The 113210-nt window shown below is 62.8% G+C and carries 105 protein-coding genes and 3 tRNA genes (2 of these 108 only partly in view); 71 read left to right on the top strand and 37 right to left on the bottom strand.

Going from position 1 to position 113210, the window contains the following annotated elements; translation table 11 throughout:
• On the top strand, nt 1-99 hold the 3' end of the coding sequence (locus BUA36_RS24820) for a VOC family protein (RefSeq protein WP_072788526.1). 381 nt of this gene lie to the left of the window's left edge; only the last 99 of its 480 coding nucleotides appear in the window; the start codon falls outside the window, past its left edge; it ends in the stop codon at nt 97-99.
• On the opposite strand, the gene BUA36_RS24815 is transcribed toward BUA36_RS24820, so the two are convergent.
• Nucleotides 92-1000, bottom strand: a complete 909-nt coding sequence (locus BUA36_RS24815; protein ID WP_072788524.1) for a 2-hydroxyacid dehydrogenase — start codon at nt 998-1000, stop codon at nt 92-94. The genes BUA36_RS24820 and BUA36_RS24815 overlap by 8 nt on opposite strands.
• A gap of 106 nt (nt 1001-1106) precedes the next feature.
• Here BUA36_RS24815 and BUA36_RS24810 point away from each other — a divergent pair, with 106 nt between their 5' ends.
• From BUA36_RS24810 to BUA36_RS24665, 30 genes are all read left to right on the top strand, one after another.
• Nucleotides 1107-2048 carry a fumarylacetoacetate hydrolase family protein gene (locus tag BUA36_RS24810; protein ID WP_072788522.1) on the top strand — a complete coding sequence of 314 codons (942 nt, stop codon included), beginning with the start codon at nt 1107-1109 and terminating at the stop codon, nt 2046-2048.
• Nucleotides 2045-3049, top strand: coding sequence for an ABC transporter substrate-binding protein (locus BUA36_RS24805; RefSeq protein WP_072788520.1), 1005 nt, complete (start codon nt 2045-2047; stop codon nt 3047-3049). Before BUA36_RS24810 ends, BUA36_RS24805 begins: the two co-directional genes overlap by 4 nt.
• Before the next feature lie 25 nt (nt 3050-3074).
• Nucleotides 3075-3617, top strand: a complete 543-nt coding sequence (locus BUA36_RS24800) for a VOC family protein (protein WP_072788518.1) — start codon at nt 3075-3077, stop codon at nt 3615-3617.
• Between the two features lie 12 nt (nt 3618-3629).
• The gene (locus BUA36_RS24795) at nt 3630-4376 is read left to right on the top strand and encodes an ABC transporter permease (protein WP_072788516.1); all 747 of its coding nucleotides are present in this window, start codon (nt 3630-3632) and stop codon (nt 4374-4376) included.
• Entirely contained in the window at nt 4376-5182 is an 807-nt protein-coding gene (locus tag BUA36_RS24790; protein ID WP_139260685.1) for an ABC transporter ATP-binding protein, read from the top strand. The genes BUA36_RS24795 and BUA36_RS24790 overlap by 1 nt, the downstream gene beginning before the upstream one ends.
• A complete protein-coding gene (locus BUA36_RS24785) occupies nt 5182-6168 on the top strand; it encodes an alpha/beta hydrolase (protein ID WP_072788513.1) in 987 nt (328 codons plus the stop codon). Before BUA36_RS24790 ends, BUA36_RS24785 begins: the two co-directional genes overlap by 1 nt.
• A gap of 19 nt (nt 6169-6187) precedes the next feature.
• The gene (locus BUA36_RS24780) at nt 6188-7105 is read left to right on the top strand and encodes a dihydrodipicolinate synthase family protein (RefSeq protein WP_072788511.1); all 918 of its coding nucleotides are present in this window, start codon (nt 6188-6190) and stop codon (nt 7103-7105) included.
• On the top strand, nt 7102-7479 hold the full coding sequence (locus tag BUA36_RS24775) for a RidA family protein (protein WP_072788509.1): 378 nt from the start codon (nt 7102-7104) through the stop codon (nt 7477-7479). Before BUA36_RS24780 ends, BUA36_RS24775 begins: the two co-directional genes overlap by 4 nt.
• Nucleotides 7476-8093: a malonic semialdehyde reductase gene (locus BUA36_RS24770; RefSeq protein WP_072788507.1), complete on the top strand. Its 618-nt coding sequence runs from the start codon at nt 7476-7478 to the stop codon at nt 8091-8093. Before BUA36_RS24775 ends, BUA36_RS24770 begins: the two co-directional genes overlap by 4 nt.
• Before the next feature lie 11 nt (nt 8094-8104).
• Nucleotides 8105-8896 (top strand): sulfite exporter TauE/SafE family protein, encoded by a 792-nt coding sequence (locus tag BUA36_RS24765; protein WP_072788505.1) that lies wholly within the window; start codon nt 8105-8107, stop codon nt 8894-8896.
• Nucleotides 8897-8907: 11 nt separating this feature from the next.
• Nucleotides 8908-9330 carry a VOC family protein gene (locus tag BUA36_RS24760; protein WP_072788502.1) on the top strand — a complete coding sequence of 141 codons (423 nt, stop codon included), beginning with the start codon at nt 8908-8910 and terminating at the stop codon, nt 9328-9330.
• 38 nt (nt 9331-9368) lie between these two features.
• Nucleotides 9369-10025, top strand: a complete 657-nt coding sequence (locus BUA36_RS24755) for a GntR family transcriptional regulator (protein ID WP_072788500.1) — start codon at nt 9369-9371, stop codon at nt 10023-10025.
• On the top strand, nt 10015-11016 hold the full coding sequence (locus BUA36_RS24750) for a LysR substrate-binding domain-containing protein (protein WP_072788498.1): 1002 nt from the start codon (nt 10015-10017) through the stop codon (nt 11014-11016). Before BUA36_RS24755 ends, BUA36_RS24750 begins: the two co-directional genes overlap by 11 nt.
• Before the next feature lie 94 nt (nt 11017-11110).
• Entirely contained in the window at nt 11111-12580 is a 1470-nt protein-coding gene (locus BUA36_RS24745; RefSeq protein ID WP_072788496.1) for a 2-hydroxymuconic semialdehyde dehydrogenase, read from the top strand.
• A gap of 9 nt (nt 12581-12589) precedes the next feature.
• Nucleotides 12590-12988, top strand: coding sequence for a RidA family protein (locus tag BUA36_RS24740; protein ID WP_072788494.1), 399 nt, complete (start codon nt 12590-12592; stop codon nt 12986-12988).
• The gene (locus BUA36_RS24735) at nt 12985-13767 is read left to right on the top strand and encodes a 2-keto-4-pentenoate hydratase (protein WP_072788492.1); all 783 of its coding nucleotides are present in this window, start codon (nt 12985-12987) and stop codon (nt 13765-13767) included. The genes BUA36_RS24740 and BUA36_RS24735 overlap by 4 nt, the downstream gene beginning before the upstream one ends.
• A gap of 18 nt (nt 13768-13785) precedes the next feature.
• The gene (locus BUA36_RS24730; RefSeq protein ID WP_072788490.1) at nt 13786-14733 is read left to right on the top strand and encodes an acetaldehyde dehydrogenase (acetylating); all 948 of its coding nucleotides are present in this window, start codon (nt 13786-13788) and stop codon (nt 14731-14733) included.
• Between the two features lie 10 nt (nt 14734-14743).
• A complete protein-coding gene (gene dmpG, locus BUA36_RS24725; protein WP_072788488.1) occupies nt 14744-15772 on the top strand; it encodes a 4-hydroxy-2-oxovalerate aldolase in 1029 nt (342 codons plus the stop codon).
• Nucleotides 15769-16581, top strand: coding sequence for a 2-keto-4-pentenoate hydratase (locus tag BUA36_RS24720; RefSeq protein WP_229255801.1), 813 nt, complete (start codon nt 15769-15771; stop codon nt 16579-16581). Before dmpG ends, BUA36_RS24720 begins: the two co-directional genes overlap by 4 nt.
• Nucleotides 16582-16583: 2 nt before the next feature.
• Nucleotides 16584-17003: a RidA family protein gene (locus BUA36_RS24715; RefSeq protein WP_072788486.1), complete on the top strand. Its 420-nt coding sequence runs from the start codon at nt 16584-16586 to the stop codon at nt 17001-17003.
• Nucleotides 17004-17018: 15 nt separating this feature from the next.
• Nucleotides 17019-17552 carry a 3-hydroxyanthranilate 3,4-dioxygenase gene (locus tag BUA36_RS24710; RefSeq protein WP_072788484.1) on the top strand — a complete coding sequence of 178 codons (534 nt, stop codon included), beginning with the start codon at nt 17019-17021 and terminating at the stop codon, nt 17550-17552.
• Nucleotides 17549-18562 (top strand): amidohydrolase family protein, encoded by a 1014-nt coding sequence (locus tag BUA36_RS24705; RefSeq protein WP_072788482.1) that lies wholly within the window; start codon nt 17549-17551, stop codon nt 18560-18562. Before BUA36_RS24710 ends, BUA36_RS24705 begins: the two co-directional genes overlap by 4 nt.
• Nucleotides 18563-18586: 24 nt before the next feature.
• Nucleotides 18587-19966 carry an amino acid permease gene (locus BUA36_RS24700; protein ID WP_072788480.1) on the top strand — a complete coding sequence of 460 codons (1380 nt, stop codon included), beginning with the start codon at nt 18587-18589 and terminating at the stop codon, nt 19964-19966.
• A 164-nt stretch (nt 19967-20130) separates the two neighbouring features.
• A complete protein-coding gene (kynU, locus tag BUA36_RS24695) occupies nt 20131-21369 on the top strand; it encodes a kynureninase (RefSeq protein WP_072788478.1) in 1239 nt (412 codons plus the stop codon).
• 81 nt (nt 21370-21450) lie between these two features.
• Nucleotides 21451-22485, top strand: a complete 1035-nt coding sequence (locus BUA36_RS24690; RefSeq protein WP_084560324.1) for a porin — start codon at nt 21451-21453, stop codon at nt 22483-22485.
• 17 nt (nt 22486-22502) lie between these two features.
• Nucleotides 22503-24215 carry an LVIVD repeat-containing protein gene (locus BUA36_RS24685; RefSeq protein ID WP_139260684.1) on the top strand — a complete coding sequence of 571 codons (1713 nt, stop codon included), beginning with the start codon at nt 22503-22505 and terminating at the stop codon, nt 24213-24215.
• A gap of 56 nt (nt 24216-24271) precedes the next feature.
• Nucleotides 24272-26053: a methyl-accepting chemotaxis protein gene (locus BUA36_RS31570; protein ID WP_072788476.1), complete on the top strand. Its 1782-nt coding sequence runs from the start codon at nt 24272-24274 to the stop codon at nt 26051-26053.
• A 92-nt stretch (nt 26054-26145) separates the two neighbouring features.
• Nucleotides 26146-28176, top strand: a complete 2031-nt coding sequence (locus BUA36_RS24675) for a response regulator (protein WP_072788553.1) — start codon at nt 26146-26148, stop codon at nt 28174-28176.
• Between the two features lie 57 nt (nt 28177-28233).
• On the top strand, nt 28234-29127 hold the full coding sequence (locus tag BUA36_RS24670) for a helix-turn-helix domain-containing protein (protein ID WP_229255800.1): 894 nt from the start codon (nt 28234-28236) through the stop codon (nt 29125-29127).
• Nucleotides 29128-29220: 93 nt separating this feature from the next.
• Nucleotides 29221-30834, top strand: a complete 1614-nt coding sequence (locus tag BUA36_RS24665; protein ID WP_072788472.1) for a M64 family metallopeptidase — start codon at nt 29221-29223, stop codon at nt 30832-30834.
• On the opposite strand, the gene BUA36_RS24660 is transcribed toward BUA36_RS24665, so the two are convergent.
• From BUA36_RS24660 to BUA36_RS24635, 6 genes are all read right to left on the bottom strand, one after another.
• Nucleotides 30813-31985 (bottom strand): SGNH/GDSL hydrolase family protein, encoded by a 1173-nt coding sequence (locus BUA36_RS24660; protein ID WP_072788470.1) that lies wholly within the window; start codon nt 31983-31985, stop codon nt 30813-30815. The genes BUA36_RS24665 and BUA36_RS24660 overlap by 22 nt on opposite strands.
• A gap of 8 nt (nt 31986-31993) precedes the next feature.
• The gene (locus tag BUA36_RS24655) at nt 31994-32566 is read right to left on the bottom strand and encodes a TetR/AcrR family transcriptional regulator (RefSeq protein WP_072788468.1); all 573 of its coding nucleotides are present in this window, start codon (nt 32564-32566) and stop codon (nt 31994-31996) included.
• Between the two features lie 226 nt (nt 32567-32792).
• Nucleotides 32793-33926, bottom strand: coding sequence for a sensor histidine kinase (locus BUA36_RS24650; protein ID WP_208861926.1), 1134 nt, complete (start codon nt 33924-33926; stop codon nt 32793-32795).
• Nucleotides 33927-34310: 384 nt separating this feature from the next.
• Nucleotides 34311-34592, bottom strand: coding sequence for a hypothetical protein (locus BUA36_RS24645; RefSeq protein ID WP_139260682.1), 282 nt, complete (start codon nt 34590-34592; stop codon nt 34311-34313).
• A gap of 77 nt (nt 34593-34669) precedes the next feature.
• On the bottom strand, nt 34670-35968 hold the full coding sequence (locus BUA36_RS24640; RefSeq protein ID WP_072788464.1) for a sugar MFS transporter: 1299 nt from the start codon (nt 35966-35968) through the stop codon (nt 34670-34672).
• 106 nt (nt 35969-36074) lie between these two features.
• Nucleotides 36075-36716 (bottom strand): TetR/AcrR family transcriptional regulator, encoded by a 642-nt coding sequence (locus tag BUA36_RS24635; protein WP_072788462.1) that lies wholly within the window; start codon nt 36714-36716, stop codon nt 36075-36077.
• A 54-nt stretch (nt 36717-36770) separates the two neighbouring features.
• Here BUA36_RS24635 and BUA36_RS24630 point away from each other — a divergent pair, with 54 nt between their 5' ends.
• A complete protein-coding gene (locus tag BUA36_RS24630; RefSeq protein WP_084560323.1) occupies nt 36771-38258 on the top strand; it encodes an FAD-dependent monooxygenase in 1488 nt (495 codons plus the stop codon).
• An 11-nt stretch (nt 38259-38269) separates the two neighbouring features.
• On the opposite strand, the gene BUA36_RS30835 is transcribed toward BUA36_RS24630, so the two are convergent.
• Complete coding sequence (locus BUA36_RS30835; protein WP_167544331.1) at nt 38270-38443, bottom strand: hypothetical protein; 174 nt, start codon at nt 38441-38443, stop codon at nt 38270-38272.
• Between the two features lie 153 nt (nt 38444-38596).
• Here BUA36_RS30835 and BUA36_RS24625 point away from each other — a divergent pair, with 153 nt between their 5' ends.
• The gene (locus BUA36_RS24625; RefSeq protein WP_072788460.1) at nt 38597-41119 is read left to right on the top strand and encodes an excinuclease ABC subunit UvrA; all 2523 of its coding nucleotides are present in this window, start codon (nt 38597-38599) and stop codon (nt 41117-41119) included.
• Here the strand turns inward: BUA36_RS24625 and BUA36_RS24620 are convergent.
• Nucleotides 41116-42045 carry a LysR family transcriptional regulator gene (locus BUA36_RS24620; protein WP_072788458.1) on the bottom strand — a complete coding sequence of 310 codons (930 nt, stop codon included), beginning with the start codon at nt 42043-42045 and terminating at the stop codon, nt 41116-41118. The genes BUA36_RS24625 and BUA36_RS24620 overlap by 4 nt on opposite strands.
• A gap of 111 nt (nt 42046-42156) precedes the next feature.
• Here BUA36_RS24620 and BUA36_RS24615 point away from each other — a divergent pair, with 111 nt between their 5' ends.
• The 3 genes from BUA36_RS24615 (at nt 42157) to BUA36_RS30830 (ending at nt 44668) form a co-directional block, all read left to right on the top strand.
• Nucleotides 42157-42891, top strand: coding sequence for an SDR family NAD(P)-dependent oxidoreductase (locus tag BUA36_RS24615; RefSeq protein ID WP_072788456.1), 735 nt, complete (start codon nt 42157-42159; stop codon nt 42889-42891).
• A 144-nt stretch (nt 42892-43035) separates the two neighbouring features.
• Nucleotides 43036-44172: a sensor histidine kinase gene (locus BUA36_RS24610; RefSeq protein ID WP_072788455.1), complete on the top strand. Its 1137-nt coding sequence runs from the start codon at nt 43036-43038 to the stop codon at nt 44170-44172.
• A gap of 106 nt (nt 44173-44278) precedes the next feature.
• Nucleotides 44279-44668 carry a response regulator gene (locus BUA36_RS30830; protein WP_072788454.1) on the top strand — a complete coding sequence of 130 codons (390 nt, stop codon included), beginning with the start codon at nt 44279-44281 and terminating at the stop codon, nt 44666-44668.
• On the opposite strand, the gene BUA36_RS24600 is transcribed toward BUA36_RS30830, so the two are convergent.
• From BUA36_RS24600 to BUA36_RS24590, 3 genes are all read right to left on the bottom strand, one after another.
• Entirely contained in the window at nt 44643-44957 is a 315-nt protein-coding gene (locus BUA36_RS24600; RefSeq protein WP_072788453.1) for a hypothetical protein, read from the bottom strand. The two genes, BUA36_RS30830 and BUA36_RS24600, sit on opposite strands and share 26 nt — an antisense overlap.
• A gap of 137 nt (nt 44958-45094) precedes the next feature.
• The gene (locus BUA36_RS24595) at nt 45095-45310 is read right to left on the bottom strand and encodes a 2-hydroxymuconate tautomerase family protein (RefSeq protein WP_072788452.1); all 216 of its coding nucleotides are present in this window, start codon (nt 45308-45310) and stop codon (nt 45095-45097) included.
• On the bottom strand, nt 45298-46683 hold the full coding sequence (locus BUA36_RS24590; RefSeq protein WP_072788451.1) for an MFS transporter: 1386 nt from the start codon (nt 46681-46683) through the stop codon (nt 45298-45300). Before BUA36_RS24590 ends, BUA36_RS24595 begins: the two co-directional genes overlap by 13 nt.
• Before the next feature lie 97 nt (nt 46684-46780).
• Here BUA36_RS24590 and BUA36_RS24585 point away from each other — a divergent pair, with 97 nt between their 5' ends.
• Nucleotides 46781-47653, top strand: coding sequence for a LysR family transcriptional regulator (locus BUA36_RS24585; RefSeq protein WP_072788450.1), 873 nt, complete (start codon nt 46781-46783; stop codon nt 47651-47653).
• 57 nt (nt 47654-47710) lie between these two features.
• Here the strand turns inward: BUA36_RS24585 and BUA36_RS24580 are convergent, their stop codons facing one another.
• Entirely contained in the window at nt 47711-47971 is a 261-nt protein-coding gene (locus BUA36_RS24580) for a hypothetical protein (RefSeq protein WP_072788449.1), read from the bottom strand.
• A 155-nt stretch (nt 47972-48126) separates the two neighbouring features.
• On the opposite strand from BUA36_RS24580, the gene BUA36_RS24575 reads away from it, so the two are divergent.
• Nucleotides 48127-49101 (top strand): ribonuclease T2 family protein, encoded by a 975-nt coding sequence (locus tag BUA36_RS24575; RefSeq protein WP_072788448.1) that lies wholly within the window; start codon nt 48127-48129, stop codon nt 49099-49101.
• A gap of 2 nt (nt 49102-49103) precedes the next feature.
• Here BUA36_RS24575 and BUA36_RS24570 read toward each other — a convergent pair whose 3' ends face one another.
• Nucleotides 49104-49850 carry an SDR family oxidoreductase gene (locus BUA36_RS24570; RefSeq protein WP_084560321.1) on the bottom strand — a complete coding sequence of 249 codons (747 nt, stop codon included), beginning with the start codon at nt 49848-49850 and terminating at the stop codon, nt 49104-49106.
• A 113-nt stretch (nt 49851-49963) separates the two neighbouring features.
• On the opposite strand from BUA36_RS24570, the gene BUA36_RS24565 reads away from it, so the two are divergent.
• From BUA36_RS24565 to BUA36_RS24545, 5 genes are all read left to right on the top strand, one after another.
• Entirely contained in the window at nt 49964-50896 is a 933-nt protein-coding gene (locus BUA36_RS24565; RefSeq protein WP_072788447.1) for a LysR family transcriptional regulator, read from the top strand.
• Nucleotides 50897-51115: 219 nt separating this feature from the next.
• Nucleotides 51116-52363: a dicarboxylate/amino acid:cation symporter gene (locus BUA36_RS24560; protein ID WP_072788445.1), complete on the top strand. Its 1248-nt coding sequence runs from the start codon at nt 51116-51118 to the stop codon at nt 52361-52363.
• A gap of 27 nt (nt 52364-52390) precedes the next feature.
• Entirely contained in the window at nt 52391-53386 is a 996-nt protein-coding gene (locus tag BUA36_RS24555) for a porin (RefSeq protein WP_072788443.1), read from the top strand.
• Nucleotides 53387-53420: 34 nt separating this feature from the next.
• Complete coding sequence (locus tag BUA36_RS24550; RefSeq protein ID WP_072788441.1) at nt 53421-55214, top strand: sensor histidine kinase; 1794 nt, start codon at nt 53421-53423, stop codon at nt 55212-55214.
• A complete protein-coding gene (locus tag BUA36_RS24545; RefSeq protein ID WP_072788439.1) occupies nt 55211-56545 on the top strand; it encodes a sigma-54-dependent transcriptional regulator in 1335 nt (444 codons plus the stop codon). Before BUA36_RS24550 ends, BUA36_RS24545 begins: the two co-directional genes overlap by 4 nt.
• 6 nt (nt 56546-56551) lie before the next feature.
• Here the strand turns inward: BUA36_RS24545 and BUA36_RS24540 are convergent, their stop codons facing one another.
• Both BUA36_RS24540 and BUA36_RS24535 read right to left on the bottom strand, forming a co-directional pair.
• Entirely contained in the window at nt 56552-58567 is a 2016-nt protein-coding gene (locus tag BUA36_RS24540; RefSeq protein ID WP_072788437.1) for an AsmA family protein, read from the bottom strand.
• 56 nt (nt 58568-58623) lie between these two features.
• Nucleotides 58624-62982 carry a DEAD/DEAH box helicase gene (locus BUA36_RS24535; RefSeq protein WP_072788435.1) on the bottom strand — a complete coding sequence of 1453 codons (4359 nt, stop codon included), beginning with the start codon at nt 62980-62982 and terminating at the stop codon, nt 58624-58626.
• Nucleotides 62983-63132: 150 nt separating this feature from the next.
• Between BUA36_RS24535 and BUA36_RS24530 the strand changes: the two genes are divergently transcribed.
• The 9 genes from BUA36_RS24530 to BUA36_RS24490 all read left to right on the top strand — a co-directional run bounded on the left by BUA36_RS24530 (nt 63133) and on the right by BUA36_RS24490 (nt 76143).
• On the top strand, nt 63133-66792 hold the full coding sequence (locus BUA36_RS24530) for an ATP-binding protein (RefSeq protein WP_208861925.1): 3660 nt from the start codon (nt 63133-63135) through the stop codon (nt 66790-66792).
• An 80-nt stretch (nt 66793-66872) separates the two neighbouring features.
• Nucleotides 66873-67733, top strand: a complete 861-nt coding sequence (locus BUA36_RS24525; RefSeq protein WP_072788433.1) for an STAS domain-containing protein — start codon at nt 66873-66875, stop codon at nt 67731-67733.
• 7 nt (nt 67734-67740) lie between these two features.
• Nucleotides 67741-68100 carry an STAS domain-containing protein gene (locus BUA36_RS24520; RefSeq protein ID WP_072788431.1) on the top strand — a complete coding sequence of 120 codons (360 nt, stop codon included), beginning with the start codon at nt 67741-67743 and terminating at the stop codon, nt 68098-68100.
• The gene (locus BUA36_RS24515) at nt 68097-68567 is read left to right on the top strand and encodes an ATP-binding protein (RefSeq protein ID WP_084560320.1); all 471 of its coding nucleotides are present in this window, start codon (nt 68097-68099) and stop codon (nt 68565-68567) included. Before BUA36_RS24520 ends, BUA36_RS24515 begins: the two co-directional genes overlap by 4 nt.
• Nucleotides 68555-69574 (top strand): ATP-binding SpoIIE family protein phosphatase, encoded by a 1020-nt coding sequence (locus BUA36_RS24510; RefSeq protein ID WP_072788429.1) that lies wholly within the window; start codon nt 68555-68557, stop codon nt 69572-69574. The genes BUA36_RS24515 and BUA36_RS24510 overlap by 13 nt, the downstream gene beginning before the upstream one ends.
• A complete protein-coding gene (locus tag BUA36_RS24505) occupies nt 69571-70947 on the top strand; it encodes a sensor histidine kinase (RefSeq protein ID WP_072788426.1) in 1377 nt (458 codons plus the stop codon). The genes BUA36_RS24510 and BUA36_RS24505 overlap by 4 nt, the downstream gene beginning before the upstream one ends.
• The gene (locus BUA36_RS24500) at nt 70944-72839 is read left to right on the top strand and encodes an ATP-binding response regulator (protein ID WP_072788424.1); all 1896 of its coding nucleotides are present in this window, start codon (nt 70944-70946) and stop codon (nt 72837-72839) included. The genes BUA36_RS24505 and BUA36_RS24500 overlap by 4 nt, the downstream gene beginning before the upstream one ends.
• Nucleotides 72840-72934: 95 nt before the next feature.
• Nucleotides 72935-75226, top strand: coding sequence for an FdhF/YdeP family oxidoreductase (locus BUA36_RS24495; RefSeq protein WP_084560318.1), 2292 nt, complete (start codon nt 72935-72937; stop codon nt 75224-75226).
• On the top strand, nt 75223-76143 hold the full coding sequence (locus tag BUA36_RS24490) for a bestrophin family protein (protein WP_072788420.1): 921 nt from the start codon (nt 75223-75225) through the stop codon (nt 76141-76143). Before BUA36_RS24495 ends, BUA36_RS24490 begins: the two co-directional genes overlap by 4 nt.
• On the opposite strand, the gene BUA36_RS24485 is transcribed toward BUA36_RS24490, so the two are convergent.
• Entirely contained in the window at nt 76136-77578 is a 1443-nt protein-coding gene (locus BUA36_RS24485; RefSeq protein WP_072788418.1) for an aminotransferase-like domain-containing protein, read from the bottom strand. The two genes, BUA36_RS24490 and BUA36_RS24485, sit on opposite strands and share 8 nt — an antisense overlap.
• 122 nt (nt 77579-77700) lie before the next feature.
• Between BUA36_RS24485 and BUA36_RS24480 the strand changes: the two genes are divergently transcribed.
• Nucleotides 77701-78363, top strand: a complete 663-nt coding sequence (locus BUA36_RS24480; protein ID WP_229255799.1) for a FecR family protein — start codon at nt 77701-77703, stop codon at nt 78361-78363.
• Here BUA36_RS24480 and BUA36_RS24475 read toward each other — a convergent pair.
• On the bottom strand, nt 78353-79342 hold the full coding sequence (locus BUA36_RS24475; RefSeq protein WP_072788415.1) for a zinc-dependent alcohol dehydrogenase family protein: 990 nt from the start codon (nt 79340-79342) through the stop codon (nt 78353-78355). The two genes, BUA36_RS24480 and BUA36_RS24475, sit on opposite strands and share 11 nt — an antisense overlap.
• A 128-nt stretch (nt 79343-79470) precedes the next feature.
• Between BUA36_RS24475 and BUA36_RS24470 the strand changes: the two genes are divergently transcribed.
• Nucleotides 79471-80391, top strand: coding sequence for a LysR family transcriptional regulator (locus BUA36_RS24470; protein WP_072788414.1), 921 nt, complete (start codon nt 79471-79473; stop codon nt 80389-80391).
• Here the strand turns inward: BUA36_RS24470 and fur are convergent.
• A complete protein-coding gene (gene fur, locus BUA36_RS24465; RefSeq protein ID WP_072788413.1) occupies nt 80351-80806 on the bottom strand; it encodes a ferric iron uptake transcriptional regulator in 456 nt (151 codons plus the stop codon). The two genes, BUA36_RS24470 and fur, sit on opposite strands and share 41 nt — an antisense overlap.
• Before the next feature lie 332 nt (nt 80807-81138).
• Between fur and BUA36_RS24460 the strand changes: the two genes are divergently transcribed.
• The 3 genes from BUA36_RS24460 to BUA36_RS24450 are packed head-to-tail and all read left to right on the top strand — an operon-like array spanning nt 81139 to nt 85453.
• The gene (locus BUA36_RS24460) at nt 81139-82401 is read left to right on the top strand and encodes a hypothetical protein (RefSeq protein ID WP_072788412.1); all 1263 of its coding nucleotides are present in this window, start codon (nt 81139-81141) and stop codon (nt 82399-82401) included.
• A 23-nt stretch (nt 82402-82424) separates the two neighbouring features.
• Nucleotides 82425-82844, top strand: a complete 420-nt coding sequence (locus tag BUA36_RS24455) for a phosphate ABC transporter substrate-binding protein (protein ID WP_072788540.1) — start codon at nt 82425-82427, stop codon at nt 82842-82844.
• On the top strand, nt 82841-85453 hold the full coding sequence (locus BUA36_RS24450; RefSeq protein WP_072788411.1) for a bifunctional diguanylate cyclase/phosphodiesterase: 2613 nt from the start codon (nt 82841-82843) through the stop codon (nt 85451-85453). The genes BUA36_RS24455 and BUA36_RS24450 overlap by 4 nt, the downstream gene beginning before the upstream one ends.
• A 6-nt stretch (nt 85454-85459) precedes the next feature.
• On the opposite strand, the gene BUA36_RS24445 is transcribed toward BUA36_RS24450, so the two are convergent.
• The 3 genes from BUA36_RS24445 to BUA36_RS24435 are packed head-to-tail and all read right to left on the bottom strand — an operon-like array spanning nt 85460 to nt 87541.
• Entirely contained in the window at nt 85460-86083 is a 624-nt protein-coding gene (locus BUA36_RS24445) for a helix-turn-helix transcriptional regulator (protein WP_072788410.1), read from the bottom strand.
• Nucleotides 86080-87291, bottom strand: coding sequence for an MFS transporter (locus BUA36_RS24440; protein WP_072788409.1), 1212 nt, complete (start codon nt 87289-87291; stop codon nt 86080-86082). Before BUA36_RS24440 ends, BUA36_RS24445 begins: the two co-directional genes overlap by 4 nt.
• 58 nt (nt 87292-87349) lie before the next feature.
• Nucleotides 87350-87541: a YqaE/Pmp3 family membrane protein gene (locus BUA36_RS24435; RefSeq protein WP_072788408.1), complete on the bottom strand. Its 192-nt coding sequence runs from the start codon at nt 87539-87541 to the stop codon at nt 87350-87352.
• A 124-nt stretch (nt 87542-87665) separates the two neighbouring features.
• Between BUA36_RS24435 and BUA36_RS24430 the strand changes: the two genes are divergently transcribed.
• Complete coding sequence (locus tag BUA36_RS24430) at nt 87666-88190, top strand: hypothetical protein (RefSeq protein ID WP_072788407.1); 525 nt, start codon at nt 87666-87668, stop codon at nt 88188-88190.
• Here the strand turns inward: BUA36_RS24430 and BUA36_RS24425 are convergent.
• The 3 genes from BUA36_RS24425 to BUA36_RS24415 all read right to left on the bottom strand — a co-directional run bounded on the left by BUA36_RS24425 (nt 88138) and on the right by BUA36_RS24415 (nt 91557).
• Nucleotides 88138-89163: a transporter gene (locus tag BUA36_RS24425; protein WP_072788405.1), complete on the bottom strand. Its 1026-nt coding sequence runs from the start codon at nt 89161-89163 to the stop codon at nt 88138-88140. The two genes, BUA36_RS24430 and BUA36_RS24425, sit on opposite strands and share 53 nt — an antisense overlap.
• Before the next feature lie 63 nt (nt 89164-89226).
• Complete coding sequence (locus BUA36_RS24420; protein ID WP_072788403.1) at nt 89227-90066, bottom strand: HDOD domain-containing protein; 840 nt, start codon at nt 90064-90066, stop codon at nt 89227-89229.
• Nucleotides 90067-90273: 207 nt separating this feature from the next.
• Nucleotides 90274-91557, bottom strand: coding sequence for a D-amino acid dehydrogenase (locus tag BUA36_RS24415; RefSeq protein ID WP_072788537.1), 1284 nt, complete (start codon nt 91555-91557; stop codon nt 90274-90276).
• A gap of 97 nt (nt 91558-91654) precedes the next feature.
• Here BUA36_RS24415 and BUA36_RS24410 point away from each other — a divergent pair, with 97 nt between their 5' ends.
• Genes BUA36_RS24410 through BUA36_RS24400 form a run of 3 tightly spaced genes read left to right on the top strand, consistent with a single transcriptional unit; the run spans nt 91655 to nt 94064 of the window.
• A complete protein-coding gene (locus BUA36_RS24410; protein WP_072788401.1) occupies nt 91655-92152 on the top strand; it encodes an Lrp/AsnC ligand binding domain-containing protein in 498 nt (165 codons plus the stop codon).
• Nucleotides 92153-92209: 57 nt separating this feature from the next.
• The gene (locus tag BUA36_RS24405) at nt 92210-92470 is read left to right on the top strand and encodes a hypothetical protein (RefSeq protein WP_072788397.1); all 261 of its coding nucleotides are present in this window, start codon (nt 92210-92212) and stop codon (nt 92468-92470) included.
• A 52-nt stretch (nt 92471-92522) separates the two neighbouring features.
• Nucleotides 92523-94064 carry a hypothetical protein gene (locus BUA36_RS24400; protein WP_229255798.1) on the top strand — a complete coding sequence of 514 codons (1542 nt, stop codon included), beginning with the start codon at nt 92523-92525 and terminating at the stop codon, nt 94062-94064.
• A 34-nt stretch (nt 94065-94098) separates the two neighbouring features.
• Here the strand turns inward: BUA36_RS24400 and BUA36_RS24395 are convergent, their stop codons facing one another.
• From BUA36_RS24395 to BUA36_RS24380, 4 genes are read right to left on the bottom strand one after another with little or no spacing between them, the layout of a single operon-like run.
• The gene (locus BUA36_RS24395; protein ID WP_072788392.1) at nt 94099-95247 is read right to left on the bottom strand and encodes an HlyD family secretion protein; all 1149 of its coding nucleotides are present in this window, start codon (nt 95245-95247) and stop codon (nt 94099-94101) included.
• Nucleotides 95248-95265: 18 nt separating this feature from the next.
• Nucleotides 95266-96705 (bottom strand): efflux transporter outer membrane subunit, encoded by a 1440-nt coding sequence (locus tag BUA36_RS24390; RefSeq protein ID WP_072788535.1) that lies wholly within the window; start codon nt 96703-96705, stop codon nt 95266-95268.
• Between the two features lie 19 nt (nt 96706-96724).
• Nucleotides 96725-98263, bottom strand: coding sequence for an MDR family MFS transporter (locus BUA36_RS24385; protein ID WP_072788390.1), 1539 nt, complete (start codon nt 98261-98263; stop codon nt 96725-96727).
• Nucleotides 98260-98694, bottom strand: a complete 435-nt coding sequence (locus tag BUA36_RS24380) for a MarR family winged helix-turn-helix transcriptional regulator (protein ID WP_072788387.1) — start codon at nt 98692-98694, stop codon at nt 98260-98262. Before BUA36_RS24380 ends, BUA36_RS24385 begins: the two co-directional genes overlap by 4 nt.
• 142 nt (nt 98695-98836) lie before the next feature.
• Here BUA36_RS24380 and BUA36_RS24375 point away from each other — a divergent pair, with 142 nt between their 5' ends.
• Together BUA36_RS24375 and BUA36_RS24370 are read left to right on the top strand one after the other, a co-directional pair.
• Complete coding sequence (locus BUA36_RS24375; RefSeq protein WP_072788385.1) at nt 98837-99298, top strand: hypothetical protein; 462 nt, start codon at nt 98837-98839, stop codon at nt 99296-99298.
• Between the two features lie 32 nt (nt 99299-99330).
• A complete protein-coding gene (locus BUA36_RS24370) occupies nt 99331-100611 on the top strand; it encodes an NAD(P)/FAD-dependent oxidoreductase (RefSeq protein WP_072788383.1) in 1281 nt (426 codons plus the stop codon).
• Here the strand turns inward: BUA36_RS24370 and BUA36_RS24365 are convergent.
• On the bottom strand, nt 100608-101327 hold the full coding sequence (locus BUA36_RS24365; protein ID WP_072788381.1) for a sensor histidine kinase: 720 nt from the start codon (nt 101325-101327) through the stop codon (nt 100608-100610). The genes BUA36_RS24370 and BUA36_RS24365 overlap by 4 nt on opposite strands.
• Before the next feature lie 77 nt (nt 101328-101404).
• On the bottom strand, nt 101405-103024 hold the full coding sequence (locus tag BUA36_RS24360; RefSeq protein WP_072788379.1) for a response regulator: 1620 nt from the start codon (nt 103022-103024) through the stop codon (nt 101405-101407).
• A gap of 215 nt (nt 103025-103239) precedes the next feature.
• Here BUA36_RS24360 and BUA36_RS24355 point away from each other — a divergent pair, with 215 nt between their 5' ends.
• A complete protein-coding gene (locus BUA36_RS24355) occupies nt 103240-103662 on the top strand; it encodes a hypothetical protein (protein ID WP_072788532.1) in 423 nt (140 codons plus the stop codon).
• Between the two features lie 56 nt (nt 103663-103718).
• Here BUA36_RS24355 and BUA36_RS24350 read toward each other — a convergent pair whose 3' ends face one another.
• From BUA36_RS24350 to BUA36_RS24340, 3 genes are all read right to left on the bottom strand, one after another.
• The gene (locus BUA36_RS24350) at nt 103719-104696 is read right to left on the bottom strand and encodes a GGDEF domain-containing response regulator (RefSeq protein ID WP_072788377.1); all 978 of its coding nucleotides are present in this window, start codon (nt 104694-104696) and stop codon (nt 103719-103721) included.
• A 243-nt stretch (nt 104697-104939) separates the two neighbouring features.
• Nucleotides 104940-107096: a PAS domain-containing hybrid sensor histidine kinase/response regulator gene (locus BUA36_RS24345; RefSeq protein ID WP_072788374.1), complete on the bottom strand. Its 2157-nt coding sequence runs from the start codon at nt 107094-107096 to the stop codon at nt 104940-104942.
• A 68-nt stretch (nt 107097-107164) separates the two neighbouring features.
• Nucleotides 107165-107983, bottom strand: a complete 819-nt coding sequence (locus BUA36_RS24340; protein WP_072788372.1) for a response regulator — start codon at nt 107981-107983, stop codon at nt 107165-107167.
• A 217-nt stretch (nt 107984-108200) separates the two neighbouring features.
• Here BUA36_RS24340 and BUA36_RS24335 point away from each other — a divergent pair, with 217 nt between their 5' ends.
• From BUA36_RS24335 to BUA36_RS24310, 6 genes are all read left to right on the top strand, one after another.
• On the top strand, nt 108201-108428 hold the full coding sequence (locus tag BUA36_RS24335; protein WP_072788369.1) for a hypothetical protein: 228 nt from the start codon (nt 108201-108203) through the stop codon (nt 108426-108428).
• A gap of 195 nt (nt 108429-108623) precedes the next feature.
• Nucleotides 108624-108700: transfer RNA gene (locus BUA36_RS24330), tRNA-Arg, on the top strand.
• A 77-nt stretch (nt 108701-108777) separates the two neighbouring features.
• Nucleotides 108778-108854, top strand: a tRNA-Arg gene (locus tag BUA36_RS24325).
• Between the two features lie 61 nt (nt 108855-108915).
• A tRNA-Arg gene (locus tag BUA36_RS24320) sits at nt 108916-108992 on the top strand.
• 135 nt (nt 108993-109127) lie between these two features.
• Nucleotides 109128-110273, top strand: a complete 1146-nt coding sequence (locus BUA36_RS24315; RefSeq protein ID WP_072788367.1) for an alpha-hydroxy acid oxidase — start codon at nt 109128-109130, stop codon at nt 110271-110273.
• On the top strand, nt 110273-110758 hold the full coding sequence (locus tag BUA36_RS24310; RefSeq protein ID WP_072788366.1) for a VOC family protein: 486 nt from the start codon (nt 110273-110275) through the stop codon (nt 110756-110758). Before BUA36_RS24315 ends, BUA36_RS24310 begins: the two co-directional genes overlap by 1 nt.
• Here the strand turns inward: BUA36_RS24310 and BUA36_RS24305 are convergent.
• The gene (locus tag BUA36_RS24305; protein ID WP_072788365.1) at nt 110748-111038 is read right to left on the bottom strand and encodes a putative quinol monooxygenase; all 291 of its coding nucleotides are present in this window, start codon (nt 111036-111038) and stop codon (nt 110748-110750) included. The genes BUA36_RS24310 and BUA36_RS24305 overlap by 11 nt on opposite strands.
• The gene (locus tag BUA36_RS24300) at nt 111035-111709 is read right to left on the bottom strand and encodes a type 1 glutamine amidotransferase domain-containing protein (protein WP_072788364.1); all 675 of its coding nucleotides are present in this window, start codon (nt 111707-111709) and stop codon (nt 111035-111037) included. The genes BUA36_RS24305 and BUA36_RS24300 overlap by 4 nt, the downstream gene beginning before the upstream one ends.
• Nucleotides 111710-111827: 118 nt before the next feature.
• Between BUA36_RS24300 and BUA36_RS24295 the strand changes: the two genes are divergently transcribed.
• On the top strand, nt 111828-112721 hold the full coding sequence (locus tag BUA36_RS24295) for a LysR family transcriptional regulator (RefSeq protein ID WP_072788363.1): 894 nt from the start codon (nt 111828-111830) through the stop codon (nt 112719-112721).
• A 66-nt stretch (nt 112722-112787) separates the two neighbouring features.
• Here BUA36_RS24295 and BUA36_RS24290 read toward each other — a convergent pair whose 3' ends face one another.
• Nucleotides 112788-113210: the 3' portion of a GNAT family N-acetyltransferase gene (locus BUA36_RS24290; protein ID WP_072788362.1), read on the bottom strand. The gene runs 126 nt beyond the window's last position; 423 of the gene's 549 nt are visible here — the last part of the coding sequence; its start codon lies beyond the right edge, outside the window — the gene reads right to left on this strand; the stop codon is at nt 112788-112790.

Genomic DNA, 113210 nt, shown 5'->3' with positions numbered 1-113210 from the left:
GGCTGGGGCGGGGCGGTGAAGGATGTGGAAGCGGCCAGCGCTGCAGGTCCGGCACTGCGTCATCCGGACCTGAAGGCTGATCGCACCGGGATCAACTAAGCGTTAGCACATGGCGCAGCGGCTGGCCCTCCAGGCAGGCGCGGATGTTGTAGAGCAGCGCATCATGCTGCGCCTGTTGTGCCTCCGGCGAGCGGCCCGAGATGTGTGGCGTGAGGATCAGCGTATCGAGCTGCGCCGCCTCTGGCGGTATCGCCGGCTCATTCTCGATGACGTCGAGCGCCGCGCCGGCAATGCGCTTCTGCTGTAGTGCTTCGATCAGCGCGGTGGTGTCAACCACGCTGCCGCGCGCGATATTGACCAGGAAGCCTTGCGGGCCAAGCGCGTCCAGCACTTCTTTGTTCACCAGATGGCGAGTGGCCGGGCCGCCTGGACAGGCGAGCATGAGGTAATCACTATCGCGTGCCAATTCCAGCACATCGCCGACGTAACGGTAAGCGATGTCCGGCCGTGGATGGCGCGCATGGTAGGCGACCTCCATATCAAAGCCTGCCGCACGGCGCGCGATCAGCGCGCCGATATTCCCCATGCCGACGATGCCAAGACGTTTGCCATGCACTGCGGGGCGTGCGGTGCGATGGCCTAGCCACTGGCCTGCCTTCACTGCGCGATCCAGCAAGGGCAGGGCGCGTGCGCTGGACAGCATCAGTGCCATCGCATGATCGGCCACGGTGGCGTTGTTCACGCCGGGTGCGTGCGTGACGGTGATGCCGCGCTGCTGCGCTGCTTGCAGGTCGATGTTTTCATATCCCGCGCCATAGCAGCACACCAGCTGCAAGGCGGGCAGTGCGTCCATCTGCTGCGCGCTCAGACCTGTGGAGCCATTGGTGATGACGATGCGAACCGCGTCGGCGTGCTGCGGCGTAAGCCGCGCCAGTGGCCAGCGCAACTGCAAATCCGCCACGAACGGCGCAGCCATTTCTATCAAGAGCAGTAGCTCCATGAACGTCTCCTTTTGATGTGATGAGGAAGATTTTTACATATTCATCTTGCTATGTATACGGATAAGATCTACTGTATACCAAATTCAATAACGAGGAGATGAATGCATGTGGCACGCAATCGCAAGTTATGAACACACGTTGGGCAAAGGCGGTACGCGGCTGGCGCTGGTGGCGGAAGACCAGAAGCTGTATGACACGGCGCAGCTGATCGAAGCTGGTGCGCTGGGCGAGCGGGGCCCACGTCTGGCGCAGGATCTGGGCGGCGCTTTGCAGAACTGGGAAACCAACGCCGCGCTGCTGGAACAGATGGCGCGCGCACTGCCGCCGTTGCTGGCCAGTGGCCGCGTGGCGCCGCTGGCTGCGCAGTCGTACCGCTTGTGCGTCCCCTACACGCCGGGCCGTATTTTTGGCGCGGCCTCCAACTTCTACGAACACGCACGCGAGATGGGCACGGAGCTGGCGCCGCGCACGGAGAGCACGCCGTTCTGCTTCATGAAGGCGGAGACCAGCGTCACCGCGACCGAAACCGATGTCGTCATGCCAGCCAATACGGAAAAGCTGGATTGGGAAGTGGAGCTGGGCGTCATCGTCGGCAAGACCTGCCGCAATGTCAGCGTGGAGCAGGCTTACGAGGTGATCGCCGGCTATACCGTGTTTAACGATGTCACCGCGCGCGACCTTAACCGACGCAGTGATTATCCGTTCAAGCATGACTGGTTCCGCGGTAAGAGCCACGATACCTTTGGCCCGATGGGACCATGGGTGGTGCCGCGCAGCTGCATCGAAGCGCCGCAAAGCCTGCGCCTGAAACTCAGCGTGAATGGCGAGATGATGCAGAACGATACTGCGGACGCCATGATCTTCAACATCGCCGAGCAGATCGCTTATCTGTCCAGCATGTTGACGCTGAAGCCGGGCGACCTGCTGGCGACAGGCACGCCGGCTGGTGTCGGCATGGGACGCGACACTTACCTGAAACCTGGCGATGAGATGATCGCTTCCATCGAAAAGATCGGCAGCATCCGCAACCGCGTGGTGGCGGCATGAAGCGCGCACACCGGTTCATACGCCGTGCGGTGACGACGTCGATCGCATTGGCTGCACTGGCGACACAAGCTGCGACGGCCGCGGACGCGGTCCGCTTCAACCTGGCCTGGCTGCCGCAGGGGAGCACCAGCGGTGTGCTCATTGCGATCGCCAAGGGTTATTACACCGAAGCGGGCCTGGACGTCAGCGTTACGCGCGGCTACGGCGGGCAGCGTACCGTCAATGAAGTCGATCAGGGCCTGTTTGAATTCGGCTACGGTGATCCGATCAGCGTCATGCTGAACCGCGCGCAGGGCGGCAAGACGGTGATGGTTGGCGCCATCAATACACGCTGGCCGGGTGCGCTGTGCTATGTCGATAAACCGGGCCGCAAGATCAAGACCATCGCGGATCTGAAAGGACTGGTGATTGGCGGCGGTGCGGCGTCACCGCTGCACAACGTGATTCCGGCGTGGCTGCAGGCGAACGGCCTTCCCGCAGATTACGTGAAGCTGCTGCGTCTTGATCCTGCAGTCATCAACACCGCGTTTTTGGACGGCAGCATCGATCTGGCCGAGTGCTGGGAAGGCGCCAACAAGCCGGTGCTGGAGAAGATGGCGCAGAAAAACGACATGAAGATCGGCGTACTGCGCTACCGCGACTTCAACCTCAATTTGTACGGCAACGGCATTGTCACCAGCGAGAAGCTGATCGCCGCCAAGCCCGAGGTGGTAAAGCGCTTCATGCAGGCGACCTATCGCGGTTATGAGTTCCAGTCGAAGAATCCGCAGGAAGCCGTTGCGCTGGTGGCCAGCCAGCAGAAGCTGATCGACCGTACGGTGCTGCGCCAGCAGATCGAGGAAACCACGGTGCTGATGCTGGCGCCAGAAGCCACGGGCAAAAAGCCGGGCTGGATGCAGGAGGAGCGCATGCAATCGACAGTGGACTTCGTACACAAGGCGTTCAATGTGACCACGAGCGTTAAACCTTCCGATATTTATACCAATCGATTCGTCGACTAAAAACAAGACGGACATGGAGACAAGCATGGAAAAAATACGACCAAAAAAACTCGGGCACCTGGTGCTGATGGTGCGCGACATTCAGAAATCGGTCCGCTTCTATACGGAAGTGGTGGGCTTGCAGGTGTCGGACTGGATTTCCGATCAGATGGTGTTCCTGCGTTCTGGCGAAGACCACCACGACCTGGCGCTGTCGCAGATTCCCAAGGATGCAGAAGGCATCAACGATCTGCCGCATTATGGCCGGCCGGGCCTGGAGCATTTCTCCTATCTGGTCGAGGACCGTGCGGAGATTGACCGCACGGTGAAGGTGCTGCAGGAGCATGGTATTGAAATCGTGCGCGGCATCGGCAAGCATGGCCCAGGTGAGAACCTGTTCCTGGTGTTTAAAGACCCGGATGGGAACAACGTTGAAGTCTACTGCGAAATGACGCAGATCCCGCCAGGCAGCGATTACCGGCCGCAGGTCTGGGAGCGTAATATCGACTCCTTCGATCAGTACCGCTTCAAGCACTTTGTGGTCGCACCGCCGCAGGCTGTGATCGACGCCAAGTCTGGCAAACACTGAACGGAGGCGCGCATGAAACGCACGATTGAGGCGATTCTGTTCTGGGGCGCGGTTGCGCTGGTGTGGGAATACGGTGTCACGCTGGCCGGTGTGCGCAGCTATCTGATGCCCTCCCTGAGCAAGGTGATTGCGGCGGGCTGGGAGGAGCGCGAGCTGCTGCTGGCAGAAAGCTGGGTTACGCTGCTGGAGGTGCTGGCGGGATTTGCGCTGGCGGTCATAGGCGGCTTGCTGCTGGGCGTGGCGATCCACTTCAGTGCCATCGCGCGGCGTACGCTGTATCCGCTCCTCACGGCGCTGCAAAGCATGCCGAAGATTGCGCTGGCGCCGTTGATGATTGTGTGGTTTGGCTACGGCTTTTCCTCCAAGCTGGCATCGACATTCCTGTTTGCCTTCTTCCCGCTGGTGATTGCGACATTGGGCGGCTTGTCCGGCATTGCGGCGAACCTGGAGGAGCATTTCCGTGCGCTGGGTGCGTCACGCTGGGACACCTTGCTGCGCTTGCAGTTGCCGTCTGCGCTGCCGAGTTTTGTGGATGGCGTGAAGATCGCGATGCCGCTGGCGGTGATCGGCGCCATCGTCGGTGAGTTCATCGGCTCGGAAAAAGGGCTGGGCCACCTGATGACACTGGCCACGGCAAATGCGCAGACGGATCTGATGTTTGCAGCGATCCTGACGATTACGGTGCTGGCCAGCCTGTTGTACTGGGCAGTGGAAGTTATGTCGCGCGCCGTCTGGTGGCGTGGGAAGGCGGTGTGTTGATGGCCCAACTTAAAGTGATGCCGGGTGCGATTGCGGAACCGGCCGCGCCCAAGCTGGCGATACGCGTGTCGGATGTCGTCAAGCGCTTCCCTGGCAAGCAATCGGTGAATGCACTGGAGGATGTGTCGCTGTCGATACGCGAGCGGGAGTTTGTCTCCATCCTTGGCCCCAGTGGTTGCGGCAAGAGCACCTTGCTGCGCATCGTTGCAGGTCTCGTACCGCACAGCGAAGGTGTGGTGCAGGTGGCGAATCGCGACGTGCATGGGCCGACGCCGGATATCGGTGTGGTTTTCCAGACCAGTAATATGCTGCCCTGGCTGACCGTTGAGCAGAACATGATGCTTGGCGCGCAGTTGCGCAAGCTACCCGCTGCCACGGTGGCGCCCAAGGTGCGGGAGCTCACGCGGACATTGGGCTTGTCGGGTTTTGAGAACAGCCACCCGCATCAGCTCTCGGGCGGCATGCGGCAGCGCGCGTCCATCGGACAGATTCTCGCGCTGGACCCGCAGATACTGCTGATGGACGAACCGTTTGGCGCGCTGGATGCGCTGACACGCGACTTGCTCAATGTGGAGCTGCTGCGCATCTGGCAAGAACATATGAAGACCGTGCTGCTGGTAACGCACAGCATACAGGAAGCCGTGTTCCTGTCCGACCGTGTGCTGGTGATGTCGGCGCGTCCTGGACGTGTGATTCATGATATTGCGATTGATTTGCCGCGCCCTCGACGGCCGGAGAACATCAAGGGCAATCCGCGATACGGCGAGTACATCGCGCAGATCAGCCAGATCATGGGAGTCTATTGATGGGTGCTTCGTTCCGTTCGTGGGCGCCGCCGTTTGTGGGTTTGTCCGACGCCGAACGCGAGGCTTTGCTGGCGATGGGGCCGTGCTGGGCGGAGGACATCAACCGCCATCGCGAGCAGGTGGTGGCGATTTATACGCCACATCATGCGGCAGCCAGCAAGGATGGCGTGCGGGTGGATGCCGCTTTGGCGTATGGCGACCATCCGCGCCAGTGCCTGGACATCTATCGGCTGGATGATGCGCAGGGGGCGCCGCCTTCGCCGGTGGTGGTGTTCGTGCACGGTGGCGCCTTCATGCGTGGGAATATGAATAGCAATGCTGAGATCTACAGCAATGTGACGCGCTACATCGCGCAGCAGGGATATGTGGCGGTGAATCTGGAGTACCGGCTGGCGCCGGAGGCGCCTTATCCGGCGGGCAGTGAGGATGTTGCGCTGGCCTTGGCGTGGTTGCGCGCGAATGCCGGCCGGTTTGGCGGGAATCCCCGGCACATCGTGCTGGTCGGGCATTCGGCAGGTGGCGCGCACGCCGCGTCCTACGTGCTTGACCCGGCACTTGAAGCCGCGCGGCGCGTCGGCAGTGGCGGAAGCGGCGGAAACGGCGTGGCCGGCGCGGAGAGCGGGCTGTCTGGACTTGTGCTGATTAGCGCACGCTTGCGGGCGGACGTCTTGCCGGGCAATCCAAATGCGGCCGGTGTGCGTGCCTACTGGGGCGACGACGCCTCGCGCTATGAGGCGCTTTCACCTTGCACGCACGCCGCGCGCCTGGACGTACCCGCGCTGGTGGCGATTGCGGAATTTGAAAATCCTTATCTCGACACATACGGCGGAGAGTTTCATGACCGTGCGCAGGCCGCCGCCGCAGCGTGCACCTTGCTGCGTGTCCCGGGTCATAACCACACATCCGTCGTTGCGCATCTGGGCACGCAGGACCGTTGCTTCGGCCCTGCGTTGATCGACTTCCTGGACAGCACACGACCCATTTAACAACGCATTGGAGACACACATGATGTCAACCCGATTGACAGGCGCGTTTGCGCCCGCCGTTACGCCATTCAAGCCGGATCTGAGTCCTGACCTTGAACGCTTTGCCACGCATTGCCACTGGTTGCAGCAACAGGGGGCAGGGCTGGCAGTTTTTGGAACCAACAGCGAAGCCAATTCGCTGACCGTCAGCGAGCGCGTGATGCTGCTCGATCACTTGATCGGCCAGGGCCTGGATGCGAGCCGGATTTTGCCTGGCACCGGCTGTTGTGCGCTGCCGGATACGGTGGAACTGAGCCATCAGGCGACCTTGCATGGTTGCGCAGGTGTGCTGATGCTGCCGCCGTTTTTCTACAAAGGCGTTTCGGACGATGGCCTGTTCGACTACTACACGGAAGTGATTGAGCGCGTGGCCATGGACAACCTGCGGGTGTTCCTGTATCACATACCGGCTTTCTCCGGCGTGCCGATTTCGCTGAATTTGATTGAACGCCTGGCATCGCGCTTCCCGCAGCAGATCGCCGGCGTCAAGGACAGCTCTGGCGATTGGGCGAATCTGGAGGCGATGCTGACCAGTTTCCCGCAGCTGTCGATTTTCCCCGCGTCGGAGAGTTTGTTGTCGCGGGCTTTGCCTCTCGGTGCGGCGGGCTGCATCTCTGCCACCATCAACATCAATCCTGCCGCAATCAGCGCGATGTGCGCAAACTGGCGCGCGCCGGATGCGGCCAAAGCGCAGGCTTCGCTGGATACGATACGCCAGATCATCCAGAAATACCCAATGATCGCGGCGCTTAAATGGACGATAGCGCACTATCGCGATGACCAGCAGTGGCAGCGCCAGCGTCCACCGCTACGGGCGTTGAGTGAACAGCAGCAGAGCGAATTGCAGGCGTTGTTGTCGGCCGCAGGTTTCGCCATGCCCGGCCTGGAGGCATCATGAGCGCTGCCATCGCGCCGCTGGGGCGTTATCCGGCGTGGTGCCGGGCCGGGGATTTCATCTACGTCTCCGGCATGAGTGCGCGACAGGCGGATGGCAGCGTTGCCGGTGCCGGCCCGTATGACGCGGCCCTGCAGACGCGCGTTGTGATCGACAAGGTCAGAGCCGCACTGGCGGAGGCTGGCGCCACGCTAGACGATTGCGTGACCGTGACCAGCTATCTCACGGACATGGCGTACTTCGATGCCTACAATGCGGTGTACGCTCAGTCCTTCAACGGCCGCGCCGCCCGCGCGACGGTCGGTGTGGCGCAGTTGCCGCATCCAGATATGGTGGTGGAGTTGAGTGTAACTGCATACAAGCCGGAGGCAGCATGAGCGTCCGGACAGAAGATCGCGTTGCCTCCCGGCTCGACGATGCAGGTCTGGACCTGCTGTTTCGTACTGCACGCTCGCACAATGGCTGGCTGCCAACGCCGGTGAGCGATGAGCTGCTGGAGCAGATTTATGACCTCATGAAGCTGTGCCCGACCAGTGTGAATGGCAGTCCTGCGCGCGTACTGTTCCTGCGCACCGCCGAAGCCCGCGCGCGGCTGCTCCCCGCCGTCAATCCCGGCAATGTGGACAAGGTGCGTGATGCGCCGGTGGTAGCGGTCATCGGCTACGACTTGCGTTTCCATGAGCATCTGCCGCAGCTGTTCCCGCATAACCCATCTACCGCCGCGCTGTTCGCGAACAATGCGGCGCTGGCCGAGGCGACCGCTTTTCGCAACGGCAGCCTGCAAGGCGCTTACCTGATGCTGGCGGCGCGTGCGCTGGGACTGGACTGCGGCCCCGTCTCCGGTTTCGATGCGCAAGCGGTGAATCGGGAGTTCTTTGCCGATGGGCGCGTGCGCGTGAACTTCATCTGCAACCTCGGTCACGGCGACCACGCCAGGATCTTCCCACGCAGCCCGCGCCTGCGCTTTGAGCAGGCCTGCACGCTACTCTAAAGAGAACACATATGGATATTCTGCTCTACCTCGGTCTCGGCGCGTTCGCCGGGATTCTGGCTGGCCTGTTGGGTGTCGGCGGCGGCACGGTCATCGTACCGGTGCTGACCTTCATGTACGCGGCCCATCATTTTCCTCCCCAATACACGCTGCATCTCGCCTTGGGCACCTCGATGGCGTCGATACTGTTCACGTCTGTCGCCAGCCTGCGCTCGCACCATCGGCGTGGTGCGGTCGATTGGGCGGTGGTGCGCAAGCTCACACCTGGCATTGTGCTTGGCACCCTGGCAGGTGTGTGGCTTACAGCCCACATGTCCAGCAATCTGTTGAAAGTGATTTTTGTGGCTTTCGCCTACTTTGTCGCAGCGCAGATGCTCATGAATATCAAGCCCAAACCCAGCCGCCAGCTGCCCGAGCGCGGTGGCATGCTGGCCTCCGGCGGCGCGATTGGCGTGGTCTCGAGCTTCGTCGGCATCGGCGGCGGCACCTTGTCCGTTCCGTTTATGACGTGGTGTAATGTGCCGCTGCACACGGTGATTGGTACCTCGGCCGCTCTGGGCTTTCCGATTGCGCTGGCGGGGGCGGTCGGCTATGTGGTCAATGGCTGGCGTGTGACGGGGCTGCCGGAATACAGTCTGGGCTTCGTCTATCTGCCGGCGTTGGTGGCGGTGGCGGGCGTCAGCGTGCTGACCGCACCGCTGGGCGCGCGCTGGGCACATGCGCTGCCTGTCGCGAAACTGAAAAAGCTGTTTGCGCTGCTGCTATTGGTGGTGGGGACCAAGATGTTGTCGTCGCTGTTTTAAAAGGAATGCATATGAATGCACTGTACCCATTTCATCTGGCCTTCTTCGTGCGCGATCTGGACGAGGCGCGAGGCTTCTATGGCGGCGTCCTCGGATTTACCGAGGGCCGTAGCACGGAGCGCTGGGTAGACTTTGATTGTCTGGGCCACCAGCTGTCGCTGCATCTCAAGCCTGGCATGCAGGTGTCTGCGCAGGCCGGGCAGGTCGATGGCGAAGCGGTGCCGATGCCGCATTTTGGCATCGTGCTGGACATGCCCAAGTGGCATGGGCTGGCCAAGAGTGTGCGCGCGGCGGGCGTCAGTTTTGTGGTGGAGCCGCACGTGCGCTTTGCCGGTCAGCCGGGCGAACAGTCCACCATGTTCTTCCTTGATCCATCCGGTAATGCGCTGGAATTCAAGGGGCTGGCGGCATTGAACCAGCTGTTCGCGCGATAGTTTATAGTGTCAAAACTTTGTAGATAAGAGCAAAAACGATGGAAACCATTTCGATGCGGCTTTATCGCATCCTTGCAGACGAGATTATCAACGGTACCCTGGCGCCTGGAGACAGCCTGGAAGAAAACGCCATCGGCGAGCGCTTCAAAGTCTCGCGCACACCCATCCGCGCTGCGCTGCGCGAACTGGCCTCGAATGGCCTGATCGAGCTGCGTCCGCGCAAAGGCGGCGTTGTGGTCAGCATCAGCATCGATGAACTGGCCGATACGCTGGAAGCGATGGGTGAGCTGGAGGCACTGTGCTGCCGCATCAGCGCAGAGCGCATGAGCGCTGTGCAGAAAAAACAACTGGAGCTGATCCATCTGCAAAGCCTGGAGTGCATCGAACGGGGCGACGAAGAAGGCTACCTGGAGATGAATGCGAAGTTCCATCAATTGATCTGCGCGGGCGCACATAACCGCAGCCTGGCCGAGAGCATCGACAAGCTGCGCCTGCGCCTGAACCAGTTCCGCGCTGCGCAGGGCGGCGTGGAGCGGCGCCTGGCCAAGTCGCAGGAAGAACATGCTGCCATCGTTGACGCCATCGTCGCCTCGGATGCGGAGCGTTCGTATCTGGCGATGCGCGACCATGCCAACCGTCTCAATGTCCACGTGCTGGAAGTAATGCGCGAGCGTCAGGACGCCCATGCTGCCTGATGACGACGATCTGCCGGCAGAGCGGCCGGGGGAGGGCGCCCGCGTCAATATCCCGCTGGTGGACGTCATGCTGCGGCGGATCAAACTCAAGCCGCTGCTGATTTTTGACCGCGTGCTGGCGTCGCAATCCATCGCCCGCGCGGCGCGCGAGCTGAATTTGACCCAGCCCGCCGTCACCAAGGCGATCCAGGAACTGGAAGCGGATCTGGGCGTCGAGCTGTTTGAGCGCACCAACCGCGGCGTAGTGCCGACCTGCTATGCGGCCCTGCTGGGCGACCGCGTGAAAGCCGTCATCGCCGAACTGCGTTATCTGACTGACGAACTGAATTCCTTCCGCTCCGGCGAATCAGGCCATGTAGTGATTGGTACGCTGATCTCGGCATCGGCACGGCTGCTGCCGAGCGCTATCGCCAGGCTGAAGGCCGAGCGCCCTGGCGTGCTGGTGACGGTGCGCGAAGGCCCGACGGACCGCCTGTTCCCGGCGCTTGCCACCGGTGAGCTGGATCTGGTGGTAGGGCGTCTGCCGGAAGCAGACCTGCCGCTGGCCCGCATGTACAGCTTCCGCCACACGGAGTTGTACAGCGAAGCTCTGTGCGCCGTGGTCTGGCGCGGACATCCGCTGGCCAGCCAGTCAAAAATCGCATTGAAACAGCTGCTCGACTGGCCATGGCTGCTGCCGACGATGGAGTCGCCCGCGCGCCTGCGTGCCGAACGGCTGTTTGCGGACGCCGGCCTGCCCATGCCATCCAATGTGGTCGAATCGTTATCGCTGCTGACGAATATCGGCCTGCTGCAGTCCATGCAGGCGATTAACCTGATGCCGCGCGCCGTGGCGCAGCACTTTGCGCAACTGCAGTTGCTGACGATACTGGAGCTGGGCGATATCGGCGCCTTCGGCCGCATCGGCTATTCGGTGCGCGATGACCGCGCCAGCACGCCGGCTGCGGCAAAATTCATCAAGTGCCTGACGCTCGCCGCCAGCGAGTTGTAATAAAAAACAGGAATACCTGAGTCCGGTTTTTTCATTATATTTTATTTCAGCTTCTCCCTATACTCGATTTCATACCGAGCATAAGGAGACAGCCTTGAAACCAGAATCACCGGCCCTGCTGCGCCACTACATCGGTGGCGAATTCGTCGCCAGCGCAGCGACTTTCGATAACATCGCACCTGTTGATGGCCGCCTGCTGTCGCGGGTATCCGAAGCCGACCGCGCTACCGTGGAGTCGGCGGTGGCAGCGGCGCGCCGCGCGCTGTCCGGCCCCTGGGGCAAGATGAGCGTGCAGCAGCGTTCCGCCATGCTGCATAAAATCGCCGACGGCATCGAGGCGCGCTTCGACGAATTCGTCGCCGCCGAAGTGGCCGACACCGGCCGCCCGGTCCATCAGGCGCGCAGCCTGGACATCGCCCGCGCCATCACCAACTTCCGTACCTTCGCCGACCTGGCGGCATGCGCCAATTCGGATGCTTTCGAAATGCCGACCGCCGACGGTGCTGGCGCGCTGAATTACACGGTGCGCAAACCGTTGGGCGTGGTGGGGATCATCTCGCCGTGGAACCTGCCGCTGCTGCTGTTGACGTGGAAAGTGGCGCCGGCGCTGGCTTGCGGTAATGCGGTCATCGCCAAGCCATCCGAGGAATCGCCGACCAGCGCGACGCTGCTGGCAGAAGTGATTTGCCAGGCAGGCGTGCCAGCGGGCGTCTTCAATCTGGTGCATGGCCGCGGTGCTGATTCCGCGGGCCAGTTCCTCACGCAAAGCGCAGGCATCGATGCACTGACTTTTACCGGCGAATCGCGCACCGGCAGCACCATCATGAAAGCGGTGGCGGATGGTGTGAAAGAGGTGTCGTTTGAGTTGGGCGGCAAGAACGCTGCCGTGGTGTTTGCGGATGCGGACTTTGACGCGGCTGTCGCTGGCGTCATGCGTTCCTCGTTCACCAACTCCGGCCAGGTATGCCTGTGCTCCGAGCGCGTTTATGTGCACCGCTCGATCTACGACAAATTCGTCACCGCCATCAAACAGAAAGTACAGGCGCTGCGCATTGGCTTCCCCGAGGAAGCGGATGTGGATATGGGGCCGCTGATCTCGCACGGCCACCGCGACAAGGTGTTGAGCTACTACCGCCTGGCGGTGGAAGAGGGCGCGACGGTGGTCGCTGGCGGCGGCGTGCCGGTATTTGGCGATGCGCGCGACGAAGGCGCGTACGTGCAACCGACCGTGTGGACTGGCCTGCCGGATAACGCGCGCTGCAATACGGAAGAGATCTTCGGCCCGGTATGCCATATCGCGCCGTTTGACGATGAGGAGGAAATCATCGCCCGTGTCAACGACAGCAAGTACGGCCTGGCCTGCGCGCTGTGGACTACCAACCTGTCACGCGCGCATCGCGTTGCGCGCCGCATCCATGTGGGTCTGGTCTGGGTCAACACCTGGTATCTGCGCGACCTGCGCACCCCATTTGGCGGCGTCAAGCTGTCCGGCCTTGGGCGTGAAGGCGGCCGCTATTCGCTCGACTTCTATTCCGACGTCGCCAACATCTGCATCAAACTGTAAGGAGATAGCATGCAACGCCAAACGATACAGTCCCCGGCGGTCGCTGCGCCGCGCTTCCGCTACAGCCCATGCGTGCATATCGGCGACACGGTGCAGCTGTCCGGCATGATTGCCCTCGACCCCGGCACCGGCGCGCTGATGGCCGGCGGCCCTGGCGCCGAAGCGGCCTTCATCCTCGCCATCCTGCAGCGTGCCTTGCCGGATTACGGCGTCACGCTGGACCAGTTGCTGATTGCCCGTATCTACACCACGCGCATGGACTTGTTCGGCGAGATCAACGCCGCATGGGAAGCCGTGTTCACGCCGGATGTCACGCCACCAGCCCGTACCAGCATCGGCGTCAGTGCGCTGCCGCTGGGCGCCAGTGTGGAAATCGAATTCACCTTTGTGCAGGAGCGCCGTCCATGAATATGCAAGTACAGCAAGCCGCTGACCTGATCTGGGAAGCGCACCAGCGCGGCGAACCATGCGCGCCGGTACGCGACCTGATTGGCGCTACCGACATCGAACGCGCCTACGCGGTCCAGAAGATCAATACCGACCGCTGGCTGGTACGTGGCCGCCGTGCCGTCGGCCGCAAGATCGGCCTGACTTCGGTCGCGGTGCAGAAGCAGCTTGGCGTGAACCAGCCGGACTTCGGCATGCTGTTTGCCGATATGTGCCTGTGCGATGGCGAAGAAGTCGCACCGGGCCGCGTGCTGCAACCGAAGGTGGAAGCGGAGATCGCGCTGGTGCTGGAGCGCTCACTGCCGCATGAACAGAATACCGTCGCCGACATCCTGCGCGCCACCGCCTATGCGCTGCCGTCCATCGAGATCGTCGGCAGCCGCATCGCCAACTGGGATATCCGCCTGGCGGACACCATTGCCGACAACGCGTCGAGCGGCTTGTTTGTACTGGGCTCGCGTCCCGTCAAGCTGTCCGAGTTTGACGTGATGGGTTGCGGCATGGTGATGGAGAAGCGCGGCGAACAGGTATCGGTTGGCGCGGGTGCGGCCTGTCTCGGTAATCCGCTGCGCGCGGCTGTCTGGCTGGCCGACACCATGGCGCGTCTCGGCAGCCCATTGCAGGCCGGCGACATTGTGCTGACCGGCGCACTTGGGCCGATGGCCGTGGCCCGTCCCGGTGATGTATTCGAAGCGAGCATCGAAGGCCTGGGCATTGTGCGTGCCGCCTTCAGCGCCTGATAAAACAAGGGAGATTCCATGCAAGACAAAGAACAAGATCGCTGGGAGGTTGCCATCATCGGCTCCGGCAATATCGGTACTGATCTGATGATCAAGGTACTGCGCAATTCGCGTCACCTGAAGATGGGGGCGATGGTGGGCATCGATCCAAATTCGGATGGCCTGGCGCGTGCCGCCCGCCTGGGCGTGCCAACCACGCATGAAGGTGTGCAAGGACTGGCGGCGCTACCGAACTTCAAGCAGATCCGCCTGGCGTTTGACGCCACATCGGCAGGCGCGCATGCGGAGCATAACCGCCTGCTGCAATGGCACGGCGTGCGTGTGATCGACCTGACGCCGGCCGCTATCGGCCCGTACGTGGTGCCGGTGGTGAATCTGGATGAGCACCTGAATGAACCCAACCTGAACATGGTGACCTGCGGTGGGCAGGCCACGATTCCGATGGTGCGTGCCGTATCGCGTATCGCCAAGGTGCATTACGCGGAGATCGTCGCGTCCATCGCCAGCAAGTCCGCTGGCCCGGGCACGCGCGCCAATATCGATGAATTCACCGAGACGACCTCGCAGGCTATCGTCAGCGTAGGTGGTGCGGCGCAGGGCAAGGCCATTATCGTACTGAATCCGGCCGAACCGCCGCTGATGATGCGCGACACAGTGTTCTGCCTGGCCGAGGAAAGTGCCAATGAGGATGAGATCCGTGCATCCGTTGAAGAGATGGCGGCCAAGGTCAGCGCCTACGTGCCGGGTTATCGCCTGAAGCAGCAGGTGCAGTTTGAGCGCATTCCTGCGGACCGTCCGATCAACATTCCGGGTCTGGGCAAGGTGCATGGCCTCAAAGTCTCCATCTTCATTGAAGTGGAAGGCGCGGCCCATTACCTGCCTGCCTATGCGGGCAACCTGGACATCATGACGTCGGCCGCGCTGGCCACGGCTGAACAAATCGCCGCCAGCGCGCTGGCAAAATAAGGAACACGCCATGAGCAAAAAAATTTATGTGTCTGACGTCACCCTGCGTGACGGCATGCACGCCATCCGGCACCAGTACTCGCTGGAACAGGCGGTGGCCATTGCCCGCGCGCTGGATGCGGCCAAGGTGGACAGCATCGAAGTCGCACACGGCGATGGACTGCGTGGCTCCAGTTTCAACTATGGCTTTGGCGCGCATACCGATCTGGAATGGATCGAAGCCGTGGCCAACGTGCTGACGCACTCGCGCATCGCCACGCTGCTGTTGCCGGGCATCGGCACTGTGCACGATCTGGATGCGGCTTACAAGGCGGGCGCGCGCACGGTACGCATTGCCACGCATTGCACCGAAGCGGACATCTCGCTCCAGCACATCGAACATGCGCGCAAGCTGGGCATGGACACGGTTGGCTTCCTGATGATGTCGCACATGACGACGCCGCAAGCGCTGGCGCAGCAGGCCAAACTCATGGAGTCCTACGGCGCGGAATGTGTGTATGTGGTCGATTCGGGCGGTGCGCTGTCGATGCGTGATGTGGCCGCGCGCTTCCAGGCGTTCAAGGATGTGCTGAAGCCTGAAACGCAGACCGGCATGCACGCGCACCACAACCTGTCGCTGGGTGTGGCCAACTCCATCGTTGCCGTTGAAAATGGCTGCGACCGTGTGGACGCTTCGCTGGCCGGCATGGGCGCAGGGGCGGGCAATGCGCCGCTGGAGGTGTTCATTGCTGCTGTCGATCGTCTGGGCTGGGAGCACGGCACCGACCTGTTCACGCTGATGAACGCCGCCGATGAACTGGTGCGGCCATTGCAGGACCGTCCGGTGCGTGTGGACCGCGAGACGCTGGCGCTGGGTTATGCGGGCGTGTATTCGAGCTTCCTGCGGCACGCGGAGGCGGCATCGTCGCGCTACGGCATTGCTACGGTCGATATCCTGGTGGAGCTGGGCCGCCGCCGCATGGTGGGCGGCCAGGAAGACATGATTGTCGATGTCGCGCTGGACCTGGTGCAGCAACGCCGTGCAAAGGAGGCCGCATGAGCGCCGGATCGTGGCACCTGACGGACGTGGCGCACATGCCGACCGTCGATATCGCGGCGCTGGCGCAGCAGCTGGACAGCGCGGCGCGCGAGCATGTAGAGATCGATCCGCTGGCGCCGCAGCACGGCTACAGCCTGGATCAGGCTTACGCTATCCAGCATGCGTCCATCGCGCTGCGCCATGCGCGGGGCGAGAAGCCGGTTGGCGTAAAGCTGGGCTTCACCAGCCGCGCCAAGATGATACAGATGGGCGTCGATAGCCTGATCTGGGGCCTGCTGACGGACGCCATGCTGTACGAAGAGGGCGGCGTGGTCAACCTCGGTGATTTCATCCATCCGCGTGTCGAGCCGGAGCTGTGCTTCCTGACCAGCCGCGCCATCGATCGCCCCTTGACGTTGCTGGAAGCGGCGGATTATCTGGCGGGCGTGGCGCCGGCCATGGAGATCATCGATTCGCGCTACCGCAATTTCAAATTCAACCTGGAAGACGTGGTGGCGGATAACTGCTCGTCGGCCGGGGTGGTGGTCGGTGAGTTCTGCGCCGACCTGGCGCAGCTGAATAACCGCGGCGTAACGATGCGCTTCAACGGCCGTCCTGTGGCGCTGGGCAGCACCGGCGCCATCCTCGGCAATCCGCTGCGCAGCGTGGTGCAGGCTTCGCAACTGGCCAGCGCTTGCGGCATGGTGCTGCCGGCAGGCTCGCTGATTATGGCTGGTGCGGCCACCGCCGCCGAAGCGCTCCAGCCAGGCCTGCATGTCAGCGTTGACATCGGTGGCCTTGGCCGCGCTGAATTCCTGACGGGAGTGTGAGCATGAAGACCGAAGCAAAACTGGTGGAAGGCAAAGCCCAGCCACGCGGCAAATTCCCGCACCTGAAACGTGCCGGCGATTTTCTGTTCGTCTCCGGCACCAGCTCGCGCCGTCCGGACAACACGCTGGCCGGGGTGGAGGTGGACGCACTGGGGACCACCTCGCTGGACATCCGTGCGCAAACCCGCGCCGTCATCGACAACATCCGCGACATCCTGCGCAGCGCGGGCGCCGATCTGTCCGACATCGTTGAGATCAGCACCTTCCTGGTCAACATGAATGACTTCGGCGGCTACAACGAGGTGTACGGCGAATACTTCGATTACGACGGGCCGACCCGCACCACTGTGGCGGTACACCAACTACCGCACCCGCATCTGCTCATTGAAATCAAGGCCATCGCCTGGCACCCTTTAAAATAAACGCTGGAGACAATAATGTATAAATTTGGCAAGCCGTTCAATTTCCAGCAGTGGATTGCGGAACACGCACATCTGCTCAAGCCACCGGTGGGCAATCAGCAGATCTGGCAGGACGCAGACTTCATCGTTACGGTGGTCGGCGGCCCGAATCAGCGTACCGATTATCACGACGATCCGCTGGAAGAATTCTTCTACCAGTTTAAGGGTGATGCTCATTTAAACATCATGGACAACGGCCGCGTCGAACGGCTGGACCTGAAGGAGGGCGACATCTTCCTGTTGGCGCCACACGTGCGCCACTCGCCGCAGCGTCCCGATCCCGACAGCCTTTGCCTGGTGATCGAGCGCCGTCGCCCGCATGGCATGCGCGACGGGTTCGAATGGTACTGCCTGGAGTGCAACCATCTGGTGCACCGCATCGAGGTGCAGCTGCAAAGCATCGTTGACGATTTGCCGCCGCTGTTCCAGCGTTTCTACGGCGACGCCTCGCTGCGTGTCTGCCCGCAATGCAAGGCGGTCCATCCCGGCAAGCTTGGGAGCGCGGCATGAGCGCCGCGCCGAAAGCCAACCCGGTCATCGACATCCACTCGCACTTCTTCCCGCCGATTACCCGCGCGGAAGCGGCTGCACTCGATGCCCAGGGCGCGCCATGGCTGGAAATCCGCGACAGCGAACATGGCATGATTATGACTGGCGACCAGCCGTTCCGCCCCGTGTATTCGGCGCTGTGGGATTCCGCCCGCCGCGTCGAGGAGATGGACCGCTCGGGCGTTGATATCCAGCTCATGTCGGCAACGCCGGTAATGTTTGGCTATCGCTATCCAATCGCCCAGGCCTTGCCGTGGGCGCAGCGCATGAATGACTATGCACTGGAACTGTGCGCCCACAACCCGGTGCGCCTGAAGGCGCTGGCGCAGGTGCCGCTGCAGGATATCGACGCCGCCTGCCGTGAAGCCAGCCGCGCCAAGGCCACCGGCCATCTCGGCGTCCAGATCGGCAATCACCTGGGCAGCCTGGATCTGGATGATGAAGGTCTGCTGACTTTCCTGACCCACTGCGCCAACGAAGGCATCCCGCTGCTGGTGCACCCATGGGACATGATGGGCGGCGAGCAGCGCATGAAGAAGTGGATGCTGCCATGGCTGGTGGCGATGCCGGCCGAAACGCAGCTCGGCATCCTGTCGCTGATTATGTCCGGCGCCTTCGAACGTCTGCCCAAATCGCTCAAGATCTGCTTTGCCCATGGCGGCGGCAGTTTCGCCTTCCTGTTGGGACGTGTCGACAACGCCTGGCACCAGCGCGACATTGTGCGTGAAGACTGCCCCAATCCACCCTCGTCGTATGTGGACCGCTTCTATGTCGACTCGGCGGTCTTCGATCAGCGTGCGCTATCGCTGCTGGTCGATGTGATGGGCGAGGAGCGCGTGATGCTGGGGTCAGACTACCCGTACCCGCTCGGCGAACAGCAAGTGGGACGGCTCATACGCGAAGCGGATTTCACACCCGAACGACAGCAAAGACTGTTGAGTGGGAATGCGCAAGCCTTCTTCGGCATTTAAAAGAAAAGCATCACAGGAGACAAAATGAATCACAACAAGAGCGGCTTTTCCGCCATCGTGGAACGGGAGACGGGCTTGCATCGCGGCCTGTCCAGCGGCCAGATGTCCATGATTGCCATTGGCGGCGCCGTCGGCACCGGCCTGTTCCTCGGCAGCGGTTTTGCCATCGGCTTTGCCGGTCCCAGTGTCCTGGTCAGCTACGCCATCGGTGCGCTGATCGCCATGCTGCTGATCGGCTGCCTGGCCGAAATGACGGTAGCCCATCCGACCTCCGGCTCGTTCGGCTCCTACGCCGAGCACTATGTGGGGCCGTGGGCGGGCTTCTCGGTACGCTACAGCTACTGGTCATCCATCGTGCTGGCCGTCGGTACCGAGGTGACGGCCGTGGCGCTGTACATGCAGTACTGGTTCCCCGGCACGCCGGCCTGGTTGTGGATCGTTTTGTTCTCCGCCTGCCTGATCCTGGTGAACGCGATGAGCGTGAACATTTTCGGCAACGTCGAGTATCTGTTCTCGACCATCAAGATTGCCGCGATTGTGCTGTTTATTCTGCTCGGCGCCTACATGGTGTATGCGGCGCCGGAGACCAGCCCGATCGGCTTCAAGAATTATGTGGGTGACCGCGGCTTCTTCCCCCACGGTAGCTCGGGCATGTGGGCAGGCGTGATCGTCTCCATTTTCAGCTATCTCGGCATCGAGATGGTGGCGGTGGCGGCGGGCGAAGCGCGCGATCCACAACAGGCCATCACCGGCGCCTTCCGCGCCACGATGCTGCGCCTGGTGGTGTTCTACATGCTCACGCTGGGCCTGATGCTGGCCATCGTGCCATGGGCGGCGGCGGGCGGCGGCAACAGCCCGTTCGTGATGGCGATGCAGGCGCTGCATATTCCAGGCGCTGCGGGCGTGATCAATTTTGTAATTCTGGTCGCGGCACTGTCGTCGATGAACAGCCAGTTGTACATCACCACGCGCACCATGTTCTCGCTGTCGCGGGCAGGGCAGGCGCCCAAGCGCTTCGGCATCTTGAGCAAGCGCGGTGTACCAGTGGCGGCGCTGATGCTGTCCTGCGTCGGCATTGCGCTGGCAACGGTGCTGAGCGTGCTGTTCCCCGATGGCTCCTTCATGCTGATGATGGCGATTTCCATGTTCGGCGCCATGTTCACGTGGATGATGATTTTCGTGACCCACTACTTCTTCCGCCGCAGCTGGACGCGCGAAGGCCATGCGCCGCTGCCGTTCCGTATCTGGGCCTTCCCCTGGCTGACGATGCTGGGCGCAGGGCTGATGCTGGCGATCATGGTCACCACCGCCTTCACCAAGGAGTTTGCGATGACGCTCATGACAGGCCTGCCCTTCATGCTGGCCTTGAGCGTGATGTATTTCTTCTGGTACCGCAAGCGCTAAATCACCCCCGTTGTTAACGGTTTTTTATCCCGCAGGGGAGGGCTTCGTCCGTCGATTTTGGATATGAGAAAACGGAATATCTGGAGCCTAACTATTCATTTTCGCTTATTGCGACACCCATGCATACTGGGTTCAGCTACACAAGTAAATCAAGGAAAACAAGCATGAGACTGACCAAGCAAGACTGCATCGACATGGACCAGCGCGACCCGCTGGCCGCTTGCCGCGACCGATTCACCCTGCCGCAAGACGAGGTTTACCTGGACGGTAACTCGCTGGGCGCGATGCCTGCACATCTGCCGGCACGCATGCAGCAGGCAATTGCAGGCGAGTGGGGCACGGGCCTGATCCGTTCCTGGAACGACGCCGGCTGGATCGATCTGCCGCAACGCGTTGCTGCCAAAGTCGCAGCACTGATCGGCGCCAGCGCGGATGAAGTGATGGTAGGCGATTCCACTTCCGTGAACCTGTTTAAAGCCCTGTCGGCGGCACTGCGTCTGAACCCTGGCCGCAAAGTGATCCTGACCGAAGAAGGCAACTTCCCGACCGACCTGTATATCGCCCAAGGCGTCGCCGAACTGTTTGGCGCCGAGATCCGCTATGTGCCATCCGATGCCTCCGCCGTCGCCGATGCGCTGGACGACAGCGTCGCAGTGCTGATGCTGACCCACGTGAACTATCGCAGCGGCCGCGTGTACGACATGGCCGGCATCACACGCCAGGCGCAAGCCGCCGGTGCGCTGTGTATCTGGGATCTGGCGCACAGCGCTGGTGCACTGCACGTGGAGCTGAATGCATGCAGCGCCGACTTCGCGGTCGGCTGCGGCTACAAATATCTGAACGGCGGCCCTGGTGCACCGGCCTTCGTCTACGTCGCGCGTCGCCATCAGGAACTCGTGCGCCAGCCGTTATCGGGCTGGCATGGCCACGCGCAGCCGTTCGCGTTCGTCAAGGACTATCAGCCGGCGCCAGGCATCAACCGCATGCAGTGCGGCACGCCGCCGCTGCTGTCCATGCTGGCGCTGGATTCGGCGCTGGATGTATTCGACGGCGTCGATATGGCGCAGCTGCGCACCAAGAGCCAGGACCTGTGCGACCTGTTCATCCGTCTGGTGGATGAACGCCTGGGCGAATATGGCTTCGGTATTGGTTCGCCACGCGAGCGCGAACTGCGCGGCAGTCAGGTGGCGCTGACCCACCCTGAAGGCTACGCGATTGTGCAGGCGCTGATCGCACGCGGCATTACGGGCGACTTCCGCATGCCGGACATTCTGCGCTTCGGCTTTGCGCCGCTGTATGTTCGCCATATCGACGTGTATCACACGGTGGACGTGCTGGCCCAGATCATGGCGTCCGGCGAATGGAATCAGGAGAAGTTCCTGACCAGGAAGGCGGTGACCTGACTTAAACAGCAGCACCACGCAAAGCCCCACATAAAAAAGATTTGACAACAATGATTCAAATATTAAAAAGGGAGTGGAGACATGAAAGTGAAACAGAAGGGATGGATTTGTACTGCAGCGTTGGCGTGCATGGCCGCAGGACATGCGGCCGCCGATAACATCGTGATTTCCGGCGTTATCGACGTCAACGTCGAAAGCCTGGCGACCACCAGGGAAAAGCTGACGCGCGTGTCCAGCGGTGGTTTGAGCCAGTCGCGCCTGGAGTTCAGCGGCACCGAGGATCTGGGCGATGGCAACCAGGCCTTCTTCCTGCACCAGATGCAGTTCTCGGCCGATACCGGTGTTGGTCCAACCCCGCGCGAGAGCTATGTCGGCATTCGCGGCAACTGGGGCGCGCTGGCCCTGGGCCGCCAGAATACGCCGTCGTACTGGATCGTGGGCTATGCCGATCCGGGCTGGTCGGGTGATTACAGCCGCGTGAGCAACAGCGTGTTCTTCTACGCGCCGTGGCGCGAGAACAATGCGGTGTCGTACACCACGCCGTCGGTGAACGGCTTCAAGGGCCGCTTCATGGCTACCGCCGGCAACGAGACTGCAGACCATAACGGCCGCGTGTACAGCACGGGTGTCGAATACCGCAACGGCCCGCTGTATCTGGGTTATGTGACCGACCGCAAGGACATCAAGAACATCAGCACCCCCAAGCTGGAATCATCGCGCGACAACTACATCTCGGCGGTGTACCGCTTCGGCGGCTTTGAGCCGACGTTCATCTACCATACCTACAACGGCTACTACGCCTATCCGCCCTATGTCGGCTTCCAGACCAAGGGCTGGGATGTACAACTGGGCGCGCGCTGGAAGATCGACACCACCCACAGCGTCTACGTCAGCGCGGTAAGCCGTCATGACGACGTAGGCAAGGATCTGACCAACGGCGAGAGCATCCTGCTGGGCTACAGCTATCGCTTCTCCAAACGCACCGACGCCTATGTCAACTATGGCCGCGTGCTGACCAAGGGAAGCCCTAAAGTACCGTATCCGCTGACCTTCAACTACAGCGGCAGCGGCAACCCGGAACGCGGAACCCAGATAGGCCTGCGCCATTCCTTCTGATTCACTGAGAGACTGATATGAAAAAAACGACCAAGATGGTATCCCCGCTGGTGCTGGCTGTAGGCGCGGCAATGTTGAGCAGCAGCGCGCTGGCGCAAGCGCCGCGCAGCGGCCTGAATCTGCACGCGCCAGACGCGCCAGGCCCGATGCAAAAGAAGAGTGAGCTGTTGCCAGGCGAACCGCCAGTACCGGCGCCAGGTTCGTATGGCTACGACGCCAAGACCGGCAAGTTCAAGAGCCCGGACGCGACGCCGGATGCCTACGGTGCCCACCCGGTAGAAGGCAGCCTGCCATATCTGGACCAGAACCAGTACCTCAAGAACGTCAAGGTCGAGAACTTCTCGCCTTACGTGGCGGGCGCGGGCCACAGCTGGCAGGCCAGCTTCGACCTGAATGGCCGCCGCTATCTGTACGACTACGAAACCTGGATGTACAACCTGTTCGACATCACCAATCCGCGCGACGTCAAGGTGGTGCAGCAGAAGACCTTTAACACCAAGGGCGGCGAGCATCAGTTCGGACCATTCAACGTCAAGTACAACAAGAAGCTGGATAAGATGATCGCCGTGCAGTGCTACGAGATCTCGCGTTATGGCCTGGTGCAGAACAAGTACACCAACCCGGATGACGTCAAGAAGGCGCGTGAACGCAAGATGCTGCGCGGCTTCCGTATCTACGAGGTGACCAGCCCGCAGTGGACCGACTGGAAGCTGCTGTCCGAAACCTCGCTTGATCCCTACCACTCGGCGCAGGATCAGCCGCAGCAGGGTTCCGGTTGCCAGGACGTGCCGGCATATGACGGCGGCCAGTATCTGTTTGTGGCCGGTGCGCCTGACGATACCTTCGCCAACACCGAGTACAAGACCTATCTGTATGCGGGTGCGCAGCTGGCGTTTGATGTCTCCGATCCATCGCATCCAAAACGCCTGTCGACCTGGTGGGCGCCTGGCTCGCGACTGGGCGAGGAAGAGGAATACAAGAAAAATCCTCGTGCCGGCAACAAGACTTCGTGGATGGGCGCGCGCATGCCGCTGTTCATTCCGAAACCAGTGGAGCAGGGTGGCAAGTACGGCTATGCGGCCATGGGCGGCTTCGGCTTCTACGTGATCGATATTTCGAATCCGGCCAATATGCATGCGGTGGCGCACATCGATATGCCAGTCAGCGTGACCGGCACCGAGGGCGATAACATCGACGTCAGCAAGGTGGATTCGACCGGCATGGTTTACTACAGCGGCTATCCGATGTCGGAAGACTGCTATGAGCCGCTGAAGGCGATCTACTCTATCGACGTCCGTGATCCGCTGCATCCGAAGATCGTGAACACGCTGCCTACGCCAACGCCGCCGAAGGATGCGCCATTCACCGACTTCTGCCAGCGCCGCGGCAGCTTTGGTCCGAAGCGCAGCGGTTATGCGCAGATCCAGCCAGGTACGCCGAGCCCGCGCTACATGCCATATTCGTACTACAACGCCGGCATGCAGATCTTTGACGTGAAAGACCCGCTGAACCCGACCATCGCCGCCTACTTCGTGCCGAAGATGATCGATGCGGACCGCAAGACCACCGACGGCCAGACCCTGTCGATCCGCGCACTGCCTAACCCGGTGCACAGCATCTTCGTGGAATGGGACCGCAATCTGGTGTGGGTGTTCTCCAATCACGGCATCTACACCTTGTCCACCTCGGTGCTGGGCAACCCTGTGATGGGCATGCCGCCCAAGAAGTAAGCCTGTGCTTTGCGGCCGGCGTTCTGCCGGCCGTTTTTTTATCCATAGGATTTCCCATGTTTTCTACATTGCGCGGCCGCTTGATCGGCCTGTGCGTGGCTGTTGTCGTCCTGGCGATGCTGGCGGTGGCGGCCGCGAACTACGCCTCTACCCGCAACCGTACGCTGGAGACGATGAATGTGCAGACGCGCCAGCTGGCGGCCAGCCAGGCAGCGGCGATAGGCGACTGGGTCGCCGCGCGGCGTTCACTGGTTTCGTCGCTGCGCCACGCGGCTCCGCTGGCGCAACCGCAGCCCTTGCTCAAGGCGGCAGCGCAGGCGGGTGGTTTCGATAACGTCTACATCGGCTACGCCGACAAACGCATCGCGTCGTCGCGCGATGAGCCGCCGCCTGCGGACTACGATCCCACCACGCGTGCATGGTATCGCAAGCCGGTCGAGGCAGGCGGTCCTGTCATTACACCGCCGTATGTGGACGCGGGACGTGGTGAGCTGGTGGTGACGTTTGCCGAACCGGCGCCGCAGGCCGTGCTGGCTGCCGACGTTTCGCTGGCCAAGGTCGTGGCGCAGGTGCTGGCGCTGCATCCGACGCCAGGCAGCTACGCCTTCCTGATCGACCGCGAAGGCCGCGTCATCGCACACCCGCAGAAAGAGCGCACCATGCAGATGGTGGATACGCTGGGCGCAGGCCTGTCACACGACGGCCTGGCGGCGCTGGAGTCTTCCGGCGGCAACGCGGCCGTCACGCTGAATGGTCGCGACTGTATCCTGTTTGCCACTGCCGTTCCCGGCACCGGCTGGCTGTTGGCGCTGGTGCTGGACCGGGCCGAAGCAACCGCCGGCCTGAGTGACATGCTGCTGACGTCCGCAATGACTGCCGTGGTGCTGGGCATTGCGGCGGCTGTCGTACTGTCCGTCCTGATCGCGCGCGAACTGCGTAGCCTGCATCTGGTGCGCGATGCCTTGTCCCACATCGCCGATGGTGATGGCGACCTGACACGCCGTCTGGATGATGGCGGCCCGACCGAACTGGCGCAGATCAGCCGTGCTTTCAACCGCTTTGCGGACCAGATCAGCGACGTGCTGCGGCAGATCCGCCTCGCCAGCGACATGGTACGCATGGCGGCTGCCGACATCGCCGGCGGCAATGGCGACCTGTCGGCACGCACCGAGGCGCAAGCCAGTTCGCTGGAGCAAACGGTCAGCGCCATGCAGTCGCTGACCAATACGGTGCAGGGCACCGCTGCCAACGCGCGGTCGGCGAGCGAGCTGGCGGTTTCCGCCTCCCGTGCCGCGAGCAGCGGTGGCCTGGTGGTGCAGAACGTGGTCCAGACCATGGACCGTATCCGCGATGGTTCGCGCCGCATGGCCGACATCATCGGCGCCATCGATGCACTGGCGTTCCAGACCAATATCCTGGCCTTGAACGCTGCGGTGGAAGCGGCACGCGCTGGCGAACAGGGACGCGGCTTTGCCGTCGTCGCCGCCGAAGTGCGGACACTGGCGCAATCCTCCGCTGCGGCCGCGCAGGAAATCCGGGAGCTGATCGCGGATGCCCACCAACGCGCGGAAACCGGCAGCATGCTGGCGGGTGACGCCGGCCAGCACATGGAGCGCATCGTCAGCTCGGTGCACCAGGTGGCCGGGCTGATTGGCGCCATCAGCGCCGCCAGCCAGGAGCAGAGCGCGGGCATCGCCGAAGTGAATGGCGCCATCGGCTATATGGACGAAGTCACGCAGCAGAATGCGGCGCTGGTGGAGCAAGCTGCGTCGGCGGCCGACAGCATGAAAGAGCAGGCGGTGTCGCTCGCCAGTACGGTAGGCCGGTTCACGTTGTAGCGTCAGCCGGCATAGCAGCTATACTACTGGCTGCTATGACGACGAAAGACGCTATCTTGGACAATGAACCGGCATCGCTGAGCCACGCCGAACTGGAAAACCAGCTTGCGCTCAGCCGCATCCGCCGCCAGGCGCTTTTCGAAGCCATTGATGATGGCTTTTGCATCATCCAGTTCATTGATGGCCCGGAAGGGCCGCTCAGCGATTACATCCACACGGAGGCCAATTCCGGTTACGAGCGCCATACGGGCATCAGCAATATCGTCGGCAAGCGGCTGCGGGAGATCGAGCCCGATAATGCCCAGACCTGGCTGGACCTTTACGGGCGGGTGCTGCGGACCGGCGAAGCGACGCGCTTTGAACAGGAATTCCTGGCCGTGGGCCGTCATATCGAAGTCTCCGCGATGCGCGTAGGGGCGGAGGAAATGCGCCAGGTGTCGGTGCTGTTCCGCGATATCACCGCGCGCAAGAGGACCGAGGCCGCGTTGCGCGAGAATGAACAGCGCGTGCAGCTGGCGCTGGCGGCGGGCGCGATTATCGGCACCTGGTTCTGGGATCTGCCGACCGACAAGTTCAGTGTCGATGAGGGCTTTGCCCACGCGTTCGGCTTCTCTCAGAAACAGCCGCGGGCGGGCCTCAGCCTCGCCGAGGTGATTGCCACTGTCCATCCTGACGACCGCCAGGGTCTGCAAACGGCGATTGACGATGTACTGAAACGCGGCGGCGCCTATGCCCACCAGTACCGCACGCGCCGCCAGGATGGCCAGTACTACTGGCTGGAAGCCAATGGCCGCGTCGAGCTGGCGGCCGATGGCACACCGCTGTCCTTCCCGGGGGTGCTGCTCGATATCGAGGGCCGCCGCGCTGTGGAAGCCGAGCGTGACCGCGCGCTGGCTGCATTGCGCGCCCTGAACGAGACGCTGGAACAGCGGGTCGAGGAACGCACGGCCGCGCTGCTGAGTGCCGAGGAAGCGCTGCGCCAGTCGCAAAAGATGGATGCGGTGGGCCAGCTGACGGGTGGCCTGGCGCACGATTTCAACAACATCCTGGCTGGCATCAGCGGCAGCCTGGAATTGATGAAGATACGGCTGACGCAAGGCCGGATCGGCGATATCGACCGCCACCTGGGCGGCGCGCAATCCGCCGTCAGGCGTGCGGCGGCCCTGACCCAGCGCCTGCTGGCGTTTTCGCGCCGGCAGACGCTGGACCCCAGGCCGTCTAATCTCAACCACATCGTCGCCAGCATGCATGAACTGGTTTGCCGCAGCGTGGGGCCGGCAATCGCAGTCGAAACCATCGCTACGGGGGGCTTATGGAATATCTGTGTCGATATCGGGCAGATTGAAAACGCGTTGCTCAACCTGTGCATCAACGCGCGCGACGCGATGGGCAACGGCGGCAAGCTGATGATCGAGACGGCGAACCACGCGCTGGACGAAGACGGTGCGCGCGAGTACGGCCTGCCGCCGGGGCAGTATGTGTCGCCGTCCGTCAGCGACACCGGTACGGGCATGACGGCCGACGTACTGGCACGCGCATTTGAACCCTTCTTCACCACCAAACCTGCGGGGCAGGGCACGGGCCTGGGGCTGTCCATGGTGTTTGGCTTTGCCGGGCAGTCGGGCGGCACGGTCCGCATTGCATCGGAGCCGGGCCAGGGCGCCAGGGTCTGCGTGCTGCTTCCCCGTTACGTCGGCGAGAGCCTGGAGGACGATGCGCTGGCGGTGAACAAGCCAGCGTCGGTGGCTTTGTGGCGCAAGAAGATCCTGCTGGTGGATGATGAACCGCTGGTGCGGACCGTCACCATGGAAATGCTGGCGGACCTTGGCTACGACGTGGTTGAAGCGGAGGATGGCGCGTCCGCACTGACGGTATTGCAGGCCCATGCCGATATCGACCTGCTGGTTACCGATGTCGGCCTGCCGAACGGGATGAATGGCCGCCAGCTGGCCGATGCCGTGCGTACCCGTGTGCCCGAGGTGCCGGTACTGTTTGTCACCGGCTATGCGGAGCATGCGGTGCTCAATCACGGCCATCTGGAGCGCGGCATGCTGATACTGACCAAGCCCTTTACGGCGGACGCCCTTGCCGCACGCGTGAAACAGCAGCTCGACGAGGAATAGCGCTTATTTCCCGCTGTGCTACCCTTGCGCTTCACTGGTCCTGTCCCGGAGATGCAAGTGCAGAACGCCGCTGACCTTGAACATTGGCTCCGCCAGAGCGGGGCAACCCTGCCATTGCGCGCCTGCGTCGGTCCTCTGCCGTCGTCCGGGGCGGCGCTGGTGCGCTGGCGCAGCGAGGAGCCGGATCACACGATCCGTACGTTGAGCGCCCATCCCGGCAGCTATCGCCTGGCGTTGATTATGGAGCCGCTGGAGACGCGCATCTGGCAGGACAATACACCCATCTGGGGCGGCACGGTCGCTGCTGGCCGCTTTCGTCTGTGCCCGCCCGGAGAGTCGGGCAAATGGAGCCGGCTGGGCGCCTGCGATATCGTCAACCTGTTCCTGCCGGTGGCGTTGATGGACCAGATGCTGCTGCGCGCCGACGCGGCGCCGGATGTCGCGCTGACGGCCAGTTCCTTCATGCGCGACGGCGTGGTGCTGGAACTGGTGGGGAAAATGCTGGATGCGCGCATGCTGGCCGGCCCGCGCGCGGACCTGATGTGCGACCATCTGGTCTTCGTGCTGGCCTGCTACCTGGCCGAGCATTATGCCAAGCCGGTGCGGACAGCAGCGGAAGGCCTGAGTGGCCCGCGGTTGCGCTGCGTGCTGCGCCACATCGACCATCATTTGCATGCACCGCCATCCAATGCCGAACTGGCGGCGCTATGCGGCATGAGCCAGGCGCATTTCTCGCGCGAGTTCCATCGCGCAGCGGGTGTCTCGCCACACCGCTACATCCTGGACTGCCGCCTCGAACACGCCTGCGCGGCCTTGAGCGATGGCGATGGCCGCATCGTCGATATCGCGCTCGATCATGGCTTTGTCAGTGCCAGCCATTTCAGCCGCGCGTTCACTGCCCGTTATGGCGTATCGCCGGTGGCATATCGCAACAGTCAGCGGTGCCCGTAGCAGGTTTATGCAAGAAGCGCTGTTTTGGTCATGCGCGCTACAGTCAACAAACTGACAATCAGTGCTCCACAATGACAATAATGGGAGAGACTGATGAAATCTGGATTGATCGCAGCGGCGCTGGCCGGCCTGCTTGCCGCCGGCGCTGCCAGTGCCGACAACATCGCACTGCGCCTGGCATTTACGGAAGGACGTAATGGCGCTGCCTTCATCGCCAGGCATGTACAGGTCGGGAACTTTGCGCTGAGTCCCGATGTGCGCAAGGGGGCTGCGGGCACGCAATGGCGCGTTGTCGCACGTGACGCCACGGGCGCGGTACTGCATGAAGTGACGGTGGCCAGCGGCCGCCAGCGCCATATCGAGGCGTTCAACCCAGCCACTGGCGCAATCGAGGTTGCTGACACGGTGCCGCAGCAGGAAGGGATATTTGAAGTGTCCATGCCTTTTGACGCGGATACCGCCAGTATCGAGGTGCTGCCGGTGCAGGCGACGGTGACGGGCGCCCGGAGCGCCGCTATTGCTACTGCTGCCGTGCCGCTGGCGCAGTTCAGCCGCGCCGACCTGCTCAAGCTGAACGCGCCATCGAAAGCCATGCGCGCGGCGCTGGCGCCGTCCGCCACAGCCACCACCATCGTCAACAACGGTGCGGCGGCTACCCATATGGACTATGTGTTCGTTGGCGATGGCTATACGGCAGCGGAAATGAACAAGTGGCATGCCGATGCGCAGAAGGTAATCGATGGCTTCCTGGCTGATCCCCTGTTCGCCGCCAATCGCAGCGCCATGAACGTGCGCCGTGTGGATGTGGCCAGCAACCAGTCTGGCGTAGACGAACCGGATCGGGGCATTTACCGTGACACGGCCATGGATGCCGCCTTCTATTGCTACAACATCGACCGCCTGTTGTGCGTCAACTCCGACAAGGTCTACAACATCGTCGGCTCCGTGCTGGCGCCGGATGAACGCGATGTCATCATCGTGGTCGCCAACTCCACGCGCTATGGCGGCTCCGGTGGCGAGATCGCCACGCTGTCGATGGCGACCCAGTCCATCGAAATCGCGCTGCACGAAATCGGCCATACGGCGTTTGGCCTGGCGGACGAATATGACTATGGCACGTGCAGCCTGTCCGGCGAACCCGGCGAGCCGGATGTGTCGATGAATGGCACGCGCAACGTCAAATGGGGAAGCCTGATCGCCAGCAGTACGGCGGTGCCCACGGGACTGGGTGCTTACCCCAATGGCACGGTGGGTGTGTTCCAGGGCGCGCAGTACTGCCCGAGCGGCAAATACCGTCCTACCGAAAATTCACGCATGCGGACGCTGGGTTATCCGTGGCATGCCGTGAATGAAGGCGCGGCGCGCAAGGTGTTTGCACAATATGGCGGATCGGCGCCGGGCGGTGTGACGCAAACCGGTACGCTGGCGAATGGCGGCTTCGCTTACGCGCCCAGCGCTTCGCCGGGCTGGGTGCAGACCGGCGCCGGCAATTTCAGCTTGCAATTGAGCGGTCCGGCCAACACCAACTTCCAGCTATACCTGTACAAGTTCATGGCCAATGGCTGGGTGCAGGTGGCGGCCAGCACCGGTGCCACCTCCAGTGAATCGATAAGCTACAACGGCGCGGCGGGCTACTACTATGCCATGGTGAATTCCGTATCCGGTGGCGGCGCCTACACGCTGACTTACAGCTTCCCTAAACCGTAGGGGGAGTCGTCCGAAAAAACCTGTTGGTGGAAGCGCTCGCCAATGAGCCGCTGCGTGGCCGCATCCGGATGCAGTTCGTCCGGCAGCGGCAGACGGGCGTTATCCGATGCGCCATACAGCGCGGTGCCGTCAAGGTAGTGCAGGTGCGGGTCTGTCGTCTGCCGCGCAGTGACGATGGCCTGCAACTGCTCGCGGATGATGCGCAACGTGAGCTTGCCCTGTTTGGCTTCGGCTGGCGTGCCCGCTGCGCGGAACAGCAGCCGGCCTTCGCGCAGCGCCGGCAGGTCGAACAGGCAGGGGCCGGGCGTGTCTTCATGGATCGGGCAGTAGATCGGCGAAACGAGCAGCAGCGGCGTGGTGGGATGGCCGTCCCGCAGCGTGTCCAGGAAGCCGTGTATTGCGGGCACAAAGGCACGCAGGCGCATCAAGTCGGTGTTGACCAGGTTGATACCCAGTTTGAGGCTGATAACGTCCGCTGGCAGGTCGCGCATGGTCCGTGCGACAAAGGGATCAAGCAGGGCATTGCCGCTGTAACCCAGGTTGAGCAGGTCCAGCCCGGCCAGCCCGGCCGCCACGGCAGGCCAGGTACCGGAAGGGCTGGCGGCGTTTGAACCCTGGCTGATGGAGCTGCCGTGATGAAGCCAGCGGCGCCTGTTGGTGGCGACGGCATGGATGGCGGCGTCGGCATGCAGCGCCATCAGCTCCGTCGTCTCATCGTGTGGCAGCCAGATTTCAACGGTCTTGCGGCCGGCAGGAAGGTCGCTGAAGCGTAGCATCTGCGGCTCGCCCGGTTCGATTGCGGTGCTGCCCCTGGCCATATCAATCTTCAGCAGTTTGCCGCCTGTGGTGTGGGCTTGCTGCACCAGTCGGCCGTCGATGTGCAGGTCATAGACGCCGTCAGGGCGCGGCGGCAGGCCATTGTAGGCGCGCTTGGTGGGCAGCGTTAGCAGCTCCAGGGTGCGCGCTTCGGTCTGGAAAGCCAGACGCACGCCGGACGGCTGCGACGCCGCCATCGCCAATTGTCCATCCGGGTATTGTGCCCGCGCCCAGGCGGGCAGGCGATAAGGCAGCAGGCCGACCGGCGTGGTGTCGATTTCTACGGCACCATGGATCAGGTCTGCGCTGATCGCGGTCTGGAAGCGAAGGGGCATGCGAACTCCTATTTGTGCGTTGGCCAAGAGCGCAGCAGCGCATCGAGTGCATCCAGGCTGCGGTTCCAGGATGTTTCGGCGCTGGGACGGCTGTGGTCAAAGCTCCCGGCCAGTTCCAGCATGGGGAAGCCGAGGAAGAAGCTGCCCAGCAGGCGCATCGCGTGCGTGGTTTCAGTCTCGCTCAGCGCATAGCCGCGTAGCGCCGCCCGGGTAATGCGTGAGATGCGGATGCCGCCATTGTCGTCATTGAACGGGCCTTCCAGCTTGTAGCGCGCTGCCTCGAATAATCCGGGATGTTCGCGAGCGAAGTCGCGGTGGACATGGGCCACGGCCAGCAGCGCATCCTTGCCGGCACGGCCGGCGACTGCTTCTTCGGCGCGTGACGCCAGCTTGTCCAGCGCGTACAGCGCGAGGCGCGCATTCAGGTCGCCGGAATTTTTGACGTGGGCATACAGGCTGGCGACCTTCACATCAAAACTGCGCGCGAGTTCCGTCAGCGTCAGCGTGCTGAAACCGCGTTCGTCGGCCATGGCGGCTGCCGCTTCCACCAGGATATCCGGTGTAAGTCCCATGCGTGGCATAAGCTGCTCCAAAAAAACTAATTAGATTAGATTATTTCCTAATGTAATTAGGTTTGTCAAATCAGCTTAGTTTTTGCTGGCGGCGGTGCCAGCGCTCGATGCGGAGATTGAGTGCGGCGATAATGATGGATATGCAGGGGTCAAATTTTATCCACTAGCTCAATCCTTAGCTGACACACGCTGCCAGATAGACGACTGGCAGTATGCGCTCCTTGGCTGCGATTGTCTAAGTTGGTACTTCGAATCGAGGTAAGCTTATGGTAAAGACACATCCTACAGTCGGTAGGTTATGCACTTCGAGGGTTCCGTTGCATGCCTTAACCGATTGTTGTGCAATTGTGAGCCCCAGACCTAAGCCATTCCGGTCGGCGCCATTCTGTGCAAACGGCAGAAACATGGTCTCTTCTGCATTAGGCGGAAGTCCGCCACAGTGGTCCGCAACGTCAATTTGAATTCTGTCCGCAACTGCATAGGCGCACAGTCTAACTTCGGTACCGGGATGCGTAAATTTGATGGCGTTCTGAAGGAGATTCGCCACGGCTGAAAACAGCAGCTCACGATTACCAATGATTGCGAGCAAAGGGTCTATCGATGGGACGGAAAGTAAGCACCCTTTAGCTTTCGCTGCCAATTCGGCAGCTGCCTTTAGTTCTGCCACAAACTCTGAAAGTGAAAACGAGGTAGAGGCCAAAGTGTTGTGGCTTAACATGCGAACTTCGGCTATGGACTCATCTATCAGCTTGGCTAATCCATCCAGGCTCCGTTCGAGAATCGTCCCGGTTGCACCATGGAGACTCAAGTTTCCAGTCTTCGCTGCCGAAAATGCCAAGGTAGCTGTCCCCAGAATGTTGCGAAGCTCATGCGCAAAGAAGCCCGCCCGCTGGTTTGTTTCGTTAGCAATCTTCTTGGTGACCGCAAGTTCCTTCTGATAGCTGAACTCATTTACTGCGTCGGCGATCGCATTGTCTAGACACCTGTTGAGGGTTCGGAATTCATCTATTTGGAAAGGCGCATCGCGCTCCACCGCCAAGTCAGTAATCGCTTGACAAAGATCGCCATAATCATGCACGACCTCATCGACGCTGAAGCCCATCTCCAATAGGTCTTTTCCGTGTTGTGTGGCAGACGTTCCCACTTCTGACGAAACTGATGCGCCTCCTGCCGGTCCCGAAATACGGTGACTTGCACCGGGATTTTGCGTCTGCTCGGTTTCCAAAGTGCGGATGAGTTGGTCCAAAAAAATGGGGACGCCATTTTCCAGTTGTATAGAAGAGGCTGAGCGTCCGGGGCGCATCGCAACTTTATCCCTACATCGCTGCGTTAGTTCGCCTCTGTTGTTCGTGAGGAATTCGTACATCATCGCAATACCCCTTAGTCCAGTCACTGATACATCGCGGACTCCCAAGGGAGACCCAGCCTGGCTGACCGTAACACAGGTATCATATGGAGGGCGTTCCGGTGAACGCTTCTGGCGGGAGCACAAGGCGACAAAGGAGGTCCTTTCGTCATCCGCCGCTGTCCGGTTGTGGCCGAGTTCGGGACTAGACGCCACCGATACATCAGCTGGCGAACACCAGTGTCCGTTGTTGACCCAGCTGCGTAAAAACGCGTTTATCGATTCCACAATGAAATTTTACCTGCATGCGCTAATTTGGCAGAGCCTGGCCTTGGAAGGCGTGGTGCAGGGGCATGCCGCCCGGGCGCTATCTGGCGTCGCAACTGGCGGCAGTGGGTGGCCGATAGCTTACAACGAGATGGCTCGCCGCTGTCCCGCACGGAACAGTACACGGGCGATGGTGGGCAGGGCGATGTGTTGCTCGCACAGGAAATCGACTGCGGCATGCAGGCCGCGCAAGGCGCCATACGTAATGCCCTGGTCGAGCAGCGCGGCTTGATGCAGGTCGCTGCGGCTGACTAGCACGCGCAGCCGCGGCGCACGCTGTGGACGAAGACGTGGCGCCTGAAAATCGCGCTGCCGCAGCGGCAGGATATGGGCAACAACGGTCCGGTGGTGGGCAAGATTCATGATGGCGGCCATAAGGTTGATGGCGTTATCGTAGTCTCGCTGTTTCCTGCCCACTGTTCGCTAGCGCGCAGTGGCGCTTATTTCGCGTCCGGGAAAGCGTTGGTGGCCCTGGCGCCCCAGACGGCGTAGAACAGCACGTACAGTTCGCACACCGCCGTCAGCAGGAAGGACAGTTGCAGGCCGATGGTGTCGGCCAGCCAGCCCTGCACCACGACCAGCGAGCCGCCGGCAATCGCCATGATGAGCAGGCCGGCGCCTTCCTCGGTCAGCGGTCCCAGGCCCTTGATGCCCAGCGTGAAGATGGTCGGGAACATCACCGAGTGGAACAGGCCGACCGAAATCAGCGCCCACATCGCCACGCTGCCGGTGCCCAGTGCTGCAATCATCATGACGATGAAGGCGCCGATGGCGGCGCAGGCCAGCACGCGCTCCGCCGAGGTCTTGTTCATCAGCAGGCTGCCGATGAAGCGGCCCACCATCATGCCGCCCCACAGCAGGAACAGGTAGTGTGCGCCCTGTTCGTGGTTCAGGTTGCCGATTTCCGGCTGGGCCGTGAAGTTGATGAACAAGTTGGCCACGCCGATTTCTGCGATCAGGTAAATGAAGATGGCGGGGATGCCGAATATCAGGTTGCGGTGCTTCCACAGCGACATCTTCGCCCGTTCCTCGCTCGACACGCGGCGCGTGGCGCCATGCAGCACCGGCAGCGGGAAGCGGGCGATGACCAGGGCCAGTATCACCAGCACCGCAGCCACGATCAGGTAGGGCAGCTGGACTGCCTGTGCATCGGCCAGTCTTTCTGTCTGGGTCAGTACATGGCCCGCTTCGGCCGTGCCGGAGGCGGAGCGGCCCAGGATCAGGTAGGCGCCAAACAGCGGCGCCAGCGTGGTGCCCAGCGAGTTAAACGCCTGCACCAGGTTCAGGCGTGCCGAAGCGGTTTCCGGCGAGCCCACCACCGCCACGTAAGGGTTGGCCGACACTTGCAGCAGCGTGATGCCGGCGGCAATCACAAACAGGGCGATCAGCGTCACGCCGTAGGACGGCAGGCGGGCTGCCGGTATCATCAGCAGGGCGCCCGCCGCCATGATGACCAGGCCGGTGACCATGGCTTTTTGATACCCCACGCGTTCGATCAGGCGCGCCGACGGGATGGAGGCGAAGAAGTAGGCGATGAACCATACCGATTCGATCAGCGTGGTCTGGGTGTAGTTCAGATCGAACACGCTGCGCAGGTGCGGCAGCAGCGTATTGTTGATGACGGTGATGAAGCCCCAGGTGAAGAAAAGGCTGGTTAGCAGCGACAACACGGCGCTGGCGCCGGCGTGCTGCGGCTGGGGCTGCGCGGCGCTGCTGGCGGTGGAAAGTGGAGCTGGCATGGGAAGACTCTTCTGAAGTGGACCTGGCTGACAATGCTATAGCAGCGCTGGTTTGATCTCCAATGCCAAAAAAACCAACATCCATATCATTTGCATATACCAGATATCACGCATCATAAGATGTGCCTGCCATGGCGGCTTGCAGGCCGATACTGCCCCTGTCGATGATGGCCAGGAATGCGGCTTGCGCCTCGCCAGTGTGTTGTTTTTGGCGGAAAGTGCGGTGCGCCTGCACCAGCGCCGAAGTCCAGGTCGCCAGCAGCAGGTGGGCCGCCAGTTGCGCGTCGGCGTGCGCCGGATCGTGTCCGGCGCCTTCCGCCAGCGCGTGCGCGACGACCTGTGTCAGCTCCTCGCGCAGGGCGCGGGCGCGCGCCTTCAGGGTTTCGCTGCCTTCAATCGTCTCGACAAAACCCTGGCTGTCCGCAGAGAACGTCAGGAAGGGGACTTGCTGCTCCGCCAGCCGGTGCGCCAGCAGGCGCAAGGTCTCGACTGGCGCCACGCCGGGCGTCCGCTGCAGCAGCGCCGCGCGCAGCACGCTGCGGATTTCCTCGTCGCGGTCGAAAAACATATCTTCTTTGCGCGGGAAATGGTTGAACACCGTCATCCGCCCCACATCGGCAGCCGCCGCAATTTCATCCACGGTCACATGGTCGAAGCCGCGCTCAAGGAAGAGCTTGGTGGCGGCGGTGGAAATGGTCTGCCGGGTGGCGAGGCGCTTGCGGGAGCGCAAATCGGTTGGATTTGACATGCAGCGGATCATAGCATATCTTATATGTACTAAGTACATAATTAGATTGAGTATATGATAGAGCAATATGATGTGGTCGTTGTTGGTGCCGGCCCGGTCGGCATGCTGACCGCGATTGAATTAACCCTGGCCGGTGTGCGGGTTGTCGTGCTGGAGCGTCTGGCGGCGCCCAGTACAGCCATGAAGGCATTTACTGTCGGACCGCTGGGTTGCGAGGCGCTGGCGCGGCGCGGCATGCTTGACGGTCTGGCCGCCGGCGAGGCGCAAAACCTGGCCGAGATGCAGCGCTTTACCGAGCAGACCGGCGCCGACCTGGCTGGCCGCATGAAAAAATACAGCGGCCAGTTCGCCGGTCTGGCGCTCATACGCCGCGACGTCATGAAAGAACCGGAGCGGCGCGGCTACGCGATCGACCAGCCTGGCCTGGAGGCCGTGATGGCCGGACGCGTGCGTGCGCTCGGCATCGAAGTGCGCCGCGCGCATGAGGTCACGGGTTTCACGCAAGGAGATGATGGTGTCGAAGTGCATGGCAGCTGCAACGGCGGCGTGTTCCGGCTGCGCGGCGCCTATCTGGTGGCCTGCGATGGTGGCCGTAGCCTGATCCGCAAGCAGGCTGGCTTTGCATTTCCCGGCACGCCGCCATCGCTGACCTTCTACCAGGCCATCGTCGAACTGGATCACCCGGAGCGGTTGCTGCCGGCAGGATGGCATCGCACCGAGGGCGGTGTGTTTGCGTATGGCCCGTTCCCGGGCCGCTTGTTCATTCTGGACTTCAGCGGCCCGCCGCAAGACCGGGACGCGCCCGTGACGCGCGAAGAGATCGAGACGCTGGTTCGCCGCATCAGCGGCAAGGACATCCGCGTGATATCGATGGCCACGGCCAGCCGCTGGGCCGACAACACACGGCTGGCCGACAGCTACCGGCGCGGCCGCGTACTGCTGGCCGGCGACGCCGCCCACGTGCATTCGCCGTTCGGCGGCCAAGGCATGAATCTCGGCCTGGTGGACGCGGCAAACCTGGGCTGGAAGCTGGCGGCCGTGGTGCGCGGCGACATGCCTGAGCACCTGCTGGACAGCTACACCGCCGAGCGCCGTCCGGTGGCGGAAGTAGTGCTGGCCAACACGCTGGCACAGGTTGCGATCCTGCGGCCCGATCCCCAGGCCGGCGCCATGCGCGACCTGTTCGCCCACTTCATGCAGTTCGATAACGTCAACCGCTACATCGGCGAAATGATGACCGGTCTGGCGACGCGCTACGACATGCAGTCGCCGCTGGATGCGGTTGGCCGCCTGCTCGGCGACCAGCATGGCTTATATGCGTTGATGCAGGATGGTCATGGTGTGCTGCTCGACGCCAGCGCCGACGCCAGCGCCTCACGCAGCGTGGCTGCGGCAACAGAGCGGGTGCGCTGCGTGGCCGTCGACGGCGGCGTCTCCATGCTGATCCGGCCCGATGCCTGCGTGGCATGGGCCGGCGAGGCCGGTAGCACGGATGGCTTGATAGATGCACTGCGCCGCTGGTTCAACCCGGCGGCCAGGTAGTTAGCGCGATTTCAGCGCGATTTGGAGCCCGATTCCGCTTTGCTGGCGCCGCTGGTGGCGCTGCCCTTGTTGCCTGATGAAGCGGCGGACTGCTTGTTGCCTTTGGCGGTGGACGGCGTGCCGGCTTTGGTTTCCTGCAGCTTGCTGTTGCCGCCGTTTTTGCCGCCTTGTGTGGGTTTGCTCATGATCGTCTCCTGGTTGTTGGGTGGGGGTGAATACAGCTTGCAGCGCCGGTGGTGGTCCGTCTGTTAGGCGGCGCACCCCTGGCGTGCGTATCCGTACATACCTGCGTGCGCTGGGCACGGATACTGCGACTTCGATCATCCTGGACTTCCATCATGCCCACTGATTTCGACGGCTATGTCCGCGTGCGCGGCGCCCGCGAACACAATCTGCACAACGTTGACGTTGATCTGCCCCGCAATGCGCTGGTGGTGTTTACCGGCGTTTCGGGCTCCGGCAAGTCCTCGCTCGCGTTTGGCACCTTGTACGCCGAGGCGCAGCGGCGCTATCTGGAATCGGTGTCGCCCTACGCGCGGCGCCTGTTTCACCAGATGCCCGTGCCGGACGTCGATGCCATCGAAGGACTGCCGCCGGCGGTGGCGTTACAGCAGCAGCGCGGTACGCCAACCACCCGGTCCTCGGTGGGCAGCGTCAGTACCTTGTCGAATTCCTTGCGCATGCTGTATTCGCGCGCGGGCGACTACCCGCGCGGCCAGGAACTGCTGTATGCCGAGTCGTTTTCGCCCAATACGCCGCAAGGCGCCTGCCCGCATTGCCATGGACTGGGGCGCGTGTACGACGCCACCGAGCGCTCGATGGTGCCGGATGACAGCCTGACGATCCGCGAACGCGCGATCGCCGCCTGGCCCACCGCCTGGCATGGGCAGAACCTGCGCGACATCCTGGTGACGCTGGGCTACGACGTGGATGTGCCATGGCGGGATTTGCCCAAAAAAGTGCGCGACTGGATCCTGTTCACCGATGAGCAGCCGACGGCGCCAGTGTATGCGGGGCTGACGCCGGCCGAAACCCGCCGCGCGCTCAAGCGCAAGGAGACACCCAGCTATCAGGGCACCTTCACCGGCGCGCGCCGTTATCTGCTGCAGACCTTTGCCGGTACCGAAAGCGCGCTGATGAAAAAGCGCGTGGCGCAGTATCTGGTCAGCATGGCGTGTCCGCTGTGCGACGGCAAGCGGCTGCGCAAGGAGGCCCTGGCGGTCACTTTTGCCGGCCACGATATTGCCGCCATCAGCCGCTTGTCGCTGCGCCAGCTGGCGCAGTTGCTGCAGCCTTACGCTGCCATCAAACAGGCTGCCGGCAAGCGCGTCCGCCATCCTGAAAAACAGCTGGTCACGCAGCGTATCGCTGCCGATTTGCTGGCACGGCTGGAAGTGCTGCTGGACCTGGGACTGGGCTATCTGCAGCTGGAACGGGCCACGCCGACGCTGTCGCCCGGCGAATTGCAGCGACTGCGCCTCGCCACACAGGTGCGTTCCAGTCTGTTCGGGGTAGTGTATGTGCTGGATGAACCGTCCGCCGGACTGCACCCCGCCGATACCAAAGCGCTGCTGCGCGCACTGGACCGCCTGAAGGCGTCCGGCAACTCGCTGTTTGTGGTGGAACACGCGCTGGACGTGATACGCCATGCAGACTGGATTGTGGATGTCGGCCCCAAGGCTGGCCAGCACGGCGGCCGGGTGCTGTACAGCGGCGCACCGCAAGGACTGGCAGCGGTAGCGGAGTCGCGCACGGCGCACTATCTGTTCAATCTGCAGGCGCGCAAACCGCGCACCCCAAGGCTACCGCGCGGATGGCTGAAGTTGCGCGACATCAGCCGCAACAACCTGCAAGCGCTGGATGCGGACTTTCCTCTGGGCGTGCTGGCCACGGTCAGCGGCGTCTCCGGTTCCGGCAAGTCCAGCCTGGTCAGCCAGGCGTTGCTGCAACTGGTACAGGCCGGACTGGGGCAGCCGGCGGCAGCGCAGGCCGCGCAAAGCGAGGAAGATCTGCTAGAGCGCGACGACAACGGCCCGCTGCACGGCCGTATCGTCGACGGCATGGACATGGTGCGCCGCGTGGTGCAAGTGGACCAGAAGCCGATCGGGCGCACGCCGCGCTCCAATCTGGCAACCTACACCGGCTTGTTCGACCATGTACGCAAGCTGTTTGCCAGTACGCGCGCCGCCAGGGCGCGCCACTATGACGCCGGCCGGTTTTCATTCAATGTCGCCAAGGGACGCTGTCCGCACTGTTCGGGCGAAGGCTTCGTCATGGTCGAACTGTTGTTCCTGCCCAGCGTCTACGCGCCCTGTCCCGAGTGCGATGGCGCGCGCTATAACCCCGCCACGCTGGCAGTGCGCTACCGCGAGCACAATATCGCCGAGGTGCTGGCCATGACGGTGGATGCGGCGGCGGAGTTTTTTGCCGACGTACCCGCCTTGCAGCATGCGCTGGCGGTGCTGCAGGCGGTCGGACTGGGTTATTTGCGGCTGGGGCAGCCGGCTACCGAGCTGTCGGGCGGCGAGGCGCAGCGCATCAAGCTGGCTACCGAACTGCAGCGCGCCAGCCGTGGCGACACCCTGTATGTGCTGGATGAGCCGACCACCGGCCTGCATCCAGCGGATATCGATTTGCTGCTGCAGCAACTGCACGGCCTGGTCGATGCGGGAAATTCCGTGATCGTAGTAGAGCACAACATGCAGGTGCTGGCCGATAGCGACTGGCTGATCGATGTCGGTCCCGGTGCCGGCGAGGAGGGCGGGCGCATCGTCGCCTGTGGTCCGCCCGACAAGGTGGCGCGCGTGCGCGCCAGCCGCACCGCGCCTTACCTGCACAGCGTGCTGACACAGCGTAGCTAGCCTGCGCGGGACTTCTTCGGCTGCAGCCTGCCCGTGAGGTAATCAACGAAGGTCCGCACGCGCAGGGACAGGTGGCGCGCGTGGGGATAGAGCAGGATGAACGGCCGCGAGGCGCCGGCGTGCTGTGGCAGCAGCTCGACCAGCGTGCCGTCGGCCAGGTCTTGTTCGACGATGAAGCGATAGGTCTGGACCACGCCCGTACCCGCGCGCGCCAGTGTGACGATGCCCAGGACATCTTCCGCGCAGCACAGGCCACCCTCGGTGACGATGTCCACCACCTCGCCATCGCGCAGGAAGGACCATGGGATGCGCTTGCCCGTGCTGGGCAGGTCGAACTGTATGCATTCGTGTCTGGCCAGGTCGTCCAGGGACTTCAGTCTGCCGGCGCGCTTGAGGTAGGCGGGTGTGGCGACCAGCACCAGTTGCGCATCTTCCAGCTTGCGTGCGATGAGACTGGAGTCGGCGGGATCGCGGCCCCGTATCGCCAGGTCGTAGCCTTCGTCGGCAAAGTCGATGTTGCGGTTGCTGACGTGGATGTCGATGGTCACCTCCGGATACTTGCGGCGGAATTCCCCCAGCAGCGGCAGCAGACGGTAATGGGCGTACGGTGTCGGTGCGCTGATGCGCAGCGGGCCGGAAGGCTTGACCTGCGCGCCGCTGATCTGCCGTTCCGCTTCGCTCAGTTGCGAGAGCGCCTGCCGGCATTGCTCGAAATAGACGCGGCCAGCGTCGGTCATGCGAATCTGCCGCGTGGTGCGTACAAACAGCCGCACGCCCAAACGTTCTTCCAGCCGCGAGACGGAGCGGCTGACGGCGGCAGGCGTCACACCGGCGGCCGTCGCTGCGGCGGTGAAACTGGATAGCTCAGCGGCCAGGCAGAACAGTTCTATGCTGCCGAGCAGCACGTCATCGAATTGGCGTTTCATGGGCTTGATTGATTACATGGTGTATTAATTGTCTTGTTTTTCAGGCTGTTTATCAAGGTCGGGAGCAAAAGTATAGTGGCCTCACTTACCCAACCTTTGAAAGGACACACCATGAACAAGACTGTGATCGTGACGGGCGCCTCGAGCGGTATCGGCTTTGCTATTGCGGCGGCTTATCTGCAACGTGGCTGCAACGTGGTCGGCAATGCCCGTACGATGGAACGCCTGAAGGCTGCTGCGGCCAGGCTGGGCAGCCCATCCAACTTCCTGCTGGTGCCGGGCGATATTTCGCAGCGCGCCACCGCCAACGCACTGTTCGAACGCGCAGTGGAGGCGTTCGGCAAAGTCGATATCCTGATTAACAACGCCGGCATCTTCATCGCCAGGCCGATTGCCGATTACACCGAGGATGAGCTGGAGTCCATCGTCAGCACCAATCTGAAGGGCTTCTTTTATCCCTCGCAGGCTGCGGCCGCACATATGGCGGCAAACCGGTCGGGCCATATCGTCACCATCACCGCCAGCATTGCGATGCAGCCGACGGCCAAAATACCGGCCGTGCTACCGGTGCTCATCAAGGGTGGCCTGAATCACGCCACGCGCAGCCTGGCGCTGGAGCTGGCGGCGTCCAATGTCAAAGTCAACGCAGTGGCGCCAGGCATTATCGCCACGCCGATGCACAGTGAAGATGAGGCAACGCAGTCGTTCTTTCGTACGCTGGCGCCGACCGGTACGACCGGCGTGACGCAGGATGTGGTGGACGCCGTGCTGTATCTGACGGAATCCAGTTTCACCACCGGCGCCATTCTGCCCGTGGATGGCGGCGCCACCGCGGGCACCTGGTAACTGAACGTAGCTGTCTGATGGCCGGCAGGCGCGCTGCGGCCATCGCTTTGTTCGCGCCTGGCCTGCGTTTGGTGCGTTGACTCACCAAGTCCGGCTAACCTTGCTGTTACTGTGACAGCTTGGACCACCAGCCGGAGCGCGGACATGACGTTGGCGACTGATCAAAAACTGGATGATAAAGATCTGTCGGCCACCTCCCGGGGTATGCTGGCAATGCGCGACGATGTCTTTGCCATATGGGAAAGCCAGGTGCGCAACCACATTGATGAGGCAAACGGGGTGTCCGGCCCCATACTCGTCAATACCTTGCCGGCGTTTTACGACAACATCGCCGAGGCGCTGACGCCGTCTCATCCACGTGAAGATGGCACCAGCAACACCACCTCGATGTCGGCCCATGGTGGCGAACGGGCGCGCATGACACCGTTCCGTGCAGATGAAGTCATTCTGGAGTATCAGCTGTTTCGCGACGCGATTTTTACCGGCGCCGCTCGCAATGGCGTGCAGTTCTCGCCGCAGGAGTGGCGTATTGTCGAGGTCTCGATTGACTCGGCCGTACGAGAAGCCATCCGCGAGTTTTCCCTGATTCACGAGGCGATCCGCGAACGGCTGGCCGCGACGCTGTCGCATGATATGCGCAATCCGTTGTCCGTAATTCTGGCCGGCACCCAGCTTATCGCGCTGACCTCAGACCTGACCGTGGTGCGTCGCGTGGCGACCAAAATCGCCTCCGGCGCCAAGCGCATGGAGCACATGCTGACCCAACTGGTGGAAACGCTGACCTTTGAACGCGCCATCAAGCTGCCCATGGTCATCGCAGAACTGGATATCAAGCCGCTCATCGAATCGGTCGCGCAGGAATTCAATTTTGTTGATGAGGACAAGGTGCAGACCATCGCCGAACCCATCGTCGGCTACTGGTGCCGCAACTCACTCCACCGCGCGCTGGATAACCTGGTGTCGAACGCACTGAAATATGGTGATGGGCAGGGGGTGCGGATCAAGGCGGAGCAGATTCTGGGGCGCTTGATTTTAAGTGTCCACAATCAGGGCAAATCCATTATCGAAGAGCAGCGCGATAGAATCTTTGAGTATCTGCGGCGTGAAAGCGAAGGCAATCTGGCCGACGGCTGGGGTATCGGCCTGCCGTTTGTCCGCAGCGTGGCGGAGGGGCATGGCGGCAGCGTGTCGGTGGACAGCGCTGCGGAAACCGGCACTACCTTTACCATCGATATCCCCGTCGACTGCCGACCGTATGTCCATACCTCAGGCACGGCCTGAACGGCGTGTTGTCCTACCGCCGACAGCGCAGGCCGCTGACAATACAGCGGCCTCCACGGCATACCATGGCTTACCGGTCATCGCTGACTTTCCGAAGGGAGCGGTAATGCCACAAGGGCGTACACAACGTCGGGTATTGATTATCGACGACCACCCGGATGCTGCCGACCTGTTGGCGGAGATGCTGACGCTGCATGATTACGCGACGTGTGTGGCATACGGCGGACAGGAGGGGCTCGTTGCGCTATCGCGTTTCAGGCCGGAGGTGGTGCTGCTGGATATCGGCATGCCCCACATGGATGGCTGCCAGGTCGCTGCCCGCATCCGGCAAATGGACCAGATCGCGCAGCCGGTGCTCATTGCCTACACCGCCTGGAACGATGACAGGGCCAAGTCCCGCATTCTGGCAGCGGGATTTGACCTGCATCTGACCAAGCCGGCCGAGTTTAAGGTGCTGCTCGATACCCTGCTCACCGCATCAGGTCCGTTGCGTTAGCGTTGCCTGATTGATTGGACGATCCGGCGTTGGGACGCCCCTGTGCGGTCGACAGGCGGTATTTTTGGCGGCGGTCGCCTACCATGTCCAGCAGGTCGCGGATCGGCAAATTGGTCACCTCGTGGATGCGGATGAGCAGCGAGGCGCCCAGCGTCAAGTGGCGTTTGCGAACTTTGCAGATCATGGGCGAAGTCACCTCCAGCGTCCGTGCGAGGGCGGCATCGTTCTTGAGGTTGAGCCGGTGCGAGATGTGATCGAGCAGACGGTTGGGATCGTAGTGATGGTGCATGATGGCCTCTGGCTTAATGTTTGATAGGTTGTCATTGCAGTCTATCGAAAACAATGTTCCAAACGGCCAGCTTTCAATCGTGCAGCCCGCGCGATGGAAATATATCGGCAAACTGCACATCTCGTTTTGAACCAGCGTCAGGATTTGGCGGCTGCTGCACGCTGGCGCAGCGTGGTGACGTTCTGGCCGCCGATGCCCCAGTTGTCCGTTTCCACTTCGTCGATGATGACAAAGGTAGTGGCCGGGTTCTTGTTGAGCACGCGTTGCAGCAGGTCGGTCACGCCCTGAATCAGTTCCTGCTTTTGCTCGGCAGTTGCGCCTTCATTGGTGATGCGGATATTTACGAATGGCATAGCTTTTCTCCTTGGTTAAAATTGGTTTGCCAGGCCAGCAGGGCGCCGGCCAGCAGTAGTGCGGTGGACACGGTCATGGCGATTTCGATGCCGTGGAGTACAGTCGCGGTTTCCGGCGCCGCCACCAGCGCGCCATAGACGGCCACGCCCATGGCGCCGCCGACCTGGCGCGCAGTGTTCAAAACTGCCGATGCCGTGCCCGCCTGGCGCTTTTCGACCGAAGCCAGAATGGCCGTGGTCATGGCGGGTACGGCGAAGCCCATGCCAGCCGGGATCAGCGCCAGACCGGGCAGCATGGCCCAGAAGCTGGCCGAAGCCGAGATGCCAAACAGGCCGAGCAAGGCGTAGCCGCTGGCGCCGATCAGGCCGCCCACAATCATCGGCAGGCGCGAGCCGACGCGTGCCTGCGCCCAGCCGCTGACGATATTGGAAAACAGGAAGGTGGCGGTGAGCGGCAGGAAAATCAGGCCCGCATGCAGCACGGAGAAGCCGCGCACTTTTTGCAGATAAAAACTCAGAATGAAGATCACGCCGTAGTAGGCAAAGTTGACGAACACGCCGAACAGCACCGCCGGGCCAAAGCCGGGTTGCCGGAACAGCTGCAGCGGCAGCATCGGCCCGGCGCTGCGGCGTTCGACACGGATGAACAGCGCGCCAGCCATCAGCGCCACCACAAACGCGCTGACCACGGCGATGTGCGTCAGGCCCGGCGCCTGCACTTCAATCACGGCGCCAATGAAGGCGGTCAGCGCGATCACAGCCAGAATCTGCCCCGGCACATCAAAATTGCGTGCCGGTCCGCTGTGATGCAGCACCGGTACCACGCGCAAGGTCAGCCAGAAGCCGATCAGGCAGATGGGCATGTTCACCCAGAAGATGCTACGCCAGCCCAGGGCCGACATCAGCAAGCCACCCAGCACCGGTCCGGCCGCGATCGATACGCCACCTGCGGCTGTCCACCAGGCGATGGCCTTCGCCAGCATCTTGCGGTCGTGTGCGTAGACGGTATTGAGGATGGACAGCGAACTCGGCACCAGCAGCGCCGCACCGATGCCTTGCGCGGCACGTGCGACATTCAGCAGCAGTGCATCGGGCGCCATGGCGCAGGCCAGCGAAGCCAGGGTGAACAGCGCAAAGCCGCTCAGGAACACGCGGCGCGAACCGAAATGGTCGCCCAGCGCGCCGGCCGACAGCAGAAATACCGCGAAGCCCAGCGTGTAGGCATCCACCACCCATTGCAGCTGGCTCACGCCTGCCTGCAGTTCGCGGCCGATCTGCGGCAACGCTACGTTGACGATGGTGACGTCCAGCTGGACGATGATGAAGGCAAAGCTGCATGCCAGCAGTATGGCCAGTGACGGTGTGGTTTTCATGACGCAGCTCCTTGATCCGATGTTGCCAATATAGGCCAGATCAAGCATCATGAAAAATGAATTATACTGAATCAACAATTCTTTAATTGAGAATGATATGGAACTCTCATCCCTGCGTATCTTCAAAACCGTGGCCGAGGAGGGCGGCGTCACGCAGGCCGCCGCGCGGCTCAACCGGGTGCAATCGAATGTGTCGGCGCGGCTGACCCAGCTGGAGGAATCGCTGGGCGTCAGCCTGTTCCACCGTTCCGGACGGCGCATGCTGATTACCGAAGACGGTGCGCGCCTGCTGGCCTACACCGAACGCCTGCTGCAACTGGCGGACGAGGCGCAGGAAGCCATGCGCGGTGATCGCCAGCCTTCCGGCCAGCTCAAGATCGGCTCGATGGAAACCACTGCGGCGGCACGCCTGCCGCTGGTGCTGGGCCAGTTCCACCGCCAGTATCCGCAGGTGGACCTGCTGCTCGATACCGGCCCCAGCGATTATCTGATCCAGGCGGTGCTGAACCACAAGGTGGATGTGGCGCTGGTGGCGGCGCCAGTCGACAGGCCGGAACTGACGCAATTACCCGTGTTTGAAGAAGAACTGGTGCTGCTGACTGACAGCCTGCATCCACCTGTGACATCGCCGTCGGACGTGGCCAAGCGCACCTTGCTGGGCTTCCGTAGCGGCTGCTCTTACCGCCGTCGTCTGGAGGCGTGGTTTGCCGAAGGCGGCGTGTCGCCGGCGCGGATCGCGGAATTCGGTACCTTCGAGGCCATCATTGGTTGTGTGGCGGCAGGCATGGGCGTGGCCATGATGCCGCGTGAAGTGATCCGGCAGCGCGGACTGGCGGAATCGATACGCGTGCATACGCTGGCCCCCGAAAGCGCCCTGGTCCAGACCATGCTGGTGTGGCGCAGCGACATCACGCAGCATGCCGCGCGCGATGCATTTGCTGCATTCTTCGGCGCTATCCAAACGCGCTAAAGCCAACAGCGCAGCCCGAAGGCTGCGGTGTTGGCGCACGTGCTCCCGGCGAGCAGATTAACGCGTGGCGGGTGGCGGTGGTTCGGTCGTGGCTGGCGGCGGCGTTTGGGTTGGCGCGTCCGCTGCCGGAGCATTTGGATTGGCCGGCGTCATGCCTTCAGGCGTCGTGGTCGGTGGCGTGGCGGGCGCCGCTGCTGGCGCTGGCGTGGCTTCGGGCACTGGTGGATTGTCTACGGCTTTTTTCTGGCAACCGCTGATGACAGCGGCCAAGGCAACAACAGCACAAGCAAGCTTGCCGGTCAGATGTAACTGTTTCATGTTGGATTCTCCTGTGGGAAAAGATCTGATTGCCATCTTAGCTATGCCTGAGACAGCGTAATGTCGGCGTGCCCGCAGTGCGCTTGTAGGACTACTACCCGCGTATCAAACCCCGGTAAAATGCTGGCACTTCATTTCACTCCCCTGGAGATCCTATGCGCCGCTATATCGCTGTCGCACTACTGGCTTTTACCGCGTTCGAATGCAGCGCCAGTGAATCCGCCACCGGCAGTTTTACCGCCACCAAAAGCTGCGAAGCTTTTTCATCTTTCGCCAAGAGCAGCAATCCCGGCGACGTCAAGGTCAGCGCCGGCAAGGCCTACACCGTCCGCGAGATCAACAAGACCGATTACGATTGGGTCCGCGTCGAGGTGCCCGGCGCTGAGCCATCGCTGCGCTGGGTCCAGCGTGCATGCGGTACGCCCGCGCTGGACGACAAGCCGGCGCCGCGTCCGGAAGGCACGGCGGGCGAAGTGTGCTCGCTGCCGAACCAGCAGGACAGCTATGTGCTGGCGATCACCTGGCAACCCGGCTTTTGCGAACACACCAGATATAACGGCAAAAAGCCGGAATGCGATGCGATGAACAGCGGCGCGCTGGAGGCGAAAACGCTGAGCCTGCACGGCCTGTGGCCAAACAAGAAAGAATGCGGCACGCAGTATGGCAGCTGCCAGGGCAAGCCGTTTGAACTCAGCAAGGACACCATCGACAAGATCGCGCCATGGATGCCCAACTTCTATTACGAGCGTAGCTTCGGTGCGTATGAGTGGAACAAGCACGGCAAGTGCCAGTCGCTGGCGCCGGATGAGTACTTCCTCAAAGCCGTATCGGCGGTGCGCGTGGTGAACGATTCGGAAGTGGGCAAGATCGTGCTGGGTAACACCGGCAAGAGCTTCCGCGTGAACGACTTCTTTGACCGCGTGAAAGCGCGCTACGGCGAGAAAGTGGCGGAGGCGATTACGCTGGTCTGCACCCAGCACAAGTATTTGCAGGAGATCCGTGTGTCGCTGCCGGTGGAGTTCTCCACCGACCGCGATCTGCCGCAGATGGTCGCGAATGCCCGTCCTGCGGGCACCCGCGCCGTTGGCTGCGCCGACGAAGTCTACGTCGAGGCAGCCGGCAAGCACTGAGCTTACGCTGCGAAGCCGCCGTCGATCAGCAGGTCGGCGCCGGTGACGAAGCCCGCTTCCGGACCAGCCAGATAGGCTACCATGCCGGCGACTTCTTCGGCTTTGCCGTGGCGTGGCAAGGCCATCAGGCCGTGCATGACGGTGGCGAAGTCGCTTTCCGCCGGATTCATTTCCGTATCGATCGGACCAGGGGCCACGTTGTTGACGGTGATGTTGCGTGGACCCAGGTCGCGTGCCATGCCTTTGACCAGGCCGACCAGCGCCGATTTGCTCATCGCATAAGCCGCGCCGCCCTGGAACGGCATGCGCTGCGCATTGGTGCTGCCGATGTTGATGATGCGGCCGCCATCCTTCATATGCGCCACAGCGGCTTTCGAGGCCACAAACACGGCGCGCACATTGATCGCCAGCGTGCGGTCGAAATCTTCCAGCGAGAACTGGTCCACCGGACCCAGGTGCAGCACGCCGGCGTTGTTGACCAGGATGTCCAGGCGGCCGAAGCGGTCAGCCGCGGCGTTGACGGCGTTGCTCAGTTCCGTGGCGTTGGCGGCATCGGCCTTGATCGCCCATGCGGTACCGCCGGCCGCTTCAATTTCGCCGACCAGCGCTTCCGCTGCGATGGCCGATGCGCCGTAGCCGATCACGACTTTCGCGCCTTCCGCCGCCAGGCGACGGGCAGTGGCAGCGCCGATGCCGCGCGAACCGCCGTTGATGAAAGCGACTTTACCTGCAAGTTTGGTGGTGTTCATGATGTTTCCTTTCGGGAGTGGTTGGTTGATGAACACAGTATGGTCGCGCCCAGCTTGTCGCGGTAGTCATGAAATATCGCCTACAGTTTCAACCATTGGTATAAGATGAACCCATGTTTACCGAACTCAGCAGCTATCTCGATGCCTTTATCGCCTCGGCCGACGATGGCAGTTTCTCTGCGGCCGCGCGCCGCCTGGGGCTGACGCCGGCTGCGGTCAGCAAGAGCGTCAACCGGCTGGAGCTGCGGCTCGGCGTGCGCCTGTTCCAGCGCAGCACCCGTAGCCTGGCGCTGACCACCGATGGCGAACGGCTGTATGGACAGGTGCGGCTGCCGTGGAGTGAAATCGGCGACGCGCTGACGGACCTGAGCCAGGGCGCGGGCAAGCCGGCCGGCACGCTCAAGGTGTCGCTGGCGTATGCCGTCGGGCGGCAGTATTTTTTGCCGCTGCTGCCGGAGTTTGCACGCCGCTACCCGGACGTGGTGCCGGATCTGCATTTCGATAACCGCCAGGTGGATCTGATCGCCGAGGGCTACGATGTCGGCATCGGTGGCGGCATCGAACTGACCGACGCGTTGATTGCACGCGAGCTGGCGCGGGTGGACATTGTGCTGGCAGCGTCGCCGGTGTATCTGAAGGCGCACACGGCGCCTGAGCAGCCGCAAGACCTGGCGCGGCATCGCGGCCTGCTGCGGCGTTCCCTGAGCACTGGCCGGCTGGTGCCGTGGACCTTGAAGAACACGTCCGGCGACGAAGTGGTCGCCAGCGTGCGTCCGGTGCTGGTGCTGGATGATCCGGAAGCCATCGCCCACGCGGCGGCATGCGGCATGGGTATCGGCATGCTGCCCATGCCGCATGCCTTGCCGCTGCTCGATAGCGGCGCGCTGGTGCGCGTGCTGCCCGACTGGTTTGCCGAAACCCGTCCGCTGTCGATTTACTATTCCAGCCGCAAGCTGGTGCCGGCCAAGGTACGGGTTTTCGTCGACCACATGGTTGAACAATTCCGCGCCAGCGGCTACGCGGCGCGCTTCCGCCACGGCCGGTAATCGCCGCCCACCGCGCGGCCGCTCGTCCAACTTTTCATAGAAACCGCCTTTTGCGCGTCCAGATTGCTGGGCTGACTAGCCTCGTCTAGTACTGTTTCTCACGGGAATCTCCTTTCTTTTCAATGGCTTGCGGCGCAGCCGTGCGCTGGCACAGCCATTGCTATTCCGCCTCCCAGTCACGGCACTTGCCGGGCTTACAACTATAAAAGCGGAGAAGCTGTGAAAAAGAAACGTCCCCTTACCATCTATATTCTTCTGGCCATGGTGCTTGGCGTACTGGTCGGCTACGGCTGCCACGAAACCATCCAGGACCGCAAGCTCAGCGCTGACATTGCCGCGCATATCTCCATCATCACCGACGTCTTCCTGCGGCTGATCAAAATGATCATCTCGCTGCTGGTGTTTTCGACGCTGACCGTGGGCATCGCCCACATGGGTGACGCCAAAACGGCGGGCCGGGTCGGCATCAAGGCCATGGCCTGGTTTGTGGTCGCCTCGCTGATCTCGCTGCTGCTGGGCATGCTGCTGTCCAACATGATGCAGCTGGGAGCGCACCTTGGCCTGCCGCTGCCGCCCGCCGATGCGGTTACCGGCCTGAAAACCTCGGCCTTCACGCTCAAGGACTTTATCGCCCACATGGTGCCGAAGTCGCCGATCGAGGCGATGGCCAATAACGAAATCCTGCAGGTGCTGGTCTTTGCGATCTTCTTCGGCGGTGCGCTCGGCGCGCTGGGCGACTCGGCCCGCCAGCTCACCGGCGTGATCGATCAGCTGGCGCAAGTCATGCTGCGCATCACCGGCACCGTCATGAACCTGGCGCCGCTGGCGGTGTTTGCCGCCATGGCATCGGTGATTACCACCAATGGCCTGGGCATCCTGGCGACCTTCGCCAAATTCATGGGCGGCTTCTATCTGGCGCTGGCGTGCCTGTGGGCGCTGCTGATCCTGGGCGGCTTTGCCTTTATCGGCAAACGCGTATTCCGCCTGGTGGTGCTGATACGCGAACCGTTCCTGCTGGCGTTTTCGACCGCCAGTTCGGAGGCCGCGTATCCCAAGCTGCTGGTAGCGCTGGACCAGTTTGGCGTCAAGCGCAAAATCTCCAGCTTTGTCATGCCGATGGGGTACTCCTTCAATCTGGATGGCTCGATGATGTACTGCACCTTTGCCGTGCTGTTCATCACCCAGGCTTACGGCATCGACCTGTCGCTCGGTACGCAGATCACCATGCTGCTGCTGTTGATGGTGACGTCGAAAGGCATCGCCGGCGTGCCGCGCGCTTCGCTGGTGGTGATCGCTGCCACGCTGAACCAGTTCCACATTCCCGAAGCAGGCCTGCTGCTGTTGATGGGCATAGACCAATTCCTCGACATGGGCCGCTCGGCCACCAACGCCGTCGGCAATGCCGTGGCCACTGCGGTCGTCGCCAAGTGGGAAGGCGCGCTGGATGAAGAAGTACCCGCGAAATAAATAATAATCACAACTGGAGACTCACAGATGCAGAAGCATGTCATCAGCGCCGTCGCGCTGGCCGTCGTATCGCTGGGCGCGCAGGCGCAATCGTCATTGACCGTGTACGGCGTTGCCGATGCCGGCCTAGTACTGGAACGCGGCGGCGACGCCGGCGCTGTACAGAAACTTGGAAACGGCGTGGCGTCCAGCTCGCGGCTGGGCTTTAAAGGCAAGGAAGACCTGGGCGGCGGTACGATACTGACCTTCATCCTGGAAAACGGCTATTCGATCGACACCGGTGCGGCCAAGCAGAACGGCGCGCTGTTTGGGCGCCAGGCCCTGATCTGCGTGACCGGCGAAGCGGGCGCGCTCAGCGTCGGCCACCAGTACACGCCGTTCTATAAAACGTTGAACAATGTCGCCGATCCGTTTGCCACCGGTATGGCCGGCAATGCGCAAAACATTTTTGACGACACCACGCGCGTCGACAACACGGTGGAATACATCACGCCACGCTTCCACGGCTTCAGTGCGGATGTGCAGTATGGCTTTGGCGAGACGGCCGGTAACAGCGCGGCCAACCGCTACATCGGCGCCAGCGGCACCTACGAAAACGGCCCGCTGACCATTGCGCTGGCCCACCAGCAGCGCGACAACGCCACGGCGTCGGCGCATAGCCGCAACACCATGCTGGTGGGGCGTTACCGCTTTGGCGACGTCACCGGCCATCTGGCGCACGCGTGCAACCGCGATGTGCTGGGCAGTGAAAGCCACGACACCATGCTGGGCGTGAGTGCGCAAATGAGCGGCGCCGACAGGCTGTTCGCCTCTGTCATCCGCCATCACGACACCACGTCGGCGCAGCGCAATGCGGTCCAGGCGGCGCTGGGTTACAGCCATGCCTTGTCCCGCCGTACCGACATATATGCAGCTTATGGGCATATACGCAACAGTAGTACTGCGGCTTTCCACGTAGGTACTGCTGCGGATACCGGGTCGGGTACCACTGGTGTTAATCTAGGTGTAAGGCACGTGTTTTAATGCTAATAAAAAATAACATCATGTAGGGGACACTATGGCAGCATCGCACGCCGCCAGACCGGCAAGGCCGGTTCACAGGCTGGCGTTGTGGGCGCTGGCGCTGGCTGTCGCGCTGACGCTGGCCGGTTTTGCCGGCCGCTGGGCTGGCGATGCCGCCATGTCGAAGGCGCAACTGGCCGGCGAACAGCGGCTCGACACCTACGCGGTCAGCCTGGAAAACCTGCTGTCCAAGTATGATTTCCTGCCGCGCACCCTGGAGCTGAACAAGGACGTGCTGGCGTTGCTGCAGCACCCTGGCGACGAAGCGCTGCGCGGCGAGGTCAACACCTATCTTGAGCAGCTGAACCGCCAGTCCGGTTCCACCACCATCTACATCGTCAATCTGCAAGGTGTGACGCAGGCGGCCAGTAACTGGCGCTCGCCGAACAGTTTTGTCGGCGATAACGTCGCCTTCCGGCCCTATGTGCGCGATGCCTTGCGCGGCAAGCCGGGCGGCTTTTACGGTGTGGGCACCACCAGCGGTGAGCCGGGCTACTTTTTTGCGCACGGCATTTACCGCGATGGCCGCATGCTCGGCGTGGCCACCGTCAAGGTGAATATCGAGCGGCTGGAGCAGGGCTGGATGCAGAGCGCCGACAAGGTGCTGCTGGCGGATGCCTACGGCGTGGTGTTCCTCAGTTCCGTGCCGGAGTGGAAGTACCACACGCTGGCGCCATTGCCCCCGGCAGCGCTGCGTGAGCTGGCGGCTTCGCGCCAGTATTTTTCTCATGAGTTGACGCCGCTGGACATGCGTACGCTGCGTCAGATGAACGGCGGTACCGCCACGGTGGCGCTGCCGCAGGCGGGCGATGTGGCCGTGTTGAGCCAGAGCCGTTCGCTGGCGCCGCGCCAATGGCGCTTCGTCTACCTGTCGGACCTGAGCGGCGCGCGTAACAGCGCCCGCGCGGCGTTTGTGTTTGCCTTGCTGCTGCAAGCCTTGTTGCTGATGCTGGTGCTGTATGGCTTGCAGCGGCGACGCGCACGCGCGGATTTGCAGCGCGCGAACGATGAGCTGGAACTCAAGGTGGCCGAGCGTACCGCGAGCCTGCACCAGATGGCGCAGGACTTGCGGCAGGCGCAGAGCGGGCTGGTACAGGCGGGAAAAATGGCGGTGCTCGGCCAGATGGCGGCCGGCATCACGCATGAACTGAATCAGCCGCTGACGGCCCTGCGGACCATGGCCGACAACGCCCGCGTACTGATCGAGCGTGGACGGCTGGACGAGGCCAAAAGCAATCTGGGCACGGTGTCGCAACTGGTTGGCCGCATGGGTGTGCTGACTGGCCAGTTGCGGCAGTTCGCACGCAAAGCCGATACCAGCCTGACGGCGGTGCCGGTGGCCGCAGCCATCACGGCGGCGTTGTTTCTGGTGGAGCGGCGTGTGGAACAGGAACGCGTCAACTTCCGCATGGCGGTGCGTGACCAGCACGTGCATGCGCTGTGCGACAGCAACCGGCTGGAGCAGGTGCTGGTCAATCTGTTCACCAACGCCCTGGACGCGATGGCCGATTGCGCAACGCGCCAGCTGACTGTCAGTGTCGAGCGCGATGGCGCGTGGGCGCTGGTCGGCGTGGCGGATACGGGTCCCGGCATACCGGCAGAAATCCTGACCCATTTGTTTGAACCATTTTTCACCACCAAGCCGCAGGGCAAGGGACTGGGACTGGGCCTGGCGATCTCGGAACAGATCGTCCGTGAGTTCGGCGGCGAATTGCGCGCCGAAGTCACCGCCGCTGGCGGCGCCCGGTTTGTCATCGCCTTGCCGCTGGTGGAGCAGGAGACAATATGAAAGTGTTATTGATTGAAGACGACGCCAGTGTGCGCGCAGGCAGTGCGCAGGCCTTGGACCTGGCGGGCTTTGAGGTCGAAGCGTTTGCCGCCGCAGAGCCGGCGCTGGCGCAGGTCACACCGGGCTTTGCCGGCGTGATCGTCAGCGATGTGCGTCTGCCTGGCATGAGCGGCCTGGATTTTCTGGCAGCCGTCAAGGCGATTGATGTGCAGGTGCCAGTGGTGCTGGTGACGGGCCATGGCGATATCAGCATGGCGGTGGGCGCCATGCGCAGCGGTGCGTATGACTTCATCCCCAAGCCGTATTCATCGGAGCAGCTGACCGATGTGGTGCAGCGGGCGCTGGACACCCGCCGGCTGATCCTGGAGGTCGCGGCGCTGCGCCATCGCATCGCGCATGGCGAGGGCATCGAGGCGACACTGCTGGGCGATTCTGCCGGCATCCGCGAACTGCGGCAGATGATTCTGAATCTGGCCGACGAACCGGCCGATGTGCTGATCTACGGCGAAACCGGCACTGGCAAGGAGATGGTGGCGCGCTGCCTTCACCAGTTCAGCCGCCGCAGCCAGCGGCCTTTCGTTGCGCTCAATTGCGGTGCGATCCCGGAAACCATTTTTGAAAGCGAAGTGTTTGGACACGAGGCGGGATCGTTCACCGGCGCGTCGAGGCGACAGATTGGCAAGATCGAACATGCGGACGGCGGTTCGCTGTTCCTCGACGAGATCGAAAGCCTGCCCATGGCCTTGCAGGTCAAGCTGCTGCGCGTGCTGCAGGAACGCTATGTGGAGCGACTGGGTTCCAACAGCCCGGTGCCGGTGGACCTGCGCGTGATCGCCGCCTCGAAGGTGGACCTGAAGGAGTGGTCGGACCAGCAGAAATTCCGCAGCGACCTGTATTACCGTTTAAACCTGATCGTGCTGCACATCCCGCCATTGCGTGAGCGGCGAGAAGACATTCCGCTGCTGTTCGAGCACTTTGTGCTGGGCGCCGCTGCGCGTTACAAGCGCGAGGCGCCGCCAGTACCGGGGCCGCTGATGCAGTCGCTGATGGCGCATCACTGGCCGGGCAATGTGCGTGAGCTGCGCAACATCGCCGAACGCTTTGTGCTTGGCCTGGCGAGCGGCGGGGATGGATTGCTGTCCGAACGCAGCCAGACCTCGGTGCCGCTGGCCGACCAGGTCGGCGGCTTCGAGCGCGCCGTGATTGAGCAGGAGTTGCGCAAGGCCGGCGGCAGCGTTAGTGAGGTGAGCCTGGCATTGGGCGTTCCCAAGCAGACGCTGTACTATAAGATGCAGAAATACGGCCTGAGCTCCGACGGCTACAAGGCTTAGTGCGGCTTAATGCTTCTTGATCGGCGCGGTCCTGGCTTCACTGCGGGTCTGGTTGGCTTCTGCCAGCAGCGCCTTGCAGTCCACCGGCTCCACCTTGCCCGGATTGATGAGCGGGATCACGGCCGCTATCGGGCTGACGACAGTAGCCAGCGCCACGGCCGCACCGGCTTTCAGCGCCAACGGACCTTTTTGCGGTCCGACATCCGGGTTGGTGAAAGTGCCGCGCGCATACAGCGGGGTGCGCAGCGAGATGATACGTACGCCCTTGGTGTGCGGGCGCACGTCGAAGTCCAGGGTTTCCTTGGCCATGTCCACATTGCCGCTGACGTTGATGACAGCTTCCTGGGTATCGACCACAAAGCGGCGTGCTTCCGCCTTGCCGTGTTCCACCACGAAGTCGCCGGCCATGCAGTTCAACTGAATCTGCTTGTCGCCAAACAGTTTGACGAACACCAGATTGGCGATATTCAGGCCAGCCGCTTCAAGAATGAACTTGCTGACCGAGCCTTCGCTGACGGTGGCGCCCATTTCGCCGCTGGAAGTGGCCAGCATGGCGGAGACGGAGTTGCCTTTGCCGGCCAGCGCTGCGTCGGCGCTCACTTCGCCGACGCTGGCCTGCATCGATTCGAGTTTCGGGAACAGCTGGCGAATTTTCAGATGGCGCGCGGCCATGCGGACCTGGGCGTCAATTACCTTCTGGCGGCCATCGAGCTTGATGTTGGAGGTGATGTCGCCGCCGGCCATGCCAAAGTTGAGTGGCGTCAGCGTCAACACCTTGTTGTTCATCTTGATGTGCGTTTCGATGTCCTGCAGCGGGATATCGTGCGTGCGTACCAGCTTCTTGCCGGTGAATTTGACGTCGGCATCCAGCGCATCCCATTTGGCGGTATTGAACTGTTCCACCGGCAGCGCCTTGTCGTCCGGCTGATTCTGCGGTTTGCCGCGATTGGCTTTTTTCTCGTTGCTTTCAGCGCCGATGGTCGGGCCGAGATCTTCCAGTCGCAGCTGGCGGGAGGTGACGGCGCCGGTCAGCAGCGGACGTGGTTTGCGCGGGCTGTAGGCCAGCGTGCCTTCCAGGTCGCTGCCGCCGACCGTGCCGCTGAAGTCCTTGTAGGTCCAGTTCCAGATAGCGCCGGCTTTCTTGCCGATCAAACGGCCCGTGGTGGCATAAGGCGGCGTTTCAGGCAGCAGCACGCCGGTCAACGGATACAGGTCGGCCATGCTGGCGCCGCCCAGCGACAGTTTCAAGTCCAGCCCCGCCGGCGCACGCGGATCGGTGATCTGGCCCTCGATGGCGATTTTGTTCTTGCCCAGGTTGGCCTGTGCCTGTACGGGGAAGTTGCTGTGCTCATCACGCAGCGTCAGCACCTTGCCGACCTTGCCGCCTCCGGTGACTGGCGCGTTGCGGTAGCTGCCGCTGAGGTCAAAGCGCAGGCCGTATTTCTGGGCATCGGCGCCTTCGTTGATGCCGCTGGCCTTGGCGCGCAGATCGAGCTTGATGCCGTCGTCCAGATAACGCAGGTCGCCTTCACCCAGCGACAGGCGCTGGATATCGACCTCCCATTCGGATGGGCCGTTGTCCTTGAAGGTCCAGGTATTGCTGCCGTCCGCACGGCGCTGCGCGGCGACCGTTACCTTGTCCACTTCGAGATCGGTGATGACCACTTCCTTGTGCAGCAGCGGCAGCGGGTGCACGGCAACCACGATGCTGCCGACGCTGGCCAGTTGCGGACCGGCTGTGGTCCATGCCGGATTGGCGATGCTGACGTTGGCCGCGCTGATGCGTGGACGCGGCACATAGCGCCGCCAGCCCGGTTCGGTGGCATCGCCTTGCTCCCAGTGGACGCGCAGGTCGCCGTTGATGGCGAACTCGCGGCCGATGCTGTCGGATACACGATGGTTGATCCAGGGGCGAGCCCGGTTCCAGTCGAAGGTCAGAATAAAGATCACGACTGCTACCAGCACCAGCGCGAGCGTGGCGAACAGGCCGAGTACGATTTTGAGTGGGCGCGATTTTTTCATGGCACCGATGCTACGCCTCGCGCGGCGCGGGTTATGTGCGGTAAGCCACAGTAGGGTTAAACCGGAGGCTTGCCGACCAGGTAAGCGTGGAGTAGTTCACGGTCTGCGGCATCGACCGCGTAGTGGAACTTGCCTGCCACCTGCGTGGCGATGGCGGCGCCGTCCTTGAACAGGATGCGGTTGCCGGCCAGGGCCGGGACTTTGTCGCCAGGCAGCAGCGTGCCGCAGACGTTGAGCGGGTCAACTGCGGAAATGCAGACGTAGCTGTCATCGTGCGGCCGGCGCCGCATTTCGCGCAGCATGGGGATAGCTTCCGGCAGGGCAAACTGCTCGCCCGAGAGTCCGGCCACGAAGCGGCCGCCGCGTATCTCGCCGCGCGCTTCCAGCCGGTGATAGACGGGCAGCAGCTCGCGCCAGCTTGGCATCCACGCGGCCTCGCGCTCCAGTAAACGCCAGAACATGACGCCGTAGCGGCGCAGCAGCGTCATGGCGATGTGTTCCAGCGTGTCCGGATCGGTGCGCGGCTTGCGGGCGGCGGCGGACGTGCGCTGGGGCGCAGGTTTGGCTTCGGCTGTTTCCATCGGCCGGGTGGTGATGGTGACATCGTCGCCACGGCGCACGATCGCCCAGCGGCCGGCTTCCTCCATGGTCGGCGCGGCGCCACGGCGGCGCCGCTTGTCGCTGTTGCTGAGGCGTTTGTTGGCCGGCACCAGCATGGCGCGCAGGCCGGCGTAGCTGTCGGCGTTGACCAGGCCAGTGGCCACCAGCTCGCCCAGCGTGTTTTCCAGTTCGACGGGCAGCAGGCGGGCGTCGTGCGATAGCTCGTCAAAGAACATGGCGCCGTTGTGGCGCAGGGTTTCCAGCACGCGCGCGGCGCGCGGCGAGACTTCGATCTCGCTTGCAACGGCGGGCAGTGCGTGCCACAAGCCCAGCTGGCGGCGAGGCAGCAGCACCAGCGGCGTGCTGCGCACCGGGCCACCGGCCGCACTGGCAGGTGCGCCGACGCGGGTCCAGACGATTTTGCCGGCGCGGCACAGCTCATCCAGCCACAGGGCGCTGTAGTCGCGCACGCGCTGGCCTAGCAGATCGCTTTCCCAGGCGCCGGCGGCGGCCTCGTAGCCTTCCAGCTGGGCCAGCACTTTGGCCAGCGTGTCCTGGCCTTGCAGCTGGGCGTCGGGCGCGAGATGCTGCCACTCGAACAGGAAGCGCATGAAGTCCTGGCGCTCGACCGGTTCGATTTCGCGGCGCAGGCTTTTGATGGTGTAGCGGTGAATGCGCGCGAGCAGGTGGCGTTCGCACCATTCTTCAACGGTGACGCCGGGCGTGAAGCGGCCGCGCATGACATAGCCTTCGCTCTCCAGCTGTGTCAGGGCGATGGTGGCGGTGGAGGCGGGCAGGGCCAGCGGCGCGGCAATCGCGGCCACCGTTTGCGGACCAAACCCGCTGAGCCGCGCGCGCAGTATCTCGACCAGCGCCGCATCACGCGTCCATTCGTCACCCTCCGGCGCCAGCGATGCCGCGGCTTCGGGATAGGCTGCATGCACGCAGCGCAGCCGCTCGCGCGCCACCCAAAGGTCCACGCCGTTGCGCTGGTTCTGCAAGCGCGTGGCGCGGCCGCTGGCGGCCAAACCGTCCAGCCATGCCGGCCAGCCATCCTGATTGGCGGCCTCGCCAGGCGTGATGCAGGCCAGCGACATCAGGGCTTCATGCATTTCGTCGCTGTTGCGCACGGACGGCCAGGCTTCCTCCGCCACGGCGGCGATTGCGCCCACGTCCAGCGCGCCAAGGTCGTCGCTGGAGGCGGGATCGGTCCAGCGGCGCGCGGCCACGGCGCGGGTGCGGCGTTCCTCCAGCGGCGCGTCGTCCAGGAAGGCGTAGGGCCGCGCGTTGAGGATTTCCATTGCCAGTGGCGACGGCGCGGGCAGGTCGCGCGACAGCAGGCGCACTTCACCGGCCTCCATGCGCCGCAACAGCGCCAGCCAGCCCTCGCTGTCCATCGCCTCGTGCAGGCAGTCGTCCAGCGTTTGGTCCACCAGCGGATGGCTTGGCAACTCCCGTTCGCCGACGATATTTTCCAGGCACGCCGCCTGGTCCGGGAACACTGATGCCAGCAGGTCGTCGCTCTTCATGCGCTGCAGCTGGGGCGCGACCTTGCGGCCGCCGGTAAAGCGCGGCAAGGCCAGCGCCGTGGTGGCGTTCCATCGCCAGCGTACGTTGAACAGCGGCGCATCGAGCAGGGCCTGAATCAGGACATGCTCGGCCGTGCTGGAGCGCAGGTAGCGCCACACCTCATCCAGCGGGAAGCTGTGGCTGTCGGACAGCGACAGGACAATCGCGTCCTCGGTCGCCGCTGCCTGCAATTCAAAATTGAAGGTGCGGCAGAAGCGCTTGCGCAGCGCCAGTCCCCAGGCGCGGTTGATACGACTGCCATATGGCGCATGCAGCACCAGTTGCATGCCGCCCGATTCGTCAAAGAAGCGCTCCATCACCAGCGTGTCGCGCGTTGGCAGGGCGCCCAATGCGGCACGCGACCGTGCCAGGTATTCCGCGATCTGGCGTGCCGCCGCGTCCTGCAAGCCCAGATGTTCCATCAGCCAGTCCACCGCGTTTTCGATAGCGGCTTCGCCGTTCTCCGCTGCAGCCATGACGCGATCCAGCTCGCCGCGCAGGCGCGCCACGCCGGCCGAGAGTTCATCGGTGCGTCCCGGCGCTTCGCCGAGCCAGAACGGGATGTTGGGCGCGGCGCCATGCGCATCTTCCACACGCACCTTGCCCGCCTCGATGCGCTGGATGCGATACGAGGTGTTCCCAAGCTGGAACACGTCGCCGGCCAGGCTTTCCACCGCAAAGTCTTCGTGCACCGTGCCGATATTCTGGCCCTGCGGTTCCAGCAGCACGGTGTAGTCGGCGTTGTCAGGGATGGTCCCGCCGGACATCACGGCGGTCATCTTGCCGCCCCGGCGGCCACGCAATGTGCCGCTGACCGTGTCCCGGTGCAGGTAGGAGCCGCGCACGCCCTGGCGGCTGTTGTAGCCGTCGGTCAGCATGTGCAGCACTTCGTCGTAGCGTTTGCGCTCCAGTTGGGCGTAGGGCGAGGCGCGGCGCAGTAGCGCGAACAGCTCGTCCTCGCGCCATTCGCGGCATGCCACTTCCGCGACGATCTGCTGTGCCAGCACGTCCAGCGGCGCCGGCGGAATGTGCAGCATGTCCAGTTCATCGCGGCGCACGCAGTCCAGCAGCGCCGTGCATTCGATCAGGTCATCGCGCGAGGTCGGGAACAGCCGGCCTTTGGGCAGACCGCCGACATGGTGGCCGGAGCGGCCCACACGTTGCAGGAAGGATGCGATGCTGCGCGGCGAACCAATCTGGCAGACCAGGTCCACGTCGCCGATGTCGATGCCCAGTTCCAGCGATGCGGTGGCGATCAGCACCTGCAATTCGCCGCGCTTGAGCCGCTGCTCGGCATCCAGCCGGTATTCCTTGGCCAGGCTGCCGTGGTGGGCGGCGACATGCTCGGGGCCGAGGCGGTCGGCCAGATGCCGCGCCATGCGCTCCGCCGTGCGCCGTGTGTTGACGAAGATCAGCGTGGTGCGGTGCATCACGGTCAGCTCCGCCAGGCGGTCGTAGACGCGTTCCCATACTTCGTTGGCCATCACGGCTTCCAGTGGCACCGGCGGCAGTTCCAGGTTCAGGTCACGCGCGCGCACATGGCCGACATCGACCACGGCGCAGCTGCGGCCAGCGCCGGCAAGGAAGTCCGCCACCGCCGAGATGGGCTTTTGCGTGGCCGACAGGCCGACCCGCACCGGCGGCTGCGCGCACAAGGCGTCCAGCCGCTCCAGGCTCAGGGCCAGGTGGCTGCCACGCTTGCTGCCGGCGACGGCGTGGATCTCGTCGATAATCACGGTCCGCACATTGGCCAGCATGGCGCGGCCGCTGTCCGACCCCAGCATCACGTACAGCGATTCCGGCGTCGATACCAGGATGTGCGGCGCGCGCCGGCGCATGGCGTTGCGCTCCGCCTGCGTGGTGTCGCCGGTGCGGACGGCGGTGCGGATGCCGTGCGGCGCCATGCCCATGGCCGCCAGCTCCCGGCCGATGCCTTCCAGCGGCGCCAGCAGGTTGACGCGGATGTCGTTCGACAGCGCCTTCAATGGCGACACATACAACACCCGCGTCTGATCCGGCAGCGGCGTGACGGTGCTTTCGCGCACCAACGCATCAATCGCGGCGAGGAAAGCCGTCAGGGTCTTGCCGGAACCGGTCGGCGCGGCGATCAGCGTCGGCTGGCCGGACTGGATCAGCGGCCAGGCCTGGCGCTGGGCCTCTGTTGCCGAGGGGAATGTATGGCTGAACCAGGCCGCCACCGCAGGGTGGAAATGGTAGGCAATGGCGGCGTTGGGAGCTTTTGTCATGCAGTCTCAGATGGGGGCGGGATGGGGAAGTTAAACCTGCGCTGTGTTTCCCTTGCTCATGGTAACCTTGAAATATTGTAATTGATGAATTTCACGAAGCCTGTTTCCATGACCATGCCTGCTGCCGCGCCCCCGGATAGTTCCCGTTTTTTGACCGCTCCCGGCGAACTGGGCGCCATGATCTCGGCCCATGACTGGGCCAGCACGCCGCTGGGGCCCATCGCGGCATGGCCGCACAGCCTCAAGACCGTGGTCAGTCTTATGCTCAACTCGCCGCAGCCGATGTGGATAGGCTGGGGCGATGAAGTGACTTTTCTCTACAATGACGCGTATATTGATGTGCTGGGCATGGCCAAGCATCGCTGGGCGCTGGGCCGTCCCATGGTCGAAGTCTGGGCCGAAATCTGGGACTACTGCGGCCCGCTGGTGGAGCGCGTGTTCAAAAACGGCGTATCGACCATGGCCGATGGCCAGCGTCTGTTCATGCGCCGCGGCGACATCCTGGAAGAGACGTTTTATTCGTTCTCTTACAGCCCGGTGCGTGACGAATCGGGCAATGTCGCTGGCCTGTTCTGTGCCAACCTGGATGTCACCGACCGTCATCTGCATGCGCGCCGCCTGCGCACGCTGTCGGAGCTGAATGCCCGCACCCTGCAGGAAAAGACCGTGCAGGGCGCCTGCGCGATTGCGCTGGACGCCATCGGTGGCAATCCGGACGACGTGCCATTCGCGCAAATGTACCTGACCGACGCGCAGGGCAGGCTGCAACTGCTGCAGGCCACGCATGGCGAGATCGACGGCGCCCGCGACGTGTTCGCGGTGGACGCGGTCATCGCGGAAGCCGCACCACGCCTCATCAGCATGACGTTGCCGCCGCCTGGCGTGCCGCTGGGCCTGGCCCAGCAGCCCTTGCGTGAAGCGCTGGTGCTGCCGCTGCTGGATTCCGGCGCGCTGGTGCTCGGGGTCAGCTCGGCGCGCCGGCTGGATGCGGATTACCGAAGCTTTCTGGAACTGATCGCCAACCAGACCGGCAATGCAATACGCCATGCGCGCGCGGCGGAAGATGAACGCCTGCGCGCCGATATGCTGGCCGAAGTGGACCGCGCCAAGACGCAGTTCTTCAGCAACGTCAGTCACGAATTCCGCACGCCGCTAACGCTGCTGCTCGGCCCCGTGCAGGACGCGCTCGAAGACGCGGATGCCTCGCTGCCGCTGGCGCAGCGTGAACGTCTGCAGATCGTGCAGCGTAACGCGTTACGGCTGCAAAAACTGGTCAACACGCTGCTGGAGTTTTCACGCGTGCAGGCGGGGCGGGCGCAAGCTCGGTTTACGCCGACCGACCTGGCTGCGCTGACGGCCGACCTGGCCAGCAGCTTCCGCTCCGCCGTGGAAGGCGCCGGCATGCGGCTGGTGGTGGACTGCGCGCCGTTGCCGCAACAGGTCTATGTCGATCAGTCCATGTGGGAAAAGATTGTGCTGAACCTGATGTCGAACGCCTTCAAGTTCACGTTTGAGGGGGAGATCCGCGTCAGCCTGCGCAGCGAGGGCGCGCAGGTGCGGCTGTCGGTGGCCGACACCGGCAGCGGTATCCCGCATGACCAGCTACCGCATCTGTTCGAGCGCTTTCACCGGGTTGAGGGCGCCCGTTCGCGCACGCACGAAGGCTCGGGCATCGGCCTGGCGCTGGTGCGCGACCTGGTGGCGCTGCATGGCGGCGAGATCGGCGTGGAAAGCGAGCTGGGACGCGGCTCGGTGTTTAACGTGGCGCTGCCGCTGGGTAGCGCCCATCTGCCGGCCGAGCAACTGGCGCTGGCGTCGGCGCGCCCTATGCAGAGCAATGCCGCCGCCTACGTGACAGAGGCGGAGGGCTGGGGGCAGCAGCAGGCTGCGCCGGTTGACGGCTGTGCCGTGCATGGCCGCCTGCTGATCGCCGACGACAACGCCGACATGCGCGATTATCTGCAACGGCTGCTGCAGCACCAATGGCAGGTGGAGGTGTGCAATAACGGCCTGGAAGCCCTGGCCATCATCGAACGCAATGCGCCGGATCTGATCCTGTCCGATGTCATGATGCCGCAGCTGGACGGCTTTGGCCTGCTGGCCGCAGTACGCGCGCAGCCGGCCACGCGCGACATTCCGTTCATGCTGCTGTCGGCGCGGGCCGGGGAGGAGGCGCGACTGGAAGGCTTGCAGGCCGGCGCCGACGATTATCTGGTCAAGCCGTTCTCCGGCCGTGAGCTGTCGGCGCGCATCGAGGTGCTGCGTCTGCGCCAGCGCGTGCGCGTGGCGCGCGATGAGGCGGCGCGGCGCATGCGCAGTATTTTCAGCCAGGCGCCGGTCGCCATCGCCATTCTGAACGGGCCGCAGCATGTCTACGAGCAGGCCAATGACTACTACCAGCGTCTGCTGGGCAACCGCCCGCTGCTGGGGCTGACGATCCGCGAGGCGCTGCCGGAACTCGAGATGCAGGGTATCTATGAGTTGCTGGATGGCGTGCTGGCCTGTGGCCAGCCCTACGTCGGCCGTTCGGTGCAGCTGCGCCTGAGCCGCAACGCCGGCTCGCCGTTGACGGATTGCTGGTTCGATTTTGTCTACCATCCGCTGTTTGACGACAGCGGCAAGGTGGAAGGCGTGGCCGTAGTGGCGTTTGAGGTGACCGAACTGGCCACCGCCAAGCGCGCGGCCGAAGCGGCCAACCGCGCCAAGGATGAATTCCTGGCCATGCTGGGCCATGAGCTGCGCAACCCGCTGGCGCCCATCGTCACGGCCTTGCATCTGATGCGGATGCGCGGCGGCGACTTTGCCGCCAAGGAACGCGCGGTCATCGAACGCCAGACCAACCACTTGGTGGCGCTGGTGGACGACCTGCTGGATGTGTCGCGGGTGGCCGAGGGCAAGGTGCAGCTGCGCCGCGAGCCGGTCGACATTGCCGAGGTGGTGGCGCGCGCGGTGGAAACCGCCAGTCCGCTGATCGAGCAAAAGCGCCATACGCTGACCATCGAGGTGCCGGCCGCAGAACTCATGGTGCTGGCCGATCCGGGACGCCTGGGCCAGGTGCTGGCCAATCTGCTGACCAATGCGGCCAAGTACACGGAGCCGGGCGGCCGCCTCGGGGTGAAGGCCAGGCGCGATGGCGATCAGCTGCTGATCGATGTCAGCGACAACGGCATCGGTATCTCGGCCGAGATGCTGGGCGCCGTGTTTGAACGGTTTACCCAGGAGCGGCAGGCGCTCAGCCGGTCGCAGGGCGGGCTGGGACTGGGCCTGGCGATCGCCCGCAGCATGATGGAGCTGCATGGCGGCAGCGTGACGGCGTATAGCGCGGGGATCGGGGACGGCAGCGTCTTCAGCGTCCGCATGGCGTTGCTGGATGATGCCGGCCAGTCGATCGCCTCCACCGTGACCGCCTCGGCGCACGCGGGCCACGGTCAGCTGGAGATCCTGGTGGTGGACGACAACGAAGATGCAGCCCACGCCTTGGCGGAAGCCTTGCAATTGCTGGGACATTCGGTGCGGGTGGCGTTCAGCGCGCCGGCCGCGCTGGAGGCGGCGGCGCAGTGGGCGCCGCAGGTGGGCATCCTGGATATCGGCCTGCCCGGCATGGATGGCTACGAGCTGGCGGCGCGCCTGCTGGAGCAAGCCGGCCAGACGCCGTTGCGCCTGATTGCGGTGACCGGCTACGGCCAGGAGACGGACCGCCAGCGCGCATTGGCGGCCGGTTTTGAGTGCCATCTGGCCAAGCCGGTCGACCTGGCCCGGCTGGAGGTGCTGCTGCGCGCGGCACCGGCCTTCCGCACGGTAGAAAAATAGCCTTACAGAATTTTTTATAGCCTGATATGCTAGGCGCCACTTAAGGTTTGACACCAATATCACTTCAAAATGGGGATCGAATGAGCTCGAATGACCAAACGCGCCGCATCAGCAGCTTGATTCAACAACGCCAGGCCGAGATACTGGCCGAGTGGACCACCAATTTGCAGGCGCTGTCGTTCCGCAGCGATGCCGCCTCCGACGAGCAGTTGCGCCGCCATTGCAGCCAGTTCCTGGCGCTGCTGCCGGCGGCCATGCAGAGCGACGGCGTGGACAGCATCGAAGGCCGTGGCTATGACGAGCTGCGTGACCTGTTGTCGGAAATTTCCAACCAGCGCGCGCGCCAAGGCTCGACGCCAAGCGAAACCGCGACCTATGTCTTCTCGCTCAAGCAGCCGCTGTTCAGCGCCCTGCGTAGCGCGCTGACCGGTGAGCCGGAGGTGCTGGCGGAGGCCTCGTGGGCCATTACCGCGCTGATCGACAAACTGGGCTTGTACACCATCGAGATCTATCAGAAGAGCCGCGACCAGATCATCGCGCGCCAGCAGCAGGAATTGCTGGAGCTGTCGACGCCGGTGGTCAAGCTGTGGCAGGACATTCTGGCGCTGCCGCTGATCGGCACGCTCGACAGCGCGCGCACCCAGGTGGTGATGGAAAGCCTGCTGGAGAAGATCGTTGAAACCGGCGCCGCCATTGCCATCATCGACATCACCGGCGTACCGACGGTGGACACGCTGGTGGCGCAGCATTTGCTCAAGACCATCGCCGCCGCGCGCCTGATGGGCGCCGACTGCATCATCAGCGGCATCCGCCCGCAGATTGCCCAGACCATTGTGCATCTCGGGGTAAATCTGGAGGATGTGATGACCAAGGCCACTCTGGCCGATGCGCTGGTGATCGCGCTGGCCCGGGTGGGCGCCAGCGTCACCCGCAACGCGTGAGGCGCACATGGAACGCATCCCGATTTTGCGCATAGGCGACCTGCTGCTGGTCAGCATTCAGGTGGACATGCATGATCGCCTGGCCATGACCTTGCAGGACGATCTGACGGACCGCATTGTGAAAGACCGCGCCAAAGGTGTGCTGATTGATATCTCGGCGCTGGACCTGGTCGACTCCTTCATTGGTCGCATGATCAGCAATACCGCCGCCATGGCGCGCGTGCTCGACGCGCAGACCGTGCTGGTGGGCATGCAGCCGGCAGTGGCGATCACCCTGGTCGAACTGGGCCTGACCCTGCCAGGCGTCAAGACAGCGCTCAATGTGGAGAAGGGAATCGCGCTGCTCGGTAAGAGCTACCAGTCATGAACACGGCCCATGCACCCGATGCGGTGCGTTTCGATTCCCGCCTGTTGCGCGGCGGCGGGCAGCAGGTGCAGAACAGTGCGACGCTGCCGCTGCATACCGACGAACACGTGGTCGGTGTGCGCAAGGTGGTCAGGGAGATGGCACTGGCGCTCAAACTGAGCCTGGTCGAGCAGACCAAGCTGGTGACGGCGGCCAGCGAGCTGGCGCGCAACACCATCAAGTATGGCGGCGGCGGTATGGTGCTGGCGCAGACCGTCGGCGGTGGCGCCGCGCTGGGTATCCGGCTGGTGTTTGCCGATGACGGTCCCGGCATCGCCGACGTCGCGCTGGCGCTGCGCGACGGTTATACCAGCGGCGGTGGACTGGGGCTGGGACTGGGCGGCGCCAAGCGCCTGGTGGATGAGTTTGACATTGATACACGCAGTGGTGAAGGGACGGCAGTAGCCATTCTCAAATGGAAAAAATAAATAGCTCGCTGGCGGGATCTCACTGGGTCGAGATCACGCACTCCAGCGATATCGCCGCTGCCCGGCGCCTGGGACAACGTCTGGCGCAACAACAGGACTTCGATGAAACGCGCACCGGCCAGCTGGCCATCGTCATCACCGAAGCGGCGACCAATATCCTCAAGCATGCGCGCGAGGGCCGCATGCAGCTGGTGGCGATCGCCGCCGGCGAGGCGCGCGGCATCGAAGTGCTGGCCATCGACAAAGGTCCCGGCATTGCCAATCTGTCGCAAGCCCTGCGTGACGGCGTCTCCAGCACCGGCACCGCCGGTACCGGCTTGGGTGCGCTGCGGCGCTTGTCTGACGAGTTCGATGTCTACGCCGCAGCCGGCAAGGGGGCGGTGTTTTTCATGCGTCTATGGCGCAATGGCTTGACGTCGGCGCTGCCTGCGGGGGGCGTCTGCCTGCCGCTGGCCGGGGAAACCGAGAGCGGCGATGCCTGGGCGTTTGCGCTGGGACAGGCGCCGCTGGCGCTGATGGTGGCCGATGGCCTGGGTCATGGTCCGGAAGCGGCAAAGGCCGCCGCCGCCGCAGTACAGACACTGGCAGCGCAGCCGCAACTGCGGCCGGCGGCGCAGATCGAGGCCTGTCATGCGGCGCTGCGGCCAACCCGCGGCGCGGCCCTGGCCTCGGTGCTGGTGGACCCGGCACAGCGGCTGCTGTACTTTGCCGGCGTGGGCAATATCGGCGCCTGCGTGATCGAGCAAGGCGCGCGCCGCCAGTTGGTCTCGCATAACGGTATCGTCGGCCATAACATGCGCAAGGTGCAGGAATTTACCGTGGCGCTGGCGCCGGGGGCACTGGTCATCATGGCCAGTGACGGCATCAGCACCCAGTGGGATCTGGGGGTGTATCCAGGCCTGGCGGCCTGCGCGCCATCGGTAATCGCCGCGGTGCTGCTGCGCGACTGTGCGCGTGCACGTGACGATGCCTGCGTGCTGGTGCTGCGTTGTCCGGAGTCGGCATGAATCCAGCGCGCATTCTGCAGGTGGGCATCGACAGTGAGCCGGATGTGGTGATGGTGCGCCAGCGCGCGCGCCAGATCTCCGGCCTGCTCGGTTTCAGCGTGCAGGACCAGGTGCGGGTGGCGACGGCAGTGTCGGAGGTGGCGCGTTGCGCCTGCGGCAGATTATCTGGCGGGCGGGCCATATTCGCGCTGGAGCAGCTCGGCGGCACACAGCATCTGAGCGTGGTGGTGCGGGCTGCCAGAAGCGCGGCGAGGGTGGTGGCGCAGGCGCCGGGGCTGGACGCAGAGCCGCCGGCGGTGCAACTGGATAATGCGGTGGTCACGGCGCATCGGCTGATGGACGATTGCAGTGTTCATCAACTGGATGACGGCGGCCTGCATGTCGCCATGCGCAAGGCGGTGCCGGGCCGGCAGCACATTGACGGCATGGCGCTGCAGCGCCTGACGGCGCAGCTGGCCGCCAGCCCGGTGCAAAATACCTATTCCGAAATGCAGCAGCAGAACCGCGAGCTGGCGGCGGCGCTGGCCGAGCTGCGCGAGCGCCAGGACGATTTGCTGGCCTTGACGCGGGAACTGGAAGACACCAATCGCGGCGTGGTCGCGCTGTATGCCGAGATCGAGGAAAAGGCCGAACGCCTGCGCAAGGCCGACGAGATGAAATCGCGCTTCCTGTCCAATACCAGCCACGAACTGCGCACGCCGCTGAGCTCCATCCGCGCGCTGGCCAAGTTGCTGCTGGACCGCATGGACGGTGAATTGACGGTCGAGCAGGAGCGCCAGGTGAGCTTTATCGCCACCGCCGCCAACGATTTGTCGGAGCTGGTCAACGACTTGCTGGACCTGGCCAAGATCGAGGCGGGCAAGGTGCAGCTGTCGATTGCGCCGCTCAACGTGACGGATTTGTTCAGCACCTTGAAAGGCATGCTGCGCCCCTTGCCGCGCAATGCCGGCGTGGGCCTGGTGTTTGAACTGCCGGAAACCGCAGTGACGATGATGTCGGACGAAGGCAAGGTGGCGCAAATTCTGCGCAACTTCATCTCCAACGCACTCAAGTTTACCGAGGCCGGCCAGGTGACGGTGGCGCTGCAGGTGGCGCCGGACCCGGACTGGGTGACATTGACGGTCAGCGACACCGGCATCGGTATCAGCGCCGACAACCTGCAACTGATTTTCGAGGAGTTCAGCCAGATCGAAAACCCGCTGCAGCGGCGCAGCAAGGGCACGGGCCTGGGCCTGCCGTTGTGCCGCAAGCTGGCCACGCTGCTGGGCGGTACCGTGGACGTCAGCAGCGCGCCCGGCGTCGGCTCGACATTTTTCCTGCACCTGCCGCTGCGCTACCAGCCAGCTGAGCCCGATGGGAGTGCCACATCATGAACGAAATCAACAACAGCACGGTGCTGATCCTCAATGTCGACGATAACGACGGTGCGCGCTATGTGAAGAGCCGCATCCTGCAGAACGCCGGTTTCCAGGTAGCCGAAGCGGCGAACGGCACCGATGCGCTGCTCATGGCGAGCAAGCTGGTGCCGGCGCTGGTACTGCTCGACGTCAAACTGCCCGACATCAATGGCATAGAAGTGTGCCGCCAGATCAAGGCCGACGTCACCACTTGCAGCGTGCTGGTACTGCAAACCTCGGCGGCGTTGACGGGCCGCGACGACAAGATCCGCGGCCTCGAAGGCGGCGCCGACAACTACCTGGCGGCGCCGATCGAAGCCGATGAACTGATTGCCAACGTCAACGCGCTACTGCGCCTGCAACGCACCCAGATGGCACTGCGCAACAGCGAAGAACGGTTCCGTCAACTGACCGACAATATCGAAGACGTGTTCTGGATGTTTGATCTGGAAGGTGGCGCGCTGCTGTATGTCAGCAAGGCGTATGACCAGATGTGGGGCCGCAGCACTGCGCAGCTGCAGCAATCGCCGGACGACTGGCTGGCCGCCATCCATGCCGAGGACCGCGCCGCCGTCGGCGCGCACTGGCAGGCCGTGCGCCGGGGCGAACATTATGACCAGGAATACCGGCTGTTGCTGGCCGGCGGCGCCGAGCGCTGGGTGCGCGACCGCGCTTTTCCGGTACGCGACGCCGCCGATATCCCCTACCGTATCGCCCGGATTACCAGCGATATCACGCACCGCAAGCAGATGGAGCGATTGCTGCATGCGGCGGATGAAAACAAGAACGATTTTCTTGCCACGCTGGCGCATGAACTGCGCAATCCATTGAGCCCGATCCGCAATGCCGTCGCGCTCATGAACGCTACCGGCGTGGAGCAGGAGGAAGTACACCATAAGGCGCGCGACGTGATCATGCGCCAGGTCGGCCATCTGTCACGGCTGGTGGATGACTTGCTGGATGTGGCGCGCATCTCCGAGGGCAAGCTGATGCTGCGCATGCAGGATGTGGAACTGCATACGGTGCTGGAGCCGGCGCTGGAAACGGTGCGGCCGTTGATCGAGGCGCGCGGGCATGTACTGCATCTGGAGGTGCCGACGCAGCCGATCTGGCTGCACGGCGATCCGGTGCGGCTGGCGCAGGCGGTCGGCAACCTGCTGCACAACGCCGCCAAGTTTACCAACCGTGGCGGCGAGATCCGGTTGCGGGTAAGCATGCCGGTACCGGAAAAGGTACGGATTGCCATCAGCGACAACGGCATCGGCATCACCGACTACAACCTGCCGCGTATCTTCAATATGTTCGCGCAGGGTGCGTCCGCGCATGACCGTGCTCATGATGGCCTGGGCATTGGCCTGTCGCTGGTGTCGACGCTGGCCGGCATGCATGGCGGCAGCGTGATGGCAGACAGTCCGGGGATAGACCAGGGCAGCACCTTTGTCATCGAGCTGCCGGTGCTGGCGCAAGCCCCGGCACCGGCCGCTCCTTCGCCGTCGCCGGAAACTCCCGCGGCGCGGCGCGTGCTGCTGGTGGACGATAACGTTGATTCGGCCGAAGTGATGGGCGAACTGCTGAAGTTCATGGGACATACTATCTACCTGGCGCATGACGCCGACGGCGCGTTGGCGATGGCGCGTGAACACCGGCCTGACGTCATTATCCTGGACATCGGCCTGCCCAATGTGGATGGGCATGCGGTGGCGCGCATGCTGCGGGCCGATCCCCTGTTCGTGCATACCCGGCTGGTCGCCCATACCGGCTTTGGCTCGGACCGCGACCGGGAAAATACGGCCGCATCAGGCTTCGACTATCACCTGGTGAAGCCCGCCAGCTTTGATGAACTGGCGCAGGTGCTGAAGGTCGGCTAGCACGCTGCTGTGCTCCCCGGCACAACTACAGACTGTACTCCTTCCCCGATGTGGGCCGGCGCTATGCTGGCCATGTCGATATAAGGAGTATCAGCATGGCCATCAAACCCTATCATCATCCCGCCGCCGGCTGGGGCGCGCTGAAATATGTTGCCATCAACCTGCTCAAGGAGCGCGTGAGTGGCGTCAACTACAAATCCCTGTTTGCGCAAAACCAGCCCGATGGTTTCGACTGCCCGGGTTGCGCATGGCCGGACCGCGAGCATGCATCGACCTTTGAATTCTGCGAGAACGGCGTCAAGGCGGTCGCAGCGGAATCGACCAGCAAGCGTGTAACACCGGCGTTCTTTGCCGCCCACACGGTCGCCCAGTTGCTGGAGCAATCGGACTACGAGCTGGAACAGCACGGCCGCCTGACGCATCCCATGGTCTACGATGCGGCCACCGACAAGTACCAGCCGATTGCCTGGCACGACGCCTTCCAGTGCATTGCCGATGAACTCAATGTGCTCGACGATCCGGACCAGGCGGCGTTCTATACTTCCGGCCGCGCCAGCAACGAGGCGGCATTCCTGTACCAGCTATTCGTGCGGGCTTACGGCACCAACAATTTCCCCGACTGTTCCAATATGTGCCATGAGGCGACCAGCCGTGGCTTGCCAGGCACGGTGGGCATTGGCAAGGGCACGGTGACGCTGGACGATTTTGAACATGCCGATACGCTGCTGATCTTCGGCCAGAATCCGGCAACCAATCACCCGCGCATGCTGGGCGAGTTGCGCGAATGCGCGCGGCGCGGCGCCACCATCGTCTCGATCAATCCCTTGCGCGAGCGTGGGCTGGAGCGTTTCACCAGTCCGCAGCATCCGCTTGAAATGCTGACCATGTCCAGCACGCCGATCAGCTCCATGTTCGTCCAGCCCCGGCTGGGCGGCGATTTCGCCCTCATCAAGGCCATTGCCAAGCGCTTGCTGGAACTGGACGACCAGGCGGTATTGATCGGTGCACCGCGCTTGCTGGACCTGGATTTCATCACAGCCCATACCTCCGGCTTCCAGGCCTTTGCACGCGACCTGCGCGCCGAGCGCTGGCCGCTGCTGCTGGAAGAGGCGGGCGTGCCGCGCGCGCAGATCGAGCAGCTGACCGACATCTATATCAGGGGGGAGCGCGTGATTGCCACCTGGGGCATGGGACTGACGCAGCATAAGCATTCAGTGCCGACGGTGCAGATGCTGTCCAATCTGATGATGATGCGTGGCCAGATCGGCAAGCGCGGTGCGGGCTTGTGTCCTGTGCGCGGGCATTCCAATGTGCAGGGCGACCGCACCATGGGCATTGAGGAGCAGCCGACGGCGGCTTTCCTCGACCGCATGGAGCAGGTGTTTGGTTTCGCGCAGCCGCGTCATCATGGCCATGACGTGGTGGCGACCATTGCTGCCATGATGGAAGGGAAGGTCAAGGTCTTCATTGGCCTGGGCGGCAACTTCGCCATGGCGACGCCGGATACGCCGCTGACGTTCAAGGCGCTGCAATCGTGTGAGCTGACGGTGCATATCGCCACCAAGCTGAATCGCAGCCATTTGATCCACGGCCGCAAGGCGCTGATCCTGCCGACACTGGGACGTACCGAAATCGACGTGCAGAACGGCGTGCCGCAGGGCGTGACGGTGGAAGATTCGATGAGCATGGTGCACATTTCGTATGGCCTGAACAAACCCGCTTCGCCGGAGCTGCTGTCCGAAATCGCCATCGTGTCGCATATGGCTGAGGCGACGCTGGGCACGCGGCACAAGCTGGCCTGGAAGGCGTACCGCGACGATTACGCCTGCATCCGCGACGATATCGAGAAGGTGTTTGACGATTTCTACGACTACAACGCACGCGTGGCCAAGCCGGGTGGCTTCCATCTGAAGGTGGCGTCGCGCGAGCGTGAATGGATGACGTCCAGCGGCAAAGCGCAGTTCGTGCCGCACCAGATCGATCTGGATACACCCATCCGCCGTGCGCGCGCCAGGCATGGCGAGCGGCTGCTGGTGATGATGACCACGCGCTCCCATGACCAGTACAACACCACGATTTACGCGCTGGACGACCGTTATCGCGGCGTGTTCGGCATGCGCCGGGTGATCTTTATTCATCAGCAAGACATCGACATGCTGGGCATGAAAGCCGGCGACTGGGTGGATGTGCAAAGCGTGTGGGAAGACGGCGTGGAGCGCCGCGCCAACGGCTTCATGCTGGTGGCGTATGATATTCCGCGCGGCTGCATTGGTGCTTACTACCCGGAGACCAATCCGCTGGTGCCGCTGGCCAGTGTGGCTGACGGCGCCGGCACGCCGACCTCCAAATCGATTCCGGTGTTGTTGATGCCTGCGGTGCCATCATGATTATCCGTCCGTCCACGAATTGGCTGCGGATGCTGTTTGTATGGGATGGCTCCGTGCTGAAAACCATTGTGCCGCAGCTGTTGCTGATGCTGGCGGTGAGTGTGCTGGCTGTGGTTACGGGTGGCCACGTATTCGGTGCGAAGATCCCGCTGGATACCGTACCGTTTCCGCTGGTCGGCGTGAGCCTGGCGATTTTTCTCGCCTTCCGCAATAACGCCGCCTATGCGCGGTTTGTCGAGGCGCGCCAGATCTGGGGCCGTATCCTGATTGCGGCGCGGGCCTTGACGTCGCAAGTCATCAACTACCTGCCCGAGGATGGCGACGGTTTTGAACGCAAGCTGTTCGTACGACGCCTGATCGCTTTTGTCTATGCCTTGACGCATCAGTTGCGCGGCACCGATCCTGCTGCCGATCTGCGGCGCTATCTGTCGAAAGCCGAAGCTGCGGAATTGCGCGGCATGCAGTATATTCCGGTGGCGCTGCTGGACCGCATCCGTCTGATGCTGTCGCGTGCTGGCCGCAAGCGCGGGCAAGGCGAGCCGCTGTTGTGGATACTCGACGCGCAGGTGAGCGAACTGGCCGCCGCTGTCGGTGGCTGCGAGCGCATCTCCAATACGCCGATTCCCTTCGCTTACGGCGTGCTGGTGCACCGCACCGTTTATCTGTATTGCTTCATGCTGCCGTTTGGCCTGGTAGCCGACCTGGGCGCAGCGACACCGCTGGTATGTGTGTTTGTCGCCTACACGCTGTTCGCGCTGGAAGCCATTGCGCAGGAAATTTCAGAACCGTTTGGCACCGATCCAAACTGCCTGGCGCTGAACGCCATGACCCGCAATATCGAGCGTTCGCTGCTGGAACAATGTGGCCAGGAGATGCCTGCCGAGATTGCGCCGTGTGAGCGCTACAAGGTCATGTAGATCCGGCAGGATGTCCGACCAGCTCTCCCGCCAGCAGGCCCAGTGTCCGCACGGCGGCTTCCACTTCCGGCGTCCATCGATAGCTGTAATTGAGGCGGATGCAATGCTGGAAGGCGTCGCCGGTGGCGAAGATGTTCCCGGCGCCGACGCTGATGCCGCGCTCCTGCGCGCGCGCATACAATTCCAGTGCGCGTACGCCATCCGGCAGGTTCACCCACAATACATAGCCGCCGGCCGGCGTCGAGACGCTGGTCCCGGCCGGGAAGAAGCGGCGCACTGCAGACGCCATGATGCTGGCTTGCTGCGCATACGCCTTGCGCACCTTGCGCAGATGGTAGTCGTAGCCGTCGTTCTGCAGGTATTCGGCGATGGCCAGCTGGGGCAGGGCGGGCGTGTTCAGCGTGTTCAGGAATTTCAGCTTTTCCACCTGCGCCCTGTAGCGCCCGGGCAGCGCCCAGCCTATGCGGTTGGCGGGGCTCAGGGTTTTGGAGAAGGAGTTGCAGTGCAGGACCAGGCCTTGCGTATCGTAGTTCTTGAGCGAAGTGGGATGGACGTCGCCGTAATACAGCTCGTGATACACATCGTTTTCAATCACCGGCACGTCATGCCTGGCCAGCAGCGCCACCATGGCGCGCTTGCGCTCATCGCTCATCTGGAAGCCCAGCGGATTCTGGAAGTTGGGCATGACCATGCAGGCCGCCACGCCGTTTTCCACGATGGCCCGCTCCAGCGCCGCCAGGTCGATGCCCTGGACCGGATCGGTGTCAATCTCCAGCACCTGCATGCCCATACGTTCGATCGCCTGTATCAGCGCATAGTAGGTGGGTGATTCCACGGCGATCACGCTGCCTGGCGGCGCCACAGCTTGCAGGCACAGGTTGAGCGCTTCCGTGGCGCCGGTGGTGACGATGATTTCGCTCGCATCCACGGGCAGGCCGTTCTCCAGGTGACGGCGGGCGATCTGGCGTATCAGTTCCGGATTCCCGGGCGGCAGGTCGGCCGTCATGCCCATCTGGCCGACGCGGCGTGCCAGGCTGTTGGCGTACTGGTTCAGCCGCGCCCACGGGAACACAGCGGGATCGGGATAGGGAGAGCCGAGCGGCACGCTGCCCTGATTGATGGAGCGCAGGGTGGTGAGGACAAATTCGCTGGTGTCCAGCGTCGCGCCGCGCGCCAGTTCGGCCGGTGCAAGTGGTTCCCCGGCAGCGCCGGCGGCTTGCATGGCAGGCTTGCGCCGCACGAAGTAGCCCGATTGCGGCCGGCTTTCGATCAGGCCCTGGCTTTCCAGCAGCAGGAACGCACGGATAACAGTCGAAACGCTCAGATTGTGATGCTGGCTGGTCTGACGCACGGAGGGAATCTTTTCTCCTTCGCGGATCACGCCTTGAGCGATCTGGCTGGCGATATAGGCGGCCAGGGTTTCGTACAGTTTCACAGTCTCTCTCTCGTGGGCTATTTTCTGCCTAGTATAAGGGTGCAAGCGGGCGGCCGATAGAACGAACATTCCGCGGCGTGGTATAAACAGCCGTTCACATTTTAATCAGGTGTTTCATGGGTATGAGGTATGTTCTGGCGGCGCTGCTGCTGTGGGTAGGCAGCCTGGCGCACGCCGCGCAGGTGGCTGGCGTGGTGGTGCAGGTCAGCGGAGCGATGAGCGCGCGCTCGCCGGCCGGCGTGGTGAAGGCATTGCAGGCGAAATCGGAGGTGGAAAGCGGTGATACGCTGGTTACTTCCGCCGGCGCTTATGCGCTAGTGCGGTTTATCGACAACAGTGAACTGGCGCTCAAGCCGGGCACCACGGTGGTCATCGACCAGTTTTCCTTCGATGCCGACAAGCCGGAGGCGGATCGTGCGGCTTACACACTGGTCAAAGGCGGCCTGCGTTCGATGACCGGCCTGCTGGGCAAGCGTAACAAGGACAAGTTTGCGATGAAGACGCCAAGCGCCACCATCGGCATCCGCGGCACCACCTTCTTCCTCGAATACCTGACCGGCAAAGGCGATGCCGACCCTTCGCCGGGGCTGGAACCCGGCCTGCACGTGCATGTCAGCGCGGGCGGCATCTCGATTGTCAACAGCGCGGGCGAGTTCCGCTACGATCCCGGCCAGTTCGGCTTTATCAAGAACGATAAAACCCGGCCGGTAAAGATGTTCACCAATCCGGGTATGAAGTTCACGCCGCCGGCTTCCTTCGGCGACGTCGATACGCTTACGCCGTAATCTCCACCACCACCTTGCCGCCGGCCGTGCGTTCGGCCAGTGCGCGGTGGGCGGCGCTGACACTGTGGGGATTCAGCGTGTAGCGCGTCGGGTCCAGCATCACTTTCAATTTGCCGGCGGCCACCAGCGCGCTGGCTTCACGCAGGATGGCGCCGTGATTGGCGCGGCCTTCGCCGGTCAGCAGCGGCAGCAGCGTGAAGACGCCGGAATAGGTCGCGGCGCGGAACGACAGCGGCGCCAGCGCGTGGGTGCCCCAGCCCAGGCAGCTCACCACATGGCCGTGATAGCGGCGGGCGGCGCGGAACGACAGGTCCAGCACGGCGCCACCGACGGTGTCGTAGACCACATCGAAGCCGATGCCGCCGGTGTGCTGTTGTACATAGTCTTCCACTGCCGTATCGCGGTCGATGAAGGTGGCGCCCATGGCTTCGATGCTGGCGCGCTGGCTGGCGCTGCCGGTTGCATGGACGCTCGCGCCCAGCGCAACTGAGAGCTGGACCGCCATGTGTCCGACGCCGCCAGCACCGCCATGCACCAGCACTGTTTTCCCGGCGCCGACACGGGCGCGATCGACCAGGCCTTCCCATGCTGTGATGAAGATGAGCGGCAGCGCGGCTGCTTCGCGCATGCTCATGTTGCCGGCCATGTGGGCCAGCAGGCGCGCATCGACAGCGGCGTATTCGGCCAGCGAGCCTGGCACGCCGCCGACGCCGCCCGTCATGCCGTACACACGGTCGCCGGGAGCGTAGCCTTCCACGCCGTCGCCAACGCTGTCGACCACGCCGGCCATGTCGATGCCCAGCACCGCAGGCAGCACGGCGCGGGCGTGATCGGCCTTGCCGGCGGCGATCTTGGTGTCCAGCGGATTGACACCGCTGGCATGCACGCGCACCAGCACCTGGCCGGGACCGGCGACGGGGCGGGCGAGATGCTGTTGAACGAGGGGTGTGCCGTAGGCGTTGAGTACGATGGCTTGCATGATGACTCCTGTGGGTTGCTTGATGGAGCCATTCTGTCGCAGCGCGGCGCAATGAAAAATCGGGCAAGCCGGGATGCAGTATCCCAAAATCGTGAATAATGGCGTGCATGCCATAAAAGGAGAGCGGGATGGACAGGCTGGATGCCCTGAAGGTGTTTTGTGCCGTGGTGGATGCCGGAGGCTTTAGCCGGGCGGCCGCCAAACTGGGCATCTCCACCTCGTCGGTCACGCACCAGATTGCCCTGCTGGAGGCGCATTTTGGCGTCCGGCTGCTGAACCGGACCACGCGCAGCATGTCCCTGACCGACGAAGGCCGCCAGTGCATCGAACAGGCGCGCCGTCTGCTGGATGACATGCAAGAGCTGGAGTCTGGCCTGGGCGATACGCTGCACGAGCCGCGTGGCAGCCTGCGTGTCGATATGCCGGGCATACTGGCGCAGCGTTATGTGGCGCCGGCCTTGCCGCGGTTTCTCGCCGCCTATCCCGAACTTAGCGTGCGCCTGACGGCCAGCGATCGCCTGATCGATATGGTGGACGAGGGCGTGGACGTCATGCTGCGCATCGGCGAGCTGCAGGATTCTTCGCTGGTTGGACGCAGCATTTTTAAAAACCAGTATGTCTGCGCTGCGTCACCGGTGTTTATTGCGCAGCATGGCCAGCCGCCGCATCCGGATGCGCTGGACGATCTGCCTTGCCTGAATTTCGTCTACCCCAAGGCGCGCCAGCTGCGGCCGTGGACTTTTCAGCAAGATGGTCAACTCTTCACGGTCACGCCACGCGGCGCCGTGGCCATGGACCATGTGGATTCGCTGAACGGTATGGCGGTGCAGGGCGGCGGCGTGGTCCAGCATCTGTCGGTGTCGCTGATGGCGGAGCTGCGCAGCGGCGCGCTGCTACCCGTGCTGGAAGCGTGGCAGGCGCCGGGGCCGGACGTCTCCATCCTTTACCCGCAGCGCCATCAGCGCGCCGCCAAGATCAAGGTGTTTGTCGACTTTGTCGAACAGGTGTTCAAGAACGCCGCAGCTTCTTGGCCCCCATCATCGGCTTGATGCTGGCGGCGCAGTCGCCGCAAAAACCGTATAGCGACAGCGAATGCTCGTGCAGCACGAAGTTGCGTTCGCGTGCGACGGCTTCCTGGCGCTGTTCGATTTCGGCATCGAGGAATTCTTCCATGCGGCCGCAGTTGGTGCAGATCAGGTGGTCGTGGTGGCCGCCTTCGTTCAGTTCAAATACCGACGCCACCGATTCAAAGTGGCGGCGGATCAGGATGCCGGCATCGGCAAACTGCATCAATACGCGATAGACCGTCGCCAGTCCCATATCGATATTTTCGTCATGCAGCAGGCGGTAAACATCGTCTGCGCTCAGGTGCTTGCTCTTAGATTCCTGGAACAGCTGGAGGATGCGTAAGCGGGGCAGGGTGGCTTTCAAGCCAAGTTTGCGCAGTTCTTGTGGGATATCCATGTGTCTCTAGAATGATAATGATTCCTATTCTCACATGGTATCCGATATTTAACTTCTTGGCAATCTAGATTCAATTGGGTGCATTTTTGATACCAGAATTGACGAAAAGGCAGCGAAATGTGTGATTTTTGGAGAGAATTTTTGGTATATTGCTCTAAAGTATCGACAGTTGCTTTTGAGAAGTATAAAGTGAACAGGTCCGTATGATTACGCTGCGGCACCACAGCTAGATGCCTCGCACTGAATTCTTCCCAGACCGCCACCATCCATGTCAACGCCTGAGCGCGTGCATGCACGGGTGTTTGCCGTATGCCGATAACAGGAACCATGTAATGACCGTCGATTTTTCGCCTATGCGCGCCATGCTGGCGACCGTGATGATGCTGAGCTGCCCTGCAGCGGCGGCAGGCGAAGTCGCGGGCGTTGGCGATGAGTCGCCGCAGCGCTGGACACTGGGCGGCTTCGGTACACTGGGCGCGGTGCATAGCAGCGAGCGTCACGCCGACTTTACTGCCAATGCGCTGAATCCCGGCGACGCCGGCGCCAGCCGCGCGTGGAGTCCTGCGGTGGACAGCCGCGTCGGCGTGCAGCTGGGCGTAAACCTGGACAGTTCGTGGTCGGCCGTGGTGCAACTGGTGTCCGAACGCACGCTGCGCGATGGCTATGCGCCGGTGGTGGAGTGGGCCAATCTCCAGTACAAGGTGACGCCGGATCTGAGCGTGCGCCTGGGCCGCATCGCGCTGCCGCTGTTCCTGAGCGGCGATTACCGCAAGGCCGGTTACGCCCTGCCGTGGGTACGGCCGCCGGTGGAAGTGTACGACGCCATCCCGCTGTCGAATAGCGATGGCGTCGATGCGGCTTATCGCTGGCAGGTGGGCGACGTGCATAACGTGACGCAGGCTTTGCTGGGCCACACCAACCTGTCGCTGACGCCGAGCGCGCATGCGCAGGCGCGCGACCTGACTGGCTTGTCGAACACCACCACGTCCGGCGCGCTGACGGTGCGCGCCAGCGTGATGACGTCGGAGCTCAGCGTCGATCTGGCGCGCGAACTGTTCGACGGCTTGCGCCAGTTTGGCCCGCAAGGGCAGGTGCTGGTTGACCGTTACGAGTTGCTGGGCAAGCGGGCCAACGTGGTGTCGCTGGGTTTCAACTACGATCCGGGCAACTGGTTTGTCATGGGCGAAATCGGCCGCATGAATGCGCGTTCCTATCTGGGCGACAAAACCGCTGCTTATCTGAGCGGCGGCTACCGGGTTGGCGATGTGACGCCGTACGCCGTGTATTCGGCCTCGCACGCCAACATGGAAACCAATGTCGCTGGTCTGAACCTGAAAGAGATACCGCCGCAGCAGGCCGCCATGGGCGCGCAGCTGAATGCGGGCCTGAACCAGCTGCTGGCGGCGATCCCCCGCCAGCGTACCGTCAGCGCCGGTGTGCGCTGGGACTTCTATCCGAATTACGCGCTCAAGCTGCAATACGACCGCGTGAAGCCGCTGCAGGGATCGACCGGTACGCTGATTAACGTGCAGCCGGGCTTCCGCTCCGGCCAGCCCATTTCGGTGCTGAGCGCGGCGCTTGATTTTGTGTTCTGACCATGCTGAAGCTATTCTCAAAAATGCGATGCTGTCTGATGCTGGCGTGCGTGCTGCTGTGGAGCGGTGCGGCGCCGGCGGCGGACTTTGTCGTCATCGTGTCGGCCAAAAGCCCTGTGACTGCGCTGCGCGCGGAGCAGGTGGCGGCCATCTTCCTGTCGCAAACCGGCCGCTATCCCGGCGGCGAGGAAGCCGTGGCGCTGGACCTGCCGGTTGGTCATGCCATGCGCGACGAGTTCTATAACAAGGTGGCGGCGCGTACGCCCGCACTGATGAAAGCCTACTGGACCAAGATGGTGTTTACGGGCCGCGGCCAGCCGCCGCGCGAACTGCCCAACAGCGTCGCGGTGCGCAGAATGGTGGCCGAGAATCCGGCCATGATCGCATATATCGAACGTACGGCGCTGGATGCCAGCGTCAAAGCCATACAGGTGATGCCATGAGTTCGGCCAGAGAAACCCTGCGGGCACGCTGGTTGCGGCGTGGCCTCGACACACACGTGTCATTGCCCTTGTTTGCCCTGATGCTGCTGGTGGCGATCTGGGTGGTGACGTTCCACGAGATCGATGCCGAGCGTCAGCACGCGCAGGAAGCCGCTGTGGATTCGCTGCAGGAAATGCTGGGCACTTATGAGGCGCAGGTCGCGCGCAGCCTTGACGGCATCGACCAGACGCTGCGCATGCTGAAGTACGCCGTCGAACGCAAGGGCACGCTGGGCGCCTTGCCGGAACTGGGGCGCGAGGGATTGCTGCCGCCCGGCGTGGTGTTTGTGGTCAGCATCGTGGACCGCAGCGGCATGACCGTGGCGAGCAACCCGCATGCGCTGCCGATTTCGGTGGCGGATGAGGGCTACTTCAAATTCCATCAGGAGCGCGACACGGGCACTACCTACGTCAGCCCGGCGATACGCGACGCCGCCAACAGCGAATGGCATTTGCACTTTACGCGCCGGCTGGATGATGCAGCGGGCAATTTCGCCGGCATCGTCATCGTTGAAACAGACCCCGCCTACTTCACCAGCAGCTATGAACGTAGCCGTCTCGGTGAGCACGGCATGCTGGGTCTGGTGGGCGTGGATGGCGTGGTACGCGCGCTGCGCTCCGGTGACAAGATGTCCTTCGGCCAGAAGCTGGAAGGCCAGGGCAAATACAGCGGCATGCGCGCGCTGCATGGCGTCGGCCTGAACGTGCTGGTCGGACTCGACGAGCAGGAACTGATGGCGGCCTTTGAACGCCAGCGCCGCGAAAAGCTGCTGGAGGGCGGTGTGCTCAGTGGCGGCCTGATAGTGATTACGGGCTTGCTGTGGCTGTGGTCCTGGCAGGGCGCACGCACGCGTGCGAGCATGCGCCGCGCGCAGGAGACCTATGCGGCCGCATCGGCAGCCAGCCTGGATGCCTTCTTCGTGATGCGCGAAGTGCGCGACGCCCACGGCGAGATTGTCGATTTCAAGATCGTCGATGCCAATATGCGCGCCGCACAAATGGCCGGTTGCAGCAAGCAGCACCTGTGCAGCACCACCATGTGCACGCTGATTCCAGAGGCGCGCCACAACGGCATGCTGCGGCATCTGATCGACGTCATGCAGCAGGGCGGCGTGCACGAACAGGAATGGCAAAGCACCTTGCCGCAGCTGCGCGCCCGCTGGCTGCATCAGCAGGTGGTGGCGGTGCGGGGCGGCATCGTCGCCATCGTGCGTGATATTTCCGAGCGCAAGCTGGCCGAGGAACGCATGGTGCATCTGGCGCACCACGATACGCTGACCGGCTTGCCGAACCGCAGCCTGATTGCCGACCGGCTGGAAATGACGATCGCCCAGGCGCAGCGGAACGGCAACTCGGTGCTGGTGGCGTTCATCGATCTGGATGGCTTCAAGCTGGTCAACGATGGCCTGGGCCACAATGCCGGCGATGAACTGCTCAAGGTGGTGGCGGAGCGCATGTCCGGTTGTCTGCGGGCGAGCGACACCGTGGGCCGCTTCGGCGGCGACGAGTTCGTGCTGCTGCTGACCGAATACGGCTCGGTGATGGATGCCGCGCCGGTGCTGGAACGCGTGCGCGAAGCCGTGCTGCAATCGGTGAATGTGTGCGGACAGGATGTGCAGGTCAGCTGCAGCATCGGCGTTTCGGTGTATCCGAACGATGGCAGCGACGCCGAAACGCTGCTCATGAACGCCGACGCCGCCATGTACCGCGCCAAGGAAACCGGCAAGAACAATTGCCAGTTCTACACGCGTGAAATGAACGAATCGATCGAAGAAAAGCTGTTGCTGCTGGACGGCCTGCGCGGCGCGCTGGAAGCCAGCCAATTCTGTTTGCTGTACCAGCCCAAGGTCGATCTGCGCACCGGCCGCGTGTTCGGGGTGGAAGCGCTGGTGCGCTGGGAGCATCCCGAGCAGGGCGTGATCGGGCCGGACCGCTTCATCCCGCTGGCGGAAGAAAGCGGCATGATACTGGGGCTGGGCGAGTGGGTGCTGCGTACCGCGTGCCAGCAGAATCGCGCATGGCAGGATGCGGGGTTGCCGCCGCTGCGTATCTCGGTCAACGTCTCGCCGCGTCAGTTTGAAGATCCGCGGCTGGTGGAACGTGTGCAGCACGCGCTCAACGACAGCGGCCTGGCGCCGGAATGGCTGGAGCTGGAAGTGACGGAGGGCGTCATCATGCGCGACCTGCAGCAGGCGGTGGCCAAGATGGCGGAGCTGAGGGCGATGGGCGTATCGCTGTCGATCGACGATTTTGGCACGGGCTATTCGAGCCTGTCGGCGCTGAAGTCGTTCCCGATCTCCACGCTGAAGATCGACAAATCCTTTGTGCGTGACCTGGGCCGCAGCGACGGTGACGAGGCGATAGCCAGCTCGATCATCGAACTGGCGCACCGCCTGCGCTTGCGCGTGATCGCGGAAGGTGTGGAGACCGAGCAGCAGCGCGGCTTCCTGCGCGAGAACGGCTGCGACGAAATGCAGGGCTACCTGTTCAGCCGCCCGCTGCCTGCCATGCAACTGGCCGAGATGCTTATGGCGGGAACCACGCGGCTGTTGCTGCCGGTCGCCGCGTAAGCCGTCCTAGCCAATCTTCCTGATCAGATAGACGCAGCGGCGCGCACCGCCCAGCATATGCTCGACCCGGCCGACCGTGCAGTCGGGACCGAGCACGCGCTGGAACACATCCAGCTCGGAGCGGCAGAATTTCTGGCACTGCTTGGCGGCGGCACAGATCGGACAGTGATTTTCAATCAGCAGCATGCTGCCGTCTTCCTGCTGTTCTACTTCCGCCATATAGCCTTCCGCCGTGCGCGCGCGCACCAGCGCGTTTACGCGTTCCGGCAAGGTGCGGCTGGTGGTCAGATGCTGGCGATAGTCGCGTTCACTGGCCTGTTCGCGTGAATCAATCAGCTTATCCAGACCGGCATCGCCGAACAAGGAGCGCACCTGATCGATGAGCTGCACGGTCAGCTCGGCGTGGCGGTCGGGGAAGCGCGCGTGGCCGGCGTCCGTCAGCAGCCAGCGGCGCGACGGACGACCCGGCTTATCGGCGATATCCTCATACGTCAGCATGCCCTTGTCCTGCCAGGCCTCAAGCTGCTTGCGCGCGCCCATCGACGTCAGATTGAGCAGGGCGGCCAGCTGCTGCGCCGTTTGCGGGCCGCGCGTTTTAATCAGGAACAGGGTTTGGTCAGCGGTGTTCATGGTGTCGCGCCCTCCATGCGGGCCATGCTGTGGTGCCAGCTGTGCATGCGCCACGCCGACCACGCGGTGAGCGCAGCGCCCAGCAGCAGGATCAGGCGCGTATCAATCAGCGTCAGTACCGCACCGACCAGCGCCATGATGATATTGGCGAGACAGAAGGTGGTCGAGATCAGTCCCATCACCGCGCCCTGGCCGTGGATGCCGAAACGCTCGGCACAGTAGTTCGGCACGATCGAGTTGTAGAACGAATGCGGAATGCCATACAGGATGATGCAGGCCAGGCCAATCGTGGCATTACTGACAGCCAGCAGCGCAATCACCGCCGCCACAGCAAACGCAAAACGGCGTGCGCGCAGCAAGGGCTCGCCGGGGAACGGCCGGCCGGCGACGATGGTGGTCGCCGTCATCACCGCGCACATGGCGGCGGTGGTCCAGGCAATGCCTTGCGCGCCGTAGCCCGGCACTTCCACCAGCCACAGTGGATAGAACTCATAAAAGCCGGTGACGCCGCAAGTGTAGGCCAGCGTGATGATGAACAGGCTACGCAGATCCGGCTCGCGCAGCAGGTTCAGCGCATGGCGATCACGCGCCACCTGCCACCACGACGTCGTCGCATGGGACGCCGCTTCGCGCGGCAGCGCGATCGCCACCAGCGCGGCGACCAGCAGCAGCGCAGCCACGGCGACCCAGAACGGCGTGGTCAAGCCGAATTGCAGCGTCGCGCCAGCCAGCAGGGGACCGGCCAGCCAGCCCATATAGAAAGCGCCGTTAAGCCAGGACAGCGCTTTGCGGCGCAGATCACCCTCGAGACGGTCAGCCAGCAGCGCGCGGGCGACAGAACCGCTGCCTTCCAGCAGACCGGTCACGAAGCGGGCGACGATAAACAACGGATAGTTCTCGATCAGCAGCGCACCGGCAGTGACGGCGTGACCGATGGCGGCGCCGACTGCGGTAATCAACAGCACCGGGCGGCGGCCGTAGCGGTCAGACATGGGGCCAAGCAGCGCGGAGCCAATCAGCAGGCCGAGCGGATTGATCGTCAACGCCAGGCCAAACAGCAGCTTGGGCGGCAGGCCGAAGAAGGTATTCAGGCCATTGGTGGCGCCGGCTGCAAACAGCGGCGGCAGAATCGGATAGGGCAGCGCGGCGCCTATCGTCGAGAGCAAGGCCAGCAAACAGGCCGAGGCGATGAGCAGTGGAGTTTTCATGCCTCCACTGTAAGCGCTCTCATCCAATAAGTAAACAAAAAAGTTTACAAATTGGGGATTAACGGCGGCCCAGGGCGCGTTCGATTTTCTGGTCGGTCTTGTATTGGCTCAGGGCGTAGACGGCCCAGATTGTCGCTGGCAGCCAGCCAATCAGCGTGATCTGCAGGATCAGGCAGATGATGCCGGCGAGCGGGCGGCCGATGGTGAAAAAGGTCAGCCACGGTAAAATCAGGGCGATAATCAAACGCATAGTCGAGTCTCTCTTGTGATGTGGATGGACGCTGGAACAGCGGCATTACTATACAGTGTAGCCCGCCAGCAATGTGCACCAAATGTCACGTATGATGGCGGTCATTTCTTTTGGATGTACTTATATGGGCAATTGGTTTGCCGATCAGCGCGGCGCTTATTTCTTTCTGCTGCTCGGCGTCGGCTTGATGATGGTGTTTGGCGCGCTGGAGTTCAGCTTTCCCAGGACGGAGCAGCTGGAGATGGCGCGCGGCCGCGTGGTCTGGCAGCAGGAGACGCGCGGCGCGCTGTATTTCATCCTGTCGGATAAGCAGCAGCTGGTGTTGTATGCCAAGGGGGATGCGAATGGCCACCAGCGCGAGGCGGTGCGCGATGGCGCTTCGTATCCCATTACGGTGAAGTTTTTCCGCCAGCATAAGACGGGCATCGGCTTTGCGCCCGGTGAGTTTTATACGGCCTATGGCGTGGCGGTCGGCGGCAAGGATGCGGTCAGTATTGACGATGTGCGCAGCGCTTACCGGCGCGATAACCTGGTCGCGCTGGTCATGGGCATCGCTGCGGTCGCTGCCGGCGCCTGGCGTTTGAAGTCGCTGCGGCCTAGCTCACGTCGCGCTGCCGGCGGAAGGCCAGCCAGCCGGCGATCACGGTAAAACTGGCGACGATCACCACGACCACCAGAAAGCCATGCTCGGACTGGGCCAGCGGAATGCCGCCCACGTTCATGCCCAGCAGGCCGGCGATGATGTTGATGGGCAGCGCGAGCACGGTGACTACGGTCAGCACGAACAGGCTGTGGTTGTTGGCTTCGCTGGATAGCGCGGCAATCTCCTCCTGGATCAGCTTGATGCGTTCCTGGAGCGAGGCCATATCGGCCAGCACCATCGAGAATTCCTCGGTCGACTGACGCAGTTCCTGGACGTCGATTTCCGCCATCCACGCGGGCGGTTTTTGCAGCAGGCGGAACAGCGCTGCCGGTTCTGGCGCCAGCAGGCGCTGCAAGCGTACCAGTACACGCCGCAAGGCGCCCAGGCTGGCGCGCTTGGTGGTCAGTTTGCCGGCCAGCAGATTGTCTTCAATGCTGTCGACGGTGGTGATGGCGTCGCGCACAATTTTGATCAGGGCGTCGGCCTGGTCGCGCAGCAGATGGGTCAGCAGCTCGACCGAGGAACGGATGGGTTCGCCGTTGCGCACGGCGTTGCGCAGGCTGTCCACCGCACGCAGGGGCTTGCGGCGCGCGCTGATGACGATTTGTTCGTCCACGCTCAGCCATAGCGTGGAGATGTCGGACGGTTCGAACGTGAAGTCGTGCACGACGTCGTTGACCACGGCGATCAGGGTGTTGTCGATCAGTTCGATGCGGGTGGAGCGCGGCCCTTCGTGCAGGCTTTCGTAGAACTCATCGGGCAGCGTGGTGTGCTCGTGCAGCCATTTTTCGCTGGCGGTGTTGGCCAGGTTGTAGTGCAGCCAGATGAATTCCGTGGGGTGCTGCGCGCGCTGCCGGAGCCACTGGCAGGCGGCGTCGGTGTCCAGCGGCAGGCCTTTGCCATCGGCGGCGCGGCCGAACAGGTAGCCGCACACCATGCCGGATTGATCGGAGCCGTAAGACACTGGCGCAGTCTGCATGCGTATTCTCCAGAATGTGGGGGCGGCCGCCTGCGCCGGACGGCCGGGACAGTTTAGCTCAGCTTACACCAGCAGGGCGGCGCTCATGTCGGCCGCATCGCGCTTGGCTTCTTCCAGCATCGCGGCCAGCTTTTGCTCGTCGATGAACAGGTCGATGGCGGAGTCGGAATGCGGCGGCAGGTCGCGCTGGGGTTCCTGCAGCGGCGACTTCACCGGTGTCAGGTGGTTGGCCAGCAGCAGGGTGTCGAGCAGGGTATCCGGCGGGATGGACATGAAGCTGTCACGCAGTCCTTCAATCGCATCGGCCACCGGTTCCGGGATGCACAGCTTGCGCATCACTTCGCGCGTGATGATTTCTTCGCTGGCCGAATGCCAGTTTTCCGGATCCTCGTCGAGCAGGCCGGGGAATTCGTCGGCGCGCGACAGCAGGTAGAAGCCGCCCACTTCATGCACGATGCCGGCGAACAGCGCGGTGTCTTCATTGGTGCCGGTGACGTAGCGGGCGATCAGGCGGCCCAGCGCGGCGACGGCGATGGTGTGGTCCCACAGCTTTTCCGCCTTGGCGCGCAGCTTGGGATCGACGATTTTGCTGCCGAACTGGCGCACCACCATGGCGGCTGCCAGCGCGTACAGGTTCTGGTAGCCGATACGCATGATGGCGCCGCGCACATTGGTCACCACCGGTGCACCGCTGCGGTTGAACATGGCCGAATTCGAAATGGCCACGGTCTTCGCTGCCAGCAGCGGCTCCGCCAGCACCAGGCTGATGGCGGTATCGATGGGACAGTCGGGATCATCCAGTGCCAGTTGCACGCGCAGCGCGGCATTCACGCTGGTAGGGAAGACGAGTTCGCCACGTATGGCCAGGGCCGCGATATGGCCGTATGCTTCGAGTTTGTTCATGGTCAAAATTATACGCAGGCTTGGCCCCAATCTCAACGCTCTATCAGGCGTTGTTGGCAGATAGCGGCAATGAAGTGACACGGATGTCACAGCGATGTCACAGCGACGTCATATAGCGCGGCGGTCGAGCTGAAATCGAGCTGAAATCGGGCGGAGCAGGAGACGCTCGCGGCGCCAGGAGAGGGGCGCCGCGAGCGGGGGAAAGGATCAGGCGTTGGCCAGTTGCGGCTGACGGGCGCCGCGGTCTTTGCTGTAACGGCTCACCGACAGGTCGTCGGCGCGGATCGCGGGACGGCGTGCGGAGATGATGTCGGACAGCAGCTGTGCCGAGCCGCAGGACATGGTCCAGCCCAGCGTGCCGTGGCCGGTGTTGATGAACAGGTTGTTCAGGCCGGTACGGCCGACGATCGGCGTACCGTCCGGGGTCATGGGGCGCAGGCCGGTCCAGAAGGTGGCTTCGGCCGTGTTGCCGGCGCCCGGGAACAGGTCGTTGACCACCATTTCCAGCGTTTCGCGACGGCGCGGGTTGAGCTGGGTGTTGAAGCCGGCGATTTCCGCCATGCCGCCCACGCGGATGCGGTCTTCAAAGCGGGTGACGGCGATCTTGTAGGTTTCGTCGAGGATGGTGGATACCGGCGCTGCGCTGGCGTTCACGATCGGCACCGTGATCGAGTAGCCTTTCAGCGGGTAGACCGGGATCTTGACCAGGTCTTTGAGCAGCGCGGTCGAGTAGGAGCCCATGGCCACCACGTAGGAATCGGCGGTGACCAGTTCGTCGCCGCATTTGACGCCCTTGATGTGATCGCCTTCGGTCACCAGACCAGTGATGTCAACGCCGTAGCGGAATTTCACGCCCAGTTGTTCGGCCATCGCGGTCAGGCGCGTGGTGAACAGCTGGCAGTCGCCGGTTTCGTCATTCGGCAGGCGCAGGCCGCCGACCAGCTTGTTTTTGTCCAGGCCGGGTTCGGCGCTGATCAGTTGTTCGCGGCTCAGCAGCTCGTAGGGCACGCCGGTTTCTTCCAGCACGCTGATGTCTTTGGCGGCCGCATCCATCTGCTCCTGGGTGCGGAACAGCTGGGTGGTGCCTTGCTGGCGGCCTTCGTATTCGATGCCGGTGGAGGCGCGCAGGGCCTTGAAGCAGTCGCGGCTGTATTCAGCCAGGCGCACCATGCGTTCCTTGTTGACGGCGTAGCGGTCGGCGGTGCAGTTTTGCAGCATCTGCCACATCCATTGCAGCTGGAACAGGGTGCCGTCCGGGGTGATGGACAGCGGCGCGTGGCGCTGCACCATCCATTTCATGGCTTTCAGGGGGATGCCTGGAGCCGCCCATGGGGAGGCGTAGCCGGGCGAGATCTGGCCGGCGTTGGCGAAGCTGGTTTCGAGGGCGGGGCCGGGCTGGCGATCCAGGACGGTCACCTGATGGCCGGCTTTGGCCAGATAGTAGGCGCTGGTGACGCCGATTACACCGCTACCCAAGATCACTACACGCATGTTGTCCCCCATTATTTAACTGCCAGATATTCCGCTATGGTATTCTCGTTTATATAGTGTTTGTTACTGTATATCACCGACAAAACAGTGGATTTTTATGCGAATTCAGAAAGAATCGGTCCGCGGGCTGGACAAGCTGGACAGAAAGATATTGCAGATCCTGCAGGAGGATGGCCGCATCTCGATGAAGGACCTCGGCGAGCAGGTGGGCCTGTCGACCACGCCGACGATTGAACGTGTCAAGCGCATGGAGCGCGATGGCGTGATTACCGGCTATCACGCGCGCATCGATCCGCCGTCGCTGGGGGCCAAGTTGCTGGTGTTTGTGGAAATTACGCTCAACCAGAAGTCCGGTCCGGCGTTTGAACAGTTCCGCCGCGAGGTGTTGCGCATTCCGGAGGTGCAGGAGTGCCATCTGGTCTCGGGCGACTTCGACTATCTGATCAAGGCGCGGATTCACGAGATGGCGGAGTACCGCAAGCTGCTGGGCGAGATGCTGCTCAGCCTGCCAGGGGCGGCGCAGTCGAAAAGCTATGTCGTGATGGAGGAAATCAAGGAGACGCTGACCTTGTCGACCGAGGTGGTACAGGGCTGATCTGGCTCAAAGCGGGGCGCTTGCATTCCCTGGCGTGCGGTGCATACTGGATGAACCATGAATGCACTGGAATCCACCAAATACCGCAAACGCCTGGAAGAGGGCGGCGTGCCGACCGAGCAGGCGGTGGCGCACGCCGATGCGCTGGGCGAGGTGCTGGAACGGCTTACTGAAACGCTCGCCACGAAGGACTGGGCGGCGGCTTTTGTCAAGGAGCAGATGATGGAACTTAAAGTGGACCTGCTGCGATGGATGGTCGCCATCTTCATCGCCCAGAACGGCATCTTCTTCGCGGCGATTCACTATATGGCGCGTTGAGTTAGGCTTCGGTTACAATGTCATAATGACATCGCAACCAACTGGAGCAGGCGTGGATAGTTCGTCGCAGCTCGTCGTGCGCTCGCTGGACGAGCATTTGTCCTCTGACCAGAGCTTCAGCTCCGCCTACGCGCGGGCCGTCGGCGCAATTGCCGGCAATAGCGGCAGCCTGACGCTGGCGCAGTTCGCCGCCGTCACCGATATCGCCGGTGATGGCCAATCTTCCGCCGTCTTTACTGCCCTGGTGCTGAACGCCATCGAGTCCGGCGTGGAAGTCGACTGGGCACTCAATGCGCTGAGCCGCAGCTGTACCGGTATCGACCAGGCCGCACGTGAGCAGGCGCTGAGCATGGTGATTCCGCTGCTGGCGCTGCACGGCCCGGATGCGCGTGCCCTGGCGCAGCGCCTGGCCAAAGCCTTGTCCGCCCGCTTGTCGCTGGAAGACTTGAACCGTTTGCCTCCTGCAGAGGAGCGCGGCCTGCTGGCCAATCTGGGCGAGCAGGCGCGCCGCCTGGTGCGCGGCCGTTCGCTGGCCGATGCGGTCGCGGATTTTGGCCGCACGGCAGGCCAGCCGGTGCTGGTGGATCATGCGCGCCATTTCCAGTCCGGCGAGATTGACCTGCTCCAGTTGCGCGAGCTGGTCGGCACCACCACGGCGTCCATCACGCAGGCCATCAGCACCTACCTTGAGCAAGCGCGCCTGCTGTCCGTCGGCGAGGCGGCGGCCAGCTCGCTGGTCAGTGCGGCCAATGACTTGAAAAACCAGGTGACGCAGCGGCTTATTCTGGTTGACCAGCGCATTGCTTATGAGCGCCGCCTGATGATCGAGGAAATCGACGATGCCGTGCACGATGCAGGCAATGCGATCGAGCTGGCGATGACTGACCGTTTGAATTCCGACAAGTGGAAAGACGAAGATGTGTGGGCCAGCATGGGCCGTAATCAGTTTGGGCAGGAGATGGAGCGGCGTCTGGACCGCATCGTGCGCCGTAAGGAGCAGGCCTTGCATCTGCTGCAGGAGGACTTGCGGCTGTTTCAGTCCGGGATGAAGCTGGGGCAGGCGACGGTATTCCAGCGTCAGCACCATGCGGCGCTGGCCCGGCTGATGCCACGCCTGCGCGTGGGTACGCGCATCGTCAACAAGCTTGATACGGCGGCAAATGTGACGCTGGTCAGTGGTGCTGCGGTGGCGGCCAGTACGGGAACGGCGGCTTACCTGATTGGTGCGGCGGTGGTGCTGCCGGTGGTGGCGCCGGTGGCGCCGTTTGTCGGCGGCGCGGTGCTGTTGGCGGGGGCATTTAAATGGTTCACCGATGGCGGCAAGCGCAAGCGCGGCGAAATACGCGACAAGCGCGCCGCATTTGAAGAAGAGCTGCGCAAGCAGCTGCTGGCGGCCGAGCAGTCGTTCAATGCGCAGCTGGATCTGGTGGCGGAAGGCTTTCGCGATTCCGCCTTGCAGTTGTTGACGCCCATCTTGCTGGAAGCGGAAGCGGCGGGCCGCGTGCCCGGCATGCGCCAGCGGATCGCCGACCGCGTTATCACGCAGGCTCAAAGCGCGATACGCCAGCTGGATACGGAACTGCTCAAGGGGTAGCGGCTGGCGTTGCGCTGCACCCCGCCTTACCGGGTTAAAGATTCCGCGCGATGATGGCGTCGGCCGCATTGGCCGCCTGGTCCAGTGGCTGCGTCAGCGCTTGCGTGCTGTAGACCGGATTCTGTGGCATTGCTGCACCCAGCACCGGGCCATCGGTCTTGGTGATATCCACCGATACCGTCGTCGAAAGGCCAATCCGCAGCGGATGTTCTTTCAACTCCTTCGGATCCAGCGCGATCCGCACCGGCAGCCGTTGCACTACTTTGATCCAGTTGCCGCTGGCGTTCTGCGCCGGCAGCAGCGAGAAGGCGCTACCCGTACCGGCCGACAGTCCCACCACGCGTCCATGGAACTCCACCTTGCTGCCATACATATCCGCTTCCACCTTGGCCGGCTGGCCGACGCGGATATTGCGCAGTTCCGATTCCTTGAAGTTGGCATCCACCCACAGCTGGTCCAGCGGCACAATCGACATTAGCGCAGTGCCCGGCGTCGCACGCGCGCCGATCTGCACGCTGCGTTTGGCCACATAGCCTGACACCGGCGCCAGGATGGTATTGCGGCGGGCCGCCAGCCATGCCTGCACATAATCGGCCTTGGCCGCCTGCACCGCCGGATGCTGGGCTACCGCCACGCCGTTGACGCCGGCCTTGGCCGCTTCCTCCTGTTTGATGGCGACGGCAATCGCGGCGCGTGCATCGTCGACCGCCTGGCGCGCGTGTTCCACTTCCTCACCGGAGACCGTGTGGTCGGCAGCCAGCGGCTTGCGGCGGGCCAGGTCGTCTTCGGCATTTTTCAGTTGCAGCTTGCGCAGCGTGACGGTGGCGTCGTACTGCGCGACGTCCGCATAACGCTGGCGTTGCTGGCGTACGGCGGCGCCCAGCTTGGCATCCGCCTGCGCCAGCGCGATATCCGCATCGGCCGAATCGAGTTTGATGACGGGAGCGCCAGCCTGCACCATCTGCGTCTCATCGGCGCGGATTTCGGTGACGTTGCCGGTCACTTGCGACGACAGCGTGACCAGATTGCCGCCCACGTAGGCGTTGTCCGTCTCCTGTATTTTGGACAGCACCGCTTCGTAGTAGACCGCATAAGCGGCGCCTGCGGCGATAAAGGCCAGCGTGATCCCTGCCAGCACGGCCTTGCGCTTTTTCTCGTTTGGTTTGGTGACTTCAGTGCTCATGATGTGTGATCCGTTGATTTATTTGGTGGCAGTCGCCAGTGGCGCTTCTTCGTGATAACCGCCGCCCAGCGCATTGGTCAGGGCGATTTCGGCCAGCAGTTGTACCTGTTGCAGATAGAGGTCGGCATCCTGCTGCCTGAGCAGGGCCAGCCGTGCATTCAGCACGCTGTTGTTGTTGGCCAGGCCGCGGTCCATGCGCGCCTGCGCGGAGGCCAGCTGCGCGCGGGCCGATGAAGTGGCTGCGCTCTGCTGCGTGATCTGCTGCTCGATGCCTTGCAGCTGCGCGCCGCCTTGCGCCACGTCGCGCACGGCGTCGACGATGGTCTGGTTGTATTCGGCGATGCGTTCGTTGCGCGTGGTGCGGGCACTGTCCAGTTGCGCATCCAGGCGCTTGCTGTCAAACAGCGGCAACGACAACGTCGGTCCCAGATACAGGGTGCGGCTGGCGCTTTGCAGCAGGTTCTCGATCTTGACGGTATCCAGGCCGATGGAGCCGGTCAGATTGACGTCGGGGTAGAAGGCGGCCTTCGCGGCGTCGATTTTGCTCAGCGAGGCTTCCACCTTCCAGCGCGCGGCTTGCAGGTCCGGGCGGCGTGCCAGCAGCTCGAGGCCAAGGCGGGCCGGCAGCGTGTGCGGCGCTGGCGTCAGTGGCGCTGGCTTCAAGTCGGCCAGGGCACGGTTGTCGGCGCCTGCGAGTGCGCGCAAGGCTTCGCGTTCGTGTTCGATGTCGGACTTGAGCTGCGCTTGCTGTTTGCGGATCAGACTCAGGTCCGCTTCGGCTGCCCGTTGTTCATCGGCGTTGGCCAGGCCGTTGGCGATGCGTCTGGCCTTGTCTTGCACCAGCGCTGTTTGGGTTGCGGCCAGTTTATCCGTGTTGGCAAGGCGCGCCCACGCGCCTTGCAACCGGAAGTAGCTTTGAGCGATGGATGCGGCCAATGCCTGTTCGGCTTCTGCATAGGCGGCGCGGCCGGCATTCAGCTCGCCGACGGCGGCGGCGACCTGCGCGCGGTTCTTGCCCCACCAGTCGAAGTTGTAGCGCAGGTCCAGGCGCAGCGTCTCTTCGCTGAAGTAGGCGCCGCCGATCGGTGCGGGGAACAGGCCCGTACCCGAATAGCGCTGGCGGTTGGCGTTGGCGAACAGCGCGCTGTCGATGCCCATGTCTGCCACGGTGCGCGACAGCGAGGAACGCGCGCTGCCGATGTGCGCTGCCGCCACTTCCAGCGATGGACTGCCGGCCAGCGCCTGCTTGATGATGGCATTAAGCTGCTCGTCATGGTAGGCCGTCCACCACTGGGCTTGCGGCCAGCCTTCGTTGGCCAGCTTGATACTGGACGCGATTTCCGCGCTGGCGATATCGCGCTTGACCAGTGCCTGATGATCGGGCGGGACGCTGGCGCAGCCGGCCAGGGCGACGGCCAATGCCAGCACGGTAGGACGGAGGAGGGCAGTTGTTTTCACTTTGAGTTCCATTTCTTCTTCATTCCATTGCGGCGTGGTCGACGGCGGCCGGTGCGGCCTTGGCCGGCGGCTTGATCAACAGCAGCAGCGGTATCACGCACAGTGTGGCAATCATCATCAGCCAGAAGTCGTCCACGTAGGCGATCATCGAGGCCTGACGCGTAATCTCGTTGTTCAGCGCTGCTGCCGCTTCCGGCGTGGCCAGGTTGTTCAGCAGTTCCGGGTTGGTGGTGGTGATGTGTTCCGTCAGCGAGGCGTGCACCGTCTGCGTGTTCCGCGCCAGCAGCGTCTGCACCATCGCGATGCCGATGGAGCTGCCGATATTGCGTATCAGGCTGTAGATGGCCGTGCCCTCCGCGCGCATCTCTGGCGACAGCGTGGCAAAGGTGGCGGCGCTCAGCGGCACAAACACCAGGCCCAAGCCCAGGCCCTGGATCACGCCGGGCCAGACGATATCGCTTTGCGACAGCACCAGCGTGTACTGGGTCATTTGCCACAGCGAGAAGGCGGTGATGAGAAAGCCGGTGCCGAGCAGCAGGCGCAGGTCGATCTTGCCGACCAGCCGGCCGACGAACATCATCGCCACCATGGTGCCGATGCCGCTGGGCGCGGTGACCAGGCCGGCGATCTTGGCCGGATAGCCCATCAGGCTTTGCAGCATGGACGGCGTCAGCGCGCGCGTGGCGTACAGCACCAGGCCGACGATGAAGATAAACAGCAGGCCGCTGACGTAGTTGGAGTTGCGCAGCAGCCGGTAGTCGAAGAAGGATTTGCCGGCCGGCCGCGTGGCGGTGTGGGCGACAAAGTAGGCGAAGCTCAGCGCCAGGATGATGGCTTCGACCCAGGTTTCGGTGGCGCTGAACCAGTCATTCTGTTCGCCGCGGTCGAGCAGCATTTGCAGCGCGCCGATGGCCAGGCTCAGGGTGGCGAAACCGAAGGCGTCGAACTGCATCTTGCGTGGCGCGGCGGTCTTGCGGATGTAGCGCCAGATGCCGTAGAAGGCCATTGCGCCGACCGGCACGTTGATGAAGAACACCCAACGCCAGTCGTAGCTGTCGGTAAGCCAGCCGCCCAGCGTCGGGCCGAGGATGGGGCCGATCATCACGCCCATGCCCCACACGGCCATGGCGGAACCATGCTTTTCGCGCGGGTTGATGTCGAGGAGCGTGGCTTGCGACAGCGGCACCAGCGCCGCGCCAAAAATTCCCTGCAACAGGCGGGCGATGACGATTTCCGTGAGCGTGCCGGACAGGCCGCACAGCACCGAGGCCACCGTGAAACCGGCCACCGACGCCAGGAAGATGTTCTTCTGGCCGAAGCGGTCGCACAGCCAGCCGGTCAGCGGCGTGGCAATCGCGGCAGCGACGATGAAGGACGTCAGCACCCAGGTGATCTGGTCCTGCGAGGCCGACAGGCTGCCCTGCATGTGCGGCAGCGCGACGTTGGCAATGGTGCCGTCCAGCGCCTGGATGATGGTCGCCAGCATGATCGAAATGGTGATCATGCGGCGGTTCAGGCCATCCCCCGGCGCGGCAGCGGCGACTGCGGCAGTGCTCATGGAAGGGACTCGATATTGGTCTGGATGGCTTCGAGGAAGATGGTCACCGTTTTCAGCATCTCAGGATCGACGTTGCCCAGCAGTTCACGGCGCAGCACGTCGGCTTCCTTCCAGACGCTCTGGTAGATCTCCTGGCCGGCCGGAGTCAGGCTCAGCAGCTTGACGCGGCGGTCGGTCGGCGATGGCGTACGCACCATGTAGCCGGCTTTGACCAGCTTGTCCACGGTGGACACCATGGTGGGATCTTCGACGCCGGCGCGCGCGGCCAGCCGGGTTTGCGATGGCGCTTCCTTCTCTTTGGCGGTCAGGGCAATGGCCATCCAGCTGGCCTGGCTCAGGCCCAGATGTTTGAGGCGGCGGTCAATGGCTAGGCGCCAGGCACGCGCGGAGCCGTGTAGCGCGGCGGAGAAACGTTCTTCTATAGAAGACATATGATTTTACGGCTAATGGTTAGATATCGAACTATAAGTTTAGCACAGGTAACTTCTGTTCGCTAGCGCACGGAAATTTATGGCTGAGCTTACTATGATGCTGGCTGAGCAGTTTCGCTCGTAAGATCAATAGAGACTCATCATGAAAGCCAAGTTACTCGCCGCCAGTTTGCTGGCACTGTCTGCATCCGCCTTCGCTTCGGACGTTGGCGTTTCCATCAGTGTTGGCCAGCCAGGGTTTTACGGCCGCATTGATGTCGGCGATTATCCGCCGCCACAAGTGATTTATCGCCAGCCGGTGCTGGTGGAACGTCCGGTGCGCTACGTCGAGACCGCGCCGGTCTACCTGCGTGTGCCGCCTGGCCATGCCCGTCACTGGAGCAAGCACTGCTACGCTTATCGCGCCTGCAACCAGCGCGTGTTTTTTGTTCAGGACCGCTGGTACACCAATGAGTATGCACCGCGCTACCGCGAACGCCATGGCCACCATGAGCGCGACGGCTGGCGCGAGGACCGCCGCGACGACCGCGGCCCGGGCCGCTGGCAGGAGCATGACCGTGGCCATGGTCATGGCCACGACCGTCACGGCCACCACGACCAATAACCCGGCGGCCAGCGCCGCCACAGGAGAACTTCTTGCAAAGTAAATTCATCATTGTTGGCGGCGGTGCGGGCGGTCTGGAACTTGCCTGCAAACTGGGCCGCAAGCTGGGGCCCGAAGCGGTGATGCTGGTGGACAGCCGCCTGTTCCATATCTGGAAACCGTCGCTGCATGAAGTGGCTGCGGGAACGCTGGATGTGCACCAGGAGGGCTTGTCGTATCAGATGCTGGCGCACGACAACGGCTTCACCTTTGTATATGGTCCGCTGACGGCGCTCGATGCGCAGCAGCGTTTGCTGACGGTGGGCGCCATCCTCAGCGAACACGAAGAAATCCTGCCCGAACGCCAGATCCGCTTCGACAAGCTGGTGATCGCCGTGGGCAGTACCTCCAATTATTTCGGTGTGCCCGGCGCCGCCGAGCACACCATTTCCCTGAATGCCACCGAGGATGCGGAACGCTTCCGCCTGACGCTGCTCAAGCTGCTGACCTTGGCCGAGCTGAAGCAGGATGCGGGCGTGGACGTGGTCATCATCGGCGGTGGCGCCACCGGTGTCGAGCTGGCGGCGGAATTGCGCGAGGCCAGCGGCGTGTATGCGGCCTACGGCTTCCGCCGGCTGAAGGCTGAGCGCGATGTCCGCATCACGCTGCTGGAGGGCGCACCGCGCATCCTGGCGCCGTTGCCGGAGAAAGTCTCGGACGCCGCGCTGAAGCTGTTGCGCGAGCGTGCCGTCACCGTGGTCACAGCCACGCGCGTGACCGCTATCGATGAGCGCAGCGTGACGGCCGGCGACACGGTTTATCCGGCGCAGATCGTGGTCTGGGCGGCCGGTATCAAGGCGCCGGACTTCCTCAAGACGCTGGGCCTGCCGACCGTGAAGTCGGGCCAGCTGGACGTTGACGGCACGCTGGCCGTCAAGGGTTTTGACTACATCTATGCACTGGGTGACTGCGCCGCGTGCGCGGGGCCGGACGGCAAGCTGGTGCCGCCGCGTGCGCAAGCCGCGCACCAGCAGGCCGATTATCTGCTGGAGACCTTCCTGCGCGAGCATAAAGGCAAACCGCCGCAAAACAAGCCTTATGAATACCGCGACTACGGCTCGCTGGTGTCGTTCGGCCAGACTACTTCAGTCGGCAGCCTGATGGGATCATTGAAAGGACTAAGCTGGTTCGTGGACGGCTTTGTGGCCCGCATGATGTACGTAAGCCTGCACCTGATGCACCACCAGGCCGTGCTGGGCACTGTACGTACGGGTGTGCTGGCGTTGGCGCGCTTCCTCATCAAGCGCACCACGCCGCTGGTCAAGCTGCATTAAACGGCGGTGGCTGGCTTGGGCAGGATCATGGTCAGCGTGACGCCGCGCTCGGGTCCCGCCGCCAGGGTCAGCGTGCCGCCCAGGTAGGCGGCGCGCTCGCGCGCCATGCGCAGGCCGAATTTGCCGGCCGACATGCCGGCTGGCACGGGGCCGCTGAGGCCGACGCCGTTATCTTTCACGGTCAGCATGACTTCGTCTTCGTTGTCGTCCACGATGACGTCCACCTCGGTGGCTTGCGCGTGGGCGTCAATATTGCGCAGCGCTTCTTCCAGCGTATGCAGCAGCACGATGCCGTGGCTGCGCGGGCAGTTGAGTTCTTCTTCCGGCAGGCTGCAGCGCGCGGTGATGCCGCGCTGTTCGCCAAACTGAGTGACCAGCTCATCCAGCGCGACGCGCACGCCCAGGAATTCCAGCTTGTCGTTCCACAGCTTGAGCTGCATCTGGCGGTTGGTTTCAACAATCTGGTTCAGCAGTTTTTTCATGTGGCCGGCACGGTCCTGCAGCGCCTGGTCGGCAGGCAGCTTTTGCATGAGCAGGCCCAGGTGCATGGTCAGTGCGGTCAGCGACGAGCCCAGGCTGTCATGCAGCTGGCGCGACAGCGAGCGGCGCTCGTTGTCCCAGCAGGTGTGGACGTGGCCCAGCAATTCGCTCAGGTCCGCGCTGCGCAGGGCGTCTTGCTGTTGATCGAGGTGTTCTTGCGGTGCCGATGCGGACATAGGTTTTCTCTGTTGAGGTCGGACAGACTACGGTGTGGCACCGATGATACCCGAGCTTTGCACCTTGTGGCGCACCGCTATTGTTTTACCGGTACCTGGGCGCTGCTGTCGATCACTTCCATGAGCTGGTCGATATCGACCGGCTTGACCAGGTGGCGGTCGAAACCGGCCTCCATCACGCGCCGCAGGTCTTCCGCCAGGCCATAGCCGGTGAGGGCGATCAGCTTGATGTCGCGCGTAGCGGGATCGGCGCGCAGGCGGCGCGCGACTTCGTAGCCGTCGATGCCGGGCAGGCCAATGTCCACCAGCGCCAGGTCCGGCTGGTAACTGACTGCCGCTTCCAAGCCCAGCAGGCCATCGGCAGCAGCTGCGACGTCGTAACCGTAACCGCCCAGCATCATGGTCATCATTTCGCGGCCATCGTCGTTGTCTTCGATGAGCAGCACGCGCGGCTTGCCATGCTCGGCGCGCGCCGGTGCGGCGGGGGCGGCGGCCACCGGGTGCTCGATGCGTGGCAGGCGCAGCGTGAAGGTGCTGCCGCGGTTGGGGCCTTTGCTGTCGGCTTCGATGCTGCCGCCATGCAGCTCTGAAAGGCGGCGCACCAGCGACAGGCCGATGCCGAGGCCGCCCTGCGAACGGTCCAGCGTGCTGCTGCCCTGGACGAAGACGTCAAATACCTGCGGCAGCAGTTCGGCGGGAATGCCGACGCCGGTGTCGCGGACGCTGAGCACCACGTCCTCGTTTTCCGTCCAGGTGCGTACTTCGATACGGCCGCCGGGCTGGGTGTACTTGAGGGCGTTGTCGAGCAGGTTGCTGGTGATCTGCTCCAGGCGCGTGCTGTCGCCGTCGACCCAGCCTGGGTCCAGATCCTGTTCCAGTTCGTAATCGGTGCTGCGGCCCGTGGCGCGGTAGGTTTCCAGCGAGGTGGCCACCAGGGCGGCCAGGTCAAGCGGCACGCGGTTGAGCAGGATCTTGCCGGACATGGCGCGCGACAGGTCAAGCAGGTCGTCAACGATGCGGCCCAGATGCTGGCTCTGGCGCTGGATGATTTTCTTGGCGCGCTGCACGCCTTCCAGCGACACGCCAGGCAGGCCGATCAGGGACGCGGCGCTGCTGATGGCGCTCAGCGGGTTGCGCAGCTCGTGGCCCAGCATGGCCAGGAATTCGTCCTTGGCGTGGTTTTGCCGTTCCACCGTCTGGCGCTCTTCGATCTCGCGGGTCAGGCGCTGGTTGGTGGCGGTCAGTTCGGTGGTGCGCTGGCTGAGCTGGCGCGCCTGTTTTTTCAGTTCCTCATTCTTCATGGCCAGCGCGACGAACACCGAAATCTTGGCGTACAGGATTTGCGGAATCACTGGCGTGAACAGGAAGTCGACAGCGCCATGCTGGTAAGCCTTCAGCCGGTCCAGTTCGTCGGCGAGGAAGGCGGTGATGAAGATGATGGGAATGTCGGCCGAGCGCGCGCGGGCATGGATGGCGGCGGCCGTTTCAAACCCGTCCATGCCGGGCATGTTGACGTCCAGCAGAATGACGGCAAAGTCGTGCATGAGTACCTGACGCAAGGCGTCCTGCCCCGAGCGCGCCGCCAATACCTCATAGGACTCCTGTTCGGCCCATTGGGCGAGCAGGCTGGTCAGCGCGAACAGGCTGTTGGCGTCGTCATTAACGACCAGGATCTTGGGTTTGTCTAGTTTGGGCACGGGGTCTCTGCACTATGCGACACAGCGAAATCTTCGCGGCCTGAACGCTGCCAGAGAAGTACCGGGCGATCATAGCAATTGCATATATGAATGTCAAAAACGCCAGTGCAACTGAACGCGACACCAAATCCGCGTGGCATAGCGTTCGCTTCCGCACAGACCCGGATGGCCACCACTGGCACAGTAGGATGGAACGTCACCTGAAAGGATTCATCATGAATATCGATACTGTCGTGGACCAAGAGTACGTCGGCCATAGCTTCCGCGCGCTGGCCGATGCGCCAACCAGCGCCTTGCGAGGTATTAGCGTAAAAGATGCCAAGGCGCTGGCGCAGGCTTTTAACGTGCACACGGTGCGCGAGCTGGCGGAGCTGAAATTCGTCAAGTGGGCGGCCGCCATCACGGCGCTGGCTGGCGAAGAGCAGGAAACGCCGGCGGAACAAGCCAGGGAAACCTTGCTCGATAGCGGCGTGGAAATGACTTTCCCGGCCAGCGATCCAGTCTCGGTGGATGCGGGCATTACCCGGATTGAGGTGCCGCCGGAAATCGTGAATGCCCATGACGACCATCAGCACGCCGCCAAGGTCGAGCACAGCACGCAAAAGGGCTTGAAGAAGGAAGAGGCCGGCGCGCACTAAGCAGCGCTGCAGCGGGTAAGCCGGAACGGGCGGGCCATGTGCCCGCCCTTGTTGTTTCAGGCGATGGAAGCCGACATCACGTGATGCTGCTTGGGAGGCGTGCTCATCATTTGTGCCGTGCAGCAGCGGTTTTTGCCGGAGCGCTTGGCTTCGTACAGGGCGCCGTCGGCGGCGGCAATCAGCGGCGCCACTTCGGTGGCGTCGTCCGGGAAGATGCCGACGCCGATGCTGGTGGACAGCTGCAGGGTCAGGCCATTGACCTGGTAAGGCTGGGAGACGGCGTCGATCAGCTTGTTGCACGGCTCCTGGGTGTCGGCAATGTGGGCGATATTGCCCATAACGATGACGAACTCGTCGCCGCCTACCCGGGCTACGGTATCTTCCTTGCGCGAGCAGCCCACCAGGCGCTGCGCCACTTGCTTGAGGATTTCGTCGCCATAGGCATGGCCGTGGGTGTCGTTGATCGCCTTGAATCCATCCAGGTCCAGATACATGACGGCAGCCTTGTTCTGCTGGCGCGTGGCATGTTGCAGCACGGTGGCGATGCGGTCTTCCAGCAGGCGGCGGTTCGGCAGGCTGGTCAGCGGGTCATGCAGCGCCAGTTCCTGCTGCTGGCGGCTGTATTGCGCCAGTTCCTTGTACAGCAGGCGCACTTCCAGCATGTTGTGAATGCGTTTGTGGACTTCCAGCAGATCGAACGGTTTGCTGATGAAGTCGCGCGCGCCGGCTTCCAGCGCGGCAATCTTGAAGCTGGGCTGGGCGGTCAGGGCCAGCACGGGCAGGTAGCCGCCTTGCTCGATCTCCTTGAGGCCCTTCATGACCTGGAAGCCGTTCAGGCCCGGCATCTGCAGGTCCAGCAGGATCAGGTCGTAGCAATGCTGGCGGTGCAGGGGGCACACCTGTTCCGGCAGCATGGTGGAAGACACATCTGTATAGCCGGCCTCACGCAAGATCTCCAACATCAGATCGACGTTGTCTGCGCTGTCATCCACCACCAGAATTTTGGCGTTCAGGATTTCGTCTCGGCTCGGCATGGTGATGGTCTCAGTCTGTCTCTAGTGTAGTACTAATTCGATAATAGTCGATGTTGCGGTGCTGCGTCGCACACAAGTGTACATTAATTTCCGTGTGGAAACTATAGTACGCCTTTTTTTAGATTTTTGTAGTGTAGCAAGAGTTTTCAGAATTGCTTGTAGGACAGCGCCGCGTCTGAGGGTAGGAATGAATACTTTCCTTGAGGTAATTTTATTCATACCCGGGCCCGTAAGCGACAGGGTTTAGGCGTGCCGGTGCGCTGCGCTCATGGCGGCCACCTTGGCGATCAGCTCGTTGGGTTCCACGGGTTTGGCAATGTGTGCCAAAAAACCACTGGACATGGCCTTGATCCGGTCTTCCGAGCGGGCAAACGCGGTCAGCGCAATCGCCGGCAGGTCGCCGCCGCGCGATGGTCCCATCGCGCGGATGCGGTCGAGCAGGCCATAACCATCGACTTCCGGCATGCCCAGGTCGCTGACCATGAGGTCGGGGCGTTCGTGTTGCAGCAGGTTTAAGGCTTCGGTGGCGGTGGCGGCGGTCAGCACTTCCGCGTTGCAGTCGTTGAGGATGCGTTTGATGAGTTCGCGCGCATCGTCCTCATCGTCGACCACCAGCACCTGCACGCCGGACAAATCATGCGCCGCACCATGGGCCGCGGGCGCCAGGGGCAGGGCACTGGACGGCGCGGGCAGCTTGGCGTCGTGGCGCGGCAGGCGTACCGTAAAGCTGGCGCCTTGGCCCTCGCCGGCGCTGGTTACGCTGATGGTGCCGCCATGCTGTTCCACCAGGTGCTTGACGATGGCCAGTCCCAGCCCGAGGCCGCCATGCTGGCGGGTGGTGGTGGCGTCGGCCTGGCGGAAGCGTTCGAACACGTGGTTGACAAACGCGGGCGCAATGCCGATGCCGCTATCGCGCACCGTGATGGCAATGTGATCGCCGTCGCGTTGTACGCCCACCTGTACGGTGCCGCCGCGCGGCGTGAATTTGATGGCGTTGCTGAGCAGGTTCCACAGGATCTGCTGCAGGCGGTTGGCGTCGCCGGCCACCATGCCGGGCGCACTGCTGAAATTCTTGTCGATGCGGATCTGCTTGGCTTCGGCTGCTGACCGTACGCTTTCGATGGCGGCCGCGGCCACCACGGCGGGCGCCAATGGCTGCATTTCCAGTCGTACTTTGCCGGACGTGATGCTGCTCATGTCCAGCAGGTCTTCGATCAGCTGGGCCTGGTTCCGGGCGTTGCGCTCGATGGTTTGCAGGCCGCGGTTGAGGTCGCTCTGGTCGCGGTTGCCGCGCCGCAAGACTTGCGACCAGCCCAGGATCGCGGTCAGTGGCGTGCGTAACTCGTGGGACAGGGTGGCCAGGAACTCATCTTTCAGCTGGCTGGTGCGCTCGGCCTCGGCGCGCGCCTGGCGCTCCGACTCGTACAGCCGGGCGTTGTCGATGGCGATGGCGGCCTGACCGGCGATGCCGGCAATGATGCGCTCGGTGCGCTCGTCAAAAATCCCCGGTTCGGGATGGCCGAAGAACAGGCAGCCGATGGTTATGCCATTACGCAGCGCCACCGGCACTGCCAGATAACTGCGCACCGGCGGGTGGTCAGCCGGGATGCCTTGATGGGGTGTATCTTTGCTGTAGCGCGGATCTTGCTGCACATCGTCGCAGCGCACGATGCTTTCGCCGCGCATGCTGGGGCCGAACAGGGCGGTGGAGCGCGGCTGGCCAAATTGCCAGAACGCGGCCGGCGTGCCGCTCGACAGCGTATGCAGCACCATGGCTTCGCCGGCGCTGTTGGTGGTGTGATAGAACAAAGCGCCGTAGCGTGCGCCGCTGGCGCTCGTGGCGGCGTCCGTCACTTCTTGCAACAAGGGATGCAGGTCGCGCTGCGATGCCAGCACGGTACCGGTGTGGTTGAGTAGTTCCAGTACGGCAGTCTCATCGCGCAAGGCTTCCTGTACGCGCTTGACCTGATCGACGTCCGTGCTGGTGCCGAACCAGCGCAGCACCTTGCCATCGCTGCCATGGACGGGATTGGCGCGCGTCAAAAACCAGCGGAATTCGCCGGTGGCGCTACGGATCGGAACTTCCAGTTCGAACGGTGTGCCGTCAGCGCGCGATTGCTGCCAATGGGCTTCCATGAGGTCGATGCAGTCCGGTGCGTAGGCGCGTTTCCAGCCATCGCCCGCCATCTGCTCCGGCGTGGTGCCGGTGTAGTCATACCAGCGGTCGTTGTACCAGACCATGGTGCCGTCTTGCTCGGCAATCCACGCAAGCTGCGGCATCGAGTTGGCCAACGCGCGCAATTCCAGCTGGCTTTGGCGTAATGCTTCCCTTGCGCGCCGTAGCTCTTCGTGCGCATCTGGCGCAACAGGCGCGGTGGCGATGGGGTCGTTCGGGATCATGCAATGATTTTAGCGCCAACCTCAACGCCAGCTCCGCACGGTTGGACATGCGGTGGGCTCAGGCTAACTCAAGGCGCGTGCAGCTTGGCGGCAATTTTTTCCAGCACCGCTTGCAGATCCTCGATATCGTAAGGTTTTTGCAGGGATTGCGACGGGAAATCCAGGTGGCGCGTGAGTTCGTCGCCATAGCCGGATGCAAACAGCAGCGCCAGCTCTGGCGTCTTTTGCCGGGCATGGCGAGCGAGGTCGACGCCGGACATGCCGGGCAGGCTGACGTCGGTGAACAGCACGTCGAAATGCCGCGTGGCGAGCAGGGGCAGTGCATCTTCTCCGGCGGCCACATCTTCCACCTCGTGGCCCAGCGCGCGCAGGGTTTCGCAGACCAGGTAGCGGGCGTCCGCGTTGTCTTCCACCACCAGCAGGCGCAGCGGCGTTGTGCTGTCCGCCAGCGGCGCGATGGGGGCCGGCGCCAGCGTGCAGAGAATGCCGGCGACACCGTTATCATCACGGACGGGGGTGTAATACAGATCCAGCGACTGCTGTTCCGTGCGGCTGTTGCGCCAGACCGGCAGGCTGGCGCCGCGATAGCTGAGGCTGCGACCGGCGCGCGCCTCGGCAAGGGCATTGCTGTTCCAGCTCCACGCGGAGGGCTGCATGGATGGTACATTACCGCCAGGTGCACGCAGGCTGGGCAGGCCGATCAGTTCGGCATAGGCGGCGTTGTAAATCATGATTTGCTGCGCCCCCCACATGAGCAGCATGGCTTGTGGTGAATTCAGCAGGATGTCGACGGTCAGCCGCAGGCTGGCGGGCCAGGCTGCGGGATCGCCCACGGCGGTGTTGGACCAATCTGGGGCGGGCGGCGTGACGGCGGAAGGGGAGTTCATGCGGTGCGAGCGTTCTCTTTATCTGTCTTATGAAAGGCGGAGCCAGATGCATCGTACACGGTTAAAAAAAAGCCCGCTACAGTGAGCGGGCTAAATCTATTTCCTTGGAGGAGAATAGAGGAGACAGATGAATGATGCTGCAATGCGCAAATCAATGCAAATTTTAATTCGTGATGTGCGCAATCACTGCCATGAATGAAGTCAGAAAGGAGGGCGTATGGCTACAGTAGTAAAGCACCGCAAGGTGAATATCGTTGTGCTGGAGCAGGACGAGCAAATCAACGGGCATTGCGGCGAAGGCGATATCGCCATTTTGTCGGATGCCGCTGGGTGGTGGATCAAGTTTGTCGGTGCGGATGGGCAGATAGACTGCTATGGCATTCCCTATCCCTCCTACAATGAAGCCTTGTGGTCGGCCAAGGCGGCGGCCGAGTTTGGTACCTGATGACAGAGTGCTGGACAAGCTAGGGGAGTATCCCTATAATGCTGCTTCTTTCGAGCGGCATGCTGTTTGAAAGACGCAGAAGTGAAGCAGTTTTGCTTGGTAGTTGGTTTGGTGATTAAGTCGCCTTATCAAATAAATGATAGAAAATATCAAACTTTGCAAAACAAAATTAATGCTTTATAATAACTGCACAGTGCGGCTGTAGCTCAGCTGGATAGAGTACTTGGCTACGAACCAAGGGGTCGTGGGTTCGATTCCTGCCAGCCGCACCACTAGTTTTACCCAGGAGAGTTGGAAGATTCTTCTGTTTTCAAACGAGAAAGAGCTTGTTATAATCTTCTTGTTTTGCGCGGCTGTAGCTCAGCTGGATAGAGTACTTGGCTACGAACCAAGGGGTCGTGGGTTCGATTCCTGCCAGCCGCACCAGAATTAAAGTTGAATAGACTGTCGAGTCTGTTTGGCAAGTAGTAGAAGTTGTAAAAGTTAAGCGGCTGTAGCTCAGCTGGATAGAGTACTTGGCTACGAACCAAGGGGTCGTGGGTTCGATTCCTGCCAGCCGCACCAAATATGTAGAAGGGCCTGATGAGAAATCATCAGGCCCTTTTGCTTTTTGCCTGACGTCCGCCAGGCACACATTCCTATTGGCATTTTCTTGAAAATGCCCGATGATCTGACGATCATAGTGACGGGAGTGTGTGCATGAGCATCATCACTAATATTGAAGACCTGCGCAGATTGGCCAAGAAGCGTGTGCCGCGCATGTTTTACGATTACGCTGATGCCGGCTCCTGGACCGAATCCACCTATCGCGCCAATCACGCAGACTTCGCCGGCATCAAATTCCGTCAGCGCGTGGCGGTGAATCTTGAAAACCGTTGCGTTGCCAGCACCATGATTGGTCAGGACGTGGCGATGCCGGTCGCCCTGGCGCCGACGGGACTCACCGGCATGCAGCATGCCGATGGCGAAATCCTCGCCGCCAAGGCTGCGGAAAAATTCGGCGTACCGTTCACGCTGTCCACCATGAGCATCTGCTCGATCGAGGATATCGCCGCCAACACCAGCAAGCCGTTCTGGTTCCAGCTGTATGTGATGAAGGACCGCGATTTCATCAACCGCCTGATCGACCGCGCCAAAGCCGCGCGCTGCTCGGCGCTGGTGCTGACGCTGGATTTGCAGGTGCTGGGCCAGCGCCACAAGGATTTGCGCAACGGTCTGTCGGCGCCGCCCAAGCTGACCATCGCGAACCTGATCAACCTGGCGACCAAGCCGCGCTGGTGCCTGGGCATGCTGGGCACCAAACGGCGCACCTTCGGCAACATCGTTGGCCATGCGACGTCGGTGTCGGACATGTCTTCGCTGTCGTCGTGGACCTCGCAGCAGTTTGACCTTGGTTTGTCGTGGAAGGATGTGGAGTGGATCAAGCAGCGCTGGGGCGGTAAGCTGATCATCAAAGGCATTATGGATGCGGAAGATGCGCGCCTTTGTGTTGAAAGCGGCGCCGATGCGCTCATCGTCTCCAACCACGGCGGCCGCCAGCTCGATGGCGCCGAGTCGTCGATCCGCGCGCTGCCCGGCATTGTCGATGCGGTGGGCAAGCAGATTGAAGTGCATATGGATGGCGGCATCCGCTCCGGCCAGGATGTCATCAAGGCCTTGGCGCTGGGCGCGCAAGGCGTCTACATCGGCCGTCCTTTCCTGTACGGCCTGGGTGCGATGGGTGAGGAGGGCGTCAGCAAGTGCCTGCAGATCATCCGCAATGAGCTGGATCTGACGATGGCGTTCTGTGGCCTGCGCGATGTGCGCCAGGTCGATAAAAATATTCTGTTACCGGGGACTTTTTAATGCTGGATCAAGCAGTAGGCCAGACTTACACCGCTACCGAATCGCTGGCGCCGAGCCAGCGCATGCATCTTGTGCTGCTGGGCGTGGAAAACGTCGCGGCTTCAGCGCAGTTTTATGAAGCACTGGGCTGGGCGCGGTCGCCGACCAGCAGCGAAGGCTTCGTCAAGTTCAATATGGGCGGCTATGCGATCTGCCTGGTTAACCGCGCGGATATGGCGCAAGACGCGTTGCAGCCGGAAGAGAAAATGCAGGGCTTTTCCGGTGTCGCCCTGATCCACCTGGCGCGCAATGCGGCAGATGTGCCGCGCATCCTGGCCAGGGCAGAAGAAGCGGGCGGCAGGATCGTCAAGCCTGCCACCCGCACCAACTGGGGTGTCGCCGGTTTTTTCAAGGATCCCGACGGTCACCTGTTTGAGGTGGATTACGAAAGCGGGTGGATGCTCGATGATGCGCACCATCTGGTGGTGGACCGCATCAACCTGTAAGCAGCTCCACATTGCGCTCTGCCAGCAGCGGCAGGGCGCGTCCCGTCACCAGCGACTGATAGTGCTCCGACTGTCGATGCGCTTCAATCGCTGCCTGGTCCGAGTAGCGCTCAATCAGCAGCAGGCCGTGAGGTGGGACGACATTGCGATAGACCTCGTAACTGATGCAGCCTGGCTCCGCCAATGATTTCGGACGTAGTTCCGCCAGAATGGCCAGTACCTCTCCCAGTGCGCCTTCCTTGGGCTGCCAACGGGCGATGACGGTGATCGGGCCGCTCATTTCGATGCTCCCTGTAAGGCGTTGACGATTTCCTCTGCCAGCGCCATACCGGAGGCGGGGTTCTGGCCAGTGATCAGGCGGCCGTCAACGACTACCTTGGCTTGCCACACATCCGTTGCCGAGTACTCGGCGCCTTCGGCTTTCAGTGCGTCTTCCAGATTGAAGGGCACATCGGCCTGGGCGTAGCCAGCTTCTTCTGCGTTGGAGAAAGAAGTCAGTTTGCGGCCGCGTAGCAGTGGTGTGCCGTCTTCCAGCGTCACGCCGAGGAAAGCTGCTGGGCCATGGCAGACTGCGGAGACGATCTTGCCATTGTCCCAGGCGCGGGCAACGGCGCGCTTCACGTCTGGATCATGGGCGATATCGACCATTGGACCCAGGCCGCCGGGGAAGAAGATCGCGTCGTAGTCCAGCACATCGACTTCCGACAGTTTTCGGCTGTGCGCCAGGCGGCGAATGGCCAGGCCATTGCGGAAAGCGCGTTGCGATGGATCGGTTTCATCGTAACCATCCTCCGGCACAAAGCCGCCCAGTGGCGAGGCGTATTCCACGGCGATGCCAGCCTGCTCGAACACTTCGTAAGGATGGGCGACCTCCGGAAAGAAATAGCCGGTGCGGCGGTTGTTCGGGCCGATCTCGGCAGCGTTTGTCAAAATAAACAGTACATGTTTCATGGCTAGCTCCTTGGTTGAAATGTCCGCCATAGTGCGGGTTGAGATAACTATAGGAGCTGGAGGATGGTCGCGGTAGATACTGTTATGATGACTCAATGTCAAATGAAATAATACAATCATGAGCGATCCATCCCCGATACTAGACGAGTTGCGCGCCATGGCAGTCTTTGCGACGGTGGTACGCAGCGGAAGTTTTGCGGCTGGCGCCAGGGCGCTGGGTCTGACGCGGGCGGTCGTCAGCCATCATGTGCGAACGCTGGAGGCCAAGCTGGGCGTGCCGCTGGCGCAGCGGAGTACGCGCAGCTTCAGCCTGACGCCAGCAGGCGAAGCGTTTCGCGTGCATTGCGAGCGGTTGCTGGATGAGGCGCACGATGGCATCCGCGGCATGGAGCTGCTGCGTGCCGAGCCGCGTGGAGAAGTGCGTATCACGTGCTCCCATCACTTCGGTAATAAACGCATCCTGCCGGCGCTGCTGGAATTCCGGCGGCGTTATCCAGCGATACGGCTGCATGTATCAATGAATGATGCAAATGTGGACCTGATGCAGAAAGGGATAGAGCTGGCCGTGCGCGCCGGGCCGTTGGCCGATTCATCGCTGGTAGCGCGTCGTCTGGTGCGGGAGCCCACCATGCTGTGTGCATCGCCCGCCTATTTGCGCCGCTACCGCGCGCCATCGACCCTGTCGGAGCTGGAGCAGCATCGCTGGGTGGTGTACCCACCGAGCCAGCGTACATTGAATGTGCAGGTGAACGGCCAGACTGTGCCCGTGGAGGTTCGGGGTGACGTGGTCACGGACAGCGCAGCCTCCCGCCTGGCGTTTGTGCTGGCGGGGGAAGGCATCGCCCGCCTGCCAGCCTATGATGCGGCGGCGCCGCTGGCTTCGGGTGAACTGGTGCAGCTACTGCCCGAGGTGCAGACAGCGCCACTGGAAATCTACCTCGTCCACGCCCAGCGCATCGGCCCAAGTGCACGCCTGTTGAGAGATTTTCTCCTCAGCGAGGCGGATGGTTGATGATCCGGGGACAGGAGGCGAAAGCACGAACAAGCTGATGATGTCGTGTTGGCTGGCCAGTGTGCGCTAAGTGCGTGGGGCTGGAGTGTCGTCTTTAATCATGATTTTTTTTGCGCAAGAGTGATTACGGGCGATAGAAATACGCCACAAATCTGGAGACTCTTGCTTGTAACCGAGTTTTTTGAACAGGTTCTGCGCGCGCTTGTTTTGTGATGCCACATCGGCAGTTATCTGTTGCAAGCCAATGCGTTGAGCATAGTCTGTGAGTAAGCCTAAGCTAGCTGCCATATAGCCTTTTCCCCAAGCGGACTGCTTGAGCAGGCAACCTACTTCTGCAGTGGTGCGGCCGGCGTTGAAACTGTGCAGGCCGCAGGTGCCGACTAATTCTCCGCTGCCGCGCAGGACAATGGCCCATTCCAGCGATGCGCCCGAAGCGAGAAGGCGCTGCACGCTTTGCAGCATGATGCCAACCGTCGCCAGATCAGAGAA

Origin of the sequence: Duganella sacchari (assembly GCF_900143065.1) — a bacterium.
Taxonomy (GTDB): domain Bacteria; phylum Pseudomonadota; class Gammaproteobacteria; order Burkholderiales; family Burkholderiaceae_D; genus Rugamonas; species Rugamonas sacchari.
The sequence above is the reverse complement of the archived record's forward strand: the minus strand, read 5'-3'. Positions and strand labels throughout refer to the sequence as shown.

What these genes read in the sequence shown, in the direction of transcription:
- BUA36_RS24780 (WP_072788511.1), top strand. Translation starts at nt 6,188, where the DNA reads ATGATGTCAACCCGATTGACAGGCGCGTTTGCGCCCGCCGTTACGCCA.
- BUA36_RS24735 (WP_072788492.1), top strand. Translation starts at nt 12,985, where the DNA reads ATGAATATGCAAGTACAGCAAGCCGCTGACCTGATCTGGGAAGCGCAC.
- BUA36_RS24740 (WP_072788494.1), top strand. Translation starts at nt 12,590, where the DNA reads ATGCAACGCCAAACGATACAGTCCCCGGCGGTCGCTGCGCCGCGCTTC.
- BUA36_RS24510 (WP_072788429.1), top strand. Translation starts at nt 68,555, where the DNA reads ATGGAAAAAATAAATAGCTCGCTGGCGGGATCTCACTGGGTCGAGATC.
- BUA36_RS24520 (WP_072788431.1), top strand. Translation starts at nt 67,741, where the DNA reads ATGGAACGCATCCCGATTTTGCGCATAGGCGACCTGCTGCTGGTCAGC.
- BUA36_RS24425 (WP_072788405.1), bottom strand. Translation starts at nt 89,163, where the DNA reads ATGCAGACTGCGCCAGTGTCTTACGGCTCCGATCAATCCGGCATGGTG.
- BUA36_RS24445 (WP_072788410.1), bottom strand. Translation starts at nt 86,083, where the DNA reads ATGAACACCGCTGACCAAACCCTGTTCCTGATTAAAACGCGCGGCCCG.
- BUA36_RS24500 (WP_072788424.1), top strand. Translation starts at nt 70,944, where the DNA reads ATGAACGAAATCAACAACAGCACGGTGCTGATCCTCAATGTCGACGAT.
- BUA36_RS24460 (WP_072788412.1), top strand. Translation starts at nt 81,139, where the DNA reads ATGACCGTCGATTTTTCGCCTATGCGCGCCATGCTGGCGACCGTGATG.
- BUA36_RS24295 (WP_072788363.1), top strand. Translation starts at nt 111,828, where the DNA reads ATGAGCGATCCATCCCCGATACTAGACGAGTTGCGCGCCATGGCAGTC.
- BUA36_RS24515 (WP_084560320.1), top strand. Translation starts at nt 68,097, where the DNA reads ATGAACACGGCCCATGCACCCGATGCGGTGCGTTTCGATTCCCGCCTG.
- BUA36_RS24665 (WP_072788472.1), top strand. Translation starts at nt 29,221, where the DNA reads ATGAAATCTGGATTGATCGCAGCGGCGCTGGCCGGCCTGCTTGCCGCC.
- BUA36_RS24395 (WP_072788392.1), bottom strand. Translation starts at nt 95,247, where the DNA reads ATGAGCACTGAAGTCACCAAACCAAACGAGAAAAAGCGCAAGGCCGTG.
- BUA36_RS24435 (WP_072788408.1), bottom strand. Translation starts at nt 87,541, where the DNA reads ATGCGTTTGATTATCGCCCTGATTTTACCGTGGCTGACCTTTTTCACC.
- BUA36_RS24755 (WP_072788500.1), top strand. Translation starts at nt 9,369, where the DNA reads ATGGAAACCATTTCGATGCGGCTTTATCGCATCCTTGCAGACGAGATT.
- kynU (WP_072788478.1), top strand. Translation starts at nt 20,131, where the DNA reads ATGAGACTGACCAAGCAAGACTGCATCGACATGGACCAGCGCGACCCG.
- BUA36_RS24580 (WP_072788449.1), bottom strand. Translation starts at nt 47,971, where the DNA reads ATGAAACAGTTACATCTGACCGGCAAGCTTGCTTGTGCTGTTGTTGCC.
- BUA36_RS24540 (WP_072788437.1), bottom strand. Translation starts at nt 58,567, where the DNA reads ATGAAAAAATCGCGCCCACTCAAAATCGTACTCGGCCTGTTCGCCACG.
- BUA36_RS24380 (WP_072788387.1), bottom strand. Translation starts at nt 98,694, where the DNA reads ATGTCTTCTATAGAAGAACGTTTCTCCGCCGCGCTACACGGCTCCGCG.
- BUA36_RS24785 (WP_072788513.1), top strand. Translation starts at nt 5,182, where the DNA reads ATGGGTGCTTCGTTCCGTTCGTGGGCGCCGCCGTTTGTGGGTTTGTCC.
- BUA36_RS24660 (WP_072788470.1), bottom strand. Translation starts at nt 31,985, where the DNA reads ATGCCCCTTCGCTTCCAGACCGCGATCAGCGCAGACCTGATCCATGGT.
- BUA36_RS24685 (WP_139260684.1), top strand. Translation starts at nt 22,503, where the DNA reads ATGAAAAAAACGACCAAGATGGTATCCCCGCTGGTGCTGGCTGTAGGC.
- BUA36_RS24790 (WP_139260685.1), top strand. Translation starts at nt 4,376, where the DNA reads ATGGCCCAACTTAAAGTGATGCCGGGTGCGATTGCGGAACCGGCCGCG.
- BUA36_RS24300 (WP_072788364.1), bottom strand. Translation starts at nt 111,709, where the DNA reads ATGAAACATGTACTGTTTATTTTGACAAACGCTGCCGAGATCGGCCCG.
- BUA36_RS24480 (WP_229255799.1), top strand. Translation starts at nt 77,701, where the DNA reads ATGAGGTATGTTCTGGCGGCGCTGCTGCTGTGGGTAGGCAGCCTGGCG.
- BUA36_RS24470 (WP_072788414.1), top strand. Translation starts at nt 79,471, where the DNA reads ATGGACAGGCTGGATGCCCTGAAGGTGTTTTGTGCCGTGGTGGATGCC.
- BUA36_RS24340 (WP_072788372.1), bottom strand. Translation starts at nt 107,983, where the DNA reads ATGAACTCCCCTTCCGCCGTCACGCCGCCCGCCCCAGATTGGTCCAAC.
- BUA36_RS24760 (WP_072788502.1), top strand. Translation starts at nt 8,908, where the DNA reads ATGAATGCACTGTACCCATTTCATCTGGCCTTCTTCGTGCGCGATCTG.
- BUA36_RS24600 (WP_072788453.1), bottom strand. Translation starts at nt 44,957, where the DNA reads ATGCACCATCACTACGATCCCAACCGTCTGCTCGATCACATCTCGCAC.
- BUA36_RS24715 (WP_072788486.1), top strand. Translation starts at nt 16,584, where the DNA reads ATGAAGACCGAAGCAAAACTGGTGGAAGGCAAAGCCCAGCCACGCGGC.
- BUA36_RS24620 (WP_072788458.1), bottom strand. Translation starts at nt 42,045, where the DNA reads ATGAAACGCCAATTCGATGACGTGCTGCTCGGCAGCATAGAACTGTTC.
- BUA36_RS24630 (WP_084560323.1), top strand. Translation starts at nt 36,771, where the DNA reads ATGATAGAGCAATATGATGTGGTCGTTGTTGGTGCCGGCCCGGTCGGC.
- BUA36_RS24490 (WP_072788420.1), top strand. Translation starts at nt 75,223, where the DNA reads ATGATTATCCGTCCGTCCACGAATTGGCTGCGGATGCTGTTTGTATGG.
- BUA36_RS24375 (WP_072788385.1), top strand. Translation starts at nt 98,837, where the DNA reads ATGAAAGCCAAGTTACTCGCCGCCAGTTTGCTGGCACTGTCTGCATCC.
- BUA36_RS24335 (WP_072788369.1), top strand. Translation starts at nt 108,201, where the DNA reads ATGGCTACAGTAGTAAAGCACCGCAAGGTGAATATCGTTGTGCTGGAG.
- BUA36_RS24550 (WP_072788441.1), top strand. Translation starts at nt 53,421, where the DNA reads ATGGCAGCATCGCACGCCGCCAGACCGGCAAGGCCGGTTCACAGGCTG.
- BUA36_RS24385 (WP_072788390.1), bottom strand. Translation starts at nt 98,263, where the DNA reads ATGAGCACTGCCGCAGTCGCCGCTGCCGCGCCGGGGGATGGCCTGAAC.
- BUA36_RS24585 (WP_072788450.1), top strand. Translation starts at nt 46,781, where the DNA reads ATGGAACTCTCATCCCTGCGTATCTTCAAAACCGTGGCCGAGGAGGGC.
- BUA36_RS24655 (WP_072788468.1), bottom strand. Translation starts at nt 32,566, where the DNA reads ATGCCACGCATGGGACTTACACCGGATATCCTGGTGGAAGCGGCAGCC.
- BUA36_RS24410 (WP_072788401.1), top strand. Translation starts at nt 91,655, where the DNA reads ATGCGAATTCAGAAAGAATCGGTCCGCGGGCTGGACAAGCTGGACAGA.
- BUA36_RS24615 (WP_072788456.1), top strand. Translation starts at nt 42,157, where the DNA reads ATGAACAAGACTGTGATCGTGACGGGCGCCTCGAGCGGTATCGGCTTT.
- BUA36_RS24495 (WP_084560318.1), top strand. Translation starts at nt 72,935, where the DNA reads ATGGCCATCAAACCCTATCATCATCCCGCCGCCGGCTGGGGCGCGCTG.
- BUA36_RS24570 (WP_084560321.1), bottom strand. Translation starts at nt 49,850, where the DNA reads ATGAACACCACCAAACTTGCAGGTAAAGTCGCTTTCATCAACGGCGGT.
- fur (WP_072788413.1), bottom strand. Translation starts at nt 80,806, where the DNA reads ATGGATATCCCACAAGAACTGCGCAAACTTGGCTTGAAAGCCACCCTG.
- BUA36_RS24535 (WP_072788435.1), bottom strand. Translation starts at nt 62,982, where the DNA reads ATGACAAAAGCTCCCAACGCCGCCATTGCCTACCATTTCCACCCTGCG.
- BUA36_RS24525 (WP_072788433.1), top strand. Translation starts at nt 66,873, where the DNA reads ATGAGCTCGAATGACCAAACGCGCCGCATCAGCAGCTTGATTCAACAA.
- BUA36_RS24720 (WP_229255801.1), top strand. Translation starts at nt 15,769, where the DNA reads ATGAGCGCCGGATCGTGGCACCTGACGGACGTGGCGCACATGCCGACC.
- BUA36_RS24305 (WP_072788365.1), bottom strand. Translation starts at nt 111,038, where the DNA reads ATGAGCGGCCCGATCACCGTCATCGCCCGTTGGCAGCCCAAGGAAGGC.
- BUA36_RS24710 (WP_072788484.1), top strand. Translation starts at nt 17,019, where the DNA reads ATGTATAAATTTGGCAAGCCGTTCAATTTCCAGCAGTGGATTGCGGAA.
- BUA36_RS24355 (WP_072788532.1), top strand. Translation starts at nt 103,240, where the DNA reads ATGAATATCGATACTGTCGTGGACCAAGAGTACGTCGGCCATAGCTTC.
- BUA36_RS24800 (WP_072788518.1), top strand. Translation starts at nt 3,075, where the DNA reads ATGGAAAAAATACGACCAAAAAAACTCGGGCACCTGGTGCTGATGGTG.
- BUA36_RS24610 (WP_072788455.1), top strand. Translation starts at nt 43,036, where the DNA reads ATGACGTTGGCGACTGATCAAAAACTGGATGATAAAGATCTGTCGGCC.
- BUA36_RS24450 (WP_072788411.1), top strand. Translation starts at nt 82,841, where the DNA reads ATGAGTTCGGCCAGAGAAACCCTGCGGGCACGCTGGTTGCGGCGTGGC.
- BUA36_RS24770 (WP_072788507.1), top strand. Translation starts at nt 7,476, where the DNA reads ATGAGCGTCCGGACAGAAGATCGCGTTGCCTCCCGGCTCGACGATGCA.
- BUA36_RS24700 (WP_072788480.1), top strand. Translation starts at nt 18,587, where the DNA reads ATGAATCACAACAAGAGCGGCTTTTCCGCCATCGTGGAACGGGAGACG.
- BUA36_RS24565 (WP_072788447.1), top strand. Translation starts at nt 49,964, where the DNA reads ATGTTTACCGAACTCAGCAGCTATCTCGATGCCTTTATCGCCTCGGCC.
- BUA36_RS24555 (WP_072788443.1), top strand. Translation starts at nt 52,391, where the DNA reads ATGCAGAAGCATGTCATCAGCGCCGTCGCGCTGGCCGTCGTATCGCTG.
- BUA36_RS24730 (WP_072788490.1), top strand. Translation starts at nt 13,786, where the DNA reads ATGCAAGACAAAGAACAAGATCGCTGGGAGGTTGCCATCATCGGCTCC.
- BUA36_RS24365 (WP_072788381.1), bottom strand. Translation starts at nt 101,327, where the DNA reads ATGTCCGCATCGGCACCGCAAGAACACCTCGATCAACAGCAAGACGCC.
- BUA36_RS24705 (WP_072788482.1), top strand. Translation starts at nt 17,549, where the DNA reads ATGAGCGCCGCGCCGAAAGCCAACCCGGTCATCGACATCCACTCGCAC.
- BUA36_RS24350 (WP_072788377.1), bottom strand. Translation starts at nt 104,696, where the DNA reads ATGCCGAGCCGAGACGAAATCCTGAACGCCAAAATTCTGGTGGTGGAT.
- BUA36_RS24750 (WP_072788498.1), top strand. Translation starts at nt 10,015, where the DNA reads ATGCTGCCTGATGACGACGATCTGCCGGCAGAGCGGCCGGGGGAGGGC.
- dmpG (WP_072788488.1), top strand. Translation starts at nt 14,744, where the DNA reads ATGAGCAAAAAAATTTATGTGTCTGACGTCACCCTGCGTGACGGCATG.
- BUA36_RS24475 (WP_072788415.1), bottom strand. Translation starts at nt 79,342, where the DNA reads ATGCAAGCCATCGTACTCAACGCCTACGGCACACCCCTCGTTCAACAG.
- BUA36_RS24805 (WP_072788520.1), top strand. Translation starts at nt 2,045, where the DNA reads ATGAAGCGCGCACACCGGTTCATACGCCGTGCGGTGACGACGTCGATC.
- BUA36_RS24415 (WP_072788537.1), bottom strand. Translation starts at nt 91,557, where the DNA reads ATGCGTGTAGTGATCTTGGGTAGCGGTGTAATCGGCGTCACCAGCGCC.
- BUA36_RS24650 (WP_208861926.1), bottom strand. Translation starts at nt 33,926, where the DNA reads ATGATGTACGAATTCCTCACGAACAACAGAGGCGAACTAACGCAGCGA.
- BUA36_RS24575 (WP_072788448.1), top strand. Translation starts at nt 48,127, where the DNA reads ATGCGCCGCTATATCGCTGTCGCACTACTGGCTTTTACCGCGTTCGAA.
- BUA36_RS24505 (WP_072788426.1), top strand. Translation starts at nt 69,571, where the DNA reads ATGAATCCAGCGCGCATTCTGCAGGTGGGCATCGACAGTGAGCCGGAT.
- BUA36_RS24455 (WP_072788540.1), top strand. Translation starts at nt 82,425, where the DNA reads ATGCGATGCTGTCTGATGCTGGCGTGCGTGCTGCTGTGGAGCGGTGCG.
- BUA36_RS24625 (WP_072788460.1), top strand. Translation starts at nt 38,597, where the DNA reads ATGCCCACTGATTTCGACGGCTATGTCCGCGTGCGCGGCGCCCGCGAA.
- BUA36_RS24405 (WP_072788397.1), top strand. Translation starts at nt 92,210, where the DNA reads ATGAATGCACTGGAATCCACCAAATACCGCAAACGCCTGGAAGAGGGC.
- BUA36_RS24690 (WP_084560324.1), top strand. Translation starts at nt 21,451, where the DNA reads ATGAAAGTGAAACAGAAGGGATGGATTTGTACTGCAGCGTTGGCGTGC.
- BUA36_RS24315 (WP_072788367.1), top strand. Translation starts at nt 109,128, where the DNA reads ATGAGCATCATCACTAATATTGAAGACCTGCGCAGATTGGCCAAGAAG.
- BUA36_RS24440 (WP_072788409.1), bottom strand. Translation starts at nt 87,291, where the DNA reads ATGAAAACTCCACTGCTCATCGCCTCGGCCTGTTTGCTGGCCTTGCTC.
- BUA36_RS24765 (WP_072788505.1), top strand. Translation starts at nt 8,105, where the DNA reads ATGGATATTCTGCTCTACCTCGGTCTCGGCGCGTTCGCCGGGATTCTG.
- BUA36_RS24310 (WP_072788366.1), top strand. Translation starts at nt 110,273, where the DNA reads ATGCTGGATCAAGCAGTAGGCCAGACTTACACCGCTACCGAATCGCTG.
- BUA36_RS24640 (WP_072788464.1), bottom strand. Translation starts at nt 35,968, where the DNA reads ATGCCAGCTCCACTTTCCACCGCCAGCAGCGCCGCGCAGCCCCAGCCG.
- BUA36_RS24590 (WP_072788451.1), bottom strand. Translation starts at nt 46,683, where the DNA reads ATGAAAACCACACCGTCACTGGCCATACTGCTGGCATGCAGCTTTGCC.
- BUA36_RS24815 (WP_072788524.1), bottom strand. Translation starts at nt 1,000, where the DNA reads ATGGAGCTACTGCTCTTGATAGAAATGGCTGCGCCGTTCGTGGCGGAT.
- BUA36_RS24635 (WP_072788462.1), bottom strand. Translation starts at nt 36,716, where the DNA reads ATGTCAAATCCAACCGATTTGCGCTCCCGCAAGCGCCTCGCCACCCGG.
- BUA36_RS24775 (WP_072788509.1), top strand. Translation starts at nt 7,102, where the DNA reads ATGAGCGCTGCCATCGCGCCGCTGGGGCGTTATCCGGCGTGGTGCCGG.
- BUA36_RS24795 (WP_072788516.1), top strand. Translation starts at nt 3,630, where the DNA reads ATGAAACGCACGATTGAGGCGATTCTGTTCTGGGGCGCGGTTGCGCTG.
- BUA36_RS31570 (WP_072788476.1), top strand. Translation starts at nt 24,272, where the DNA reads ATGTTTTCTACATTGCGCGGCCGCTTGATCGGCCTGTGCGTGGCTGTT.
- BUA36_RS24420 (WP_072788403.1), bottom strand. Translation starts at nt 90,066, where the DNA reads ATGAACAAACTCGAAGCATACGGCCATATCGCGGCCCTGGCCATACGT.
- BUA36_RS24545 (WP_072788439.1), top strand. Translation starts at nt 55,211, where the DNA reads ATGAAAGTGTTATTGATTGAAGACGACGCCAGTGTGCGCGCAGGCAGT.
- BUA36_RS30830 (WP_072788454.1), top strand. Translation starts at nt 44,279, where the DNA reads ATGCCACAAGGGCGTACACAACGTCGGGTATTGATTATCGACGACCAC.
- BUA36_RS24595 (WP_072788452.1), bottom strand. Translation starts at nt 45,310, where the DNA reads ATGCCATTCGTAAATATCCGCATCACCAATGAAGGCGCAACTGCCGAG.
- BUA36_RS24430 (WP_072788407.1), top strand. Translation starts at nt 87,666, where the DNA reads ATGGGCAATTGGTTTGCCGATCAGCGCGGCGCTTATTTCTTTCTGCTG.
- BUA36_RS24645 (WP_139260682.1), bottom strand. Translation starts at nt 34,592, where the DNA reads ATGAATCTTGCCCACCACCGGACCGTTGTTGCCCATATCCTGCCGCTG.
- BUA36_RS30835 (WP_167544331.1), bottom strand. Translation starts at nt 38,443, where the DNA reads ATGAGCAAACCCACACAAGGCGGCAAAAACGGCGGCAACAGCAAGCTG.
- BUA36_RS24810 (WP_072788522.1), top strand. Translation starts at nt 1,107, where the DNA reads ATGTGGCACGCAATCGCAAGTTATGAACACACGTTGGGCAAAGGCGGT.
- BUA36_RS24345 (WP_072788374.1), bottom strand. Translation starts at nt 107,096, where the DNA reads ATGATCCCGAACGACCCCATCGCCACCGCGCCTGTTGCGCCAGATGCG.